Annotated in this window: 110 protein-coding genes, 3 tRNA genes and 2 pseudogenes (1 of these 115 only partly in view); 69 read left to right on the forward strand and 46 right to left on the reverse strand. The window is 64.1% G+C overall.

The window, feature by feature from the left end:
* Positions 1-299 carry the 5' portion of an SDR family NAD(P)-dependent oxidoreductase gene (locus PSET11_RS01720; protein ID WP_160118948.1) on the reverse strand. Its footprint begins 457 nt before the window's first position, so the window shows 299 of its 756 coding nt (coding positions 1-299); its start codon is at positions 297-299; its stop codon lies beyond the left edge, outside the window.
* Between the two features lie 180 nt (positions 300-479).
* On the opposite strand from PSET11_RS01720, the gene PSET11_RS01725 reads away from it, so the two are divergent.
* Positions 480-1,664, forward strand: coding sequence for a cytochrome P450 (locus PSET11_RS01725; protein ID WP_160118949.1), 1,185 nt, complete (start codon positions 480-482; stop codon positions 1,662-1,664).
* Positions 1,665-2,240: 576 nt separating this feature from the next.
* Here the strand turns inward: PSET11_RS01725 and PSET11_RS01730 are convergent.
* The 5 genes from PSET11_RS01730 to PSET11_RS01750 are packed head-to-tail and all read right to left on the reverse strand — an operon-like array spanning position 2,241 to position 7,115.
* Positions 2,241-2,957, reverse strand: coding sequence for an ABC transporter ATP-binding protein (locus PSET11_RS01730; RefSeq protein ID WP_124090129.1), 717 nt, complete (start codon positions 2,955-2,957; stop codon positions 2,241-2,243).
* Between the two features lie 2 nt (positions 2,958-2,959).
* Positions 2,960-3,724, reverse strand: coding sequence for an ABC transporter ATP-binding protein (locus PSET11_RS01735; protein WP_124090131.1), 765 nt, complete (start codon positions 3,722-3,724; stop codon positions 2,960-2,962).
* Positions 3,721-4,788, reverse strand: a complete 1,068-nt coding sequence (locus PSET11_RS01740) for a branched-chain amino acid ABC transporter permease (RefSeq protein ID WP_124090133.1) — start codon at positions 4,786-4,788, stop codon at positions 3,721-3,723. The genes PSET11_RS01735 and PSET11_RS01740 overlap by 4 nt, the downstream gene beginning before the upstream one ends.
* Positions 4,785-5,669, reverse strand: coding sequence for a branched-chain amino acid ABC transporter permease (locus PSET11_RS01745; RefSeq protein WP_124090136.1), 885 nt, complete (start codon positions 5,667-5,669; stop codon positions 4,785-4,787). The genes PSET11_RS01740 and PSET11_RS01745 overlap by 4 nt, the downstream gene beginning before the upstream one ends.
* Before the next feature lie 60 nt (positions 5,670-5,729).
* Positions 5,730-7,115, reverse strand: coding sequence for an ABC transporter substrate-binding protein (locus tag PSET11_RS01750; protein WP_124090138.1), 1,386 nt, complete (start codon positions 7,113-7,115; stop codon positions 5,730-5,732).
* Between the two features lie 106 nt (positions 7,116-7,221).
* On the opposite strand from PSET11_RS01750, the gene PSET11_RS01755 reads away from it, so the two are divergent.
* The 7 genes from PSET11_RS01755 (at position 7,222) to PSET11_RS01785 (ending at position 15,044) form a co-directional block, all read left to right on the forward strand.
* On the forward strand, positions 7,222-7,881 hold the full coding sequence (locus tag PSET11_RS01755) for a pentapeptide repeat-containing protein (protein ID WP_124090140.1): 660 nt from the start codon (positions 7,222-7,224) through the stop codon (positions 7,879-7,881).
* A 336-nt stretch (positions 7,882-8,217) separates the two neighbouring features.
* Entirely contained in the window at positions 8,218-9,813 is a 1,596-nt protein-coding gene (locus PSET11_RS01760; protein WP_124090142.1) for an FAD-binding oxidoreductase, read from the forward strand.
* 162 nt (positions 9,814-9,975) lie between these two features.
* Positions 9,976-10,752 (forward strand): SDR family NAD(P)-dependent oxidoreductase, encoded by a 777-nt coding sequence (locus PSET11_RS01765; RefSeq protein ID WP_124090144.1) that lies wholly within the window; start codon positions 9,976-9,978, stop codon positions 10,750-10,752.
* Positions 10,753-11,132: 380 nt separating this feature from the next.
* On the forward strand, positions 11,133-12,002 hold the full coding sequence (locus PSET11_RS01770; protein WP_124090146.1) for a dioxygenase family protein: 870 nt from the start codon (positions 11,133-11,135) through the stop codon (positions 12,000-12,002).
* 94 nt (positions 12,003-12,096) lie between these two features.
* Positions 12,097-13,311 (forward strand): CaiB/BaiF CoA transferase family protein, encoded by a 1,215-nt coding sequence (locus PSET11_RS01775; RefSeq protein WP_203415869.1) that lies wholly within the window; start codon positions 12,097-12,099, stop codon positions 13,309-13,311.
* Positions 13,308-14,138 carry a citryl-CoA lyase gene (locus PSET11_RS01780; RefSeq protein WP_124090148.1) on the forward strand — a complete coding sequence of 277 codons (831 nt, stop codon included), beginning with the start codon at positions 13,308-13,310 and terminating at the stop codon, positions 14,136-14,138. The genes PSET11_RS01775 and PSET11_RS01780 overlap by 4 nt, the downstream gene beginning before the upstream one ends.
* A 534-nt stretch (positions 14,139-14,672) precedes the next feature.
* On the forward strand, positions 14,673-15,044 hold the full coding sequence (locus PSET11_RS01785; protein WP_124090150.1) for a hypothetical protein: 372 nt from the start codon (positions 14,673-14,675) through the stop codon (positions 15,042-15,044).
* On the opposite strand, the gene PSET11_RS01790 is transcribed toward PSET11_RS01785, so the two are convergent.
* The gene (locus PSET11_RS01790) at positions 14,994-15,299 is read right to left on the reverse strand and encodes a hypothetical protein (protein WP_203415870.1); all 306 of its coding nucleotides are present in this window, start codon (positions 15,297-15,299) and stop codon (positions 14,994-14,996) included. The two genes, PSET11_RS01785 and PSET11_RS01790, sit on opposite strands and share 51 nt — an antisense overlap.
* A 772-nt stretch (positions 15,300-16,071) precedes the next feature.
* On the opposite strand from PSET11_RS01790, the gene PSET11_RS01795 reads away from it, so the two are divergent.
* From PSET11_RS01795 to PSET11_RS01815, 5 genes are read left to right on the forward strand one after another with little or no spacing between them, the layout of a single operon-like run.
* Positions 16,072-17,739: a pyridoxal phosphate-dependent decarboxylase family protein gene (locus PSET11_RS01795; protein ID WP_124090152.1), complete on the forward strand. Its 1,668-nt coding sequence runs from the start codon at positions 16,072-16,074 to the stop codon at positions 17,737-17,739.
* The gene (locus tag PSET11_RS01800; RefSeq protein ID WP_124090154.1) at positions 17,736-19,061 is read left to right on the forward strand and encodes a lysine N(6)-hydroxylase/L-ornithine N(5)-oxygenase family protein; all 1,326 of its coding nucleotides are present in this window, start codon (positions 17,736-17,738) and stop codon (positions 19,059-19,061) included. Before PSET11_RS01795 ends, PSET11_RS01800 begins: the two co-directional genes overlap by 4 nt.
* Positions 19,058-19,624 carry a GNAT family N-acetyltransferase gene (locus PSET11_RS01805; RefSeq protein WP_124090156.1) on the forward strand — a complete coding sequence of 189 codons (567 nt, stop codon included), beginning with the start codon at positions 19,058-19,060 and terminating at the stop codon, positions 19,622-19,624. Before PSET11_RS01800 ends, PSET11_RS01805 begins: the two co-directional genes overlap by 4 nt.
* The gene (locus PSET11_RS01810; RefSeq protein WP_124090158.1) at positions 19,621-21,492 is read left to right on the forward strand and encodes an IucA/IucC family protein; all 1,872 of its coding nucleotides are present in this window, start codon (positions 19,621-19,623) and stop codon (positions 21,490-21,492) included. The genes PSET11_RS01805 and PSET11_RS01810 overlap by 4 nt, the downstream gene beginning before the upstream one ends.
* A gap of 56 nt (positions 21,493-21,548) precedes the next feature.
* Entirely contained in the window at positions 21,549-22,328 is a 780-nt protein-coding gene (locus PSET11_RS01815; protein ID WP_124090159.1) for an SDR family NAD(P)-dependent oxidoreductase, read from the forward strand.
* Between the two features lie 116 nt (positions 22,329-22,444).
* Here the strand turns inward: PSET11_RS01815 and PSET11_RS01820 are convergent, their stop codons facing one another.
* Positions 22,445-24,040: an MFS transporter gene (locus tag PSET11_RS01820; RefSeq protein ID WP_124090161.1), complete on the reverse strand. Its 1,596-nt coding sequence runs from the start codon at positions 24,038-24,040 to the stop codon at positions 22,445-22,447.
* 599 nt (positions 24,041-24,639) lie between these two features.
* Between PSET11_RS01820 and PSET11_RS01825 the strand changes: the two genes are divergently transcribed.
* Positions 24,640-24,897 (forward strand): hypothetical protein, encoded by a 258-nt coding sequence (locus PSET11_RS01825; protein ID WP_124090163.1) that lies wholly within the window; start codon positions 24,640-24,642, stop codon positions 24,895-24,897.
* Positions 24,898-24,990: 93 nt separating this feature from the next.
* On the opposite strand, the gene PSET11_RS01830 is transcribed toward PSET11_RS01825, so the two are convergent.
* A complete protein-coding gene (locus tag PSET11_RS01830) occupies positions 24,991-27,507 on the reverse strand; it encodes an ATP-dependent DNA ligase (RefSeq protein WP_124090165.1) in 2,517 nt (838 codons plus the stop codon).
* A gap of 41 nt (positions 27,508-27,548) precedes the next feature.
* Here PSET11_RS01830 and ku point away from each other — a divergent pair, with 41 nt between their 5' ends.
* Together ku and PSET11_RS01840 are read left to right on the forward strand one after the other, a co-directional pair.
* Positions 27,549-28,601, forward strand: a complete 1,053-nt coding sequence (gene ku, locus PSET11_RS01835) for a non-homologous end joining protein Ku (protein ID WP_124090167.1) — start codon at positions 27,549-27,551, stop codon at positions 28,599-28,601.
* Between the two features lie 57 nt (positions 28,602-28,658).
* Positions 28,659-29,090: an SRPBCC domain-containing protein gene (locus PSET11_RS01840; protein WP_124090169.1), complete on the forward strand. Its 432-nt coding sequence runs from the start codon at positions 28,659-28,661 to the stop codon at positions 29,088-29,090.
* 19 nt (positions 29,091-29,109) lie between these two features.
* Here the strand turns inward: PSET11_RS01840 and PSET11_RS01845 are convergent, their stop codons facing one another.
* From PSET11_RS01845 to PSET11_RS01865, 5 genes are all read right to left on the reverse strand, one after another.
* The gene (locus tag PSET11_RS01845) at positions 29,110-30,537 is read right to left on the reverse strand and encodes an AAA family ATPase (RefSeq protein ID WP_124090171.1); all 1,428 of its coding nucleotides are present in this window, start codon (positions 30,535-30,537) and stop codon (positions 29,110-29,112) included.
* A 168-nt stretch (positions 30,538-30,705) separates the two neighbouring features.
* Entirely contained in the window at positions 30,706-30,984 is a 279-nt protein-coding gene (locus PSET11_RS01850; protein ID WP_124090173.1) for an HPr family phosphocarrier protein, read from the reverse strand.
* Between the two features lie 68 nt (positions 30,985-31,052).
* Positions 31,053-33,071 (reverse strand): PTS fructose transporter subunit IIABC, encoded by a 2,019-nt coding sequence (locus PSET11_RS01855; protein WP_124090175.1) that lies wholly within the window; start codon positions 33,069-33,071, stop codon positions 31,053-31,055.
* Positions 33,072-33,073: 2 nt separating this feature from the next.
* The gene (locus PSET11_RS01860) at positions 33,074-34,072 is read right to left on the reverse strand and encodes a 1-phosphofructokinase family hexose kinase (protein WP_124090177.1); all 999 of its coding nucleotides are present in this window, start codon (positions 34,070-34,072) and stop codon (positions 33,074-33,076) included.
* Positions 34,069-34,944: a DeoR/GlpR family DNA-binding transcription regulator gene (locus tag PSET11_RS01865; RefSeq protein ID WP_124090179.1), complete on the reverse strand. Its 876-nt coding sequence runs from the start codon at positions 34,942-34,944 to the stop codon at positions 34,069-34,071. Before PSET11_RS01865 ends, PSET11_RS01860 begins: the two co-directional genes overlap by 4 nt.
* Before the next feature lie 169 nt (positions 34,945-35,113).
* On the opposite strand from PSET11_RS01865, the gene PSET11_RS01870 reads away from it, so the two are divergent.
* The 3 genes from PSET11_RS01870 to PSET11_RS01880 all read left to right on the forward strand — a co-directional run bounded on the left by PSET11_RS01870 (position 35,114) and on the right by PSET11_RS01880 (position 39,141).
* Positions 35,114-35,731 (forward strand): alpha/beta hydrolase, encoded by a 618-nt coding sequence (locus tag PSET11_RS01870; RefSeq protein ID WP_124090181.1) that lies wholly within the window; start codon positions 35,114-35,116, stop codon positions 35,729-35,731.
* Between the two features lie 145 nt (positions 35,732-35,876).
* Positions 35,877-36,650, forward strand: a complete 774-nt coding sequence (locus PSET11_RS01875; protein ID WP_124090183.1) for an HAD family hydrolase — start codon at positions 35,877-35,879, stop codon at positions 36,648-36,650.
* Between the two features lie 151 nt (positions 36,651-36,801).
* Positions 36,802-39,141: a glycoside hydrolase family 65 protein gene (locus tag PSET11_RS01880; RefSeq protein WP_124090186.1), complete on the forward strand. Its 2,340-nt coding sequence runs from the start codon at positions 36,802-36,804 to the stop codon at positions 39,139-39,141.
* Here PSET11_RS01880 and PSET11_RS17110 read toward each other — a convergent pair.
* Positions 39,131-40,454 (reverse strand): annotated as a pseudogene (locus PSET11_RS17110) (MFS transporter). The gene PSET11_RS01880 and the pseudogene PSET11_RS17110 sit on opposite strands and share 11 nt — an antisense overlap.
* A 120-nt stretch (positions 40,455-40,574) precedes the next feature.
* On the opposite strand from PSET11_RS17110, the gene PSET11_RS01890 reads away from it, so the two are divergent.
* A complete protein-coding gene (locus PSET11_RS01890) occupies positions 40,575-41,384 on the forward strand; it encodes a hypothetical protein (protein ID WP_124090188.1) in 810 nt (269 codons plus the stop codon).
* Positions 41,374-42,123: a LamB/YcsF family protein gene (locus PSET11_RS01895; RefSeq protein WP_124090190.1), complete on the forward strand. Its 750-nt coding sequence runs from the start codon at positions 41,374-41,376 to the stop codon at positions 42,121-42,123. The genes PSET11_RS01890 and PSET11_RS01895 overlap by 11 nt, the downstream gene beginning before the upstream one ends.
* Before the next feature lie 36 nt (positions 42,124-42,159).
* On the opposite strand, the gene PSET11_RS01900 is transcribed toward PSET11_RS01895, so the two are convergent.
* Complete coding sequence (locus PSET11_RS01900) at positions 42,160-43,500, reverse strand: DUF445 domain-containing protein (RefSeq protein ID WP_124090192.1); 1,341 nt, start codon at positions 43,498-43,500, stop codon at positions 42,160-42,162.
* A gap of 49 nt (positions 43,501-43,549) precedes the next feature.
* Between PSET11_RS01900 and PSET11_RS01905 the strand changes: the two genes are divergently transcribed.
* The 6 genes from PSET11_RS01905 (at position 43,550) to PSET11_RS01930 (ending at position 47,973) form a co-directional block, all read left to right on the forward strand.
* Complete coding sequence (locus PSET11_RS01905; protein WP_124090194.1) at positions 43,550-44,458, forward strand: glycerophosphodiester phosphodiesterase; 909 nt, start codon at positions 43,550-43,552, stop codon at positions 44,456-44,458.
* A gap of 4 nt (positions 44,459-44,462) precedes the next feature.
* Positions 44,463-45,884, forward strand: a complete 1,422-nt coding sequence (locus PSET11_RS01910) for a CoA transferase (protein WP_124090196.1) — start codon at positions 44,463-44,465, stop codon at positions 45,882-45,884.
* A gap of 35 nt (positions 45,885-45,919) precedes the next feature.
* A complete protein-coding gene (locus PSET11_RS01915; protein ID WP_124090198.1) occupies positions 45,920-46,366 on the forward strand; it encodes a DoxX family protein in 447 nt (148 codons plus the stop codon).
* Complete coding sequence (locus PSET11_RS01920; protein WP_124090200.1) at positions 46,363-47,118, forward strand: AzlC family ABC transporter permease; 756 nt, start codon at positions 46,363-46,365, stop codon at positions 47,116-47,118. Before PSET11_RS01915 ends, PSET11_RS01920 begins: the two co-directional genes overlap by 4 nt.
* Positions 47,115-47,426 carry an AzlD domain-containing protein gene (locus tag PSET11_RS01925; RefSeq protein WP_124090203.1) on the forward strand — a complete coding sequence of 104 codons (312 nt, stop codon included), beginning with the start codon at positions 47,115-47,117 and terminating at the stop codon, positions 47,424-47,426. Before PSET11_RS01920 ends, PSET11_RS01925 begins: the two co-directional genes overlap by 4 nt.
* A gap of 259 nt (positions 47,427-47,685) precedes the next feature.
* Positions 47,686-47,973 (forward strand): hypothetical protein, encoded by a 288-nt coding sequence (locus PSET11_RS01930; protein ID WP_124090204.1) that lies wholly within the window; start codon positions 47,686-47,688, stop codon positions 47,971-47,973.
* A gap of 6 nt (positions 47,974-47,979) precedes the next feature.
* Here the strand turns inward: PSET11_RS01930 and PSET11_RS01935 are convergent, their stop codons facing one another.
* The gene (locus PSET11_RS01935; protein WP_124090206.1) at positions 47,980-48,942 is read right to left on the reverse strand and encodes an IS481 family transposase; all 963 of its coding nucleotides are present in this window, start codon (positions 48,940-48,942) and stop codon (positions 47,980-47,982) included.
* Positions 48,943-49,035: 93 nt separating this feature from the next.
* Positions 49,036-49,647, reverse strand: coding sequence for a TetR/AcrR family transcriptional regulator (locus PSET11_RS01940; protein ID WP_124090208.1), 612 nt, complete (start codon positions 49,645-49,647; stop codon positions 49,036-49,038).
* A gap of 121 nt (positions 49,648-49,768) precedes the next feature.
* Between PSET11_RS01940 and PSET11_RS01945 the strand changes: the two genes are divergently transcribed.
* Together PSET11_RS01945 and PSET11_RS01950 are read left to right on the forward strand one after the other, a co-directional pair.
* Positions 49,769-50,092 carry a thiamine-binding protein gene (locus PSET11_RS01945; RefSeq protein ID WP_124090210.1) on the forward strand — a complete coding sequence of 108 codons (324 nt, stop codon included), beginning with the start codon at positions 49,769-49,771 and terminating at the stop codon, positions 50,090-50,092.
* 59 nt (positions 50,093-50,151) lie between these two features.
* Complete coding sequence (locus PSET11_RS01950; protein ID WP_124090212.1) at positions 50,152-51,114, forward strand: spermidine synthase; 963 nt, start codon at positions 50,152-50,154, stop codon at positions 51,112-51,114.
* A 9-nt stretch (positions 51,115-51,123) separates the two neighbouring features.
* On the opposite strand, the gene PSET11_RS01955 is transcribed toward PSET11_RS01950, so the two are convergent.
* A complete protein-coding gene (locus PSET11_RS01955; protein ID WP_124090214.1) occupies positions 51,124-52,017 on the reverse strand; it encodes a LysR family transcriptional regulator in 894 nt (297 codons plus the stop codon).
* 129 nt (positions 52,018-52,146) lie between these two features.
* On the opposite strand from PSET11_RS01955, the gene PSET11_RS01960 reads away from it, so the two are divergent.
* Both PSET11_RS01960 and PSET11_RS01965 read left to right on the forward strand, forming a co-directional pair.
* Positions 52,147-53,529, forward strand: coding sequence for an MFS transporter (locus tag PSET11_RS01960; RefSeq protein WP_124090216.1), 1,383 nt, complete (start codon positions 52,147-52,149; stop codon positions 53,527-53,529).
* 52 nt (positions 53,530-53,581) lie between these two features.
* A complete protein-coding gene (locus tag PSET11_RS01965; RefSeq protein ID WP_124090218.1) occupies positions 53,582-54,331 on the forward strand; it encodes a 3-hydroxybutyrate dehydrogenase in 750 nt (249 codons plus the stop codon).
* On the opposite strand, the gene PSET11_RS01970 is transcribed toward PSET11_RS01965, so the two are convergent.
* Positions 54,298-54,732 carry a winged helix-turn-helix transcriptional regulator gene (locus tag PSET11_RS01970; protein WP_124090221.1) on the reverse strand — a complete coding sequence of 145 codons (435 nt, stop codon included), beginning with the start codon at positions 54,730-54,732 and terminating at the stop codon, positions 54,298-54,300. The genes PSET11_RS01965 and PSET11_RS01970 overlap by 34 nt on opposite strands.
* 121 nt (positions 54,733-54,853) lie before the next feature.
* Here PSET11_RS01970 and PSET11_RS01975 point away from each other — a divergent pair, with 121 nt between their 5' ends.
* The 5 genes from PSET11_RS01975 to PSET11_RS01995 all read left to right on the forward strand — a co-directional run bounded on the left by PSET11_RS01975 (position 54,854) and on the right by PSET11_RS01995 (position 60,641).
* Positions 54,854-55,714, forward strand: coding sequence for an SDR family oxidoreductase (locus PSET11_RS01975; RefSeq protein WP_124090224.1), 861 nt, complete (start codon positions 54,854-54,856; stop codon positions 55,712-55,714).
* Positions 55,715-55,930: 216 nt separating this feature from the next.
* The gene (locus PSET11_RS01980; RefSeq protein WP_124090226.1) at positions 55,931-56,728 is read left to right on the forward strand and encodes an IclR family transcriptional regulator; all 798 of its coding nucleotides are present in this window, start codon (positions 55,931-55,933) and stop codon (positions 56,726-56,728) included.
* Positions 56,729-56,914: 186 nt separating this feature from the next.
* The gene (gene hutU, locus PSET11_RS01985) at positions 56,915-58,612 is read left to right on the forward strand and encodes a urocanate hydratase (RefSeq protein WP_124090228.1); all 1,698 of its coding nucleotides are present in this window, start codon (positions 56,915-56,917) and stop codon (positions 58,610-58,612) included.
* Positions 58,613-58,649: 37 nt separating this feature from the next.
* Positions 58,650-60,242 carry a histidine ammonia-lyase gene (hutH, locus tag PSET11_RS01990; protein WP_124090230.1) on the forward strand — a complete coding sequence of 531 codons (1,593 nt, stop codon included), beginning with the start codon at positions 58,650-58,652 and terminating at the stop codon, positions 60,240-60,242.
* A 162-nt stretch (positions 60,243-60,404) separates the two neighbouring features.
* The gene (locus PSET11_RS01995) at positions 60,405-60,641 is read left to right on the forward strand and encodes a hypothetical protein (protein ID WP_124090232.1); all 237 of its coding nucleotides are present in this window, start codon (positions 60,405-60,407) and stop codon (positions 60,639-60,641) included.
* 100 nt (positions 60,642-60,741) lie between these two features.
* On the opposite strand, the gene PSET11_RS02000 is transcribed toward PSET11_RS01995, so the two are convergent.
* The gene (locus PSET11_RS02000; protein ID WP_377947676.1) at positions 60,742-61,002 is read right to left on the reverse strand and encodes a hypothetical protein; all 261 of its coding nucleotides are present in this window, start codon (positions 61,000-61,002) and stop codon (positions 60,742-60,744) included.
* Positions 61,003-61,227: 225 nt separating this feature from the next.
* Between PSET11_RS02000 and PSET11_RS02005 the strand changes: the two genes are divergently transcribed.
* The gene (locus tag PSET11_RS02005; protein WP_124090234.1) at positions 61,228-62,100 is read left to right on the forward strand and encodes a fumarylacetoacetate hydrolase family protein; all 873 of its coding nucleotides are present in this window, start codon (positions 61,228-61,230) and stop codon (positions 62,098-62,100) included.
* Positions 62,101-62,152: 52 nt separating this feature from the next.
* Here the strand turns inward: PSET11_RS02005 and PSET11_RS02010 are convergent, their stop codons facing one another.
* From PSET11_RS02010 to PSET11_RS02030, 5 genes are all read right to left on the reverse strand, one after another.
* A complete protein-coding gene (locus PSET11_RS02010; protein ID WP_124090237.1) occupies positions 62,153-62,533 on the reverse strand; it encodes a hypothetical protein in 381 nt (126 codons plus the stop codon).
* A gap of 204 nt (positions 62,534-62,737) precedes the next feature.
* On the reverse strand, positions 62,738-63,130 hold the full coding sequence (locus PSET11_RS02015) for a universal stress protein (protein WP_124090239.1): 393 nt from the start codon (positions 63,128-63,130) through the stop codon (positions 62,738-62,740).
* 32 nt (positions 63,131-63,162) lie between these two features.
* Positions 63,163-64,695: a tripartite tricarboxylate transporter permease gene (locus tag PSET11_RS02020; RefSeq protein WP_124090240.1), complete on the reverse strand. Its 1,533-nt coding sequence runs from the start codon at positions 64,693-64,695 to the stop codon at positions 63,163-63,165.
* On the reverse strand, positions 64,695-65,198 hold the full coding sequence (locus tag PSET11_RS02025) for a tripartite tricarboxylate transporter TctB family protein (RefSeq protein ID WP_124090242.1): 504 nt from the start codon (positions 65,196-65,198) through the stop codon (positions 64,695-64,697). Before PSET11_RS02025 ends, PSET11_RS02020 begins: the two co-directional genes overlap by 1 nt.
* Positions 65,195-66,205, reverse strand: coding sequence for a Bug family tripartite tricarboxylate transporter substrate binding protein (locus PSET11_RS02030; protein ID WP_124090244.1), 1,011 nt, complete (start codon positions 66,203-66,205; stop codon positions 65,195-65,197). The genes PSET11_RS02025 and PSET11_RS02030 overlap by 4 nt, the downstream gene beginning before the upstream one ends.
* A gap of 234 nt (positions 66,206-66,439) precedes the next feature.
* On the opposite strand from PSET11_RS02030, the gene PSET11_RS02035 reads away from it, so the two are divergent.
* Positions 66,440-68,014, forward strand: a complete 1,575-nt coding sequence (locus tag PSET11_RS02035) for a sensor histidine kinase (RefSeq protein ID WP_124090425.1) — start codon at positions 66,440-66,442, stop codon at positions 68,012-68,014.
* On the forward strand, positions 68,011-68,679 hold the full coding sequence (locus tag PSET11_RS02040) for a response regulator (RefSeq protein ID WP_124090246.1): 669 nt from the start codon (positions 68,011-68,013) through the stop codon (positions 68,677-68,679). Before PSET11_RS02035 ends, PSET11_RS02040 begins: the two co-directional genes overlap by 4 nt.
* A gap of 10 nt (positions 68,680-68,689) precedes the next feature.
* Here the strand turns inward: PSET11_RS02040 and PSET11_RS02045 are convergent, their stop codons facing one another.
* Entirely contained in the window at positions 68,690-70,129 is a 1,440-nt protein-coding gene (locus tag PSET11_RS02045) for an NCS2 family permease (RefSeq protein ID WP_124090249.1), read from the reverse strand.
* 112 nt (positions 70,130-70,241) lie between these two features.
* On the opposite strand from PSET11_RS02045, the gene PSET11_RS02050 reads away from it, so the two are divergent.
* Positions 70,242-70,883, forward strand: a complete 642-nt coding sequence (locus PSET11_RS02050; RefSeq protein ID WP_124090251.1) for a copper resistance CopC family protein — start codon at positions 70,242-70,244, stop codon at positions 70,881-70,883.
* A 23-nt stretch (positions 70,884-70,906) separates the two neighbouring features.
* Here PSET11_RS02050 and PSET11_RS02055 read toward each other — a convergent pair whose 3' ends face one another.
* Positions 70,907-71,560 carry an NAD(P)-binding protein gene (locus PSET11_RS02055; RefSeq protein WP_124090427.1) on the reverse strand — a complete coding sequence of 218 codons (654 nt, stop codon included), beginning with the start codon at positions 71,558-71,560 and terminating at the stop codon, positions 70,907-70,909.
* A gap of 469 nt (positions 71,561-72,029) precedes the next feature.
* Here PSET11_RS02055 and PSET11_RS02060 point away from each other — a divergent pair, with 469 nt between their 5' ends.
* Complete coding sequence (locus PSET11_RS02060; protein ID WP_124090253.1) at positions 72,030-73,067, forward strand: universal stress protein; 1,038 nt, start codon at positions 72,030-72,032, stop codon at positions 73,065-73,067.
* A 10-nt stretch (positions 73,068-73,077) separates the two neighbouring features.
* On the opposite strand, the gene PSET11_RS02065 is transcribed toward PSET11_RS02060, so the two are convergent.
* The 4 genes from PSET11_RS02065 to PSET11_RS02080 form a co-directional block, all read right to left on the reverse strand.
* Positions 73,078-73,998, reverse strand: a complete 921-nt coding sequence (locus PSET11_RS02065) for a cation diffusion facilitator family transporter (RefSeq protein ID WP_124090255.1) — start codon at positions 73,996-73,998, stop codon at positions 73,078-73,080.
* A 10-nt stretch (positions 73,999-74,008) separates the two neighbouring features.
* Entirely contained in the window at positions 74,009-74,434 is a 426-nt protein-coding gene (locus tag PSET11_RS02070; RefSeq protein ID WP_124090257.1) for a metallopeptidase family protein, read from the reverse strand.
* A 9-nt stretch (positions 74,435-74,443) separates the two neighbouring features.
* Positions 74,444-75,454, reverse strand: a complete 1,011-nt coding sequence (locus PSET11_RS02075; RefSeq protein WP_124090259.1) for a DMT family transporter — start codon at positions 75,452-75,454, stop codon at positions 74,444-74,446.
* A 112-nt stretch (positions 75,455-75,566) separates the two neighbouring features.
* Entirely contained in the window at positions 75,567-76,625 is a 1,059-nt protein-coding gene (locus PSET11_RS02080) for a PHP domain-containing protein (protein ID WP_124090261.1), read from the reverse strand.
* Between the two features lie 170 nt (positions 76,626-76,795).
* On the opposite strand from PSET11_RS02080, the gene PSET11_RS02085 reads away from it, so the two are divergent.
* The 14 genes from PSET11_RS02085 to PSET11_RS02150 all read left to right on the forward strand — a co-directional run bounded on the left by PSET11_RS02085 (position 76,796) and on the right by PSET11_RS02150 (position 86,573).
* Positions 76,796-76,868, forward strand: a tRNA-Glu gene (locus tag PSET11_RS02085).
* Between the two features lie 90 nt (positions 76,869-76,958).
* Positions 76,959-77,032: transfer RNA gene (locus PSET11_RS02090), tRNA-Asp, on the forward strand.
* A 48-nt stretch (positions 77,033-77,080) separates the two neighbouring features.
* A tRNA-Phe gene (locus tag PSET11_RS02095) sits at positions 77,081-77,156 on the forward strand.
* A gap of 196 nt (positions 77,157-77,352) precedes the next feature.
* The gene (locus PSET11_RS02100) at positions 77,353-79,218 is read left to right on the forward strand and encodes a BCCT family transporter (RefSeq protein ID WP_124090263.1); all 1,866 of its coding nucleotides are present in this window, start codon (positions 77,353-77,355) and stop codon (positions 79,216-79,218) included.
* Between the two features lie 150 nt (positions 79,219-79,368).
* Positions 79,369-79,848, forward strand: coding sequence for an Asp23/Gls24 family envelope stress response protein (locus PSET11_RS02105; RefSeq protein ID WP_124090265.1), 480 nt, complete (start codon positions 79,369-79,371; stop codon positions 79,846-79,848).
* Positions 79,845-80,036, forward strand: coding sequence for a hypothetical protein (locus PSET11_RS02110; protein WP_124090267.1), 192 nt, complete (start codon positions 79,845-79,847; stop codon positions 80,034-80,036). Before PSET11_RS02105 ends, PSET11_RS02110 begins: the two co-directional genes overlap by 4 nt.
* Positions 80,033-80,404, forward strand: coding sequence for a hypothetical protein (locus PSET11_RS02115; RefSeq protein WP_124090269.1), 372 nt, complete (start codon positions 80,033-80,035; stop codon positions 80,402-80,404). The genes PSET11_RS02110 and PSET11_RS02115 overlap by 4 nt, the downstream gene beginning before the upstream one ends.
* Positions 80,401-81,057, forward strand: coding sequence for a DUF6286 domain-containing protein (locus tag PSET11_RS02120; RefSeq protein ID WP_203415871.1), 657 nt, complete (start codon positions 80,401-80,403; stop codon positions 81,055-81,057). Before PSET11_RS02115 ends, PSET11_RS02120 begins: the two co-directional genes overlap by 4 nt.
* A complete protein-coding gene (locus tag PSET11_RS02125) occupies positions 81,054-81,665 on the forward strand; it encodes a hypothetical protein (protein ID WP_124090271.1) in 612 nt (203 codons plus the stop codon). Before PSET11_RS02120 ends, PSET11_RS02125 begins: the two co-directional genes overlap by 4 nt.
* Positions 81,666-81,911: 246 nt before the next feature.
* A complete protein-coding gene (locus PSET11_RS02130) occupies positions 81,912-83,195 on the forward strand; it encodes an ABC transporter substrate-binding protein (RefSeq protein ID WP_124090272.1) in 1,284 nt (427 codons plus the stop codon).
* 7 nt (positions 83,196-83,202) lie between these two features.
* Complete coding sequence (locus tag PSET11_RS02135) at positions 83,203-84,243, forward strand: carbohydrate ABC transporter permease (protein ID WP_124090274.1); 1,041 nt, start codon at positions 83,203-83,205, stop codon at positions 84,241-84,243.
* A complete protein-coding gene (locus PSET11_RS02140) occupies positions 84,240-85,136 on the forward strand; it encodes a carbohydrate ABC transporter permease (RefSeq protein WP_124090276.1) in 897 nt (298 codons plus the stop codon). Before PSET11_RS02135 ends, PSET11_RS02140 begins: the two co-directional genes overlap by 4 nt.
* The gene (locus PSET11_RS02145; protein ID WP_124090278.1) at positions 85,133-85,384 is read left to right on the forward strand and encodes a hypothetical protein; all 252 of its coding nucleotides are present in this window, start codon (positions 85,133-85,135) and stop codon (positions 85,382-85,384) included. The genes PSET11_RS02140 and PSET11_RS02145 overlap by 4 nt, the downstream gene beginning before the upstream one ends.
* Before the next feature lie 121 nt (positions 85,385-85,505).
* Positions 85,506-86,573, forward strand: a complete 1,068-nt coding sequence (locus PSET11_RS02150; RefSeq protein ID WP_124090280.1) for a LacI family DNA-binding transcriptional regulator — start codon at positions 85,506-85,508, stop codon at positions 86,571-86,573.
* Positions 86,574-86,593: 20 nt separating this feature from the next.
* On the opposite strand, the gene PSET11_RS02155 is transcribed toward PSET11_RS02150, so the two are convergent.
* Both PSET11_RS02155 and PSET11_RS02160 read right to left on the reverse strand, forming a co-directional pair.
* Positions 86,594-87,454: a DUF8083 family protein gene (locus PSET11_RS02155; protein ID WP_124090282.1), complete on the reverse strand. Its 861-nt coding sequence runs from the start codon at positions 87,452-87,454 to the stop codon at positions 86,594-86,596.
* A gap of 34 nt (positions 87,455-87,488) precedes the next feature.
* Positions 87,489-88,295: an exodeoxyribonuclease III gene (locus PSET11_RS02160; protein ID WP_124090284.1), complete on the reverse strand. Its 807-nt coding sequence runs from the start codon at positions 88,293-88,295 to the stop codon at positions 87,489-87,491.
* 112 nt (positions 88,296-88,407) lie between these two features.
* Between PSET11_RS02160 and PSET11_RS02165 the strand changes: the two genes are divergently transcribed.
* Both PSET11_RS02165 and PSET11_RS02170 read left to right on the forward strand, forming a co-directional pair.
* Positions 88,408-89,526: an enoyl-CoA hydratase/isomerase family protein gene (locus PSET11_RS02165; RefSeq protein ID WP_124090286.1), complete on the forward strand. Its 1,119-nt coding sequence runs from the start codon at positions 88,408-88,410 to the stop codon at positions 89,524-89,526.
* Positions 89,527-89,548: 22 nt separating this feature from the next.
* Entirely contained in the window at positions 89,549-90,325 is a 777-nt protein-coding gene (locus tag PSET11_RS02170; RefSeq protein WP_124090288.1) for an enoyl-CoA hydratase, read from the forward strand.
* Here the strand turns inward: PSET11_RS02170 and PSET11_RS02175 are convergent.
* Positions 90,312-91,355: an NAD(P)/FAD-dependent oxidoreductase gene (locus tag PSET11_RS02175; RefSeq protein WP_124090290.1), complete on the reverse strand. Its 1,044-nt coding sequence runs from the start codon at positions 91,353-91,355 to the stop codon at positions 90,312-90,314. The two genes, PSET11_RS02170 and PSET11_RS02175, sit on opposite strands and share 14 nt — an antisense overlap.
* Positions 91,356-91,422: 67 nt before the next feature.
* On the opposite strand from PSET11_RS02175, the gene PSET11_RS02180 reads away from it, so the two are divergent.
* Positions 91,423-92,016, forward strand: a complete 594-nt coding sequence (locus PSET11_RS02180; RefSeq protein ID WP_124090292.1) for a helix-turn-helix domain-containing protein — start codon at positions 91,423-91,425, stop codon at positions 92,014-92,016.
* A gap of 80 nt (positions 92,017-92,096) precedes the next feature.
* The gene (locus PSET11_RS02185; RefSeq protein WP_203415883.1) at positions 92,097-92,759 is read left to right on the forward strand and encodes a DedA family protein; all 663 of its coding nucleotides are present in this window, start codon (positions 92,097-92,099) and stop codon (positions 92,757-92,759) included.
* Between the two features lie 74 nt (positions 92,760-92,833).
* Here PSET11_RS02185 and PSET11_RS02190 read toward each other — a convergent pair whose 3' ends face one another.
* The 5 genes and pseudogenes from PSET11_RS02190 to PSET11_RS02210 form a co-directional block, all read right to left on the reverse strand.
* Entirely contained in the window at positions 92,834-93,613 is a 780-nt protein-coding gene (locus tag PSET11_RS02190; RefSeq protein WP_124090296.1) for a MerR family transcriptional regulator, read from the reverse strand.
* A gap of 33 nt (positions 93,614-93,646) precedes the next feature.
* A complete protein-coding gene (locus tag PSET11_RS02195) occupies positions 93,647-93,985 on the reverse strand; it encodes a hypothetical protein (protein ID WP_124090298.1) in 339 nt (112 codons plus the stop codon).
* A 145-nt stretch (positions 93,986-94,130) separates the two neighbouring features.
* The gene (locus PSET11_RS02200) at positions 94,131-94,334 is read right to left on the reverse strand and encodes a cold-shock protein (protein WP_013599688.1); all 204 of its coding nucleotides are present in this window, start codon (positions 94,332-94,334) and stop codon (positions 94,131-94,133) included.
* Positions 94,335-94,464: 130 nt separating this feature from the next.
* Complete coding sequence (locus tag PSET11_RS02205; RefSeq protein ID WP_124090300.1) at positions 94,465-95,088, reverse strand: response regulator; 624 nt, start codon at positions 95,086-95,088, stop codon at positions 94,465-94,467.
* A pseudogene (locus PSET11_RS02210) lies at positions 95,085-96,308 on the reverse strand (sensor histidine kinase). Before PSET11_RS02210 ends, PSET11_RS02205 begins: the two are co-directional and overlap by 4 nt.
* Before the next feature lie 252 nt (positions 96,309-96,560).
* On the opposite strand from PSET11_RS02210, the gene PSET11_RS02215 reads away from it, so the two are divergent.
* Positions 96,561-97,238 (forward strand): GlcG/HbpS family heme-binding protein, encoded by a 678-nt coding sequence (locus PSET11_RS02215; RefSeq protein WP_238988983.1) that lies wholly within the window; start codon positions 96,561-96,563, stop codon positions 97,236-97,238.
* A 177-nt stretch (positions 97,239-97,415) separates the two neighbouring features.
* A complete protein-coding gene (locus PSET11_RS02220) occupies positions 97,416-98,087 on the forward strand; it encodes an ankyrin repeat domain-containing protein (RefSeq protein WP_124090302.1) in 672 nt (223 codons plus the stop codon).
* A 152-nt stretch (positions 98,088-98,239) separates the two neighbouring features.
* Here the strand turns inward: PSET11_RS02220 and PSET11_RS02225 are convergent, their stop codons facing one another.
* The 3 genes from PSET11_RS02225 to PSET11_RS02235 are packed head-to-tail and all read right to left on the reverse strand — an operon-like array spanning position 98,240 to position 100,861.
* Entirely contained in the window at positions 98,240-99,433 is a 1,194-nt protein-coding gene (locus tag PSET11_RS02225; RefSeq protein WP_124090304.1) for an acetyl-CoA acetyltransferase, read from the reverse strand.
* Entirely contained in the window at positions 99,430-100,110 is a 681-nt protein-coding gene (locus tag PSET11_RS02230) for a 3-oxoacid CoA-transferase subunit B (RefSeq protein ID WP_124090306.1), read from the reverse strand. Before PSET11_RS02230 ends, PSET11_RS02225 begins: the two co-directional genes overlap by 4 nt.
* A gap of 31 nt (positions 100,111-100,141) precedes the next feature.
* The gene (locus PSET11_RS02235) at positions 100,142-100,861 is read right to left on the reverse strand and encodes a CoA transferase subunit A (RefSeq protein WP_124090308.1); all 720 of its coding nucleotides are present in this window, start codon (positions 100,859-100,861) and stop codon (positions 100,142-100,144) included.
* 162 nt (positions 100,862-101,023) lie between these two features.
* Between PSET11_RS02235 and PSET11_RS02240 the strand changes: the two genes are divergently transcribed.
* Positions 101,024-101,803 (forward strand): IclR family transcriptional regulator, encoded by a 780-nt coding sequence (locus PSET11_RS02240; protein ID WP_124090310.1) that lies wholly within the window; start codon positions 101,024-101,026, stop codon positions 101,801-101,803.
* A gap of 114 nt (positions 101,804-101,917) precedes the next feature.
* On the opposite strand, the gene nadE is transcribed toward PSET11_RS02240, so the two are convergent.
* Positions 101,918-102,739, reverse strand: coding sequence for an ammonia-dependent NAD(+) synthetase (gene nadE, locus PSET11_RS02245; RefSeq protein ID WP_124090312.1), 822 nt, complete (start codon positions 102,737-102,739; stop codon positions 101,918-101,920).
* A gap of 87 nt (positions 102,740-102,826) precedes the next feature.
* Between nadE and pyrE the strand changes: the two genes are divergently transcribed.
* From pyrE to PSET11_RS02260, 3 genes are all read left to right on the forward strand, one after another.
* Positions 102,827-103,396, forward strand: coding sequence for an orotate phosphoribosyltransferase (gene pyrE / locus PSET11_RS02250; RefSeq protein ID WP_124090313.1), 570 nt, complete (start codon positions 102,827-102,829; stop codon positions 103,394-103,396).
* 128 nt (positions 103,397-103,524) lie between these two features.
* A complete protein-coding gene (locus tag PSET11_RS02255; RefSeq protein WP_124090315.1) occupies positions 103,525-104,289 on the forward strand; it encodes a GAF and ANTAR domain-containing protein in 765 nt (254 codons plus the stop codon).
* An 80-nt stretch (positions 104,290-104,369) separates the two neighbouring features.
* Positions 104,370-105,410: an alpha/beta fold hydrolase gene (locus PSET11_RS02260; RefSeq protein ID WP_124090317.1), complete on the forward strand. Its 1,041-nt coding sequence runs from the start codon at positions 104,370-104,372 to the stop codon at positions 105,408-105,410.
* Here the strand turns inward: PSET11_RS02260 and PSET11_RS02265 are convergent, their stop codons facing one another.
* Positions 105,411-106,241 carry an HAD-IIA family hydrolase gene (locus PSET11_RS02265; protein ID WP_124090319.1) on the reverse strand — a complete coding sequence of 277 codons (831 nt, stop codon included), beginning with the start codon at positions 106,239-106,241 and terminating at the stop codon, positions 105,411-105,413. It abuts the gene before it with no gap.
* A gap of 51 nt (positions 106,242-106,292) precedes the next feature.
* Between PSET11_RS02265 and PSET11_RS02270 the strand changes: the two genes are divergently transcribed.
* The 3 genes from PSET11_RS02270 (at position 106,293) to PSET11_RS02280 (ending at position 108,574) form a co-directional block, all read left to right on the forward strand.
* The gene (locus PSET11_RS02270) at positions 106,293-106,991 is read left to right on the forward strand and encodes a TrmH family RNA methyltransferase (protein WP_124090322.1); all 699 of its coding nucleotides are present in this window, start codon (positions 106,293-106,295) and stop codon (positions 106,989-106,991) included.
* A 140-nt stretch (positions 106,992-107,131) separates the two neighbouring features.
* On the forward strand, positions 107,132-108,151 hold the full coding sequence (fbaA, locus tag PSET11_RS02275; protein WP_124090324.1) for a class II fructose-bisphosphate aldolase: 1,020 nt from the start codon (positions 107,132-107,134) through the stop codon (positions 108,149-108,151).
* On the forward strand, positions 108,152-108,574 hold the full coding sequence (locus PSET11_RS02280) for a DUF3151 domain-containing protein (protein ID WP_124090326.1): 423 nt from the start codon (positions 108,152-108,154) through the stop codon (positions 108,572-108,574).
* 136 nt (positions 108,575-108,710) lie between these two features.
* On the opposite strand, the gene PSET11_RS02285 is transcribed toward PSET11_RS02280, so the two are convergent.
* On the reverse strand, positions 108,711-109,340 hold the full coding sequence (locus PSET11_RS02285; RefSeq protein ID WP_124090328.1) for a uracil-DNA glycosylase family protein: 630 nt from the start codon (positions 109,338-109,340) through the stop codon (positions 108,711-108,713).
* A 383-nt stretch (positions 109,341-109,723) separates the two neighbouring features.
* Here PSET11_RS02285 and PSET11_RS02290 point away from each other — a divergent pair, with 383 nt between their 5' ends.
* The gene (locus PSET11_RS02290) at positions 109,724-111,013 is read left to right on the forward strand and encodes an adenylosuccinate synthase (RefSeq protein WP_124090330.1); all 1,290 of its coding nucleotides are present in this window, start codon (positions 109,724-109,726) and stop codon (positions 111,011-111,013) included.
* Positions 111,014-111,265: the final 252 nt, after the last annotated feature.

The raw sequence follows: 111,265 nt of genomic DNA on the forward strand, positions 1-111,265 counted from the left end.
GGGTCATAACGGATCCACATGGCGTTGTTGACCAACACATCGATCCGGCCCAGTCCGTCAGCGATCTCATTAAATATTCCGCGGACAGCATCCCGGTCGGTAACGTCCAATGCGACAGCCGCTGCGCTGCCCCCGCTCGCCACGATCGCCTCAGCGACGCTCTGGGCGTTGGCATGGTCAAGGTCGGCGACGATAACATACAGGCCGTCCTGCGCCAGCCTGGCGCAGATTGCCGCGCCGATCCCGCGCCCGCCGCCCGTAACGACTGCGACCCTCTTCTGTGTCTTCTGTTCCTGCACAGCGTCTCCTTTGACGATCGATAAGTTGAGAACAGCATACTGCTTATAGCTATCCGACAGCTACAGAGGAACTATAGACATAGCAAAAATTCGTTATGTAAGCTGTCTGAAAGCACAACTCAAGGGCCGACGCTGCCATGTCCTCTTGGGATGCCCACAACAAGAGAGCAGGGAAGCCAGATGACACAGAGCCTTTCGGAACTGCCGTGGATCGCCGCGGACACCACCGATCTCGATGAGCTACAGCAGGCACGCGAGCAGAATTGGGTGGCCCAGAGCAGCCGCGGCCTTGAGGTCCTGACCTACGAACAGGGCTTCGAGGTACTGGAACACCCCGAGCTCGAGAAGGGTCCTTCCTTTCGCCGGCGACTGGACGACGTGGGCATAGTGGATGGTGAGATCCGCGATCTGTGGAACCTGATGCTCGTTAACAACGAAGGCGAATACCGCAAAAAGCTCCGGGTACCCCTCGCGAGCCTTTTCCGGCCCGCCCAAGTTGCGAAGCTCCGGGTGCACGTGCGGACGGTAGTTAATGAAATCCTCGACGAGATTGGCGACACTGGATCGGTCGATCTCATGCAAGAACTGTGCTGGCGGGTTCCACCGATGATGTACTGCCACCTGGTGTCGGCGCCCGTTGAGCTGGCACCGACCGTCGCGAGGCTCTCGGACAGCATTCTTGCTCCGATCCTGACAGCCGACCCAACCCGCCGCCAGGAGTCGGTGGACGCGTTCCTGGAGGGGTGGGAGTTCGTCCGTGACCACATCGAGGCGCGCCGGCAGAATATCGGCGATGACTTTACTTCCGTAATGATCAAACAACAGATTGAGGGTTTGCTGACGGAGGATCAGCTCATGGCAGAAGGCATGAGTATCCTTCAGGCCAGCGTGGACAACACCGTCCATCAGATGGGGAACACCTTCGGGACGCTTCTGCAGGAGCCCTCGCGATGGCAGCAGCTGCTGGACAACCCGGACGCCTCCACACCCATCATCGAAGAAGTGATCAGGTTGCGTCCTCGCTTTGGCACGATCTTTAGGTACGCGCCTCATGAGATCACCGTGGATGATCAGGTCATCCCAGCCGACTCCTTTGTGTATGTCTCCGTGCGTTCGGCCCAACGCGATGCCCGGGTGTTCAGCGATCCCAACACATACAACATCGACCGGCCGGCCAAACGCCCGCTCATGTTCGGCGCTGGCCCGTACAACTGTTTAGGACAGAATCTGGCCCGGATGGAAATTGAGGAAGCGCTGAAGGCCGTCGCCGAGCGCTTCCCCAAGATTCGCCTCACTGAAGAGTGGACGTGCCACGACACCAATGCCGTTACCGAGACGGCGAATCTGAAGGTCAGCCTGGTCTGACTCTGAAACCCCTAGCCCGGCTCCCGGGAGCAGAACTGTGAACCTCCCGGAGGCCGGGCACGCCAACTTGCCTGGCCGAGAAGAAAGACCTTGGCGCTGTACTGAAGTCTTCCTTCTAGGCCAGCGGCATTTTCTTGTTCCTTCCGGTCCCGTCTCTGTTCGTGCAGGCCGGAGGAAAACACTCGGCCAGGATTTCCTCGGGCGGCCCTTTTAGCGGCTGGCCCAACTTTGAGTCAGCTGAGTGACCTTCGAGTGGCTTTATCCGTGATGGTCAGGAACAGTCAGCTGTTTGGAGGCCAAGTATGACCACCTAAAGGCGGCTTTTCTTTTTAGCCTGGAGAGACGGTTTGGACCATCATTGACATCTGTTCCGAATGCGCTATTGCTCAGCCGAAAGAACCCGGCCAAGGTGTGCGGCCCACAAGGGCAGAAACCTTTTGCAGGGGACTGAGAGTTCCTAGGTGCACGGGTGAGGGTCGTGGACAGCGCCCGCCACAGTTCACCCTGCAGCTGTTACCCCATCCCAAGCCTTCCCCCTCAGGGGTGGGTTCTGGCAGTAAAGCGCCGGCATGGACGTTACAAATCGTTGGTTCCGAAGTATGCGTCCTTGACCACCGTTGAGGATTCCAACTCGCCTTTGGTCCCTACGAATGCGACCCGCCCGCGTTCAATGACGCACCCTCGAGTAAGGAGGGGGAACGCCTCGATAGCGTTCTGCTCCACCAGGATCATGGTCAGGTTCCCCTGCTGGTGGAGTTCAGCCAGCAAGTCGAAGATGCGCTGGACTACGACAGGGGCGAGCCCGAGTGAGGGTTCGTCAAGAAGCAACAGGCGCGGTTCGGACATGAGGGCCCGGCCGAAAGCCACCATCTGTTGCTGTCCGCCGCTCATACTGCCGGTGGGCTGGTTCAGGCGGGTTGCCAGTTCGGGGAACGTCTCCAATATCCGTGCAAGGTTACGTTGCTGCCAGGAATCGCCGCGTTTGTAGGCCCCCATTAGCAGGCTGTCCAGCACCGTGAGGCTCGAGAACATACGCCGGCCCTCCGGAACGACCGCAATTCCCAGACCCGTACGCGCGTGAGCGGGTTCGGTAAGCAGGTCCTTGCCCAGATAGGTGATCCGTCCGGTCACCGTCGGCGGATGTAAGCCGGCTATTGCCCGGATGATGGTGGATTTTCCGGCGCCGTTGGCCCCGAGAATCCCGAAGAAGTCACCCTCTTCAATGTTGAACGTGACCTCATCGAGAACGGAGCTGTCTCCGTATGAGGCGGAAAGATTTTCAATTTTGAGCATTTTCAGTTCCGATCTGTATTCGCGCGCCCCAGCCAGGCAGCGGCCACGTCGTCCCGGCTCAGGACATCTGAGGGCTGGCCCTCGGCGATGAGCTGTCCGTGGTGAAGAACGACCAGCCGGTCGCACAGGCTGCGTACGACGTGGAGTACATGTTCCACGAGCATTACAGACACGCCTTGGCCCGGAAGATCCCTAATGGACTCAATCAGGGCATTTGTCTCATCGATTGTGAGCCCGTTCATCATCTCATCAAGCAGGAGCAGCTTGGGCTGGGAGGCCAGTGCGCGGGCTATTTCGACGCGTTTGCGTCCCGCCAAGGCCAGAGTTGATACCGAAGCGTTGCGCTCGTCCGAGAAGCCGCTGAGATCCAGCGCGTCCTTCGCTATCCGGCGGGCCTGCGCAGGAGATCTCTCATGGGCGCTGGCTGCGACCATGACATTCTCTTCGGCCGTCATCGAACTGAACAACCGTACTTTCTGAAAGGTCCGGGCGACGCCCAGGCGGGACATCTCATGAGCCCGCCGGCCGCCGACTGGATGCCCGTTGAGCCGGATCGTTCCTTGCTTTAACGGAACGGCTCCGGCGATCGCGCCGAACATTGTGCTTTTGCCCGCACCGTTAGGTCCGACCAGGCCGACGATGTCCCCTTCGTCTACAGAAAAGGACACATCATTGACGGCAAGAACGCCGCCGAACGCCACCGTGGCGCCCTGTACATCAAGAAGCCTCTTTGAGGGCATTTGCCCGCGGACCCGAGATTCGTTCACGACCGGCTCCCTACAGGATCATCATTTTTGTTAGCTGTGATTTCTTCAGGTGAAGTTGGGGGTCGGTTACCCCGGGGCGGACGAATCAGCTGCCAGATCCAAAAGCCCAGACGTTTGAACAGGTGGATGAGCCCTCGCGGTTCAATCAGCATTACAGCCACGACGATGGCCGCGTAGACCATCCCCGAAAGGCCGGCAGGACCGGATGCAAAAGTGGAGGATAAGATCTGCTGCACCGGAATCAGCACTGCTGCGCCGATCACGGGCCCAAGAACAGTACCTCGGCCGCCTGTCAGCGCGACCAGTCCTATCATGAAGGCGGTACCCGCCCCGAACGCTGTCAAAGGGTCGATGAAACGAAGGTACTGGAGCATCAGGCTCCCGGCGACGCTCGTGATCGCGGCGCTGATCATCAGACCGAAGAGCCTCGTCCGGGTCACGTTGACCCCGGCAGCCCGAGCGGCGTCAGGATCGTCTCGGGAAGCCCGCAGAAACAGTCCCAGCCGGCTCCGGGCGACCAAGCTGACCACCAGGGTTGCCGCCGCCAGAAAAACGACCAAAACAAAAAACAGGGTTAGCCGGGAATCAAACTGGAACATACCAGGGGAATTCCTCAGGAACGGTATCGAAATGCCCTGGTCTCCTCCGGTGAACTCACGGTTGTGTGTGGTCAGATCGGCGAACAGTAACGCCAACACAAAGGTGGCGAGGGTGAAATAGACACCTTTGAGACGCAGGGCGGGAAAGGTCAGAATTGCGCCGGCAGCTGCGGCCACGGCCGCCCCGACAATCATGCCCACCCACGGGCTGATGCCGAAGTGAACGTTCAGCATCGCGGTGCTGTATGCCCCGATTCCGAAGAAAACGGAATGGCCGAAGGAGAGGAGACCACCATAGCCGCCGATGACATTCCACCCCTGACCGGCGACCGCCCAAATTATCGCAGCGATCGCCACTACCAGAACGTACTCCTGTTGTATCAGCCAGTACGGAAGGGAGATACCAACCACAAGTACGCCCAGTGAGGGAAGTGCGGTCTTCCCTGCAGTTTGAAGAAAACTCATACCACCACACGCTTTCCGAAGAGCCCATTGGGCCGCAGTAGCAGCACAACAAGGAAGAGGATCCAGATTGCCTGGTTCTGGACGTCCAACGCGATGTACGTGCCGGTAGCCTGTTGAACAATGCCAACGCCGATACCGGCAATGAAGGCACCCTTGATGCTTCCAAGACCGCCCAACACGATGACGACAAAGGCCAGGGCTAGATAGTTGAACCCGCTGGTGGGGTTTATGGTCTGATAGGTGGCCAGAAGCCCGCCGGCCAGCCCCGCCAGGCCAATACCAATTCCCATGCTGACGGACAAGGATCGCGCTCGATTCACTCCCACCATCACGGCAGCCTCGCCGTCGTCCACGATTGCCCGAAGTCCTCGCCCGAATTCAGTCTTATTCACGACAAAAGAAAGTATGCCGAAGGACGCAAGCGCCACCAGAAACGCTACGGACTGCGCTTTGGACACAGAGACGTTGAAAACGGACCACGTCCCGTCCAGCAGCGTGGATATGCTCCGGTCCGTTGACGTGAAGAGGGCCAGCAGGACGGACTGGATGAAGATACCGACAGCGGCTGTGATGACGATCTGCGGTAGGTGGGCCTCATCCTCGGTCGCCGCATTGGTATGTGAGCGACGCAGCAGCAGGGTATAGACGAGAACCCCTAGCAGGCCCACGACAAGAGAGACTACGGGTATCAACAAGAGCCCCCACGACCCGAGCGCGGTAATGGAAACCAACGACAGGAACATTCCTATAGTGATGAAGTCGGCGTGCGCGAAGTTGGCGATCTTCGAGATTCCGAAACTCAGCGACAGGCCGCTGCTGATCACGCCGTAAAGCCCGCCGACGAGTATTCCCGACACCAGAACCTGGATAAGGGTTTGCATAGATTATCTTCTTCCTTCAATGCAAGAACAGCTGCGACGGGCAGCTGTTCCCGGGACGTCCTAACCGAGCGAGAGCTTCGAGGAAGCGTACTTTTCAGGCCATACCGTCTTCGGAAGCCTGTCCTGCCATTGAGTCAGAAGCGGCACAGCGTGAGGATTCGTCCCATCCTTGCTGAAGGAAACCTGGCCGCCGGGCATCGCTGCAGCGGGTCCTTTGGCGACATTCAAAGAGCGAAGTGCTTCGGTGATCTTCTCTGGATCACACGACTTTGATGTCTCCAGCGCCTCGGCGACGAGGTGAACGTTGACCCACGACTCGCCTGCCTCCATGGGCATGAACGCTTCCGAGTAGGTTTCCCGATACGACTTCGTCGCCGCCTCAACCCCGTCAAGAGGCAGGTCGTCGTTCCAGGCTGTCACCGCGATGAGACCGTTGACAGTATCACCGAGGTTTTTCGCGAAACTCGGAGCGACGAAGGCCCCGCCGAAGCCCATGATGGGGGCTGTGACGCCTCTTTCGCGGAGGCCCTTCACGATCAGTACGGCATCCGCCGGGCTGCCACTGGTCAAAATCAGGTCAGGGTTCTGTGCCGCGACCCGATTCACGATCGGGGAGGCGTCGGAAAGGCCGGCCTGATAGAAGTCAGGCTCCCCAGCCGCTGCTCCTGCGTCGGCGAAAGCCTTGACGGCAGCCGTAATCTGTCCGACGTTGGCTGTGTCATTTGGCCCCACGCCGACAACCTTTGTGAATTTAACGCCGATGGAGTTTGCGGCTGCGGTAAGGTAGGCGCTGCTGGCACCGCCCATCTGCGATGACTTGGGCGGCGGTTGGAAGTAGTACTGGTAGTCCCTCGCTGAAAGCTGATCGGACCACGACTGGGTGACCAGCGGGACACGGGCTCCTTCTGCCACCGTTGAAGCGGAATTCGTTTGTGGGCTGCCCCACGAGCCCACCAGCGCGATCGCGCCCCCATCGATGAGCTTGGTCGCAGCGCTGCTGGCTTGGGCAGGGTCAGCGCTGCCGGTGTCGCCCTTCGCCAGCTTGATCTTGGTCCCTCCCAAAGCCTTGATGCCGCCGGCATCGTTGATTTCCTTTGCTGCGATGTCCATGCCTTGGTAGGCGTTGTTTCCGAACTCAGTGAATGGACCTGAGAAAGGATAAGGCGCTCCGATGGTTACGCTGTCCCCACACGACGCAGCGGCGTCTGCGGAGGTAGTTCCACTTTGTGAGGCAAGACCTCCGCAGCCGCTCAAAACTAAGGCGCTCGCGCCGGCCACCGCAGCGGTCCGGGTTGCGCGTGACAGCCTGGAAGGCATCGACGTCATTGGGATTCCTCTCGAAGGTAAGGGCGTTAACTGAATTGTGACCTCGGGCCATCCCGCGTCCGTCAATGCTTGCGCCCTCGCAAGTTTGTTTTCGAAGCGTAAGCCAAGACCGGCTGTCATACAATAGCCTTGCTTACAACAGACAAAATAATTCCTTGTGGACCTCCGGAACCCGGCGACGTCTCATAGGCCAGCAACCAGACGAAGAGTAGGAAATTTGGCAACCATGGCTAAAGCGAAGACTCTCCCGCCCCGGCTAGACGCCATTCATCTGAACGGGCTAGAGGATGGTGATCCGGGGTCCCTCGGAGCCCATGAGCGCAGCGACGGCGAACGGTTCATCGACGCCGATCTCACCGCTCTCGACTTGACCGGCAGCCTCTTCAGTGGATGCGAATTCCTCAGTTGCACAGCGCACGCGACGGATTTCCGGACCGCCTCGTTCATCGAGACACGGTTCCATCGACTCAACGCTCCCGTCCTGCAGGCCCCACGGGCCCGCTTCCGGGACGTCATCGTGGAGAACTCAAGAATCGGTTCCGGCGAGCTTTACGAAGCCCGGCTCGAATCGGTCCACTTCATCAACTGCAAAATCGGATACGTCAACCTCCGAGCAGCGAAACTTACCGATGTCCTCTTTACCAACTGCGATATCGATGAGCTCGACCTGGCAGCGGCCGAAGCCAGTCGTGTCGCCTTCTCCCATTCCAAAACCCGATCCCTGACGCTCGGCCGAGCCTCCCTGACTCACGTTGACCTGAGGGATCTGGAAATCGGCGAACTCGCCGGCCTGGACGGACTCCGAGGCGCGACGCTCAGCCCCCTCCAGTCCATCGAACTGGCCCCCGCCATGGCTGCGGAGCTGGGGCTGAAGATCGAGCCGTGACCCGGTTTACCTTCCCTCTATAGTTTCCGGTGGCTTCGACGACAGCCCGGGTGTCGCCAGCCAGTTGCCGCAGACGGTACTCAAGAGGCCCTTGGGGCCTCCTCTCGTGCGCCTCGGATGTCGCTGCACTGGCTGCTTTAACACCCTTGACGGCGTAGCTGCCTGACAATATGCTGGCTAGCTAGTTGCCGCTTTATCGAAGATGGTTATGAATCAGTTACCGCGAGTGGCTGTCTGGAGAAGCCGGCATTTCAGCATTTTCAACCGCCCGTGGCACGGGCCGCCATTCCGGTCTGAGCCGGGGCACACAGACGTTGATTGACAAAGGAGTCACCCATGAATAACGCAATGACAATCCGCCCCACTCTCACCGAGGAGGTACTCGGAGAATTCGTCGCTCTTCTCGGACCGGACGGAGTGATCACCGAACCTTCAGCCGTTGACGAATACAAAGACCCCTACTACATTCCTGACGATGACACATTTACGGCGTCCGCTGTTGTAGTACCGGACAATACCGAACAAGTCCAAGGCATCCTGCGGATTGCCACCCAGTACGGCATCCCCGTATGGCCACATTCCCAAGGCCGTAACTATGGTTATGGCGGTCCGTCACCGCGCGTCAGAGGATCGATCCAGATCAGCTTCCGAAAGATGAACCGAGTCCTTGAAATCAACGAGGAACTTGCCTACGCAGTGGTAGAGCCGGGCGTCCGCTGGTTTGATCTATATGACGCCATCGAGGCCGGGGGATACGCTCTCCAGGTTTCAGTACCCGACTTAGGATGGGGGAGCGTTATTGGAAACTCCCTCGACAATGGCATGACCTACATGCCATACGGTGCAGACTTCCAGATACTCAATGGGTTGGAGGTCGTCCTTGCCGACGGGACACTGCTCCGCACCGGGATGGGAGCCATTCCGGAGAACAAAGCATGGCACCTTTACAAGCGGGGATTGGGACCAGCCCTTGACCCCTTGTTTACCCAGTCCAACCTCGGGATCGTAGTGCGAGCCGGTGTCTGGCTAAAGCGCAAGCCCGAAGGCTACAGTTCGCTGTTCCTGACACTTAAGACTGACAAGGATTTGGAAGCCGGGATCGACGCGATTCGTGAATTGCGCTTGGAAGGCATCCTTGAGGGTGTTCCAAGTATGTATACGACCCTGAGTGCCGCGCCGCAGTTGATGGACACCGACATTCAAGGTCCTGCACTTCTGAGCGAGGAGCAAATACAGGCAATTGCCGACGAAACCGGAGTCGGCCGGTGGGGTACACGTGCAGCGTTGTGGGGACCGCGGAAGATTGTTGAATACAAACTCGAGCGGATCAAAGAGGTCTGGGGGGCCATCCCGAGGGCGAAAGTCAATCATTCTCCGATTTACAGCCCGGAACAGTACAAGGATTTTACCAATTCAGCCGAGCAGATCCAGGCCGGCATTCCCACACTTCAGCTGATCGAAGCTACCCCGCCGAACATGGGACACATCGGTTTCTCTCCTATCGTCCCTATGGTCGGCACGGAAGTCCGGTACGTCGTCGACCAGATGCGTAAGCGTATCGAAGAGGCCGGACTGAATTTCCTCGGCGGAGTGATGTCGTTCAATGAACGATCCTGCTGCATCGTAGGAGGAATCCCCTTCGATGTGACAAACAAGGAGGAAGCCGAGCGCGCGTTCGGCGCCGTTCGCCGTCTGGTCAAGGAAATCGGTGAGTTGGGTTACGGGGAATACAGGGCCCACATCGACTACATGGACGAAGCCCAGGCAATCTACTCCTTCAACGACAACGCCTACCGACGGTTCGTGGAAAAGATCAAGAATGCCGTCGACCCCAATGGCATCATCATGCCAGGACGCCACGGGATCTGGCCGAGCAGCCACTACGCACAACCCGAGGACCAAGGTGGAGCGCGCACACCCTCGCCCAACTGACCTCGCGCATGACCGCAGAGTTACTGCGGCGCGGACTCCTCAAATGCCTTACCGCATTTGAGGGGCCAAGAGCCCGCTGTGGCGACGGAAAATCCGATACATCTATGGCCGCTCACCGACGCTATCGGGTCGGCACCTCTCCACCACACTCGAAGGAGCATAATGCGTGAACTTGCCAACCAATGCGCGCTAATTACAGGAGCCGGATCGGGAATGGGCCGGGTGGCCGCGCAGGCACTGGCCGCGGAAGGAGCCACCGTGGCGGTGCTCGACATTTCCGATGTCGGCGGCCGTGAGACGGTACAACTGATCGAATCAGCAGGAGGATCGGCCACGTTCTACCGCTTGGACGTGGCCGATCCTGACGCCGTCGCTGAGGTCATCCCTCGGGTTGCCCGGGACCTTGGCGGCCTGCACGTCGTTGTCAATAACGCAGGCGTCGAGGGAGCGCACGTCAAGCTTGCAGATATCCCGGTGGATGACTACCAACGCGTCATGAACATCGACCTTGCTGGCGTCTTCTACTGTTTGAAAGCCGAAATTCCGCTGATGCTTGAACATGGTGGCAGCATCATCAACACGGCTTCTGCATCAGGACTCATCGGCGGCTACAACCTCGCAGCTTACACAGCGGCCAAGCACGGCGTCATAGGTCTGACCAAGGCGGCCGCCATGGACTATGGCACCACCGATCTTCGGATCAATGCGCTCTGCCCGGGTCTGATTGACACGCCTTTCCTAGCTGAGCTCTCAGAGAACCAGTTGGCACACCTACTATCGGGCACGCCAATGGGCCGCGTGGGCGAACCCTCCGAGATAGCCGATGCAATCGTGTGGCTGGCCTCGAAGCGCTCTTCATTCGTCCTCGGACATGCCCTATGCGTAGACGGTGGAGCCACACTGGGGGGTAACACCACAAACCTGGCAAACATGGATTGAAGGACACTTAAACTTTCGGTGTTCCTCGTCGCTGAGTCTCGGAGTTCTAACTGCAACTCCGCGCCTTGAACGCGCGAAGCGACCCCGGTCGCGTGCCGCGAAAAACCCCGTTCGGGCGTTATCCAGCAGCATGAGATAGCAGTCTGGTTTCCTTGGTCAATGTCGGGAAACGCTTTCGACTCTCTTCAGTGGCGGCCTAAACAAGACCGCAACCAACTTGCTGCAACTGGATGACACCTCAGGCCGGGCAACTTGAGGACCTCTGCTCCGGCCACGAAGGGCCCTTTCCATCCTCACAGGTTGACGTCGGCAACCCAATGCATGCATGCGAAGGACCCGACGCCACTTCATTACCGACCCAAATCAGGGAAGAACACATCATGGCAACGAATGTCGATATCGAAACCCTCACGGCCGAAGTGCTGCAAAGCTTCTCGAAGACGACGGATCAGCGACTAAAGCAGATCCTCGAAAGCCTGGTGACGCACCTTCATGACTTCGTGCAGGACATCGCTCCCTCCATCGAAGAGTGGGAGCAAGCAATCGACTTCCTGACCAGGACCGGTATGGCATGCACCGACGTAAGACAAGAATTCATCCTCCTCTCAGATGTCCTTGGAGTGTCCATGTTCGTCGAGACGATCAACGGCCATGACACTCCCGAAGCCACCGACTCAACGGTTCTGGGGCCTTTCCACATGGTCGAATCGCCCGTCCGGGCACTCGGCGACGATGTCTCGCCCGAAAGCGAAGGGCCCCGGTGCGTTGTCAGCGGGCGTATCGTCTCGGTTGACGGAACCCCTATCGGGAATGCAGTAATCGACATCTGGCAGGCCAACGCGAACGGCTTCTACGACGTTCAACAGCCTGGAGTCCAGAGCGTCGGAAACGGCCGCGCTCTGCTCCGACCTGAACCGGATGGTCACTTCAACTTTCGCACCGTAATCCCCACCTACTACCCCATCCCTACCGACGGTCCGGTCGGGGAACTGCTCCACGCGACCCACAGGCACCCATACCGTCCCGCCCACATCCATTTCCTTGTCACCGCGCCGGGATACAAGGAGCTGACCACCCACATCTTCGTAGGCGGCAGCGAATACCTCGAATCCGATGCGGTCTTCGCGGTCAAAGACTCCTTAATTAAGGACTTCGCAGATAACTCGAACCTGGAAGACGCCGTACGGTTCGAGGTTCAAAGCCCGTTCCGGCACGGGCGTTTCGATATCGTCCTGCACCCAGAGTCCTAGGGGAATCTCGGTGCCCGCTTCCATTCTTTTTCGAGGCACCGCCGATGCGGGTTCGTCTCGGGTTCCGGAGCCCTTGAAGCCGAAAGGAACCATCGTGATTAGCAACCCCAAGCCGGAGGCCGCCCGGGCCCCCGGCGCCCGCCCCCTGGACGGGATCGTCATCGCCGACTTTTCCCGTGTCCTGGCCGGCCCCTACGCCACCATGCTGCTGGCCGATATGGGTGCCGAAGTCATCAAAGTCGAAAGCCCGGGTGGGGATGACACGCGCTCGTGGTTGCCCCCGGTGCGCCCTGACGGTGTCTCGACGTACTACTCGGCCATCAACCGCAACAAAAAGTCCGTCGTACTGAACCTGAAGGACGAGGACGACCTCGCTGCCGCCAAAGAGCTCGCCGCCCGCGCCGATGTCATGATCGAAAACTTCAAGCCCGGGGGACTGAAACGGTTCGGGCTGGACTACAGCTCGGTGCGAGAACGCAACAAGGCGGTCATCTACTGCTCCATCAGCGGATTCGGCACCGCCGAAGGCGCCGCGCTGCCCGGGTATGATCTCATCGTTCAGGCCATGTCCGGGCTGATGAGCCTCACCGGAGACCCCAATGGTGAACCCTACCGAGCCGGCATCAGCGTCTTCGACGTCATGGCCGGGCTGCACTCGACCATCGGCATCCTCGCCGCCCTGCACCACCGCGACCGCACCGGCGAAGGGCAGAACATTGAAACGAGCCTCATGGCATCGGCCATGAGCGGGCTCGTCAACCAGACCTCCGCCTATGTCGCCGGAAATGTCACACCCTTCAGGATGGGCAACGCCCACCCGAGCCTGTTCCCCTATGAAGCCTTGCCGACCAAGGACGATGACCTGATCATCACCGCCGGCAACAACGCCCAGTTCCGTAAACTCTGCGCCGTACTGGACGTTCCCGAACTCGCTGACGATAAACGGTTCGCCGACAACGCCGACCGGACCAGGCATCGCGAAAAACTCCGCCCCCTGCTGGTGGAACGCCTGAAGACCCGGACCGCCGAAGAATGGTTCGAAAAGCTGAACGAAGCCGGCGTACCCACCGGGCCCATCAACACCATCAAACAGGGTGTCGAGTACGCCCAGAAACTTGGCCTGCAGCCCGTCGTTCAGGTTGGCGCCGGGGCCAAAACCGTCCCGGGCGTGCGCAACCCGATCACGTTCTCCGCCACCCCGGCACGATACGAACTGGCACCGCCGGAGCTGGGCGAACACACCGACGAAATCCGCGCCTGGCTTGCCTCCGCCGCCGTCCCGACCGCCTCAACCCCTGGAGCATCATGAACCCCACCCTCGAGCAGGAAAAGCTGCAGTTCCCAACCTCACTGGGAACATCCACCGCCACCGAAATCCGCCTCCTGGGCCAGGACCTCGCCGCAGACCTGATGGGCAAAGTCAGCTTCGGCGAACTCGCCTTCTGGCTCGTCGCCATGCGGCGCCCCACAGCCGGCGAACTGCGCGTCTTCGAATCGGTGCTGGTGGCCCTTGCCGATCACGGCTTCACCCCCACGGCCATCGCCGCCCGGCTCACCTACCTCAGCGCCCCGGACTCCCTGCAGGGAGCCATGGCCGCCGGCCTGCTCGGCGGAGGCTCCCGCTTCCTCGGTGTCACCGAAGACTGCGGCCAATTCCTCGCCGCCACCCTCAAAGCCCATAAAGGGGGCCTCCCGGACACCGACGCCGAATGGGACGACCTGGCCCTGAACGCCATCACCACCCAACGCGCAGCCGGCAAATTCGTCCCCGGACTGGGCCACCCCAACCACAAGGACGGCGACCCGCGCACCCCGGTGCTGATCGGCATCGCCGAGGAAGAAGGCCTCCACGGACCGCACCTGCGGCTATTCGAAGCCATCGGCCGGATGAGCGAAAAGGCCCTCGGCCGCAAACTCCCGCTCAACGGCGCCGGTGTCTGCGGCGCCGCACTGGCCGACCTCGGACTGCCACCCGAGCTGCTCCGCGGATTCGCCCTCCTCGCCCGCGCCGCCGGGTTGCTCGGGCAGATCGCCGAGGAACGCCGCAGCCCCATCGCCAACGAGATCTACATGGCAGTGGACCGGAACGCCATCTACGTCGACCCAAAGTCACCCACAGCGCCGGACGAAAACTAAAACCAGCAGGACCTGTGCGGGCCGCCACCACCCCCGGACGCTCCCGGAGCAGGCCGGCCGATTGAAGCCGGAAGCTGGGAGCGCGGAACGCCCCCACCCTGCCGCTGTGTGTCACAAGCGGCATCCTGTTCGCTGGGTGGCTTCAGAATTTTGAGAAGTCTGATCACGCATCGCCGGTACCGTGCTCGTCGTCTGTATCGGGCTCATATTAAGGGGAGGCCGAGATTGAACACCGCACGGGCTGATGATGAGTCATTTTCCGCTTCTGGCTGGACTCGTGCGGGGTTTAACTGGCATTCACGGTTATTCGTGAGACGGGAGTTCCCTCCTCCATCCGCGGGATCCGTTCTCCTGGTGGAATCGTCAGAAGACGGCGGGTCGTGCCGGCGTCATTGTTTCTTCCGCATGCCGTAGGCGGGCTGGCAGTGGGCGCCAAGAGGGCCGCTCCAGCGAAGGCTTTCGGCTGTACGTGTGACCGCTTCCAGGCCAGTGATACGCTCGCCGGAGAGTATTCCATGCATCGGATTGAGCTTGATGGACGCGAACGATATGAACGACCCGGCACCCGACATAACGATGTCGAGCACGGAAGCCGCAGCTTACCTGAGCGGTTTAGTCGGTTACGGTGTCAGCGCTGAGGTGCTGGAGAGCCTGAACGCCTTTGGCCGTGGCCCTGTCACTGAGGAACAGGGCCAGAGTTTGGTATATCGCCGGTCAGCGCTCGATGCGTTTCTCCGAGAAAACGGCGCGGATCCGATGGTTTGGATGGCTGGCGCGTGGCGGACCATCGCGGACCAAGTCGAAGCCGTGACCGCAGACCATCCTGAGCTGCAGTCCGAGACATTCGTAGAAAAATTAAGAAATCAGGAAAGCGACGACGGATGGGATGCCGACAAAGCCAGATAAGCGGCACAATCGCGTGGCCAGGAAGTCATCAATTTCGGCTGGCCGCCATTGCCACGGAAATTCACCCGTGACGCGCTGAAAGCGTTCTAGCAGCTGGCAGCGCTGCTTGATCGTCTGTATCGTGAGGCCGCGTGCCAGCATCTGTGCCCGCCAGCCATCCAACATGGCAGTGAAGACCCGTTCATCAGCCCTGAACAGCCCAAGGTCCGGATCCACCAGCATCCGCGGGAGGAAACCCGGAACGGCGCTACTCATAACGACCCCTAAGCCATGGAAACATGCATTAGATGCATGAAACCTACAGCCATAAGCGATCCGGGGGCAAAGTCAGCCATTGGCGTGAGGAATGCGCGCCACCGCAAAGCCCGGTTGACCTCTGGAAACGCCTGATTCGTCATGAAACGGGAGTTCTCGCAGCTACTTCTACTCCCGTGCTTTTTACGCCGATAATGGACCTTACGTCGCGTTGCCGCGCGGTGTACCAAGAAGGCCCTTTCGGCAGTCATGACGGCATCTTAGAGCTGGCTTCGAATTCCCTGAAGCAAATCTCATCAGTTTTAACCCAGCAGGGTTCAGGCGCCGCATCTGCCGCACTTTTGCGACAACCGATTCAGGGTTGGCCGCGAAATACGCCTCATCCGGGCTGCCGAGGCCGACTCCGAAGTCGATATTCATCACGCCTTCCGTCGCTCCCAATGGCTGGATGCGGCAGTAGTTCTCCGTTGCCCGGCAGGGGATATCTCGAAGTCACGTTTGGCTAGCCGGGGCGATTATCGTGGCGCGGAACCAGCAAGAGCGGACTGACGGGAGCAGGCCAAGCTCCGTCGCCCGAGCAAACGTGCCCGGAACTATGGCAGATTCCAAGCCGCTGCGCGAGTCACATGGAACCAGGCGCGGCCTGAATCGCTGATAACGCGTCATCAACGTCAAATACATCACAGAAGTTTGATTAATAGGTCATCCTAAGTAAGGCTTGCCTGTGTTGTTCGTCGAACAGCTCTGACCGAAAGGATGACCAGTGCCGCTGATGCCCCCCCTTGACGCGATCCACCTGGACGACCCGCGCGCCACCGGCGCCCAGCCCAACGCAACCCAGCCCAACGACGAGCGGCCCAACAGCGCCCAGTCTGGGCAGGACTTTGGATCCAGCGTGGAACTGGCGCTGGGCGCCACCAACCACCTCTTCAACAAACGCAACGCACCCCGCTACGTTGCCCAGGTGCTGCAGGGTGTCACCGTCGTGGCCACCAAGATTGAGCGCACCACCCAACCGTTCACCGGCGTGGGTCCTGCCGAGATGAAGGCTCGCGTTGACGCCGTTGACCTGGCAAGCCCCCTCGCGGACACGGCCGCAGCGCTTGAGGAACTCGAATCCGTCTACCTCCGCGATGCTGTCTATTTCCACGACAGCAAGTACGCGGCACACCTCAATTGCCCCGTGGTGATCCCCGCCCTCGTGGGTGAGGCAATCCTGTCTGCAGTGAACTCATCCCTCGACACCTGGGACCAGAGCGCCGGTGCCACCATGATCGAGCGCCGCCTCATCGACTGGGCTGCTGACCGGCTGCACCTCGGCGCCGACGCCGACGGCATCTTCACGTCCGGCGGAAGCCAATCCAACCTTCAGGCCCTCCTGATCGCCCGCAACCACGCGGTGGCCGGGCTCCGGCAGGAACCGTCCCGCGCCAACCTCCGCCTCCCGGCGCTGCTGGATTCGCTCCGGATCTTCACCTCGGAGGACAGCCACTTCAGCATCCAGAAGTCCGCCTCCATGCTGGGCCTGGGGTTCGACGCCGTCATCACCGTCCCGTGCACCCCTGACCACCGGATGGACCCGACCGCGCTGGCCACCGCCATGGCCGATGCGCATGAAGCAGGCCACACCGCCATGGCGGTCGTGGCCACCGGCGGCACCACAGATTTCGGCGCCGTGGATCCACTCACCGACCTGGCCGCATTGGCGCGCGCCTACGGCGCCTGGTTCCACGTTGACGCCGCATACGGCGGCGGTTTGATGGTGTCCGGCCGCTACCGGCACCTCCTGGACGGCACACGCCTGGCCGACTCCGTCACCGTCGACTTCCACAAGACCTTCTTCCAGCCGGTGAGCTCGAGCGCCCTGCTGGTCCGCGAGAGCACCATGCTCCGCCACATCACCTACTACGCCGATTACTTGAACCCGGAAAGCGCCGCACTGGCAGAGATCCCCAACCAGGTGGACAAGAGTATCCAGACCACCCGCCGGTTCGACGCGCTGAAGCTGTGGCTGACGCTGCGGATCATGGGCGCCGACGCCATCGGTGCGCTGTTTGACGAGGCCATCGACCTTGCCGCCCAGGTTGGTTCGCTCTTGGCATCGGATGACGACTTCGAACTGGTGGCAGCGCCCCAGCTGAGCACCCTGGTGTTCCGCTACCGGCCCGTCGACGCGGACGGCACCCGCCTGAGCGAGGATGCCGCGGACACCCTCAACCCGGCGATCCGCGCCGCCGTCTTCGCCTCGGGCCAGGCCGTTGTGGCTGGGACCAAGGTGGCTGGCCGGCACTACCTCAAGTTCACCCTCCTCAATGCCGAGGCCACGTTGGAGGACATCAGCGAAATCGTTGAGCTCCTGCGCCGCACCGGCGCGAGCCTCCTGCCGGCCCAGAATCAGGCCCAGAACCAGGACCACAACCGGAGCGGGGCGGCAGCATGAGCCACGTCCACGACTTCGCGGCGATCGGCGTCGGGCCCTTCAACCTGGGCCTGGCCGCCCTCGCCGAGCCCATCGACGGCCTGGACGGCGTGTTTCTCGAGCAGCGCGATTCGTTCGACTGGCACCCGGGCATGATGCTGGAGCCCGCCCACCTCCAGGTCCCCTTCATGGCGGACCTGGTCACGCTCGCGGACCCCACCTCGCCCTACTCCTTCCTGAACTTCCTCAAGCAGACCGGCAGGCTCTATCGCTTCTACATCCGCGAGAATTTCTACCCCCTGCGTGCCGAGTTCAACCAGTACTGCCAATGGGTGGCCGGCCAGTTGCCGTCGGTCCGGTTTGGCACATCGGTGACGGACATTGCGTACGACGACGGCGTGTACCGGCTCACCGTCAACGGTCCAGATGGGCAGGAGGTACTGCTGGCGCGGCGGCTGGTGCTGGGCACCGGCACCTCGCCGTACGTCCCCGAATCCGGTCGGGGCATCATGGCCCAGTCGGCAGCGGGCACGGGCGGACTGGTGTTCCACAACGCCGAGTACCTGGCCCGGAAGGCGGAGCTGCAGAAGAAGCGCAGCATCACCATCCTGGGCAGTGGCCAGAGTGCAGCGGAGATCTACTACGAGCTGCTCCAGGAAGCCGATGCCCACGGGTACCAGCTCAACTGGGTCACCCGCTCCGGCAGGTTCTTCCCGTTGGAGTACACCAAGCTGACCCTGGAAATGACCTCGCCGGAGTATGTGGACTACTTCCACGAACTGCCGGAGTCCCAGCGCGATCACTTGATCAAGACGCAGAAGAACCTGTACAAGGGCATCAACTCCGAGCTGATCGACGCCATCTATGATCTGCTCTACACACGCAGCATCGCGGGCCTGGTGGACACCCAATTGCTCACGCACTCGACCCTTACCGCGGCGCACTGGGATGCGGCAGTCGGCACGCACACGTTGCACCTGGCGCACGGGGAACAGGGCAGCAGCTACACCCTGGACACCGAGGCAGTGGTCCTGGCCACCGGGTACGGCTACCGCGAGCCGGCGTTCCTGGCCGGCATCAGGGACCGGATCGTCCGGGACGGTGCCGGCAGGTTCGCCGTGAACCGGAACTACAGCACCGGCGTCGATGCCGGCGAAATCTTCGTCCAGAACGCCGAACTGCACACGCACGGCTTCGTCACCCCTGACCTGGGCATGGCCGCCTACCGCAACTCCTGCATCCTGCGCGAAATCACCGGCCGCGAGGTGTACCCCGTGGAACGCAGCATCGCCTTCCAACACTTCGGTGCGCCAACCGGCATTCCCGCGGAGGTGCCGGCATGAGGTTCACCTTCCGCTGCCTGGACGCCGTGGCAGACGCCGAACTCCTGCACGGCTGGGTCAGCCAGCCCTACGCCTCCTTCTGGGGGATGCTCAACGCCAGCGTCGCCGACGTGGCCAAGGAATACGGCGGCATCCAGTCCAGCGGCCATCACCACGCCGAATTGGGGCTCGACGACGGCGTCCCCGCCTTCCTGATGGAGGAATACGTTCCCGATGCCTCACCACTGGCCGCGGTCTACGCAGTGGAACCCGGCGACGTGGGGATGCACCTGCTGGTGGCGCCGCCGTCGTCCGGGTACGAACCCGGCTACACCACCACGGTGATGGACGCCGTCCTGTCCAGGCTCTTCTCCCGCCCCGAGGTGGAACGAGTGGTGGTGGAACCCGACGCGCGCAACACCAAGATCCACGCCCTCAACGCCCGGTTGGGCTTCCAACCCGTTGGCGTGGTGACCCTGCCAGACAAGGAAGCGCTGCTCAGCTTCTGCACCCGCGCGGACTACCACGCCGCCCGCGCCACGATCACCCACCTGCAAAACCTCCACCCCCAGGGAGCGCTATGACCATCCACCTCGAGAACGCCGTGCAACAGCACCGCTCAACCCTCGACGCCGAACAGCTGGCCAGCGCGCCGCACCTGAACGCCGAGCGCTGGGACGCCGCCAACCGGCACCTGCTGCGCAAGTCGCTCGCCGAGTTCTCGCACGAACGGATCCTGACGCCGGAGCCACTGGGTGCGGGGCTGTTCCGCGTCACCAGCACCGACGGCAGGCATGAGTACCGCTTTGCGGCGCGGGTGCTGGAACTTGAGCATTGGTCCATCGACGCCGAGTCCATCCAAGGCTTCCAGGACGGCACCGAAGCGCCGCTGGATGTCCTGGACTTCATCACCGTCTTCCACGAGACCCTGGGCATCACCATTGCCATGCTGCCGGTATACCTGGAAGAGGTCAGCAGCACGTTGGCCAGCCGCGCCTACAAGGAGTGGGCCAGCCAGCCGTCGTCGGCCGAACTGGTAGCCGGCGTGACCGGCGGGCTGGACCGGGCGGCCGATTTCCAGGCGATCGAACGCAGCATGACGGAGGGTCACCCGTGCTTCGTTGCGAACAATGGCCGGCTGGGGTTTGGCGTCAGCGACTTCCACGCGTACGCCCCCGAAACTGGCGCGCCGCTGCAGCTGGTCTGGATCGCTGCGCAGCGCAGCCATGCCGTGTTCACGGCCAGCGAAGGCTTGGACTACCGCGCCCACCTGGACGCCGAGCTGGGTCCACTGGCGGGGGATTTCGACGCCGAACTGCAGCTGCAGGGGTTGGACCCGGAGCAGTACTTCTTCCTGCCCGTGCATCCGTGGCAGTGGGAAAACAAACTCACGGTCACCTTTGCCGCGGAGATTGCCCGGCAGCGGATTGTGTACTTGGGCACGGGGACAGAGCGTTACCAGGCCCAGCAGTCCATCCGCACGTTCTTCAACACCACGGATCCCGCCAAGCACTACGTGAAGACGGCAATGTCGGTCTTGAACATGGGCTTCATGCGCGGGCTGTCGCCGCAGTACATGAAGGCCACCCCGGCCATCAACGATTGGCTGCGCGGACTAATTGAGGCGGATCCGGCGCTGCAGGACCGCGGCTTCACCATGATCGGCGAAATTGCCGCGATCGGCTACCACAACGCCAATTATGAGGCTGGCTCGGCGCCGGGTTCGCCCTACCGCAAGATGCTGTCCGCCCTGTGGCGGGAAAGCCCGCTGCCACTCCTGGCTGAAGGCCAGCAGTTGGCCACCATGGCGTCCCTGCTGCACGTTGATGCATCGGGCCAACCCCTGGTGTCCGCCCTGATCCAGCGGTCCGGGTTGAGCGCAGCCGAGTGGCTTCGCCGCTACTTTGAGGCGTACCTGGTGCCGCTGGTGCACTGCCTGTACAAGTACGAGCTGGCGTTCATGCCCCACGGTGAGAACGTCATCCTCATCCTCGACGACGGGGTGCCGGTACGCGCCATCATGAAGGACATCGCCGAGGAAATCGTGGTGATGGGGGAGCGGCTTGAGCTTCCGGCCGAGGTGTCCCGCATCCAGGTGGCCATCCCGGACACGGAGAAGGTGCTGGCGATCTTCACCGACATCTTCGACTGCATTTTCCGCTTCCTGGCCGCGCTCCTGGACGACGACGGCACTTTGGCCCAGGAGGATTTCTGGCGTATCGCTGCAGAAGCCGTTGCCGACTATCAGGAGCAGCACCCCGAGTTGGCTGACCAGTTTGCCCGCCACGATCTCTTCGCCGCGGACTTTGAACTGTCCTGCCTCAATCGGCTGCAGCTGCGCAACAACCAGCAGATGCTGGACCTGACGGATCCGTCCGGTGGGCTGCAGATGGCCGGCCGGTTGGCTAACCCCCTGGCGCGCTATGCACCGGGAGTGGCGGCAGCAGGGTAGGTCACGGCTGACCAGGGTCACGGGGCTTACTGGGAACCGGACGCTAGGCTTGCCGCATGAGCCACGCATTGTCTGGAACCACTGCCCTTGTCACCGGCGCCAGCGCAGGACTGGGCGGCGAGTTTGCACGCCAACTCGCCGCCCAGGGCTGCAACGTCGTGCTGGTGGCGCGCCGTGAGGAGCGGTTGACTGCCTTGGCTGCCGACCTTGAACAGCGGTACGGGGTCACGGCTGAGGTGCTGGTCGCGGACCTGACAGAGGACCGCGACCTGGCCGCCGTCGTCGTCCGCCTGTCCGATCCAGAACGCCCGGTGGGGATCCTGGTCAACAACGCCGGGATCGGCATGCTGCGGGACTTCGCCGAGAACGGCCTCGAGGAGGAGCGGCGGCACCTGAAGCTGCACGCCGAAGCGGCGCTGACCCTGACGCACGCTGCGCTGCAAGGGATGTTGGCGCGCGGGACCGGCAGGGTGATCAACGTGTCCAGCATCGCCGCGTTCCTGCCCCGCGGCACCTATTCGGCGGCCAAGGCGTGGCTGCTGAGTTTCAGCCGGTGGGCCAATCTGGCCTATGGGCCGCGCGGCGTCAAAGTCACGGCGGTGTGCCCAGGGTTCACCAGGACCGAATTCCACGAGCAGATGGGCATGGACACCGGCGTTGCGCCGTCGTGGACCTGGCTGTCTGCGTCGCGGGTGGTGCTGGAAGCGCTGGCGGCAAACGAACGCGGCCGGGCCGTGTGCATCCCGTCCAAGCGCTACAAAACCGTGGCACTCCTGGCCAAGGTGGCTCCTGCCCGGCTGATGGCGGGGCCGGCGCGCAAGCCCAGGGCAGAGTAGGACGCCCGGGTTTTTCACTGCGGACCAGCACGGCAAAGGCCCGCCCCGCACGGCTTCCGAAGAAGCGATACGGGGCGGGCCTTGGAGCGTGGGCTACTGCAAGTGCCCTCCTGAAGCTACGCCGGAGCGGCCGTCTTACCGTCAGCGGTGGCTGTGCCCTCGGACGGTGGGATGACGTCGTCGAACGGCAGGTCCGCCACGACGAAGTTCGGGTTCTCATCCTGCGTGGCCACGAGTTCGCGGGCCTCCTCCTGCGTGTCCACGCTGGGCATGGACCCGGGAAGGGGCTTGTTGGCCGATTCCTTGAGGAAGTAGATGCCCACCGCGCCTGCAGCGGAGGTCACCATCAGGTAGTAGGCAGGCATCATGTCGTTGTCGGTCGCCTGGATGAGCGCGGCCACAATGAATGGCGTGGTGCCACCAAAAATGGCTACCGCAAAGTTGTAGGCGATGCCCATCGAGCTGTACCGGCTCGAGGTGGGGAACTGGGCCGGCAGCGATGACGCCAGGTTGGCAACGTAGAAGGTGACCGGGAAGGCGATGAGCGCCAGGCCCACCAGGGTTGACCACACTTCGCCGATCCCAATCATCATGAACGCTGGAACGGCCAGCACGATGGTGCTCACTGCGCCCACCCAGAGGATGGGGCGGCGGCCCACCTTGTCCGACAGCTTGCCGGTCAGGGGGATGCAGAGGGCCATGATCACCAGGACGGGAATGGTCAACGCGGTACCGTGCATCTCGTCGTAGCCCTTTTCGGACGTGAGATACGTGGGCATGTACGAGGTCAGCGCGTACCCGGCGGTGTTGGCCGCAGCCACCACCACCATGGCAACCAGGATGGGGCGCCAGTTGGCCTTGACGGTGGCAATCGGTCCGCTGGCGGTGACAGGATCGGACGCGGTGGCGTTCTTGGACGCCTCTTCGCGGGCATCCAGGGTTGCCTGGAATTGAGGGGATTCCTCAATCTTGCTCCGGAAGTAGATGGCGATCAGTCCCAGCGGACCGGCCACCAGGAACGGAATCCGCCAGCCCCATTCCTCCATGGCAGCTTGGCCGAGCGTCAGCTGCAGCACCGATACCAGTGCGGCACCGATGGCGAAGCCAAGGTAACTGCCCAGGTCCAGGAAACTGGCGAAGAAACCGCGACGGCGGTCCGCCGCGTATTCGCTCACAAAGGTGGTGGCGCCGGCGTACTCGCCGCCGGTGGAGAAGCCCTGGATGACCTTCAAGATCACCAGCAGGGCGGGCGACCAGAGGCCAACCTGGGCATAGCCGGGCAGCAGGCCTACGGCGAAGGTGCTCGCAGCCATGATCATCAAGGTGGTGGCCAGCGTCTTCTGCCGGCCCACCTTGTCGCCCAGCCAGCCAAAGATGATGCCGCCGAGGGGGCGGGCAATGAAGGTTGCGGCGAAGGTTCCCAGCAGGAACAGGGTGGCCGTGGCCGGATCGGCTTCGGGCAGGAAGGTGACGCCCATGGTGGTGATCAGGTAGCCAAAAACACCAACGTCGTACCATTCCATGGTGTTGCCCACGATGGTTCCGCCCATTGCTTTCCTGAGCATGGGCTGGTTAACCACGTTGACGTCGGATTCTTTCAGCCGGCGTCGGGGCAGTCTTGGTTTCTTGAGTATTTTGGGGGCACTCGGGTTTGTTCTGCGGGCGTTATTCTCGCCTGCTGAAGAGTCGGTCATGCTTCGGTCTTCGGGCATTTGGAAGGCTCCTGTGGAGGTCATTTGCTTGCGACTTGTAGCTGCCCCGCTCCGGGCAGACCTTCAATTTTACGCTCAATCTCTGGCGTTCGCTCGTTGAATGCCGTACGATCCCCCCTTTTGTGCCGCTCTGCGGCAGTTGTTTATCGTTTTATTTTGCCGCGCTTTCCCAGTGATGACGCGGAATTCTCGCCGTGGCCGCCACCGTTACCAAATATTTTTCTTCGAGGGCGCATTTTGTGCCGTTTCAGGGGCGGAATTGGCGAGAAGCCGCGGGATGTTCCACTGCCTGAGCGGGAGTCGCGGAGCACTGTTCTACCGTCGTCGTCCGAGGTTCTGGAGACGGCATCGGAACTGCGGCGCGCAGGGGTTCACAGGACGGCAGCGGATGCCTAAAGTGGGGCCATGGAAATTCTCTGAAAATGGGTCAGCGGACGCGCGCACTGCCGTCGCTGATGGCTGCCCACCGCCGTACAGGCCGCCACGGGCAGACCAGGACCCGCCGCCACCGAGCGTTGCCGCCCCATCGGCACCATCCTTGGCCCCTGGACCTGGAGCATCAATCACCAGACTTCATTCATCGCAGAAGGAAGAGAACAATGGCTGACGAAAACCGCACCCAAGACATTGCACCCGAGATGGCTGACCAGTTGGCTGCCGCCATGGGCGCTCCTGCAGCGCCCGGCCCGGCGGTTGCCGGCACGGCCAACCAGGCCCCCCAGAACGAGTGGCCGGATGGCAACGGCAAGCACCGACACCCCAAGGACCGTGGCGCGGGCCATGGCCGGATGGGACACGAAGCGGCAGTGACCGCCGTGCACCGCACCAGCCGGCCGCAGATGCCGCACTCCTCATAGGCTCCGGCAAGGACCGTTCCGGCGGTCCAGTCACTTCAACTCTGCCCCGCGTTGCGGGCGGCTTTCGCCGCTGACGACGTGGGGCAGAGCTGCTTAATCTTCCAGGACCACGTCTGCTGGGTCCTTGTCCGGCCGCCAGCCCCGCCACACCGGATGCCGTAGCCTGCCCGGACCCGTCCAGGCACTGAAGGTCACCTCGCCCACGAGCATGGGTTCCATCCAGGTCGCATCGGCGGCGTCTATCCTAGGGACGTCGTGGAACGGCGAGGGCGCCGGTCCCATCGACTCGACGGTGCGGCGCAACTCGGCCAGTTCCCGATCACTGAAACCGCCGCCCACCCTGCCCACGTAACGGAGCCTGTCGCCATCCGGGATGCCCACCAGCAACGAGCCCACCGTCTGTTTGCGTGCACCGTTTCCGGGCCGCCAGCCGCCCACCACCACTTCCTGGGTCTGCTCCAGTTTGAGCTTGATCCAGGTCTTGGTCCGCTGCCCGCTGACGTACCTGCTGTCGATTCGCTTGGCCAAGACGCCCTCAAGTCCCAGTTCCTGGGCGCTGGCCAGAATCTGCGCCACCGGATCTGTCAGGACTGCCGAAAGCTCGATCGGGGCGCCGTTGGATAGTGGGCTGCCGGTGGAGGAGAAGAACTGTTCCAACCGGTGGCGCCGCTTGGTCAGGGGGAGCCGGCGCAGATCCGTGGCGTCATCAGAGAGCAGATCAAATAGCAGCAGCCGGACCGGAATGGATGTGCGGGCCTGGGTTACCTCAGCAGCGCGGGTCAGCTTCATCCGGCCCTGCAACACACCGAAGTCGGGGCGTCCCGATGCCGAGAAGGCCACGATCTCGCCGTCGGCCACAAAGGGCTGCGGCGGCCAGCTGCTCCGATCCGTGAGCTCCGGGTAGGTGCGGCTGACATCGTTGCCGTTGCGGCTGAAGATCCGCACCGAGCTGGCGTCAGCCACGATGATGGCGCGGACGCCGTCCCACTTGAGCTCCAGTTGCCAGTCGCTGCCGTGCAGATCGGACGGCTTGCCGGCAGAGGCCAGCATGGGGGCGAAGGCCAGCGGACCGGGCGCGCCTGGAGCGCCTGCGTGGTCGGCATCCTGATGGCCCGAAACAGCTCCAGCACCCGCATTGTCCTCGCTGCCCGCGTCCGCCACCTCCCGCCGTCGTCCGCCGTGGTGTTCCGCGTCCATCAGGTGGATCAGCCACTGACCTGCGGCGCCGCTGCCGTGCCCGCGGCCCGTGTGGATGAGCGCGAACTTGCGGGTGCCGCCGAGTCCGCCGCCGGGTGCCCCGGTGAGCGTGGCGATGACCTCCCTGCCGTTGATCCATTTGTGCAGCTCGTACGTGCCGTGGTCCCAGATGCTCACCTCGCCCGCGCCGTACTGACCTTTGGGGATGGTCCCCTCGAAGCTGCCGTAGTCGAGCGGGTGGTCCTCGGTCTGCACCGCCAGGTTGTTCCGGCCGCCGGTCTCAGGGACGCCCTTGGGCAGTGCCCAGGAAACCAGGACGCCCTCGTGCTCGAGCCGAAAATCGAAATGCAGCCGGCTGGCGTGGTGCTCCTGGATGACAAAGCTGTTCCCGTTGCCGGGGGCGCCGCTGAAGGGCTCTGGCGTGGCTTGGGGGTTGCGCATGGCACGGTAGGGCGCCAAGCGTGGATCCGACGTGGCCGGATCCGGACTGGCCGCAGCAGGCTCCCCGCCGGGCAGGCCGGCTGTGGCCCGGACGACGGCGGCAAACGGGTCGAGCCCGTCGCGTACCCGTTGCAGGACGGCTTCGTAGTCGAGCTGGGCTAGGTCCGGAGCCTCAAGTTCGTCCCAGGTCCGGGGCGCAGCCACCGTCGGGGTGGTCCGGCCGCGCAGGGAGTAGGGCACGATGGTGGTTTTTGCGGCGCTGTTCTGGCTCCAATCGACCAGCACCTTGCCCCGGCGCAGGGTTTTCTTCATGTCGCTGACGGCGAGTTTCGGGTGGTCCGCTTCGAGCGCCCGGGCCAGTTCGTGGGCGAACGAAGAAATCTGGTCGGAGGACTGTCTGCCGTCCAACGCTGCGTAGAGGTGGATGCCCTTGCTGCCGCTGGTCACCGGGACCGGGTCCAGGCCAACATCCTGCAGGATGGTGCGTGCCAGCAAGGCGATTTCCTGGCACTCGGGGAGGCCTGCGCCGTCGCCAGGGTCCAGGTCCAGCACCAGCCTGTCTGGGGGAAGCTGGTGGCCCTGGCCGTCCACCCGCCACTGCGGTACATGGATTTCCAGCGAGTTGATCTGGCCAAACCAGGTGAGCGTGGCTGGATCATTGACCAAGGGGTAATAGATGGTGCCGTCTTTATGGGCGATGGCCGCGCGGGGCAGCCACCCCGGTGCCGAGTGGTCAAGATTCTTCTGGAAGAACAGTTCACCCGGGCGTTCGGCGGTGCCAACACCATGCACCCAGCGCTTCTGGGTGGCCGGTCGGTTCGAGGCCGCCGGGATGAGGACGTGCGCCACTGCAGCGTAGTAGGCCAGCACATCTGCCTTGGTGGTGCCGGTCTCCGGATAGATGACTTTGTCCAGATTGGTCAGCGTCAGCTCGCGGCCAGCAACCCGAACCCGGTCCCGCGTACCTGCCATAGGGGCTTCACCTCCGGCCCAGTCTGTTGTTCACTTGAGGGATGAGAGCCATCTGGAAAGGTGCCATCGCGTTTGGCCTGGTCAACGTGCCCGTCAAGGTCTACAGCGCTACTGAAGATCATGACATCAGTCTGCACCAGGTACACAACGCCGACGGCGGCAGGATCCGCTACCAGCGCCGGTGCGAGGTCTGCAGCCAGGTTATCGACTATTCGGACATCGACAAGGCCTACGAGGACGACGGCAGGACGGTCATTCTGTCCAAGGAGGAACTCAAGTCCATTCCGGCCGAGAACAGCCACGAGATCGAGGTGGTGCAGTTCGTCCCGTCGGAGCAGCTTGAACCCATGATGTTCGAGAAGAGCTACTACCTGGAGCCCGATTCGACCTCCCCCAAGGCCTACGTGCTCCTGCGGCGTGCCCTGGAAGACACTGACCGGGTGGCCATTGTGCAGTTCGCGCTCCGCGAGAAGACCAGGTTGGGGGCGCTCCGGATCAAGGACGATGTGCTGGTGCTGCAGTCGCTGCTTTGGCCAGATGAGGTCCGCGAAGCTAATTTCCCGGCACTTGAAGCGAGCATCAGGATTTCGGCGCAGGAGCGGGATATGTCTGCCGCGCTGGTGGAGTCCATGGCCGCCGACTTTGATCCGACCCACTTCACCGACGACTACCAGACCCAGCTGCGGCAGCTCATTGACGCCAAGCTCGAAAAGGGCGATTCGCTGGACACCGAGGAGACCTTCGGCGCCGAGCAGGGCGGCAGTGGCAGCGGCGAGGTCATCGACCTGATGGAAGCGCTGAAGCGCAGCCTCGAACGCAAGCGCGGCACTGCGGCGTCGGGGGACGAGCCCGCATCGGGGACGGCAGAAGGGGCGGACGACGCCGACACCGGGAAGAAGGCGAGCGGCACCCGACGCGCTGCGGCCAAGAAGCCCGCTGCCGCGGCCTCGGGCGGCACGTCCAGCCGGGCCAGGGCCTCAACCAAGGCCAGCAGCACCGGGGCGGACAAGGAATCAACCGAGGCCGGCGCCAAGACGCCAGCCAAGCGAACAGCTGCGAAGGCGGCACCGAGCCGGGCCCGCAAACCGGCCTGATCCAGATGGCTAGTTTTCCGGCGGCTATGCCGGGGTCAACGAAAAGGCGGTCAGAGAATGAGCGAAGAATTCGTGTCCAGGTCCACCATCTCCATCGATGCTTCGCCGCAACAGGTCTGGGATGTGGTGACTGATCCGGCGGCGGTGAAGGAGTTCATGTTCGGCGCGGATCTTGAAACCGACTGGACTGTGGGCGGCCCGATTTTCTGGCGAGGCGAGTATGAGGGCAAGCCATACCAGGACAAGGGCGAAATCCTCGACGTCGAGCCGGCAGCGCGGCTCGTCCACACCCACTTCAGTCCCCTCGGCGGCGAGGCGGACGAGCCACAGAATTATCACACCCTCACCTGGATGTTGCATGCCCAGGACGGTGCCACGCAGCTCACGTTGACGCAGGAAAATAATCCCTCGGCCGACGCAGCGCAGCATTCGCAGGGTATGTGGGACATGCTGCTGGCGGACGTCAAACGGATCACCGAAAGCCGCTAGCGGGAGCTGGGCTGCCTGTTCAGGGGAACCGGGTACCGGCAGCGCTCGGACCGTGGTTCTCGACGTCCGCATCGGCGTCACTGCCAAGAAGGCTTCGTGTGAGGGCCTCCCCATCGGCCATCAGGCCGTCCACAGCAGCTCCGAGGTGCCTGTCCTCAACGGGCCCGCCTTCCATCACGGCAGCAACCACGGCCCGTCGCACCAGTTCTCGGGCGAATGAGGCGGTGGTCCCCGCTGTTCGTGCCGCCGCGTCCTGAAGGGCGCCGGCGCTGAAGGGAATCCCGCGCGCGTAAAGGTCGAGGAGGCTTGTCCGCTCTCCGAGAGCCGGCAGCGGGATCTCCACGGCAAGATCCACGCGCCCTGGGCGCTGGGCCAAAGCACGTTCCAGCATGTCCACGCGATTGGTGGTTAGGACAAAGGCGACGTCAGCATCCCGGTCCAGGCCGTCCATAGCGTCCAGCACCTCAAACAGTAACGGCTGCGGTCCATGCCCGAAACTCCGGTCCTCGGCGATCAGGTCGCAGTCTTCAAGGACAACAATTGACGGTTGCAACGCTCGGGCCATGGCAGCGGCTTCCGAGACTCTCGCCAATGATCCGCCCGACAAGAGGATGGCAGTTGTTCCCTCACTCTGACTGAGCAGATAGCGCACCGTGTGGGTTTTACCCGTTCCCGGGCTGCCATAAAGAAGAACGCCCCGCTTCAGGTGCTGGCCGTAGTCGCTGAGGGACGCCCGATGTTCGGCAATGCCAAGCACGTGACCCGACACTTTCTGCAGTATCCCGTCGGGCAGGATGACATCGGACGCCTCCAGGACAGGCCTGGCATGGAACGTGACGCCCGAAGCGCTGGGGCCGTACTCGCCCATGACCAAGGAAATGATCTGGCCTTTCAGGACGCTCTGGTGCTGCATCCGCAAGCGGAGCTCAGCAAGGAATTTCGCGGCAGTGGCGGTGTCCGCTGCGAGGACTTCGAGGGAAGCTGACGCTCGGCCAAAACGCGGGTTCGCGTCCCGCTGCCACACGGACAGTGGGCTGCCCCCATAGGTGAACAACCACAGCCCCATCGCGACCGCCTGACGCTGATCGTCGGGCCCGGTGGCGAGGTTCCTGTAGTCGGGCTGAGTCAGGGGAAAATGCGAGAAGACTTCCGACACCTGCAACATGTCGCTGAGCGATTGATGGTGCCGCTGGTCCCCGCCGCCGATGCCGACCAGCCGGAAATCGGCACTCTCGGCTGCGAGTTCGGCCATGACAATGTCAGCGTCAACGAATCGGTGCGGGGAGATCTCCTCCACCACGACGGACAGTGTCTCTGCCGGCAGACCGAGATGCGCAGTGAGCGTGGTCAACAGCTGCGGTCCCGTTGGCGGCCGGTGCCTGCCGGACTGTGCCAATTGCATGAGGTCCGCAAAATCGTCGATGAACTTCTCCAATTTTTCATCCATGCGCAGACCCTACCAGCACCAAGGGAAGAGCCCAGGGCGGTCTGTTCCCTGCCGGTCAGAGTCTGCTCCGGGCGAGCAAGCGCCCAAAGGCCCCGCAGGCGCACACGACGGCGGCCGGCCACCCCGAGGAAGTCTCGGGAGGGACCGGCCGCGCGTACTGCGTTGCTGCTATTCGGCGTCGTGATCCGTTTCCAGGATCTCCACCAGGCGGGCCAGGGCCTCTTCTGCGCCGTCGCCTTCGGCGCGGAGCACCACAACGTCGCCGTGTGAGGCGCCCAGGCTCATCAGGGACAGGATGCTGGCGGCATCCATGGCCTCGTCAACCGGCTCACCCTCACGGGCGATGGTGATTTCGAGGTCGTACTCGCCTGCAGCCTCGGCGAAGATGGCGGCGGGGCGGGCGTGCAGGCCAACGCGGCTTGCAATGGTGGCGTTACGTTCGGACATTTCTGCTCCTTGTGAATCAAACGACGACGTCGGAGGTGGGCTTTTCGGAAGGGATTTCCGGGGCCAGCCTAGACAGTTACGGGAACCTGTTCCACCGTATCAACGCGGGACTTCACAGCCCAGCGTTTGAGGGCCAACACGGAGAGCGCCGTAACAACGGTGCCGATTGCGATAGCCACCGCAAACATCAGGAAGTTGTCGATGGCGAAGAAGACGAAGATGCCACCGTGGGGCGCCTTGGAACCTACGCCGGCCGCCATGGTGATGGCGCCGGTGATGGCACCGCCCAGCATGCTGGCGGGGATGACACGGAGCGGATCGGCGGCGGCGAACGGGATGGCGCCTTCGGAGATGAAGGATGCGCCCAGCAGCCAGGCTGCCTTGCCGTTTTCCTGTTCAGTGACGCTGAAGCGCTTCTTGTCGAGGGTGGTGGCAAGGGCCATGGCCAGCGGCGGAACCATGCCGGCGGCCATGACAGCTGCCATGATCTGCCACGGCGCCTGGTTGGTCAAGGTAGCGGTACCCAGGCCTGCAACGGCGAAGGAGTAGGCCACCTTGTTGACGGGACCACCCAGGTCGAAGCACATCATGAGGCCCAGGATGATTCCGAGGACCACTGCGGAGGCGCCGGTCATGCCGGAGAGCCAGCTGTTCAGGCCGGTGGTGATCGCAGCGATCGGACCGCCGAGGACCAGGAACATCAGGCCGGAAGCCACAATGGAGGCCAGCAGCGGAATGATGACCACGGGCATCAGGCCGCGGAGCCAACGGGGAACTTCCCACTGGCCGATGACGTAGGCAACGTAGCCGGCCAGGAGGCCGCCCACAATGCCGCCCAGGAAGCCTGCGCCCGTGAATCCTGCTACTGCACCAGCGACGAAGCCGGGCGCGATGCCTGGCCGGTCAGCGATGCCATACGCGATGTAACCTGCCAACGCTGGGACCAGGAAGCCCATGGACAGGGCGCCGATCTTGAACAGCACAGCGCCCAGGTAGGCACCCAGCGGGCCAACGGCGTTGTCCGGGTACTCGGTGGGAAGGTTGAAGAGGTTGTTCGTGGTCACGATCGTGTCCGCGAAGTCGGTGATGAGGTAACCGCCCAGGAGGAAGCCCAAGGCGATCAGCAGACCGCCACCTGCCACGAACGGGATCATGTAGCTGACGCCGGTGAGGAGGGCCTTCTTCAGTTTCTGGCCGATGTGCTCGCCGCCAGCCGAGGACGCTGACTCGTCGCCTGCGCCGGAGCCGGAAGCCACCACGCGGCGGGCATTCGGGTTGGCCGCAGCGGCAAGTGCCTCTTCGACCATCTTGGTGGGTTCGTCAATGCCACGCTTGACCGGGGCCGAAATAAGCGGCTTGCCGGCAAAGCGTTCTTTGCCGCGGACGTCCACATCAACGGCGAAGATCACGGCGTCAGCGGCGGCAATGACGGCGGGATCCAGCGGCTTGGCACCTGAGGAACCCTGGGTTTCCACCTGGAGATCAACGCCCATTTCCTTGGCGGCAGCGACGAGCGAATCGGCGGCCATGTAGGTGTGCGCAATGCCGGTGGGGCATGCCGTCACAGCGACGATCCGCTTGGTGGCGGCTGTGCCGGAAGTCGCGGCTGCGGGAGCGGCGGCGGAGGCTGCAGGCTTGTCGGCCAGTGCACCGTCCACCAGCTCGACGATTTCCTCACGGGACCCTGCAGCACGCAGGGCCGCAGTGAAATCCTTTTTGATGAGTGAGCGGGCCAGCTTGGAGAGGAGCTTCAGGTGGGCCTGGTCTGCGCCCTCCGGTGCTGCGATGAAGAAGATCAGGTCCGCGGGGCCGTCTTTGGCGCCGAAGTCCACTTTGGTGGACAGTCGGGCCATGGCGAGCGTGGGCTCGTTGACAGCTGCCGAGCGGCAGTGCGGAATGGCGATGCCGCCGGGGATTCCGGTGGCGGTCTTCTGTTCGCGGGCGAAGGCGTCATTGAAGAGGCCTTCAACCTCGGCAGCGCGGCCAGTAGCGGCAACTTTGCCGGCCAGGTGGCGGATCACTTCCTCGGGCGAATGGCCCAGGTTCTGGTCGAGCTCGACCAGGTCCGTGGTGATGAGCTGAGTCACTGTCAATCCTTTCGAAGGGCCGTGATGGTTACGGCATCCGGGGTTGTTTGGGAAACTGCCGGGACGGTAGATCCCGGCAGCGTAGCGGCGGCGGCCCCGTGGGCAACGGCCTGTCGGAGGCAATCGGCGGGAGCGGCGCCCCTGCCGTGGGCAAGCAGGTAGCCGGCCAGGGCGGAATCGCCTGCGCCTACCGTGCTGACTGCGGTGACCGGTGGATGCGTGGCCAGCCACGCGCCGTCGGCCGTTACCAGGACAGCTCCCTTGGATCCGAGAGTTGCCAGTACAGCTCCCACGCCAGTTCGGACGACGGCGGCGGCAGCTGCTGCGGCAGCCTCCGGGTCCGCTTCCAGTTCGTTGGCGGTGGCCGAGGCGAAGCCGGCAATGGCTGCCAGTTCCGCGAGTTCCTCGGCGTTGGGTTTGAGGAGGTCCGGTTTACCGGAGCCTGGGGTGGTGCCGTCGCCGTTGTCCGTGAGGGCGGCAGCGAGCGGGTCGCCGGAGGAGTCGACGGCGATCAAAGGGGCCGTGCCGTGGGCATCGGCGCGGAGGCGCCGGGCCACGGTGGCGTAGAAGTTTGCCGGGAATCCGGGTGGCAACGAGCCAGCCAAGACCACCCAGTTGGCGTGCTGGGCGCTCTCGAGCAGCAGCTTGATGAGGGCTTCTTGCTGATCTGCTGCCAGCAACGGCCCGGGTTCGTTGATTTTGGTGGTGGTACCGTCCGGTTCGGTGAGCGCCACATTGGTCCGCAACGGCTCGTCAATGGGCAGGGCGGCGAAGGGGACGCCACTATCGCGCAGGCCGGTGAGGACCGGATCCGCGTCGGCGCCCGGGAGCACTGCCAGGGACTCGAGCCCGGAGGCCACCAGGGCGCGGGACACGTTGACGCCCTTGCCGCCGGATTCCTGGCTGACGGAAACCGCCCGCTGGACCTCGCCGCGTTCCAGCGGGCTGGGAAGGGCCACGGTGCGGTCCAGGCTGGGGTTGGCAGTGAAGGTGATGATCATGCGATCACCACGTCTACGCCGGCTTCTTCCAATGCGGCCGCGAGTTCCGGGCCGGGTTCGCTGTCTGTAATCAAGGTGTCCAGATCTTTCAGGGAGGCGAACTGGACCAGGGTTTCCGTGTCCAGCTTGGAGGAGTCGGCCAACACCACAATGCGGCGGGCCGAACGGACGAAAGCTGCCTTCACGGCGGCTTCTTCGGGATCGGGAGTGCTCAGCCCGAAGCTTGCGGAGATTCCGTTGGTGCCTAGGAACGCGATGTCGGGGCGAAGCCGGACGGCGGCGTCTGCAGTTGCGTGGCCCACGGCCACCTGGGTGAGGCCGCGGACGCGGCCGCCCAGGACCTGCAAAGCGATGCCCGGGACGGTGGAGAGTTTTCCGGCGATGGGAACGGCGTGCGTGATGACCACCAGTTCGCGGGGTGCCTGGGCGGCGGAGGTATCTGCGGTCTCCGCCTGCGCGGCGGCTTCAGTCCCTTGGCGTTCGACGGCGGCGTGCGCGGCGGTGGCGTTGGTCACCGCGGCGCGGTGGGCGAGCAGGTCAGCCAGGACTTCGGTGGTGGTTCCGCCGTCGATCAGGACGCTGCCGTCCCAGTGGGTCGGGACCATCGCCAGCGCTGCCTCGGCGATGCGGATTTTCTGGTCGGGGTGCTGGATGGCTCGTTCGGTGACGCTGGCCTCGGTGGTGCTGGCGCGATCGGCGGGGACGGCACCGCCGTGGACCCGGCGCAGTGTGCCGGCAGATTCCAGGGCGGCGAGGTCGCGGCGAACAGTTTCGGTGGTGATGCTGAAGCGTTCGGCCAACAGGGTCACACTGACCCGGCCGTTGCCGACGACAAGTTCGGCGATTTGCTGCTGGCGCTCTTCGGCGAACACGTACCCTCCGTTGCGTAAGTTCACTGCTGGCCCCGCCCCGCGGCGTGACTCTCATCACATGATGTTGAGATAGTTGACTTTATCTTTGTTTTCTTTGGTTTGTCAACAGAAACCAACATGAAACAATATTTGCGCGTGGCGCCCCCGTCTGCCTCGCTAGGCTGATGCCATGGAAACTGTGGTGTGGTCAAAGCCGGAGGACCAGCGCGCGGGGACGCCGCTGTTGGTGATGATGCACGGTTACGGCACCGACGAATCCCGGATGGTGCGCCTTTTTGACCACCTGCCCGCGGAATTCACCTGTGCTGCGCTGCGGGCACCCATGGACATCGGCGATGCCTATGGCTGGTTCCTGCTGGACTACTTCCTTGCCAACGACTTCGCGGACGTCGTCAAGGTCACAGGATCAGTGCACCAATGGATCACCTCACTGCGCGGCGGCCATAGCAGCGTGACCTTGCTGGGCTACTCCCAGGGCATGGCCATGGCCAGCACCCTCCTGCGGCTGCACCCCAAGGACTATTCAACGGTGGTAGGCCTGTCAGGCTTCGTCCTCGACAATGACCTCTTGGCCCTCACCGACTCTTTCGATGAGAAACCTGCCTTTTTCTGGGGGCGGGACAAAGCTGACCTGGTCATCAACGAGGACGCTACCGCGCACACGGCGGAGTGGCTGGAACACCATGTTCGTCTCACGGCCAGGACCTACCCGGGCATGGGGCATGCAATGTCCAAACCCGAAATGGCAGATGTGAGCGCCTTCCTGCGCCACTACGTCCTGGGCTGAGCGTCGCGGCAAGGGTTGCCGCGGGGCGCGGGTTTGTCGCAGGGCACCGTCGCGCCGCATGATTAATGTAGAACATCGGTTCAGCCCCACCCCCGTCCCCACCTCTCGTAGGGGCTGCCTGCCGTCTGGAAGGACACGCACACTGATGACCAAATCCACTTCGCCTGCCGATGCACCCGCTTCCCCGCAGGCACCGGGAACAGGATCCGCCGACTGGACCAGCGCCCGCGCGGTGCTGTTCGACCTGGATGGTGTCCTGACCCCCACGGCCGTGGTGCACGAACAGGCCTGGCAGGAACTCTTTGACGGCTTCCTCCCCACGCGTCCCGGCGCAGCCGCCTACAGCGAAGCCGACTACTTCGACCATATCGACGGCAAACCACGGTTCGACGGCGTCCGGGACTTCCTGGCCTCCCGCGGCATCGTGCTGGCCGAGGGGCCGCTCGACGACGACGCAGCCAACGAGACCGTCCAGGGCCTGGGCAACCGCAAGAACCGGATCTTCAACGACATTGTGAGCGCCGGCGTCGAACCGTTTGCCGGCTCCGTCCGCTACCTCGAAGCCGTGCTGGCCCGCGGACTGCAGGTCGCCGTCGTCTCCTCCTCGCGGAACGCCCCAGCAGTCCTGGCGGCCGCAGGACTTGCCCACCATTTCACCGTCGTGGTGGACGGCGTGGTGGCCGCAGATGCTGGCCTGCCTGGCAAACCCAGCCCCGCCACCTACGAATACGCTGCTCAACTGCTCGAGTTGCCCAGCGAGGACTGCGTGGTGGTGGAGGACGCCGTCTCCGGTGTCCAGGCCGGCAGCGCCGGGTCTTTCCACTCCGTGATCGGCGTGGACCGGGGCGCAGGCCGCCAGACGCTCCTCGACGCCGGCGCCACCCTGGTGGTCAACGGCCTCGAAGAGCTCCTGCCCTGACCCAGCCGCCGCGGGCAGCTGCCCGCTGAGCCGCCCTGGCTGGCGCCCCCCCGCCGGCCAACTCCAGCATTACCCTGCCCTTGAATTCATCAGCATGCCCAGCCGGCCTTGCGCCCGCTGCCCAGCAAAACCCCCGAAGGATCCACACATCATGGCCCTGATCTCCGCGGACCGCGACAGGTTCCCCAATACTCCCTGGCAGCTTGTCGAAACCCGGCACGAGGCAGGCCAGGCCGGCACGCTGGAAACCCTCTTCGCGCTCGGCAACGGCCACCTCGGCATCCGCGGTGCGCACTGGGCCATGAACGACGCCGACCTGCCCGGCAGCTTCATCAACGGCCTGCACGAAATTTGGGACATCAAGCACGCAGAGAACGCGTTCGGTTTTGCCCGGACGGGTCAGCGGATCATCTACATCCCCGATGCCAACAACTTCACCGTGATGATCGACGGCGAAGCGTTGAGCCTGGCCGAGTCTGAGGTCATCGACTACCACCGGTCGGTGGACTTCAGCACCGGCATTTACGAATGCCGGATCAGCTGGCAGTGCCGTTCCGGCGCCGTGGTCAGCACCACCGAGCGCCGGGCGGTGGGGTTCGCGTCCCGGGGCAGCCTGGGTATCTCCCTTGAGGTGGCCGCCGACCGCGAGGTCTCCCTGGACGTGACCTCCACCATGAGCAACCGCCAAGACGCGCCCGTTGAAGACCACTCCGAGCACGATCCCCGCCGGGCCGGACGTCACGCCGGACGTGTCCTGCTCCCACTGCGGCTCGACGGCGGCGACGGATCCCTGCGGCTGTCCTGGGAAGCCGCAGAATCAAAGCAGCGCGTTGGCGTTGCCGTGGACCACTGGACCTCCCCATGCCACCAGCCTTTCGACACCCAGGTGGACCAAGACGAAAGCAGCGTCCGCTATGTCTTGGCGGCAAACCCGGACGAGCCGTTCCGGCTCGAAAAGAGCGTCAGCTACGCCGCCGGGCCAGCGGTGCAGGACGACGACATCGACGCCGCAGAAGTTGCCGAAACGGGCTTGCGGGCAGTCCAGGACATCTTCGATGAGAGCGTCGCGCATTACCGGGACTACTGGGCTACCTCGGACATTGTGGTGGACGGCCCGGCCGAATTGCAGCAGGCCATCCGCTGGAACCTCTTCCAGTTGGCGCAGGCAACAGCGCGCGCGGACGTGGCTGGCATCCCGGCCAAGGGTGTCACCGGCTCCGGCTATGAAGGGCACTACTTCTGGGACCAGGAGGTCTACATCCTGCCCTACCTGACGTACACCAATCCGGTGGCAGCCCGCCAGGTGCTGGAGTACCGGCACGGCATCCTGCCCGACGCGCAGATCCGCGCCAAGGAGCTCAGCGTGGACGGTGCACTTTTCCCGTGGCGGACCATCAACGGCCTGGAGGCCAGCGCCTACTACGCTGCCGGCACCGCGCAGTTCCACATCGCGGCAGCCATTGCGTTTGCCACCAACCGCTACCTTTGGGCTACCGGCGACGATTCCTTCCGTGAGGGACTCGGTGCCGACCTGCTGATCGAGACGGCCCGGATGTGGATTTCATTGGGCTTCTTCGGTAAGGACGGCCTCTTCCATATCCACGGGGTGACCGGCCCGGATGAGTACACCGCCGTGGTCAACGACAACCTGTACACAAACGTCATGGCGCGGTTCAACCTGCGGACGGCCGTGGCCCTGGAACACGCCAACATCACCCAGGAGGAACGGCAGTTGTGGGCGGCCGCGGCCAACCTGATGCACCTGCCTTTCGACGACCGGATGCAAGTCCACTCGCAGGACAACGACTTCATGACCCTGGAGCCGTGGGATTGGACCACACCCCGTTCCAAGTACCCGCTGCTGCTGCACTTCCACCCGCTGGTGATCTACCGCCACCAGGTCCTCAAGCAGGCAGACACCGTGCTGGCCATGTTCCTGCAGTGGCAGGATTTCTCCGCTGAAGAGAAGCAGCGTGCCTTCGATTTCTATGACCCCATCACCACCGGAGACTCCACCCTCTCCGCCTGCGTGCAGGGCATCATGGCCGCCGAGGTGGGCTACGGGGACGAGGCCCTGAAGCACTTCACCAACGCTGCCTTCATCGACCTGGACGACACCCATGGCAACACCATTGATGGTGTCCACATCGCGTCCACCGGCGGCGTGTGGAGCTCGCTGGTCTGCGGGTTCGCAGGCCTGCGGGACCAGGGTCCCCTGCCGCTTTTCGACCCGCGCCTGCCGGCCGACTGGAAGGGGCTCGACTTCCACTTTCGGATCAGGGGCCGCCTCCTGCACGTTCAGCTCGCTCCCGGGGCCATCACCCTGGCGGTCCAGGACGGTGCAGCCCTGGACATCGACGTACGCGGCGAGACGTACACGGTGGGCAACGATCGCGTCACCGTGGAGTTGGCACCTATTGCCGAGCCCGAGCCCACCCTTTTCCCCTCCGGACCGCCGACGGCGTCCATCCCCATGGTGCTCAGCCGGTAGTTACCCGGGGTGGCGTGTCCAGGGGATGCGCAAGTTCGTCTGCTGGCATTTTGGCGATCACCAGGGCAATGACCGCCACGATGGGGCAGACGCACCCTGCCACCAGGAAGATCAGCCAGATGGGTAGAACTTCCGCGACTGGCCCCGCCAAGGCCATGGACACCGGCATCAGTGCCAGCGAGACGAAGAAATCCAGGCTGGAGATACGGCCCAGCAGGTGCGGCGGGACGCGGCGCTGCAGCAGCGTGCCCCAGATGACCATGCCCACGCTGCCGGTGGCGCCGAAGATGAACAACGCCGCGGCGATCGCCCAGAAATTGGTGAAGACGCCCACGGCGGCCAGTGGCAGGCTGCCAGCGCCCCAGGCCACCATCATTACCGTGAGGTAGCGTCGGGGAAGCCTGAAGGAGGCCGTCAGCAACGAACCCAAGGCCGCGCCGACGCCCATGACGGCGAGCAGGAAACCGAACGTGCTCGAATCCCTGCCCATCTGATCGCGGACCACGAAGGGCAGCAGCACCTCGATGGGGCCGATCAGGAACAATACCGAGATGCAAGCCCAGAGCAGGGTCCAGAGCAGCCACGGTGTACGGACGGTGTAGCTGACGCCTTCTCGGAGGTCCTGGAAAAAGGGTGGACTGTTGGTGTTGCCCGCCGGCTTCGTTGGAGCTGCTGTCCTCGGTGCCGTTGGTACCAGCCCCGCCAGTGCTGATGCCGGACAGCGGCGCGCGGCTGAGGAAATTAAGGACCACGAATGCCACCAGATGGCAGGCAGCCACGGCCGTGACGGCATGCGAGGGCGAGAGGGCTGCCACCACCAGCCCCGCGACGGCTGGACCGGCGGCCTGCTGTAGCACTGGCCGCATGGACCCTTCCATGCCGTTGGCGGCGAGGAGGTCCTCGGGAGGCAGGATCCGCGGCAGGATGGCCGAATACGCAGGGAAGAAGAACGCTGCGCCCACGCCAAGCACGAACGCGCCAAGCGCAACATGCCAGAGTTGCAGCAGCCCGGTCATGGCAAGGCCGCTGATCGCCGCGATGACGGCAAGGTTGGCGCCTTCCACCGCGATGATGAGGGTGCGTTGCGGGAAGCGGTCCGCGGCAATGCCGCCGGCCAGGACGAACGCCACCAGCCCGACGCTGCCTGCCGCCGCTACCAGGGACAGCTCCAGCGGACCGCCGCCCAGATGAATCACCTGGTAGACCATGCCCACAGCCCACATGCCGGAGCCAAAGATGGAAATCGCCAAGGCAGCGATCAACACCCGATACTCCCGATAGGCAAAGGGACGCAGGGCATAAAGAGCGGGCATGCCCCAATTCTAGGCGCGCTCCTTATGCGGGTCCGAGGGGCCCACGGGGGAGGCCTGACGTGAAGCAGCCTTAGTATTGAAGGAGGCCGCAACCGGCGCGCCAGACCAACAGAGGTGACAATGGCCAAGCGCAGCAACCCCGCAGTACGAATCGCCCAGGAGACGGCGCACAGCGCAGTTTTTGATGCTGAGGGCAAGCCGAAACCTGGGGTGCACAATGTCCTCCTCAAAGCCGTTGAGGTTCAGCGTCCGCTGGTTCTGGCGTACCTCCGGCGGCTGCGGAAGCGGCACCCCGAGGCCACGGCAGCCCAGCTGGCCACGTTCCTGGAGCGGGACTACATCCGCGCCGTGACGGGCGGCGGAGCGCTGGTAGGAGCCACCGCCGTCGTCCCCGGGATCGGGACTATCGCCTCGCTGGGGCTTTCCGCCGCCGCCACCGTGGGCTTTCTAGAGACGACCGCGCTTTACGCAACTTCCCTCGCGGAGCTGCACGGGATTCGGATGACCAATCCAGACAAGGCGAGCACCATGGTCATGGCCATCATGCTGGGCGAGGAGGGGACCTCGCTGCTCAGTGGCCTCAGCAGCCAAGCGGCCGGTGGTGCGGGCATCAGCTCGTCGAAGTCGTTGGGAAGCATCCTGACCAAGGCAATGCCCGGATCAGGGTTCGGCGCGGTCCGGAACAAGATCCAGAAGGCCTTCCTCAAGAACCTCCTCCGGCGCCAGGGAACGGCCTTCTTTGGCAGGGCGCTCCCGTTCGGGATCGGCGCCGTGGTGGGTGGAGCCGGTAACCTCATGATGGGACGCGCAGTGGTGTCCAACGCCAAGGAAGCGTTTGGGCCACTGCCGGACACCATCCCTGGGGAACTGACGGCTACCGCTGCAGGCTCCGATCAACAGCCGCTGGAAGGCAAAACTCTTGGATCTTAACGCTGACCTCGGCGAATCATTCGGTTCATGGACCATGGGCGATGATGCGCGCATGTTCCAACTGGTCACCAGCGCCAACGTGGCGTGCGGCTTCCACGCCGGCGACCCCATCACCATGCTGGACAGCTGCCGCGCCGCGTACGAACTGGACGTCACCGTGGGCGCGCACGTGGGCTACCGGGACCTCGCCGGGTTTGGCCGCCGCGCCCTTGACCTGAGCTTTGACGAGCTGTTCGGTGACGTCCTCTATCAGCTCGGAGCGCTCGACGGCGTGGCCCACGCTGTCGGCGCATCCGTGGACTACGTGAAACCGCACGGTGCCCTGTACAACCGGCTGGTCCACGACGCCGAGCAGGCATCTGCCGTGGTGGCGGCCGTGAACGCCTACGATCCCGGCCTTCCCATCCTGGGCCTCCCGGGTTCGGAACTGTTGGAGCAAGCCAAAGCCGCCGGCCACCCGGTGTTCGTTGAGGCCTTCGTGGATCGTGCCTACCTGCCTGATGGGACGCTCGTGCCGCGCTCGCAGGATGGCGCCGTGCTGCACGACGTTGATTCGATCGTTGAGCGCGCTGTCCGGCTGGCCACCAAGGGCGAGGTCGTTGCCGTTGATGGCACGGTTGTCCAGGTCCGCCCGGACTCCCTCTGCATCCATGGCGACACCCCCGGCGCTGTGGAGATGGCTGCCGGAGTCCGTGCCGGTCTCGAAGCCGCGGGGCTCGAAATGGCTCCGTTCGCCTAAAGGTCTCTCAAAACTGGGCCATTTTGTGCTCGGAACTCAGCCGAAGATGAAGTGCGCCACCGTGAAGATCACCAGTCCGGCGAGCGAGCCCACCACTGTGCCGTTGATCCGGATGTACTGCAGGTCCTTGCCTACCTGCAGCTCGATCTTCTGCGAGGTCTCCTCGGCGTCCCACCGGGCCACCGTGTCTGTGATGACGCCGGCAATGTCTGAGCGGTAGGTCCGCACCAGGTAACCTGCGGCGTCCCCGATCCAGGTGTTGACCTTGCCTGCCAGCTCCGGGTCCTCCACCAGGCGCGACCCGAAGTCGCGGACGGCGGTCTTGAACCTGACGGACAGCTCACTGTCGGGATCTTCCACGGCAGCCAGCAGCGCGTTCTTGACGGTGCCCCAGGTCTTCGAAGCCAGTTCGCGGACCTCGGGGTCGCCCAGCACTTGGGCCTTCACGTCCTCGGCGCGGGCAATCATGGTCGGATCGTGTTGGAGGTCCTGGGCGAGGTCCCTGAGGTATTTGTCAATCGCCTGCCGCACCTGGTGGTTCTGGTCGGACTGCACCGCACGGGCAAACTTCAGCATCTCCACGTAAACCTTGTCACCCACGATGCCGTCGACAAACTGCGGTACCCAAGTGGGCGAGCGCCCCGAGACGATCCGGGAGACCACCTCATGGTTCTCATCGACCCAATCGGCGGCGCGGTCCACCAACAGGTCCACGAGCTGGTGATGGTGTCCGTCGGCGAAAACGCGTTCGGCAATCTTTCCTATCGGGGGTCCCCACGGCGGGGCCAACAGATGCTGGCGTACCAGGCCCTCGATGACGGCCTGGACGTCGTCGTCGTTCAACACAGTGAACGCGCCCCGGATGACGGCCGCGCCTTCCTTGGCCACCCGGTCGCCGCCCTTCTCGGAGGCCAGCCATTCACCGGCCCGGCGCGCCACATTGACGCTGAGTAGTTTGTCCTGGACCACCTGTTCGGACAGGAAATTTGTTTCCACGAATTCGCCCAGTGAAGCGCCAATCTGGTCCTTGCGCCGCGGAATGATGGCAGTATGCGGAATCTTCAGGCCCATGGGGTACTTGAACAAAGCCGTCACGGCGAACCAGTCCGCCAGCGCACCCACCATGCCGCCCTCCGCTGCCGCCCGCACATACTGCAGCCACGGGTACTCCTTCTGCAGGGCGAACGCGACAACGAAAATCACCGCCATCACCAGCAGGAGCGCCAACGCCAGCCCCTTCATCCGGCGCAGGGCAGCGGCTTTCTCGGCGTCACCGTTGTAAGGTCCGACGCCGGCACTCGGCACCGCGCCGGGCCGCGCCTCCGGCTCGTCGGACGCAGCGGATTCCTGGGTAATTGGCTCAGAGTTCACCTGCATGTGCCAAGCCTAGCCCCGCGGAACAGGGCCCCTCGGCTACCGTGTGAGCATGACACCCATCGAGTCAGCTCCCCAGCGGCCCTTGGTCTTCGCCCACCGAGGCGCCAGCGGAGCCTTCGCAGAACATACCCGCGCCGCCTATTTGCAGGCTTTGGCTGACGGGGCGGACGGGGTGGAATGCGACCTCCACCTCACCAGGGACCAGCACCTGGTGCTGCTGCATGATGCCACCCTGGACCGCACCTCGGATGGCACAGGCCCCGTGGCGGACAGGACGTTGAGCGAGCTGCAGGACCTGGACTTTTCCTCCTGGAAGGGCGCCCGGATCCCTGACGATTTCGGCGCCAAGTCCGAGCAGTTGCTGACCCTGCCGGACCTGTTGGATCTGCTGCGCGGTGCTGGCCGGCCCGTCGCGCTGGCCATTGAACTGAAGCACCCCAGCCCTTACCAGCTCAAGCTTGAGGACACCGTGCTTGAGGTGCTCCGCAGCGAAGGCTGGGACGCGGCCACTTCCACGGTGGACAACATTGCGGTCACTTTCATGAGCTTCGATCCGGATTCGGTTCGCTACCTCCTGCAGAGCGTCCCCGCCCAGTTCATCTGCCAGCTGGTTGATGACCTGAGCGTGCACGAGATCCGCGGTGGACTGGGCCTGGGCCCGATCGCTGGCGGGGCCGTGGCCAACGTGATGAAGGCTGCCCAGACAGAGGCCGAAGACATCCTGGACAACGGCGATGTTGGCCTGGCCGGCCCGGGGATGGACTACGTCAAGGAGTACCAGAGCACCATCCGGCACTGGGTTGAGGCAGGCAGGCGGCTCAGGGTCTGGACCGTGGACGCTGCTGAAGACGTAGTATTGTGCCAGCAACTGGGGGTCCACGAGATCACCACCAACGTCCCGGCGCAGGTCCTGGCGCAGCTGAACGAGCCGTCGGTGGAGCTGTCCCACAGAAAGTAGCGGCATGGACGGACAGGCAGAAGCTCGCAGGTGGTGGGGTGGCGCCTTGGACGTGGAAGGGTTGGCGCTGGGATCCGTCGCCGCCGTTGCCACGGCCCTCAACGACTTCACCGAGTCGCCTGGCCGTTTCGGGACTGCGCCTGCACTGACCGCGGCCGCGTTCGATTCGTTCGGTCACCTGCGGATCGATGGCCGAAAACTGCAGGGCTTCGCGCCGCTGTCCGGATTCAAGCAGACCGCTGACGGCTGGATCCGGATCCACGCCAACTATCCGCACCACGAGCGGCGGCTGCTGCAGGCCCTCAACGCCCAATCCGCTGCCGACGTGGATGCCGCGCTCCGCTCGCTGCCCGCCCTGGTTGCCGAAGAGCTGATCCAGTCCCACGGGGGAGTGGCGGCCGCGGTTCGCACCCGCGCTGCGTGGTTGGGCTCTGCCCTGGGCCAAGCTGCCGCGCGTGGTCCTTGGGTGGAATTGACGACGGCGGCGGGGGACCCGTTGCGGAACCTCGCCTCGGTGCCGCGCTGGCTGAACGATGGTGCTGTGGGCGGCGCGGCGGATGGCGGTCTAGCGGGAGGTGGCAGTCTTCTCGGGGCAGGTGCGCCTGCTTCGAACACGGTTCGTGCCCGCGAACTTCCCCTGGCTGGCATCCGAGTGCTGGACCTGACCCGGGTCATTGCCGGGCCGGTGGCCACGAGAGTGCTTGCCGCCCTGGGCGCCGATGTCCTCCGGCTGGACCCGCCGGCGCTGCCCGAGATGGTGGAGGCGTTCGCGGACACGGGCTTCGATAAGCGCAGTGCCGAGGCCGATCTGGCGGACGCAACCACCAGCGCCCGGGTTCGTGAGCTCCTAGCGAGTGCCGACGTCGTGGTGGCCGGGTACCGGGGCGGCGCGCTGGAACGGTTTGGCCTTTCGCCTGAGACACTGTTGGCGGACCGGCCCGGGCTCGCCGTGGTGACGCTCAACGGTTGGGGGCACACGGGACCCTGGCGAGAAGTGCGGGGGTTCGACAGCATCGTGCAGGCCGCGGCAGGCATCGCGGACGTGTACGGCACGGACCCAGAGTCTGACCAGGCTGGCCCGAATCCAGGGTCCACTTGGCGGCCGGGAGCGCTGCCCGTCCAGGCGCTCGACCACGCCACCGGCTATGGCTGCGCAGCCGCTGCCGTGACCTTGCTCGGGAACCGGCGGAGCACGGGTGCGGGAGGTGTTGCCCGGCTGTCGTTGGCCCGGACGGCGGAGGAATTGTGGTCCCTGCCCTCGATCGATGACGAGGTTCTCGAGGTGGCGTCGCCCCTGCGTTCGAGGTTGGACAGCAGTTTTGGTGCCCTCGAATTCGTCGAGCCGCCGCTCGTGGACTCCGGCGCCCAGGTCCGGCATCGGCACGCACCGCCACCGTACGGCAGTTCAGCTCTGGCCTGGGCGTGACACCGCCTGCTGCGTGCTTGTGATTGAGTGGACCCATGCCTTCTCTTCCAGCGGTTGTCACCGTCCAGAATGTCTCGGCTGCGGCCATGGGCGCGCTGCTGCTGACCAGCGCCGTCAACCACTTCCGCAACCCCGGGTTCTACCGCCAGGTGGTGCCCAGCTACCTCTGCCGCGAGGACACCGCCGCCCAGCGTCCCCTGGCTGTCCTCTCGCGCGAGGAGTGGATTGCGGCGAGCGGCCTGCTGGAACTGGGTGCCGCCGCGGGAATTCTGGTGCCTGCCACCCGGAAGTTCACCGCCACCGGGCTCGCCGCAATGTACACCGCATTCCTGGCGGGGCACGTTGACGCCCTGCAGCGCGCCTACGGGCCCAAAGGTACGCCTGAGCAGCGGAAGGTTCACACCATCCGGCTGCCGTTCCAATTGCCGCTCATTGCCTGGGCCTGGAGCCTGCGTAAACCGGGACGATCAGCAGCGGCATGACCCTGCTGCAGTCACCTGCGGTGCGGGTGGGCCTGTCCATCAGCATCGCAACTGGACTTTACGGTGTCTCGTTTGGCGCGTTGGCTGTGACGTCGGGACTGGATTTCTGGCAGACCATGGTGCTCAGCCTGTTGCTGTTCAGCGGCGGTTCGCAGTTTGCGTTCATCGGCGTGGTGGCAGGTGGCGGCTCGGGCCTGGCCGCCATGAGCGCCGCGACTTTGCTGGGCATGCGCAACGGAATTTACGGAATGCAGTTGAACGCCCTGCTGCGGCCCAGAGGGTGGCGGAAGTTCGTCAGCGCCCATCTGACCATCGACGAATCAACGGCCACCAGCACCGGCCAGACCGACCCCGTAGAGCAGCGCCGCGGGTTTTGGGCGGCCGGAATTGGGATCTACGTCTTGTGGAACCTGTTCACAGCTGTTGGTGCGCTGGCCGGCAGCGGCCTGGGCGATCCGAAGCAGTGGGGCCTGGATGGTGCTGCCGTGGCAGCGTTTCTCGCCCTGTTGTGGCCTCGCCTTAAGGGCCGCGAACCTGTCGCCATCGCCGCTGTCTGCGCCGTGGCCACCGTCATTGCCGTCCCGTTTGTTCCCGCGGGGGTGCCGATCCTGGTCGCGGCCGTGGTGGCCGCGGTGATCGGCTGGTTCAGCCACGGCCGCCAGGACGAGGGCCTCGAGCCAGACGTGGAACCCTACGCCGAGCACAAGCGCCATCATGGTCCCGCCGCAACTGAAGGGCCGGTGGAACCATGAACCTCTGGATCTGGCTGCTGATCGCCTGCGCGCTGTCCTACGCCTGGAAAATTTCTGGCTACCTGGTGCCCGCGAAACTCCTGGAAAACCCCAAAATGTCCAGGGTGGCCGGAACCATGACCATCGGGCTGCTGGCGTCGCTGACCATGGTGAACGCCGTGGCAACGGGGCAGTCCCTGGCCGCCGACGCCCGGCTTGGTGCGCTTGCTGCGGCGGCCATTGCCCTCGCCCTGCGCGCACCGTTCCTGGTGGTGGTCCTGGTAGGTGCCGGGGCTGCCGCCGCGCTGCGGTTCATCGGCTGGAACTAGGCGGGTTCACCCCCTCAATGCGGGCCGGGAAGAGCGGGAGTAGCATGAAAATGGTTAAGCAGATGGCCATGGGCCCATCGGACGATGGGCGTCACGCGAGCCTTGCCGGCCTTGCCGACGAGGAACTCCGCTTGTGCGCACCTGCTCATGGGTGGCAGCGGGGGAGGCCCCGCCGTCGTCGGTCGGGTTGCGTTGCAGGCCGTGGTGAACCGAAAAATCCGGCGCCGAACATGAAGAACCACCACTTTGGAGGGAACGCATGAATTCCGAGACCGAACCCCTTGAACCGACCGAACCGAGCCACCCTGGCGAGAACACGCCTGGCGACAGCACGCCCGACGGCGGTACGCACCACGCCGAGGCGGGCACCGGCGGCCACGGGAAGGCGCGGCCGGCCTACTTCGACGCCAGCGGCTCGGAGGCGAGCAGGGAATTGCGCGACACAGCCCGCCGTCGTCGGGATTCCGAGGAGAAACTTCAGCAGCACCTGATGGCGGCCCGGGACCACGTACCCAACGAGGAGCCGGAGGAGATGCTGGGTAGCTAGCTGTACTCAGCCAGCAGGTTGGTTACATCTGCTGATGGGTGGTCGTCCTCCGAGGGCTGCGTGGTTTCGGCGGTGGTTGTAGAAGTCTAGCCAGCCGGTCAGTGCCTGTGTTCGGTGGTTGCTGGAGTCGTAGGCGTTCTTGTAGGCCCAGCCTTCTTGCAAGGTGCGGTTGAATCGTTCGGCTTTGCCGTTTTGCCACGGGCTGCGGGGCTTTGTGCGCCGATGTTTGGCGCCGAGGTCCTTCATGACGGTCGCGAAGGCTGTAGACCGGATGTAGGCCAGGGCGTTATCGGTCATGACTTCTTGAACGGGTGCCCCGTTCGCGGCCATGAACGCTGCGGCGTTGGCCAGAAACGCTGCGCAGGTCGGGCCCTTTTCGTCCGGGAGGACCTCGACATAGGCCAGGCGTGAGTGGTCATCGACGGCCACGTGGACAAAGTCGTAGCCGAGTCCGCGGCCTTTGACGGCTTCGGACCGGCCATGAACACGCCAGCCGCCGCCGGCTGGGATTCTCCCGAGTTTCTTCACGTCAATGTGGAGCAGTTCACCGGCGGTGTCGCGTTCGTAGCGGTGGTCGGTAGCCCGGCCTGCCCTGATGCGTTCGCCGCTGATCGGGTCCAGCTCCCACAACCGGGCCATCCCGGCCCGGGCGATGATCCGGGAGACCGTCCGGGGCCGGACGTGGCACCGTTCGGCGAGTTGGACCGGGCCCTCGCGGTGCTCGGCACGAGCGGCGAGGACCTCATCGATCTTCCTCGCGGGGGTGGCGTGCGGGCAGGAACGCGGACGTGAAGACCTGTCCTCCATCCCGTCCCAGCCGTACTCCAGATAACGTCGGAACCACCGGTGGGCGCAGGTCCGGGAGACACCCATTTCCTTCGCCACGTGGGCCACGGGGCGGCCCTCCAGAACACGCTGGACAAGGATGCCTCTACCGGCAGGAGTCAGACGGGCATTACGGTGGACCATGAAGACCTCTTAGTCGTTCGGTGTGTGTGGTAACCACCAACCTAAGAGGTCTTCACCCTTTTACGATGTAACCAACGTCCTGGCCGAGTACAGCTAGCCGCTGGGCACCGGCATGCTGGGCGGCAGTGGCCGGGCCGGGCGCGTGGTGCGGATGGCGTCCTCCATCAGCGCCAGTGGCCGGCGCCAGGCGTCCGAACCGGGTTCCATGGTGTCCACCACGCCGATCAGCATGGCGAGCAACCGGAACATGTCGGTCATGGAGATGTCTGGGCGCAGGTTGCCTTGGCCCTGACCACGCATCAGCAGGATTCCCAGCGAGTCCATCAGGGAACCGGTGATCCCGGGCAGTAGTTCGCGGCGGCCGGCGACGGCGCCCAGCAGGTTGGCGTCGGCGCTGGCTGCAGCCATCAGCGCTTCAAGGACCCGCAGCAGACCAGCCGTGGCGTCGATGTCCGCCAAGGCTTCGGAAAGGACGGGATCAACGCTGACCCGGAGCTGCCGGTTGAGGGCGGCGAGGACCAGTTCCTCTTTGTCGGCGAAGTTCCTGAACAGGGTGGCGGGCCCTACCCCTGCCGTGGCGGCGATGGTCTGCAGCGGTACATCGGGGCCAAAGTCACGAAAACACTGGCGCGCCGCGGTGATGATTTTGTCCACATTTCGCGCGGCGTCAGCGCGGAGTGGTTTGCGGGCAACAGCGAGATTCATGCAGAAAGATTAGCAATCGAGCGCTCTCACATCATGGTTACCGAAGGGTAGCGGCTTATGTGACGGCCGCCGATTCCGGCCACAGCATGCGGGGAGCTTGGCCCCGTGGCACACTGGCTGCATGTTGCTAGCGTTCTCCGTTGCCCCTTCGGGCGCACCCCGCGAAGGTTCCCCGTCCACTGACGCCTCGGTGCATGATGCCGTGGCTGCCGCCGTGAAAATTGTCAGGGAGTCAGGCCTGCCCAACCACACCGACTCCATGTTCACCACCATTGAGGGTGAATGGGACGAGGTGTTCGACGTGGTCAAGCGGGCCACCGACGCCGTGGGTCAGTTCGGGAGCCGCGTCTCCCTGGTGATCAAGGCAGATATCCGCCCCGGCTATGCGGGCGAACTGACCGCCAAGGTTGACCGGCTGGAAAGCGCCATCAGCGAATCCTCCTGAAGAACTCCGGCTCAGCCAGTGAACTAGGCTTGATTCATGACTGAAGCGCGGCGCGGCTAGTGGCCAAAAAGGGACGAGCCGCAGGCCGAAGCAACCGTGCGGCCGCTGGTGTGGTGGAGATCCCCAAGGGGACCCGGCCGGACGGCCCCGTGGAGGGCGTGTATTACGTCGCCACCGGTGACTGTGAATTGATCGCGGACCAGGACAACTCCACCGGCTGGCTGCTGAAGATCAACGGCGTGATGAGCTCGCACATCGACCTGGCCGATCCGTTGTTCCTCGACTTCGAGTACATGCGGTGGATGGCCGCGTTGATCGAGTCGCGGTGGCCGCCGTCGAGCTCTGCTGCCAGCGAGCCGGCGGGACGGCTGCGCGGCCTGCACCTTGGCGGTGGGGCGTGCTCCATGGCCCGCTACTTCGCCGCCGCCTACCCGGACGCCCGCCAGGTGGTGGTGGAACTGGACGGAAAGCTGGCCGAGTACGTCCGCGGCTGGTTCGACCTGCCCAAAGCGCCGCTGCTTCGGCTGCGGGTGGGTGAGGCCCGCTCGGTCACCGAGACGCTCACGGACCACACCCGCGATTTCATCATCAGGGATGTCTTTGCCGGCGCCTTGACTCCACGGCCGCTGACCACCATTGAATTCAACGCCCACGCATCCCGGGTGTTGGCGCCAGGTGGCATGTACGTGGTGAACTCCGGTGACGCGCCGGACCTCAAGAACGCTCGCGAGGACGCGGCCGCGATCGCCGCCACGTTTGCGCACACCGTCATCATCGCCGATCCGGCCATGCTGAAGGGACGGCGCTACGGCAACATGGTGATGGCCGGCAGCGATGTCCCCTTTGACGACGACCCGCAGCTTGTCCGCAGACTCCTGGGTGGCGGGGTTCCCGCCCACCTCTGGGACGATGCCAAGGTCCGCGCCTTCGCCGCCGGTGCCCCGCTACGCCACGATCCTCCCCACCCGCACCCTCACCTCGCAAGCTCGGTCAGGGAACCCGGCGGGCGTGGGCCCACGTAGTTACCGTTTTCAGCGACCCAGCAGCTTCTCGCGGTGTTGGGACATCTGTTCCCGCAGTGCATGGACCACCGCCGCAACGGCCGGTTGGCGCATCGAATCCGGGCGCAGCACCATCCAGTAGGGGAGCAGTTCGCCAATCTCGCGGGGGAGAAGCCGGACCAGGTCATCGTGCAGGTCCGCCATGAAGCAGGGCAGGAAGCCAATGCCCGCGCCCGCGCGGGTGGCCTCGACATGGACAAACACGTTGGTGGACGTCAGCCCGTCGCGCATGGTGGGCACCAGGCGGCGGGGTGCGTCCAGGCTGTCCACCTGCAGCATCGAATCCACGAAGTACACCAGCGGATGCCCGCTCAGCCCCGCCACGCTCTCCGGCGTCCCCTGCTCCGCCAGGTAACTGCGGGACGCATACATGCCCAGCCGGTAGTCGCCCAGCCGCACGGCTTCGGCCCGGTGCACCTGCGGCTCACCCACCACCACCTCGATGTCCAGCCCCGAGCGCTGCTGCAGGGCCCGCCGGGTCATGGTCACCACCTCAACGCTCAGCCCAGGGTGCTCGCGCCGCAGCCGCGCCACCGCCGGGGCCACGATGTAGGCACTGAAGCCATCCGTTGCGGTCATGCGGACGACGCCGGCAATCGGGTCGGGTGCCGCGCCCGTGGGTCCCAGCGTGGCAAGGACAGTCTCGACCTCCTCGGCGGCTCGGACCGCCCTTGCTCCCAGCTCCGTTACCTCCCAACCGCCAGCTGCCCGGGCCAGGACCCGCCCGCCGAGCGACTTCTCCAGGGCGGCAATCCGCCGCGAGACCGTGGTGTGGTTGAGTCCCAAAGCCTGTGCCGCCGTCGTAAATTTAGCCGAACGGGAGACGGCGAGAAGGACCAGCAGATCATCTGGGTTGGCTTTCATATCTGCAATTGTGCACATATGTGGTGCTGGATTGGGCATTGATGGTGCATGTTTGTGCAGCAATACTCGAGGGAGCCATTTGTGCTGGACATCACAGCACGTGTCGACGTGGACACTAAGGAGAAACCAATGAGCGTAGGACAACGCTCGGCAGACAATGCCGCCGGACCCGCAGCCAAGGGATCAGGACTGAAAAAGATCGTCGCCGCCTCGATGGTGGGGACGGTGGTGGAGTGGTACGAATTCTTCCTCTATGCCACCGCAGCAACCCTGGTGTTTGGGAAGTACTTCTTCCCCTCCACAGGTAACGAGCTGGACGGCATCATCCAGGCGTTCATCACTTACGCAGTGGGCTTCATCGCCCGCCCACTCGGTGGCATCGTGTTTGGCCAGATCGGCGACAAGCTGGGCCGGAAACCCACTCTGCAGCTGACCATCGTGATTGTCGGTGTGGCCACGTTCCTGATGGGCTGCCTGCCCGGCTTCGCGGAAATCGGATACCTGGCGCCTGCCCTGCTGGTGACGCTGCGGTTCATCCAGGGCTTCGCGTTGGGCGGGGAATGGGGCGGCGCCGTGCTGCTGGTCGCCGAACACAGCCCCAATAATTCGCGTGGCTTCTGGTCCAGCTGGCCGCAAGCCGCCGTGCCGGTGGGCAACCTGCTGGCCACCCTGGTCTTGTTCGTCATGTCCACCACCCTCAGCCCGGAAGCTTTCCTGGGGTGGGGCTGGCGCGTAGCGTTCTGGCTCTCCGCGGTGATCGTGTTTGTTGGCTACTACATCCGCACCCACGTCACCGAAGCACCCATCTTCCTCGAAGCCAAAGCGCTGCTGGAGAAGGAGCAGGCCGTCAGCTATGGCGTGTTCGAGGTGGTGCGCAAGTACCCCAAGGGCATCCTGCAGGCCATGGGACTCCGGTTTGCCGAAAATATCATGTACTACCTGGTGGTCAGCTTCGCGATCGTCTACCTCAAGAGCGTGCACAAATACGACACGTCGTCGCTCCTGCTGGCGCTGCTCATTGCCCACGTCATCCACTTCCTGGTGATCCCGCAGGTGGGGCGCCTGGTGGACACCGTCGGCCGGAAGCCGGTGTACCTCTTCGGCGCCATTACCGGGGCAACGTGGCCGTTCTTCGCCTTCCCCATGTTCGATACCCGCAACGCCGTGGTGATCGTCGCCGCAGTAACCATAGGCCTGGTCCTGCACGCCTTGATGTACGCTGGCCAGCCGGCCATCATGGCCGAACTCTTCCCCACCCGGATGCGGTACTCAGGCGTCTCACTGGGCTCGCAGGTGACCTCCATCTTCGCCGGCTCCCTCGCTCCGCTGCTGGCAACCCAGTGGCTCAAGGACACCGGGTCCTGGCTGCCCACGGCCATCTATCTGGTGGTGGCCTGCGCCATCACCACGGTGGCGGTGCTCAGCCTCAAGGAAACCAAGGGCATCGCACTGGAAGACGTGGACAAGGCCGACGCCGTCCGCGAAGGCCTGCTGCCGGCCCGGTCCCACTGACCGGCCGCAGCCGTATCAGCTGGCGAAATACGCGATAGGAAGCGGAACTGCAATGGAAAACACTCTAAATGGACGCAAAGCCCTGGTCACCGGCGGTGCCAGTGGGATTGGCGCGGCCTGCGTGCGCGAATTCGCGGCCAGGGGCGCGAAAGTGGTGGTGGCCGACGTCGACGCCGCCGGAGCTGCGGCGCTCGCCGATGAGGTGGGCGGCACTGCCTGGGCCGTGGATCTGCTCGACGTCGACGCTCTGGCCACCACCAGCCTGGACTGCGACATCCTGGTGAACAACGCCGGGATCCAGCGCATCAGCCCCATCGAGGAGTTCGATCCACTGGAGTTCCGGCGCATCCTGGCGCTCATGCTGGAGGCGCCGTTCCTGTTGATCCGGGCAGCGTTGCCGCACATGTACGCCAACGGATTTGGCCGGATCATCAACCTCTCCTCCGTTCACGGGCTGCGCGCCTCTCCCTTCAAGAGCGCCTATGTTTCGGCCAAGCACGGGCTGGAGGGCCTGAGCAAGGTCACGGCCCTCGAGGGTGGCGAGCACGGCGTCACGTCCAACTGCATCAATCCCGGGTACGTGCGGACCGCCCTGGTGGAAAAGCAATTGGCGGACCAGGCGCTCCGGCATGGCATCCCCGAGTCCGAGGTGCTGGCCAAGGTGCTGCTGACCGAGTCTGCCGTGAAGCGACTCGTGGAGCCGGCCGAAGTCGCCTCGCTGGCCGCCTGGCTAGCCTCCGAGAACGCCGGCATGGTGACCGGGGCCAGCTACACCATGGACGGCGGCTGGTCCGCCCGCTGACTTCCAGCACTGGGCTCTGCGCCGTTGATGATTTCCTCGGCGTGGACGAAGGACCAGTTGACCAGCGGCAGCAACAGCGCGCTGAGTTCTTCACCCCGCTCGGTGAGGCGGTAGTCAACGCGGGGCGGGATGACGGCGTGGGCTTTTCGACACACCAGGCCATCCCGTTCGAGTGTCTTGAGGGTCTGGGCGAGCATCTTTTCGCTGATGCCTTCGGCCCGTCGCCGCAGCTCACTCCACCGCATTTCGCCCTGCGAGAGCGATGCCAGGATGAGCACACCCCATTTGCTGGTCACGTGGTCCAGCAGTGTGCGGCTGGGGCAACCTGCCTCGAAGACGCCGTTGGCCAGCTGCGCAGGCAAACTGTTCTGGGCGGTGAGTGATTGCAGAATCGTCTCCATCTCCATATCTTACTTTTCGGTCAGTACCTTACTTCAAAGTGCGTACTCTCTTTGCGGAAGTAAAGCAGAAGGCACCGGGTTATACCTTTCGACAGAGCAGGAAATTCTCGAAAGGACCATCGTGAGCATCGTCGTAACTGGAGCAACCGGACAACTCGGCCGTCATGTCATCACAGCGTTGTTGGCAGGTGGCGTCCCCGCAGCAGAGATCGTGGCTACCGGTCGTGCCGTTGAGAAGCTGGCGGAGTTCGCCAGCCAAGGCGTGCAGGTCAAGGCCGTTGACTATTCCGACGCCGACTCCGTGGTGGCTGCAGTAGAGGGCGCCACCCGCGTGCTGCTGATTTCTGGCAGCGAGGTGGGCCAACGACTAGCTCAGCATCAGACTGTCATTGACGCGGCGAAGGCCGCCGGCGTGGAACTCCTGGCGTACACAAGCATCGCCAACGCAGACACCACAGGCATGAAGTTGGCCGGCGAGCACCAGGAAACCGAAGCCCTGCTCCGCGAATCAGGCGTGCCGTTCGTTTTGCTGCGCAACGGTTGGTACCTGGAAAATTACACCGAACAGCTCCAGGGCACCCTGGCTCAGGGCGGCCTGGCTGGCAGCGCTGGCGACGGAAAGGTCAGCGCCGCATCACGGGCCGACTACGCCGCAGCCGCCGCCGCAGTCCTTACCGCCGATGATCAGGCAGGCAAAGTCTACGAATTGGGTGGCGACGTTGCGTTCAGCCTGCCCGAGCTGGCGGCAGAGATCTCGGCTGCCACGGGTCAGGACATTGCCTACAACGACCTGCCGGCCGCTGACTATGCCGGCCTGCTCGTCAGCGTCGGCGTTCCCGAAGGGTTTGCTGCCATCCTTGCAGACTCGGATCTGGGAATTGCCCGCGGTGACCTCTTGGTCAGCAGCGGCGACCTGGCTCGCCTGATTGGCCGCCCCACCACCTCGCTGGCCGAATCGGTGCGCGCGGCAACAGCTGGCTAATACCCCGTTGGCCTTGGGCTGACTGTTGTTTGAGGGTTGGTATCCGGTCTCTTGAGGAGCCGGGTGCCAACCCTCTTTTCGTGACACCGGTCGCCGCAAACTGGGCTGAATCTGATATCCCAGACAAGATTGCCGCGCGTCCGACTGGCGCGCGCCGCACGCTGTGGCCATCCTTGAGTACGGGATACCGGACACGTGTGACGAACAGGCGGGGAAATGACCACCACAGCTACCAAGGCGCCATCGAAGGTTCCGGCGGCAGAGAATACGCTGCGAATCCTCAAACTCTTGGCTTCCCGGAGAGGTCCCATGGCGGCTTCGCAAATTGCCACGTCCTTGGGCCTGCCGCGGTCCAGCGTGTATCACCTGTTGGGGGTGATGGAAGCAAACGGGTTCGTCCTGCACCTGCACGAGGAGCAGAGATATGGCCTGGGCATCAGCGCCTTTGAACTCAGCTCGGCCTATTCCCGGCAGGAGCCACTGTCCAGACTGGGGCGGCCGCTGCTGGCTGCACTGGTGGACGTGCTCGGCGAAAGCGCCCACTTGGCCGTCCTCCACGGCCGGGACGTGCTCTACATTGTGGAGGAGCGGGCCAAGAATCGGCCGTCGCTGGTGACCGACGTCGGCGTCCGGCTTCCCAGCCACCTCACGGCCAGCGGGCGGGCCATTCTGGCGGCGCTGCCCAAATCCCAGGTCCGGGCGCTGTATCCCAACGCCGCGGCGTTCACTGCCCGGCACGAGGTGGAGTCGCCGATCATGAAGTACTCAGCGCTGTCATCCCACTTGGACCAGGTCCGCCAGCGCGGCTACGCCACCGAACATGGCGAGGTGACCCCTGGGTTCGGATCCATCGCTGCCGCCGTCACGGATCATCTGGGCTGGCCCACGGCCGCCGTCGCCGTGACGTTCCTGGAGGAGAAGGTGCCGGCAGGTGACTGGGCAAACCTGGCCGCCCGGGTGCAGAAGGCAGCGGACGATCTCTCCCTCCGCATCCACGGCCGCCCCGCCACCTGACCTGCCCGCCGGGGAGAAGCTGGCTATGTCTGGCATTCCAGACAAGACCCAGCTTGCAGGCCTGTCGAACTGGGTCCGGAGGGGCTTTAGTAGAGGGAGAACCTCTTCCGCACCTGAGCCGCTGAACAGCAGAGCCGCTGAGCCGTTGCAGGAGCGGAAGCCGCACTGAAGCACAAAGGAGTCATCATGGCACCCGCCGATTTCACCACCGGAGCCCGCCCGGTCAAAGCAGCCCGTGGCACGCAGCTCACCGCGAAGTCATGGCAGACCGAGGCGCCGCTGCGGATGTTGATGAACAACCTTGACCCCGAGGTAGCCGAGCGCCCAGACGATCTGGTGGTGTACGGCGGCACCGGCCGGGCGGTCCGGTCTTGGGCGGCCTTCGACGCGATCACCCGCACCCTTGAAGCTATGGAGGCGGACGAGACCCTCCTGGTCCAGTCCGGCAAGCCCGTCGGTGTGTTCCGCACCAACGAATGGGCGCCGCGGGTGTTGCTGGCCAACTCCAACCTGGTGGGCGACTGGGCCAACTGGCCCGAGTTCCGCCGGCTCGAAGCCGAAGGCCTGATGATGTACGGCCAGATGACCGCCGGCTCGTGGATCTATATCGGCACCCAGGGCATCCTGCAGGGCACCTTTGAAACCTTCGCCGCGATTGCCCGCAAGCTCACTGGCAACGAAGAGGGCACCCTCGCCGGCACCCTGACCCTGACCGGCGGCTGTGGCGGCATGGGTGGCGCGCAGCCCCTCGCCGTCACCCTGAATGAGGGCGCCTGCCTGATTGTCGACGTCGACGAATCCCGCCTGCGGCGCCGCGTCGGCAAGCGCTACCTCGACGAGGTGGAAACCGATCTCGACGCCGCGATCGCCAAGGTGCAGCAGGCCAAGCAAGAGCGCCGCGGCTGGTCAGTGGGTTACGTGGGCAATGCCGCTGAGGTTTTCCCGGAGCTGCTGCGCCGCCACAAGGCAGGCGAGCTCACCGTCGACATCGTCACCGACCAGACGTCAGCCCACGATCCGTTGAGCTATCTCCCCGAGGGCATCGCCGTCGATGAATGGCAACGTGACGCTGCAGCAGACCCAGACGGCTTCACCAAAAAGTCGCAGGCCTCCATGGCCCGGCATGTTGAGGCCATGGTGGAATTCCAGGACGCTGGTGCCGAGGTCTTTGACTACGGCAACTCCATCCGCGACGAGGCCCGGAAGGGTGGCTACACCCGAGCGTTCGAGTTCCCCGGCTTTGTACCCGCCTACATCAGGCCGCTGTTCTGTGAAGGACTGGGCCCCTTCCGCTGGGTGGCCTTGTCCGGCGACCCGGAAGACATCGCCGTCACCGATCAGGCCATCAAGGAGCTTTTCCCCGAGAACAAGCACCTGCACCGGTGGATTGATGCGGCACAGGAGCGCGTCGAGTTCGAAGGCCTGCCAGCGCGCATCTGCTGGTTGGGCTACGGCGAGAGGGCCAAGGCCGGGTTGCTTTTCAACCAGTTGGTCAAGGAGGGCAAGGTCAAGGCGCCCATCGTGATTGGCCGCGACCACTTGGACTCCGGTTCGGTGGCCTCCCCGTACCGTGAAACGGAGTCCATGGCCGATGGTTCGGACGCGATCGCTGACTGGCCCATGCTGAATGCCCTGTTGAACACCGCCTCCGGCGCGACCTGGGTGTCGCTGCATCACGGTGGCGGTGTGGGAATCGGCCGGTCCATCCACGCCGGGCAGGTCTCGGTTGCTGACGGCACGGATCTGGCCGCCCAGAAACTCGAACGGCTCCTCACCAACGATCCCGGCATGGGTGTCATCCGTCATGCCGACGCTGGCTACGAGCGCGCCCTCGACGTCGCCAACGAGCGCGGCGTCCGCATCCCAATGAACGAAAACCGCTGACCACAGCCCGCCCCGCGGAATCACCGAAGTAGGAATCATGACCGTCACCACCCCCGCATCCCGCACCGTAGCTCTTGGATCCCAGGGCGTCACGCCCCAGGATGTCATCGCCGTGGCCCGCCACAACGCCACGGTGATCATCGCCGAGGAGGCGCTGGCCGCCGTCGCGAGCGTCCGGGCGCACATCGATGGGCTGGCTGCCAGCGACACCCCTGCCTACGGGATTTCCACCGGGTTCGGGGCGTTGGCCAACCGCCACATCCCCAACGACATGCGCACGCAACTGCAGAAATCGCTGATCCGAAGCCACGCGGCCGGGATGGGGCCGGCCGTGGAGCGCGAGGTGGTCCGCGGCATCATGTTCCTGCGCGCCAAGACCCTGGCATCGGGCCGCACGGGTGTCCGCCCGGTGGTCCTGCAGACCATGGTTGACGTCTTGAACGCAGGCATCACCCCGGTGGTCCGCGAATTTGGCTCGCTGGGCTGCTCGGGCGACCTCGCGCCGCTCTCCCACTGCGCGCTGGTCCTGATGGGGGAAGGCGAGGCGGAGGGGCCCGACGGTGTCCGTTACGGCGGGCGCGGACAGGAACCGGTCGCCGCGCTGCTGGCAGCCCACGGCATCACCCCGGTGGTCCTCGCCGAAAAGGAAGGCTTGGCCTTGGTCAACGGCACCGAGGGGATGCTGGGGATGCTCCTGATGGCCATCGCCGACATCAGTAAATTGCTGACGACGGCGGACATCACCGCGGCGCTCAGTGTCGAGGCGCTTCTGGGTACCGACCAGGTGTTCCGGCCGGAGTTGCACGGCGCTCTCCGGCCGCACCCGGGCCAGGCGGCTAGCGCGGACAACATTTTCAGGGTGCTGGCTAATTCGCCCATTGTGGCCTCGCATCGGGTGGGGGACTCCAGAGTCCAGGATGCCTACTCGTTGCGCTGCGCCCCACAGGTGGCCGGCGCGGTGCGGGACACCGTCACGCATGCTGAACTGGTGGCCTCGCGTGAACTTGCTGCCGCCATCGACAATCCCGTGGTGCTCCCGGATGGCCAAGTGAGCTCCAACGGCAACTTCCACGGTGCGCCGGTGGCGTACGTGCTGGACTACCTGGCAATCGCGGTGGCCGATCTGGGTTCCATGGCCGAACGCCGCACGGACCGCATGCTCGACCCCGCCCGGTCCCACGGCCTGCCCGCCTTCTTGGCAGCCGATCCCGGTGTGGACTCCGGCCTGATGATCGCCCAGTACACGCAAGCTGGCCTGGTGTCCGACTCGAAGCGGCTGGCCGTACCTGCCTCGGTGGATTCGATTCCCAGCTCGGCCATGCAGGAGGATCACGTGTCCATGGGCTGGCATGCTGCCCGGAAACTCCGCAAGGCGGTAGAAAATCTGCGCCGGATCCTTGCGATCGAGCTGGTGACAGCCGCACGTGCCTTGGATATTCGGACGCAGCTTTCCGGCGGTGAGCTGACGCCGGGTCCTGCTGGGGTCGCCGTCGTGGACGTCCTGCGGGCCGTGGTAGACGGGCCGGGCGCGGACCGTTTCCTTGCCCCGGAGCTGGAAGCGGCGGACGCCCTGGTGGGTTCCGGGGACGTGGTTTTGGCGGCCGAATCCGCCGTTGGTCCACTGGCCTGATCGCGAAGAAAGTTCAGCACGGGTCGACTGTGGGGTCATAGGGCGGAATATCCGGCGGTCCGGCGCCAGCTGATTCGCGAAGTGTAGTACAACTGAAGGTGTTGTCGATGTCACATCAAGGATGCTGTGGCGCAGAACGTATACAAAGGGGTAGTAGTTCGTATGAAAGCACGCGGGGCCGTACTGTCGAGGCGCACGGCGCAATCAACTGCGGTAGCCAACTGGAAGACGCTTCACGTGGGGGACAGCGTGGAAATCGTCAAGCACGCGCATGTGGTGGCTTCGGGGGAGGTGGCGGAAGTGTCGCAGAGCGGCAACGTTCTGTGGCTCGTTCCCTCAGGTCCGGCGGAGGAACTGCTTTTCCTGAAGTCCGACGGCGTGCAGGTTCGTCGCGGCTGAAGGCCACCTAAGCGCTGAGGTGCTCCGGCGCCGAAACACCGAAATCCCCGTTCTGCCGTTGGCAGGGCGGGGATTTTCTTTGGTGGGGGTGCCAGTGAGGCTACGCGGCGAAGGCTTCGAAGGTCTGGCCGAATGGGACGGACTCGTCCAAGGCGACGGTGTAGCGGCCGGGGTGCAGCCGGGTGACAAGAATGCCACAGCCAGCGTCCAGGGCGGGACCTTCGATCAGTTCGGCGACTGCTTCTTCCAGACCAGCGTGGACGTCCAGTGCGCTGGAGAATTCCAGGTCAATCGACAGGGCTGGAGCGGTTGCGGTGGGGGCGGCAACGACGTGCAGTCGGTCCATGGTGGCGGTAGTCATAGTGATGATCTTTCTGGGTTTTCTGCCGAGGGGCAACGTTGATTCTACCTTCTAGTAGGTACATATGTCAGATGAATGCCACTCAAGGGGGTGTCACGGGCGCAACTTTCCTCGCTTTGGGGGCAACGAAACGGGAGCCGTTGGTCACAATCGGCTGCGTTGGAAACGGCTCGTAGGTCTGGGTCACCATGGAAGCAGAACCACTGGACCGAAGGAGATCCCTCGATGAAAATCATGCGTTTGGGCGCAATCGGCAGTGAACAGCCTGCCGTCATGGTGCCCGCCGAAGATGGCTCTGAGCAGTACTTCAGCCTGTTGGCACTCACGGCAGATATCGACGGCGCCTTCCTGGCCTCCAGTGGGGTGGCGGCGGTGCGGGATGCTTTGGCCGCTGGCACGCTGCCCCTGATTGCCGACGCCGGATCGCTTCGCGTGGGATCCCCCGTGGCCCGCCCCGGGTCGGTGGTGGGAATCGGCTTGAACTACGCCGCGCACGCCGCTGAATCGGGGGCCACGCCGCCGGAGTCTCCCGTGGTGTTCCTCAAGCCCAGCAACACCGTGGTGGGTCCGTATGATTCCACTCCCATGCCGCCGCACTCCGAAAAGTTTGACTGGGAAGTGGAGCTGGGGATCGTCATCGGCAAGGAAGCGAGCTACTTGGCTTCCCGTGACGAGGCGCACCAATGCATTGCCGGTTATGTCACGGCCAACGATTTTTCTGAGCGTGAATACCAGTTGTCGGGCGCGGGTGGGCAGTGGACCAAGGGCAAATCCCAGCCAGGTTCCACTCCGCTGGGGCCCTGGTTGGTCCCGGCGGAGGACGTGGAGGCCGGTTCGCTCCCGCTGCGGACCTGGGTCAACGGCGAAGTGCGCCAGGACTCGGCCACGTCGGATCTGATCTTCGACGTGGCCACCCTGGTGCACCACCTCAGCCAGTACATGCGGCTCGAACCCGGTGACGTCATCATTTCCGGCACCCCTGCGGGCGTGGCCGCCAGCGGCCGGTTCCGGTTCCTTCAGCCCGGCGATGTGGTGGAGGCGGAGGTAGAGGGATTGGGGCGCCAACGCGCAGAGCTGTTCCGCACCGCACCTTCGTGAAACGGGCCGGGGCGGCACCGTGGTGGTGCGCCCCAGCCCGTTAGTTGAACTTCTAGGCGGCGAGGGCCACCCAGCCTGAACAGCCGTAAATTCCGGTGTTTGCGCTGCGGTTGTTCAGGCATGCGCGAAGGTAGACAGTTCCCCGGATGCCGCTGTTCTGGACGGCGGATGTGGTGCCAGTTCCGTTGCTGTTGGTCAGCGTTGCGGTGTAGGTCCCGCCGTTGAGGGTGTAGCGGAGCTGCGCCACGGACGAGACGCCGTCCTTGCGCGTATCTGTGCTTGAGAGGGTATTCGAGGCTGAGTTCCAGTACGCGGAAGAGCCTCCCACCGATGCTCCCCCACTTGCGAAAGCCATTGACGGTGTTGCAAACAACGTAATTCCCACAGCCCCTGCCACTGTGGCTGAGGCAATTCCCCATTTGGATTTGCGCATTTCGTTGATCCTTCCCATGATCGATTTCCGATGAGAACGGCTCACGAAATGACAAATATGTCAGCCGCTCTGTCACATAGTGACAGCCCCTTCTAGGTTAATCAAGACTTTTGATAAAACCTCACGGGGAAATGCTCCGCCATGCACACACCCCGGCTTCCACGGCTGTAATGGCCTGGAAGCCGGGGCGGAGGAAGTGCAGGACTAGCTTGCTTTGACGGCCAGCACCGGGCAGTCGGCCTCGAGCAGGATCCGCTGCGAAACGCTGCCCATGATGAGTTTGCCCACCGGACTCCGGCGGCGGAGCCCAATGACGATCAACTCGGCGTTGTGCTCCTCGGCGGCGTCGAGGACTTCCGCCGCAGCATCATGGCCGCGGACCGGCTGCTTGATGACGTGCTTGATGCCCTGCGTGGCCAGTCGATCCTCAATGGTTTGGATTTCGGCGTCCTGGGCGTACCGGTTATCCACCAGCGCATCACCCTTGGATGAGTTGATGACCAGCATGGTGGTGTCGGTCTTGCGGGCTTCGGCGATGGCCTGGGTCAGGGCCGCCTCGCCCTCGGGGGTGGGGACGTATCCCACAACGATCGTCATGCTTACTCCTTGGGGTTGCTCACAGTAAAGGGTCAGTCGCTGTAGTCGGCCGCGCCGGAATTGGCGGGAAGCAGTGGCTTTTTGGCGGGTCGGTTGCCCCGGATCAGCTTGAACAGCAGGGGCCAGAGCAGGACGATCGCCACGATGATGTAGACGACGACGGCGATCGGCTCACTGAACAGGCCGGCCGGATCGCCGCTGGAGAGTTGGAGCGACTTGCGGAGCTGGTCCTCGAGCCGTGGGCCCAGGATCACGCCGAGGATCAACGGCAGGACGGGGAGGCCAAACCTGCGCATCATGAACCCGAGGGCGCCAAACACCAGCAGCAGCACCAGGTCGAACGCCTGCAGGTTCACCGAGTAGGCGCCCAGGGTGGCGAAGAACAGGATGCCGGCGTAGAGGTACGGGCGGGGAATCTGCAGCAGCTTGGCCCACAGCGGAGCCAGCGGCAGGTTGATGACCAACAGCAGCAGGTTGCCGATGAAGAGGCTGGCAATCAAGGCCCATACCAGGGGGCCTTGGGTGGCGAACAGCTGCGGGCCCGGCTGGATGCCGTAGCCGGTGAAGGCCGCCAGCATCACCGCTGCGGTGGCGTTGGTGGGCAGGCCCAGGGCCAGCATGGGGGTCAAGGTGCCGGCAGCAGCAGCGTTGTTTGCAGCTTCCGGTCCGGCGACGCCCTCGATGGCACCCTTGCCAAACTCTTCGGGGTACTTGGTGAGCCGCTTCTCCGTGACGTAGGAGAGGAAGGTAGGAATTTCAGCGCCACCGGCAGGGAGTGCGCCGAAGGGAAAGCCGAACGCCGTGCCACGGAGCCAGGGCTTCCATGACCGTTGCCAGTCCTTCTTGCCCATCCAGGGCGCGCCGACAGGGATGGCCTGGGCAGGGGTGCGGCGCAGATGGGCTGCCACCCAGAGAGCCTCGCCAACGGCGAAGATGGCTACAGCAACCACCACGATGTCCAGGCCGTCGGCCAGCAGGGGAATCCCGAAGGTGAGCCGGGCCTGGCCGGAACTCATGCCCACCAGGCCGATGGCCAAGCCAAGGCCAAGGGCGGAGAAGCCACGCAGCCTGGAGGAACCCAAGACGGCAGTAACGGCCAGCAGGGCCAGGACCATGATGGCGAAGTAGCTGGGTGCGCCGAGGCTGACGGCGAACTTGACCACCACCGGTGCGCAGACTGCGAGGAGGGCGGTGCCGATGGTGCCGGCGACGAACGAGCCGATGGCCGCCGTCGCGAGTGCTTGGGCTGCCCTGCCCGCCTTGGCCATTTTGTTGCCTTCAATGGCTGTCACCACGGACGAGGATTCCCCGGGGGTGTTGAGGAGGATCGAGGTGGTGGAGCCGCCGTACATGCCGCCGTAGTAGATGCCCGCGAACATGATGAACGCACTGGTGGGTTCGAGGACCTGGGTTACGGGAAGCAGCAGGGCAACGGTCATGGCCGGTCCCAGTCCAGGCAGGACGCCGACGGCCGTGCCCAGGATGACGCCGATCACGGCATAGAGAAAATTCATGGGGGTCAGGGCGGTGGCGAAACCGTCCATGAGTGAGGACCAGACGTCCATTACAGGACCCCTTCCAGAAGGCCCGCGGGCAGTAATATGCCGAGGCCAAGGTAGAAGCCGTAGAAAGTCAGCACCGACAGTGCAAGGGCGATGAGGCCATCACGGAGGTAATGCCTGCTGCCCAAGGCCCAGGCGCTGCCCCAGAAAAGGATGGTTCCGGAAATGACCCAGCCAGCCCAATCGATAAGCAGGATATTAAGGATGAAAGCACCCGCCAGGGGGATGACTGTTTTCCAGTCGGCGGGGTGCTCCAGGTCGACGTCCTCGCCGCCTTCGGCCTCTCCCTTGCCACCGCGCAGCACGTCGATGGCCAGGAATACGGCGCAGACCACCAGGAGGCCGGCCACAAGGTAAGGAAGTGTTTTCGGCCCTACCGGATCGGTGCGGGAGTACGTGATGGCCAGGCGACTGGCGTCGAGGAAGACGATCACCCCAGCCGCTCCGAGCAGGAGTGCAACCCCCAGCTCGGAGCGGCCTTTGAGGCGGGTGGCCAGTGAACTCACGTCAAGCCAAGCTTGGTCAGGACATCAGCCACCCGCTTGTCCTGCTCGGTGAGGAAGGTCGTGAATTCGTCTCCGGTGATGAAGGCGTCAGACCAGCTGTGCGTCTTGAGTGCCTGCTTCCAGGCGTCGGTGCCGTGCATCTTCTCCAGGGCCGCGATAAGGGAAGCCTTCTGTGCGTCCGTGATTCCGGGAGGAGCCACCACGCCGCGCCAGTTGGTGAAGACTAGGTCGATGTTGGATTCCTTCAGGGTGGGGGCGTCGACGCCGTCGAGCCGCTCGGCGCCACTGGTGGCAAGGACGCGTACTTCGCCGGATTCGATCTGCTGCAGATATTCGCCTGCACCTGAGGCTGCGAAGCCCAGCTTGTTGCCGAGGATTGCGGGGAGCAGGTCGCCGCCGCCGTCGTAGGAGACGAAGTTGACCTTGGTGGCGTCAATTCCCACAGCGCCGGCCAGTTGCATCGGCAGCAGGTGGTCCGGTCCGCCCGGTGAGGAGCCGCCGCCTACGGAGATGGAACCCGGGTTCGCCTTCCAGGCGGTGACCAGGTCGTCAATGGTCTTGTAGGGGGAGTCCTTGCTGACCATGATGGCGCCGGGCTCTTCGATCAGCCGGGCCAGCGGGGTGGTGGCGGTCAACTTGGACTCGGACTTGTTGGTGTAGCTTGCGCCCACCACGCCCAGGCCCATCAGCATGGCGAGGTCACCGTTGCCCTTTTCGTTGACGACGCGGGCAAGGCCCACCGTGCCGCCGGCACCGGCAAGGTTGAAGACTTCGGTGTTGGTGGTGATTTTCTCGTCGTCCAGCACCTTCGCAGCGGCGCGGGCGGTTGTGTCGTACCCGCCACCGGGGGTGTTGGGGACCAAGATTTGGAGGCCGGTGATGGGGCCGGCGGCGGCGCCGGTGCCGTCTGTTCCGGTGGAGCTCTTGCCGGTGGCACCGCAGCCGGTGGCCATCAGGGCGATGCCGGCGGCGACGGCGGCAATTCGCAATGCGCGGATCTGGCGCATGGTGTTCCTCTCATGAAAACTTTTCAGCGTTACTGACTGGTGCTCCGATGCTAGGACCGGCCGTGACCCGGGTCACTCTTATGTACGCAGAGAAAGTTAAGTACATTGTGGTCACGGTTCCGGGGTTCAACCGGCGGCCCAGGGGGTTCCGGCCTGCGATATAGTTCCGGTACCCCGGCGGTGTCTGGGGCCACCCCCACTGAAGGATCCATCAGCGTGACTCGACGAAGAGGAATGTCCCTTGCTGGACAGTACCTGCTGTTGCAGCTGCTCATTGTGCTGGCGGTATTGGTGGGCGTGGTGGCCATTTCGCTGGCGCAGTCCGCCGCTACCTTTGAACGGACCGAAGGTCGGCGGGCACTTTCAGCCGCTGAGGCTTTGGGTAACAACCCCGCGGTGCGGGAGCTCCTCCCGGACGCGGAACCGCGGGCGGGCGCAGCCCTGACGGCTGTTGCCGAATCGGTGCGGACCGTTTCCGGGTCTGCCCAGGTGGCGCTGGCCAAGCTGGACCTGACAGTGGTGGCGACCTCCGATCCCGGACTGCTGGCACGGAAACTTGATCTGGGCCAGAGCCGTGTCCTGGAGGGCAGGGCGTGGACCGGGGTGGTTGCCGGGGACGGGCCTGATGTTCTCTCCGCCCACGTTCCGGTCCTCAGCGAAGAGGGCACCCTGATCGGCGTCGCGTCGATCAGCAGGAATTACCCCACGGTCCTGGAACGGCTGGGTGACGCTGTGCCCAACCTGTTGACCTACCTGGGAGTGGCCAGTGTCTTGGGTGTGGCCGGCTCCCTGCTGCTGTCGCGCCGGGTCAAGCGGCAAACTCTGGGGATGGAGCCCAGCGAAATCACCGGACTCGTTGAGAACCGTGAGGCCATGCTGCATGGGCTCAAGGAAGGCGTAGTGGCGCTGGATCCCAATGAGCGGGTGACGGTGGCCAACGACAGCGCACGGGAATTGCTGGGACTACCGGAAGACTGCGTGGGCCGGCGGCTTGCTTCTCTTTCTGTTGATCCTGCCCTGAAGGTGGTCCTGACCAGGGAGCAGGCTGAGGCTGACCAGCTGGTGCTGGTGGGGGAGCGGCTGGTGGTCTTGAACCGGGTGCCCATCCGCGCCCGCGGGAAAGAGATCGGTTCCGTGACCACGTTGCGTGACCGGACCGAGCTGTCCTCACTGGAGCGCGAACTTGGCACCACGCGCACCGCTACGGACACGCTGCGGGCGCAGGCCCACGAGTTCGCCAACCAGCTGCACGTCATTTCGGGCCTCATCCAGATCGGCGAGTACGATTCCGTGGTGCAGTTCGTCAATGGGGCCACGGTGGACCGGACCAGGCTCACCGACGAGGTGACCGACCGCATCCATGATCCCGCTCTTGCAGCGCTGCTGATCGCCAAGTCCAGCCTGGCTGCGGAACGGGGGGTCGCTCTGCAGCTCGACGCCGAATCGTCGCTGGGCACGGTGGATGAGGAGCTGTCCCGGGACCTGGCCACGGTGGCCGGAAACCTGGTGGACAACGCCCTGGATGCGCTCGCCGGGATCGCGGAGGCAGAGGTTCGGGTCCTGGTGGCGGAGGACGCCGCAGCGGTCACCGTGACTGTCAGCGACAACGGGCCGGGCGTTCCGGCGGAGGGCCGGGAAGAGATTTTTCGGCAGGGGTTCAGCACTAAAGACCACCGCCAGGACGGCGGCCGTGGCTTCGGCCTTGCCCTGTCTCGGGTGCTTTGCCGCAGGTCAGGTGGCGATCTGACGGTGTCCAATCATGACGGCGCAGTGTTTACTGCGCGCTTCCAGAGAGGTGCAGGGGAATGATCAAGGTCCTGATTGTCGACGACGACTTCATGGTGGCCAAGGTCCATGCTGGTTTCATCCAACGGACGGCTGGATTTGCCGTGGTGGGAGCGGCCCATACCGGGGCGCAGGCGGTGCTCGAGACGCAGCGGCTGCAACCCGATCTGGTCCTCCTGGACATCCACCTCCCGGACATCAACGGCCTGGACCTCATGCAGCGGCTGCGGGATGTGGCACCGGAGCTCGACGTGCTGGTCATCAGCGCGGCCCGGGAAGTGGAGACCGTTCGCAGGGCACTCCGCGGCGGCATTGTGCACTACCTGATCAAGCCGTTTTCGCAGGCGGATCTGCAGGAACGGCTGGAGCACTACCGGAACGCGTATCACGGGCTTGATTCGGCAAAGGATGTGGCGGAGCAGGCGGACGTGAACAGGGTTTTCGGCCTGGATCACAGTGAGCGGCCGCTTCCCAAAGGCTGCAGTGTGGAGACGCTGAAACTCGTGGAAGCGGCGCTCCATGCGGCGGCCGGCGACTTTTCTGCCGGTGAACTGGCAGAGCAGTTGGGGACATCACGGGTCAGTGCCAGGCGCTACCTGGAGTACCTGCATGACGTAGGTACCCTGGATGTCCGGCTCAAGTACGGCGTTGGCCGGCCGGAGCGACGCTACGTCCTAGCCGGGCACTGACCACCTGCCACTACATTCCGAGTGCGGCCTCGATGGGTCCCACGGCGAAGAACAGCAGGAAGGCTGCTGCCACGGCCCACATCAGCGGGTGGATTTCCTTGATCCTGCCCTGGAACGTCCGGATCAGGACAAAGGCGATGAAGCCGGCGCCAAGGCCGTTGGCGATCGAGTAGGTGAACGGCATCAGCGTGAAGGTCAGGAACGCGGGGATGGCAATGCCCCAGTCCTGCCAGTCGATCTTGCCAACCTGCGAGACCATCATGAAGCCCACCACCACCAGGGCGGGCGCCACGGCCTCGAACGGGACCAGGTTGATCAGCGGCGTGAAGAACATGGCCACCAAGAACAGCAATCCGGTGATGATTGACGCGAACCCAGTGCGGGCGCCTTCGCCAATTCCGGCACCCGCCTCGACGAAGATCTGGTTGGAGGAGACGGACGCGCCGCCGCCCACAATGGCACCGAGGGCATCCACCTGGAGGACGCGGTCGACGTCGGGAATGTTGCCGTTCTCATCCACCGTGCCGGCCTCGTTGGCTAGGCCCACCATGGTGCCCATGGCGTCGAAGAAGATGCTCAGCAGGATCACAAAGGCCAGGAGCGTGGCGGCGACGAAGCCCAGGTGTTCAAAGGCGCCGAACGGGTTGGCCTTGCCGATCAGGGACAGGTCCGGGGCCGCCCAGCCGCTGAAGGTCGGAGCCACCAGGGACCAGCCTTGCGGGTTGGCCGTCTTGCCGTCGAAGCTGGGACCGATGTGCAGTGTCATTTCCAGGATCACTGAGATCACCGTGGAGGTGATGATGCCGATCAGGATGGCGCCCTTGACCTTGCGCACCACCAGGCCGATGGTCAGGATCAGCCCAAAGACGAACACCGCAGTGGGCCACCCCAGGAGCTTGCCGTCAAAGCCCAGTCCCACCGGGACCGTGGTGCCGGCAACGTCCGGAATCCGCCGGACGAAGCCGGCGTTGACCAAGCCGATGAGGGCGATGAAGAGCCCGATGCCCACCACGATCGCAGTTTTGAGTCCGTCCGGAACGGCCTTGAAAACAGCGGTCCGGAAGCCGGTGAGGACCAGGATCAGCATGGTGACGCCGGAGAGCACCACGAGGCCCATCATGTCGGGCCAAGTCAGGCCCGGGTTGGTGGACACCGTGACGGCCACGAACGCGTTGACGCCCAGACCCGTGGCGAGTGCGAAGGGGTGCTTGGCCCAGGCGCCCATCAGGATGGTCAGGATGCCAGCCACGAACGCGGTGACGGCGGCGACGGCAGTGAAGCCCAGCGTGGTGCCGTTGGAGTCGGCGCCGGACAGGATAAGTGGGTTCAAGACCACGATGTAGCTCATCGCGAAGAAGGTGGCGAAGCCGCCCCGGATTTCGCGTGAGAGATTGGAGCCGCGTTCGGTGATCTTGAAATACCGGTCCAGGGCAGAGCCTTGCTTGAGCATTGGTCCTCCGGGGGAAGTCTGTGGGGATACCTGCATCTTATGGCCGCGGCGCCCGGCCCAGCCCTCCTTTCACCTAGTCTGTAAGGAAGCCAACACAAGGAGCAGTGCCCGCATGCGATCCATCCGTCACCTGATGCTGAGCGTTCTCCTCGGCGTCGTCGTCTCCACTGCCGCGGTTTTGGGCGTTGCCGGTCCGGCCGCAGCGCACGATGCTGCCGAGTCCAGCACTCCCGCCCAGGGGACAGTGGTTGCCTCGGTTCCGGACATGGTGTCCGTGACGTTCAACAACAAGCCGCTGGGCGTTGGGCCGGCATTTTCGGTCAAGGACGCGAGCGGCACTGAATGGGCAGAGGGCCCTGTGGAGATCGTCGACAATGTGGCGTCGCAGCGGGTCAGGGCGGGTGGTCCGGCCGGGGAGTACGTGGTGTCATGGCGCGTGGTCAGCTCCGATTCACACCCCATCGAGGGAACGTTCAGTTTCACCGCCACCGCGGGTTCTGCCCCTTCGGCAGGTTCCGGAACTGAGGGTACGACGACGGCGCCCGCCGCGCCCGGGATGGGCACCGCCCAGCCCGGAACCACAGCCGCTCCGGACAACGCGGTCAGCGCTGCCCCGCCATTCCAGTGGAGCCTGGTGATTTTTGCGGTGGTGGCAGTGGGCCTGCTCATCGCGCTGGGCGTCTTGGCCCGGCGTCGGCTCTCAGCTGGCGACCGTGATGCCGACGATACGGGCAGCAACGACACCGGGAAGTAGCGCTAACCCACAGAGTCCCGCGTTCAGGCGGGCAGGATGGCCAGCCCGCCTGTTGTGGGGAAGGTGGTGCCGAGGGGGTTGACCTTCCCGGCAATGGCCTGGCCGACTGTCTTGGCCTGGCGAAGGACGTCCCGGGGAGTTGGTGTGATGAGTTCGCCCACGCCCACCAGGTACATGCCGATGGCCTGCATGGCGGCGGCGAGGTTGCGGCCCATGGCGATGCCGAATTCGGTGAGCATGCTCCGGAGCTGACCTTGGGCGCAGCGGGTCAAAACCAGGTGGTCTGCGACCAAGATGCCGGTGGGGGTCTGGACTTCCCAGTGCGCCGTTCCTGGGAGAGCCGGCGTCTGGTCCACCTTGGTGACCTGGGTGGCACGGGTGCTATTGCGCACGTCTACGTGGCGGCTGGCCGTGTAGTGGCGGAGGTGCCTGATGATCTCGTTACGTTCCTGCATGACGGCAGAATCGGCGGCTTCGCAGCGCTGCAGGGCCGCTGTGACCACAGGCAGGGCGGCGCCCAGCACATCGAGGCTGTCCACCACGATCGACTCAACCCCGCGGCGTCGCAGTTCGGCGGCTACTGCCAGGCCGGACAGGCCGGTGCCGATGATGACTGCCGTTGTCTGTTCAGTCAGAGGGCCAACTGCGGCCGGCGCGGAAGGCTGGGGCTTTTCCATCTCTGCTCCGGGAGCAATGGTCCCGGCAGCCAGGGGCAGGCTTGTCACAACGGATTTCCTTCCTCAGGATCTTGATGTCGGTGCCGACAACCTTGCCGACGTGCGCCACGCCTTCCCCGAAGTTTTGGCCGCAGTATTAGTCCGGCTGCCTCACCAGTGGTTCACGGCAGATTCTCCGGACTAACAATGTGCTGAAGACTACCGAACAAATGGGGTGCTGGATACCCCGTCGCAGATACATTCTGCCCGCAGCGTAGGACGGGGCGCCAGGGCAGGCTTCTGGGCTGTGGATAACGTCTCCATTACGGTCCTGAACAGGCTTGCCATGCCCGCGGCGACAGAGAATAGTGGACAGTGCGGGCAGGTTGGCGCTGGGATACCCGGTGACTTATCAGGGTGTTCTCAGGAACGGTCCGCACTCTGGCAGAATAGCCGGAACATCAGGCAGTATTGCGAGGAGGCGGGCCCCATGGGAGCACACGAGTTGCAGCCGGAACCGGTTGGTGCGGACGGCTTTGCTCCGGCCAGTCCACAAGGAATTGTTGTGGGGGTGGACGGTTCCGAGCACGGCCACTGTGCCCTGGTTTGGGCGGCGAGGGAGGCTAAGCGCCGCAACCGGCCGCTGCACATCGTCTCGGCATACTCGGTGCCGATTTTTGCGGCCTCAGGGCTCGACGGCGGGTATGCCACCATTGACGATTCGGTGGTCCGCGAGGGCGCCGAGACCATCCTGCAGCAGGCCAGGGACAAGATTTCCGGCTATGACATTGAGTTCACCGCCACCGTGGAAAACGGCGATGCATCGGGCGTGCTCCTAGAACTTTCCGAATCGGCAGAGCTGTTGGTGTTTGGCACCCGGGGCCGCGGCGGCTTCGTGGGCCGGTTGTTGGGCTCGGTCAGCAGTGCGCTTCCCGCCCACGCCAAGTGCCCAACAGTGACTGTGCCGCTGGTGTGTTCCGACCGGTTGGGGGAGCCCACGGAGGACCGCAGGATCAAGGCCGAACAGGCAAAGTCCGCCCATCAGGCAGTGGAAAACGTCGTGGTGGTGGGTGTTGACGGCTCAGAGCAGGCGCGCGTCGCCGTCCTGGAAGCTGCAGACCAGGCCACCCGGCTTGGCGCAACCCTGCGGATCGTGTGCGCCATTCCCCAGTTCAGCGGATCGTTGGCGTGGGTACCCGCACCGCTGGACCGGAAGGCCCTCGCCGCGGACATCCAGGTGACGCTCGACGCCGGGATGGACTGGCTGCGCAGCCACTACCCCAACCTGCCTGCCGAATCGAAGCTTGTGGACGGGTCCGCCGTGGAAGTCCTGGTCGCTGAAAGCCGGCACGTGGAGTTGGTGGTGGTGGGCACCCGGGGCCGGGGCGGTTTTGCCGGAATGTTGTTGGGCTCAACCTCTGACGGCGTGCTGCACCACTCGAAGGGGCCCGTCATGGTGGTGCCCGATCGTGACGATGCGCGCCTGGCAGATCGGGACAAGTTCGGTCCCATCCTTGGCGCCGCCTGACCTGGCTGGACTACGCGTGCTGGTGTGACTCGTGCTCTGAGTGGCTGGCCGGTTCCAACTGGAACGTGCAGTGCTCGGTGTCGAAATGTGAGCCGAGGCAGGTCACCAGTTTGTCCAAGATCTGGTCTGCGCCGCGCGCGTTCAAAACACCATCCTCCACCACCACGTGGGCAGAAAACACGGGCACGCCGGAGGTGATGGTCCAGATGTGGATGTCGTGGACATCGCTCACGCCCTCCACGGACAGGATGTGCTCGCGGATCATCTGCACATTGACGCCCTTGGGGGTAGCCTCCAGCAACACGTCCACCACATCCCGCAGGAGGCTCCAGGCCCGGGGCAGGATCATCAGTGCGATCAGAACCGAGGCGATGGTGTCGGCGGCGGCGAAGCCGGTCAGCATGATCACGACGGCGGCCACAATCACCGCGATCGAGCCCAGCAGGTCGCCCAGGACTTCCAGGTAGGCGCCGCGCACGTTCAGGCTCTCTTCCTGGGCGCCGCGCAGGATCATCAGGGAGACCAGGTTGGCGACGGCGCCGATGATGGCGGCGAAGAGCATGATGTCCGTCTGGACCTCTGGGGTGGACCCGATGCGACGGATGGCCTCGGTGAAGATGATCACGGAGATGACGATCAGGATCAGCGCGTTGGCCAGGGCTGCCAGCACTTCGGCGCGTTGGTAGCCGTAGGTTCGTTGATCGTTGGCGGGCCGGTTGGCGATCCAGGCCGCCAGCAGCGCGATGGTGACGCCGGCAGCGTCCGAGAGCATGTGTCCGGCGTCGGCGAGCAGGGCGAGTGAGCCCGAAAGGAGCGCGCCCACCATCTGGATGACCACCACCGAGAGGGTGATCGCCAGAACGATGACCAGCCGTTTGCGGTGCCGTCCGGTGGCTGTGATGCCGTGTGAGTGGTCGTGATCGTGTCCCATGCCCAAGTTCCTATCCCCAGCCCAGTTCATGCAGCCGGTCATCAGAGATCCCAAAGTGGTGTGCCACTTCATGGACCACGGTGACGGCCACTTCGTAGATGACGTCCTCGCGGGATGCGCAAATCTCCAGGATGGACTCGCGGTAGATGGTGATCCGGTCTGGCAGCGAGCCGGCGTCCCACCAGGAATCCCGTTCCGTCAGGGGCACGCCTTCGTAGAGGCCAAGGAGGACCGTGTCTGGATCCTCACCCGGAGTAGGAACGTACTTGTCCTCGATGAAGATCGCCACGTTATCCATGGCGCGGGCCAGCTTCGGCGGGATGCTGCCCAATGCTTCCTGGACGGCCGCTTCAAACTGGTCTGCAGGCATGGCGAAGCCAGAAGGGTGGGTACCGTCGGGAATGATCGGAAGGCCAGGCGGCAGGGCGGCATGCATACCAAGACTTTAGCGCCCGGAGGCCTCCGCTGGCTGTGTCCTGCGCCTCACCTTGCGCCTGGTCAGTCCCACGCCGACCAGGCAGATCACGCCGCCCACCAGACCCCAAAGGGTGGGAATTTCGCCGAGCAGGACCCAGGAGATCAGCACGGTGGTTCCGGGCACCAGGTACGTTGTGGCGGCGAGCTTGCCGGCATCAATGAGGGAGAGCGCATACGCCCAGGTGGTGAAGGCGATCGCCGTGGGAAAGACGCCCAGGTACACCAGCCCCCAGGTAGCTTCCGGTGGCGCAGCGGCCACTTCGGCGCCCAATTGGCCGGCGAAGGGAAGGCAGCACACCGCGCCCACCAGGATGCCAAACCACGTCGCTTCCGCTGCCGGAATCTTTCGCAGGACCGGCTTCTGGATGATGACGCTGACGGCGGCGAGGACTGCGGCGAGGAGGCAGAGCAACACTCCTACCGCGTCCGGCGTCGTACCATCCCCTGATTGCGCCGGCTGGGCTGATCCGAAGGCGATCACTGCCACCCCGGCGAAGGCGATGGTGCTGCCGATCAGGAGCCACCGTGGGAAGCCTTCCTTGAGGATGACGCCTGCCATGATGGCGATCAGGATCGGGTTGACGTTGATCAGGAGAGCGCTGGTGCCGGCATCCAGGATGTGTTCCGCGGCGTTGAGGGCGATGTTGTAGCCGCCAAACCACATGATCCCGTAGGCCAGGATGGGCAGCCATTCCCGGCCGCGAGGGAGCGATCGGCTCCGGAGCAAGTGCGGGATCACCACGACTCCCAGAACGACGGCGGCCACGGACAGCCTGCCCAACGTCAGTGATCCGGGGGAAAAGTGCGGCCCAATCGCGCGGATTCCCACGAAGGCGGAGGCCCAAAGCACCACGGTGATGACCATCGCTGCGATGCCCAGGGCTGGTACGCGCTGCGTGTTGGCGTCGCCCGCCGGGGTTATGGACAGGGCGCGGTGGGCGCGTGGTGAGGTGCTGGAGTGGGGACCGGTTCGGGGCATGAGGTAAATCTAGCGGTGCCGGCCGCTTGGAGGCTGGCGGAAATCGGTCGGCTTAGGAGGTGGCTGGGATTCCGCAGGGCCACTGTCCTGCGCGGTCAGGCCGTGGCAGTCCTCACCCTTGGCTTTTCGAGCTCGCTGCCCAGTCCAGAAGCTGGTCCAGTGGCCAAGTGGTGATGATGCGTTCCGCCGGGACCCCATTTTTCGTCGCGCGCTCCGCACCGTACTGGAGGAAGTCCAACTGGCCGGGTGCGTGGGCGTCGCTGTCGATCGAAAACAGGCAGCCGGCGTCCAGGGCGAGCTGGATCAGCGCATCCGGCGGGTCTTGCCGTTCGGGCCGCGAGTTGATCTCCACAGCGACGTTGCTTTCGGCGCAGGCACCAAATACCGCCTTGGCGTCGAAATCCGACGGCGGTCGGGTGCCACGGGACCCCTCCACCAGGCGCCCGGTGCAGTGGCCCAGGATATTCGTGTGCGGATTGCGGATACCGCCCAGCATCCGCTTCGTCATGGTGACTGAATCTGCCCGGAGCTTTGAATGCACGCTCGCCACCACAATATCGAGCCGGTCCAGGAGCTCCGGCGACTGGTCCAGCTCGCCGGTTTCGAGGATGTCCACCTCGATTCCAGAAAGCAGCCTCGTGACGGTCGGGCCGCCGTCGTGCGTCCCGTCCTTGCCCGCGGGCGCGTTCAAGGCTGCCACGATGTCCAGCTGCTCGGTCAGGCGTTCTGCGGTAAGGCCGTTGGCAATGGTGAGGTTGGGGGAGTGGTCGGTGAGCGCCTGGTACTCCCGGCCCAAGATGGTGGCGGCCCCCAGCATGAGATCGATGGGGGAGCCGCCGTCAGACCAATCGCTGTGGCTGTGCAGGTCGCCGCGGAGCTTGGCTGCCAATTCGTGTCCGCCGGTGGTCAGCGGGGCTGCACCTTTGTCGCGGAGGTCCGCCAGGTAGTCGGGGACCTGCCCGGCCAGCGCTTCCTGGATCACTTGGTGGGTTCGGTCGCCGATGCCCTTCATCGACTTGAGTCGTCCCGTCCGGGCCCGGGCAGCGAGCTCGTCCGGCGCCAGCACCCTGATGACGCCGGCCGCTTTCCGGAAGGCCTGAACCTTGAAGGTGGCGGCGCGGCTGCGCTCCAACCAGAAGGCGATTTCGTCGAGGGCTGCAACGGCGTCCATACTCACCATCTTGGTCCGCCCGGAAGCTTTCTGGGGCAGGATGTGCTCGATTTTGGTTTATTCCCAGGTAGGCCCTATAGTTTTAGAGTCCAGTTCGGAGCTAATGCAGACGGGAAAGATGGAGAGCCTGACGGCTTGAAGCCTTTTTTATTTGTGCCGAACGGGTTCTGGCCCCCATCGTCTAGCGGCCTAGGACACCGCCCTTTCACGGCGGCGGCACGGGTTCGAATCCCGTTGGGGGTACGCAAGGAACTGGTCTGGCAGGCAGAAATTGTCTGGTAAGCTAGAAGCCTTGAAAAAAGCAGTAGCGATACTGCTGAAGCAAGAAATCAAGGCCCTGTAGCGCAGTTGGTTAGCGCGCCGCCCTGTCACGGCGGAGGTCGCGGGTTCAAGTCCCGTCAGGGTCGCTCTGATAGTTGAAAGCAGTTTCAGCTGTCATGGTGACTAGTCACCAAGGCTCTGTAGCTCAGTTGGTAGAGCGTTCGACTGAAAATCGAAAGGTCACCGGATCGACGCCGGTCGGAGCCACCACTGGGAAGCATCAGTTCACACGAACTGGTGCTTTTCTGCTTAACACACCCCTTCTGAACGTTGCGATCCGGCATCGTTGTCAGCTTTGCGCCGCTTGGGCACGACAATGCCCTTGCCGTTTCCGTAGACTCCAAGGCTGCACCTTGACCATAGAAAGCAGACTGAGCGTTGCATAGCGCCTAAGGAGAAACTGGGAATGTCCGCCACACCAGGCACACGGACCATCAGCCAACCGAACGAGGACCAACCCCCGAAAGCGGGAGAACCGGGGCATGCGCCGCCGGGGAACGGCGGCTCAAAACTTGCCCCCTGGGTTTTTTGGCCCGCCGCGGCCGTCATCCTGATTTTTGTCCTGTTCGCCACGATTTTCCCGAGCACGGCCACCGATGCCTTTGGGGCCATTCAGACCAACGTCATTAAATGGTTCGGCTGGTATTACGTTGCTGCCATTGCCCTGTTCGTCGCGTTCGCACTCTGGATTGGGCTGAGCCGCTACGGCGACATCAAACTGGGTAAAGACGAGGACGAACCTGAGTTCTCCGTCATGTCGTGGTTCGCTCTGCTGTTCGCTGCCGGAATGGGCATTGGCCTGGTCTTCTTCGGCGTCGCAGAGCCACTGAACCACTTCGCCTCGCCTCGACCCGGCGTCGAGGGTTCCCCCTTCGCCTTGGCACAGCAGGCACTGACGCAGACGTACCTCCACTGGGGCCTGCACGCCTGGGCCATCTACGTGGTGGTGGGCGTGTCCATTGCTTATGCCGTGCATCGGAAGGGCCGCCCAATTTCCATCCGCTGGACGCTGGAGCCGCTGCTTGGCAAGAAGCGGGTCACGGGCGGTTGGGGCAACCTGATCGATGTGGTCGCGCTGGTGGGCACGCTGTTCGGTGTCGCCACGTCGCTGGGCTTAGGTGTCTTGCAGATCTCGGCTGGCCTGGACCACGCAAACATTGTCCAGGCCACCACCATGACGCAGATCGGACTCATTCTCTGCATCATCACCCTGACCATCGTCTCCGTGGTCTCCGGCGTGGGAAAGGGAATGAAATGGTTGTCCAACATCAACTTGATGCTGGCCGCCGGACTGCTTCTGGTGGTCCTCTTTACCGGACCCACGTTGTTCCTGCTTCGCGAGTTCGTGCAATCGATCGGTAACTACCTGCAGAACGTTGTGGGCTTGACCTTTAATACTCTGGCATTCTCCGGGGCCGAAGGCGAGGCCTGGCAGGCGGCCTGGACCACGTTCTACTGGGGCTGGTGGATCTCCTGGGCGCCGTTCGTGGGGATTTTCATCGCCCGCATCTCGAAGGGACGCACGGTTCGGCAGTTCGTGGCCGGCGTTCTGCTGGTTCCCACCATGGTGGGTTTCCTGTGGTTCGCAGTTTTGGGCGGCGCAGCCATTCACCGGGAACTCTTTGGCTCGGGCGGGCTGGTGGTCGACGGCGCAGTGGACACGGAAGGTGCGCTTTTCTCGCTCCTCGGTGACCTGCCCGGCGGTGCTGTCCTCACCATCGGGGCCATCATCCTGATTGCCATCTTCTTCATCACCTCCGCCGACTCCGGGGCGCTGGTGATGGGCATGATTTCCACGGGCGGAGATGTGGAGCCGAAGAACTGGCTCCGAATTTTCTGGGCCCTCGCAGCAGCAGCTGCCGCAATCGCGTTGCTGCTCGCCGACGGATTGCAGGCGATTCAAACGGCAGCCATCCTCACTGCGGTGCCCTTCAGCGTGGTCATCATCCTGATGTGTGTCGCCACGGCCAAAGCATTCCACCTTGAACACGCCGCGCTGCTTCGCGGGCAGCGGAAGGTCGCCCGTGATCAATTGACGGCACACGTCACCGAACATGTGCAGGACTCTGTTCACGATTCGGTGCAGGAACACTACGAGGAGCATCTCGCTGATCGGGTCCAGGACCAGATCGCGGAGGCTGTCCACGCTCAGCTCAGTGACGCATCGGAGCCGCAGGGCGGGCCGGGGTCTACAGGTGAAACCCGACCGGACCCTCGACCGGAAGCTGCCCCCGGTTCTTCAACGGGTTCGGACACGGGCCGGCGCCGCTGACCCTCGACGGTTGGCATAGCCGCCCGCCGCCGTCGAACGTTCCCAAGGACTCAGGAGCGGAAGGGTTCCAACAAACCTGGCCCCCAGCTCATCCGACACATCATCGCAGGCTAGCGATAGGGTAAAGAGCAACAGAAGGGGGAGTTCCTGATGGAGTACCCGAACGCGCGGCCAGGTCAGAGCCCAGCGGCCGCCACCACCGATATTGCTGCCCTCCCCGACCCTGCCCTGGCACCTGAGCTGGGGCAGGCCGTGGGCAGGACGGTTATCGCCGAAACGGCCGTGGCGAAGGTCGCGGGCATTGCCGCACGGTCCGTCGCAGGAGTCCATTCCCTGGGGTCCGCCCCGTCGCGAGCGCTGGGCGCCATCCGCGACGCCGTCGGCAGCACCGACCATGCCTCCGGGGTCCGCGCGGAGGTCGGCGAGACCCAGGTGGCCGTGGATATCAATCTGGTGGCATCCTACGGTTCGCCGTTGCACTCCTTGGCGAATCAGGTGCGTGCAGCCGTGTACGGAGCCATCACCGACCTGGTGGGGTTGCAGGTCATCGAGGTCAACATCGAAGTCACGGACGTCTACGTTCCGCCGCCCGCCAAGACCACTACCCCTGATCGGGAGGCCCTGCAATGAATTTCACCTTGGCTGGCATCGCAGTCGGCGCTTTCGTAGCGTTCATGTCTCTTCAATTCGGCCTGTGGGGCTTCCTCATCTCGCTGATCTTCATGGCAATTGGCGCTGTTCTGGGCCGCGCCGCCGAGGGCAAACTTGACCTTCGCGGCGTCCTCGACGCCCTCACCGGCAGGCGCTCGTCCTCATGAGCGTCTCCGTGTCGCCCGATCAGGCCTTCAACGGCCACAACCGCATCAGTACGCAGGCGTTGACCAGCCTCGCCAAAGTAGCTGCGGCCCAAGCCCTGGGCGTTGATGCCCAAGAGGTGCGGGCAGATTGGACGGACGACGACGGCCTCCTGGCTCTCTCGATCCTGGCACCCATCAGCGTCCCGCCGTTGCGCGCTGCCTCGGCTGCGCGCGCCAGTGAACTCAGCAGCGGCTCCATCTGGGACCGCACCGTGCAGGCCAAGGCGCTCATCCTGGAATCAGTCAGCGAACTCAGCGGCGCGAGCTTGAGCAGGGTGGACATCCGGATCAGTGGCGCCAAGATCAGCGAAGGGGAACGCGTTCGATGACCAGCACGATGGACAGCGGGACCGCACGGGACGAACAGCAGGCCCCGCGAGCCGCGGCATCAGCAGGGCCGCTGCTGCGCAGGGTGGTGCGCCGCGAAACGCACTCAAACCGTGCCACGATCGCCATTATGGCGGCAGTCCTTGTCATTTGCCTGGCCGCGTACGGGCTCCTTGAATCGGCAGTACACGCCATCGGCCAACCTCCGTGGTTGATTGATCCGCAGGAAGCGATGGAACGCATCGTTGCGTTGCCCGCAGGTATCTCGCCAGTGCTTCTTGGCGCTATCGGTGCTGTTGTGGCCATGCTTGGCTTGGTCTTTTTCTTCAATGGCGTCCTTCCCGGAAGACGCGCCCGGCATTCCCTGACGTTGGCCAGCAACGCCGCTCCACATCACGCAGTGGTGGTGGATGACGAGGTCATCGCCTCCTCCCTGGCCCGCCGCGCCCGCTTGGCCGCGAACGTTACGCCAGCGCAGGTGATGGTAGTGGTGTCGCAGCGTCACGTCCAGGTGAATCTACGCCCCACCTCCGGCGTTCCGGTGTCGCACGATGCCGTCCAATCTGCAGTCCAGGACGAGCTGAACCAGATGGCGTTGGTACCCAGCCCAGAAGTCCGTATCCACATCACACCGGCGGGAGTGATCGGCGCGTGAACAGTACACCCAGTGCCCTCAATCGGATCCTGATCATTCTCCTGGGTCTGGTGCTTCTGGCCCTCGGCCTGTCGCTCGTCGCCTTGGCTGCAGTTCCCGCGGCCGCAGCCTGGTGGCAGGCCAATACCCCCGGCGTCTGGCAGGGCCTCAACAACGCTTTCAATCAGACCCGTTTCCCGGGCCGCACCGAAAGTTGGCTCTGGATTGTGGCCGCGGTGGTCCTCCTGATCCTGATCGGGCTCATGGTGGCGTGGGTTGCGCAGCAAGGTAAGGGCAGGTCCAGCCTGCTCGCCTCGGCCTACGATCCGGGCGACGTCCCAGGGGATGTGCGCATCGGCGCGGGCGTCGCCGAACAGGCCTTGAAGCACGCACTAGCTGGCCGCCCCGACCTCGCCGGGGCCACCATTTCCACGTACAGCATCAAGGGCACGCCGGCCCTGAAGGTCAAGCTCCTGCCGCGCCAGGGCGTCGCGCCGCATCTACTCGCCGCGGAGGTATCTTCACTCCTTGAAGCGTTGGACTCGGTGGTGGGCAAGGAAACGCCAGTCCTGATCCACATCGGTGCTGGGGCCAGGGCCCGCTTTGCCCGCGCCGAAAGGGTCCGCTGACGCCATACGGGTGGACCCCAGCGTCACCTGCACGCTTCATCCGGTAATTTACCCCGTTGAGGGAGGCAGCTCGGCTGCGCGTTCGGCTTTCAACGCGCAGCCGGCCAGGTCCGTTCCCGCATCGTTACATTTTCTAAATGTAAACGCTTGCATTTTCGTGTGACACTTGGCTACTGTGATGGTTACCACAAGAACTCACCTTAGTAACCGCACATTTCTTGTCACTCAGCGAGGAGCCTCAAGCAGATGAAAACTCCGAAATTCCTACTTCCCGTAGCCACGGTCGGCGTCTTGGCCCTGACCCTTTCCGCATGTGCGGGCGGCGGCGGAACCACTGACAGTGGCGGCGGCGACGCCGCAGCAAACCTCGAGGGCCGCGGGCCCATTACCTACGTCCAGGGTAAGGACAACAGCAACGTTGTCCGCCCCTTGGTGGATAAGTGGAATGCCGCCCACCCGAACGAGAAAGTCACGTTCAAGGAACAGACCGATTCGGCTGACCAGCAGCACGATGACCTGGTGCAGAACTATCAATCAAAGAACGCCAACTATGACGTTGCCAGCGTGGACGTCGTGTGGACGGCCGAGTTCGCGGCCAAGGGTTGGTTGCAGCCGCTCAAGGACACCATGGCAGTTGACACCTCAGCCATGCTCAAGCCCACGGTCGAGGCGGGTTCGTACAAGGGCACCCTCTACGCGGCCCCGGTGTCCTCTGACGGTGGCATCCTCTACTACCGCAAGGACCTGGTTCCCACCCCGCCCAAGACGTGGGACGAAATGATGGGCATGTGTTCCATCGCCAAGACCAACAACATTGACTGCTACTCCGGCCAGTTCAAGCAGTACGAAGGCCTCACGGTCAACGCCTCCGAGGCTATCAACTCCGCTGGTGGGTCAGTGCTGAACTCGGACGGCAAACCCAACCTGAACACGCCAGAGGCTAAGGCTGGCTTGGAGAACCTGGTTGCCGCTTTCAAGGATGGCAACATCCCGGAACAGGCTATTACGTACCAGGAAGAGGAAAGCCGCCGGGCGTTCCAGGACGGCAACCTGCTGTTCCTGCGCAACTGGCCTTACGTGTACAACCTCGCCAGCACTGAAGGATCGTCCAAGGTCAAGGACGTTCTGGGCATGACTGCGCTCCCCGGCAAGGACGGCCCCGGCGCCTCCTCACTGGGCGGCCACAGTGCAGCCATCAGCGTCTACTCCAAAAACAAGGCCACCGCGCTGGATTTTGTGAAGTTCCTGACGGCCGAAGAGCAGCAGAAGTTCTTCGCCACCCAGGGTTCGCTGGCTCCGGTGCTGGGTGCCCTGTATGAGGATCAGGCACTGGTCTCCAAGCTGCCGTACCTGCCGGTCCTGAAGACCTCGATCGAGAACGCTGTCCCACGCCCGGTCACGCCGTTCTACCCGGCCGTCACCAAGGCCATCCAGGAGAATGCCTACGCAGCGCTGAAGGGCGACAAGACCGCCGAGAAGGCGCTGGCTGACATGCAGGCCTCCATCGAATCCGCTGGCGCGGGATCGTAGCCTAACCATGGCAACCGAAGCAGGCCCGGCGTCAGCAACAAAGCTGGCGCCGGGCGGGACCCCTGGCAAGCAGGGCCCCAAAGGCGTGGGGGAAGACAAGAAGAACGCCAGCCAAGGCAGGTGGGCTGCCTGGCTTCTGGCTCCCACCGTGGTGGCACTGGGTATTGTTATCGTCTACCCGATCATCAGTGCCATCGTCATGTCGTTCCAGAAGGACGCAGGGCTGGACCCTGTAACGGGGCTCTTCGCCCCCGGCGGCCCAGCTGGTCTCCAGAACTACGTGAACTGGGTATTGCAGCAGTGTGCCTCGCCGAATGGCGGATCCGTTGCCTGTCCTCCCGGCACCCTGGGTGGCCAGTTCTGGACAGCCACTGGCACCACCTTCTTCTTCACCGTGGTTACAGTGGCACTAGAAACGGTGCTCGGTTTCTGGATGGCCATCATCATGGCCCGTACCTTCAAGGGCCGCAGCCTGATCCGTGCAGCTGTCCTGGTTCCGTGGGCCATCCCCACGGCTGTGACCGCCAAGCTCTGGCTCTTCATCTTCGACTATGAAGGCATCGCCAACAACCTGTTCAATGTCTCCATCCTCTGGACAGGCAGCGAGTGGCCAGCGAAGTGGGCGGTGATTATTGCTGATACGTGGAAGACCACGCCGTTCATGGCGTTGCTCATCCTGGCCGGCCTGCAGATGATCCCGGCGGATGTGTACGAAGCGGCAAAGGTTGACGGCACCACCACCTGGCAGCGTTTCCGGCTGATCACGCTCCCGCTGGTCAAGCCGGCGCTCATGGTTGCTATCCTCTTCCGCACCCTGGACGCCTTGCGCATGTTCGACCTGCCGTACATCCTGACCCAGGGCGCCAACAACACCACAACGTTGTCCATCCTGGTGATCAACCAAATCAGACAAGGGTTCAACGCGGCGGCGGCGCTCTCGACAATTACCTTTGTGATCATCTTCCTGGTGGCGTTCATCTTCGTCAGATTCCTGGGAGCTAACGTGGTGGAGCAAAGCGGCGCTCCCAGTAAGGGGAAGAAGAAATGAGCGCAACCACAGCCACTAGTGCTCTGCGGGCACGCCAAGACGCAGGCCGCAAGGTGGCGCAGAACAGGGAAAAGTGGGCGCAATTCAGGACCTACGTCAGCGCCGCCGTCATCCTGATCTGGTGTCTGGCACCGGCGTACTGGATGGTGGTGACCGCGTTCCGCGACGTGGGCTTCACCTACGACACCACGCCGTGGCCAACGCACGTGACGCTGGACAACTTTGCTACCGCCTTCGATACTTCGTTCGGCAACAGGTTCGGCCAGGCACTGCTGAACAGTATTTTCATCGGTGTGGTGGTTACGGCCGTTTCGCTGCTGATTGGTGTCTTTGCCGCTTACGCACTGGCTCGGCTGAACTTCCGCTTCAAGTTCCTGGTTCTGGGTTTCATCCTGGGCGCTTCGATGTTCCCGGGCGTAGCCCTCATCACCCCGCTGTTCCAGCTGTTCACCAACATCGGCTGGATGGGCACGTACCAAGCGCTGATCATCCCGAGCATCTCGTTCGTGCTGCCCCTGACGGTCTACACGCTGACTTCATTCTTCCGCGAAATGCCGTGGGAGCTTGAAGAAGCTGCCCGCGTGGATGGCTGCACGCAAGGCCAGGCGTTCCGGAAGGTCATTATGCCGTTGGCCACGCCGGCCATCTTCACCACGGCAATCCTGGCCTTCATCTCCTCCTGGAATGAATTCCTGATTGCCAGTCAGCTCTCCAGCGATGCGACGCAGCCGGTCACGGTGGCAATCGCCAGCTTCGCAGGAGCGCAGCCCAACCAGATCCCCTACACGGCCATCATGGCGGCAGGCACCATCGTCACCATTCCGCTGGTGATCCTGGTCTTGGTGTTCCAGCGCAAGATTGTGGCTGGCCTGACGGCAGGCGCCGTGAAGTGACGGAGAACGTCCACCCATCGCGGAAGTCGAGGCCAGCCGGAAACGGCCGTCGGCTGGCTCGCTCCGGCGAGGACTTCGACATCCTCATTGGCATCCTTGGCTTTTGGGCCCTGGTGCTGGTGGTCGTCACCATCTGGGCCGAAGTCACGGACCAGTCGGGGCTCTGGTGGGCCCTTGGCCTGCTGGCAACCGTCCTGGCCCTCGCTGGCTTGGTGCGGATCCGGAAGAAGCTCCCGGAACGCAGATGACGTGGTGGTCCTCGCCGCGGGTTCGTCATGAACCTGCGGCGAGGCTGGCGGTTCAACGCCGTCGTGAAAATATGGGGGCTGGCGCGGGATTTTCGCGCTCAAGGAGGCGGCGAGGTAGACCATGGGACGCGGTACAGAGAGATCCCTCCGCGGTGGCCACAGCGGCATCAGTATTGAAGATGTTGCTGCTGCCGCCGGGGTGTCGACCGCAACCGTCTCCCGCGCAGTGCGGGGGCTGCCGAAAGTTTCCCCGGCTACCAGGGAAAAAATTCTTGGAGTGGCGGCCGATCTCGGCTATGTAGCCTCCTCTTCGGCGTCCGGGCTGGCCACCGGACGGACCAAAACCATTGGCGTGCTTGCACCGTTCGTGAGCCGATGGTTCTTCTCCAAGGCCATTGAGGGGGCCGACCGGGAGTTGCACGCCCGGCAGTACAACCTCTCCCTGTTCAACCTGGGCGGGCACGGTAGCAACCGGGAACGCCTGTTCAGCAAAACCATGGTCTACAAGCAGATCGACGCCCTGCTGGTTCTCTGTATGGCGCTCACGCCGGAGGAACTCGACCATCTGCAGAAGATCGACATTCCGCTGATGGTGGTGGGCGGCCACGTGGAGGAGTGCGCGTATATCGGCATCGATGACTACGCGGCGGCCTCGACGGCGGTCCAGCACCTCATCGACCTGGGGCACCGAGACATCGCTCTGCTCCATGGCGACGACGAAACGGACCTGAACTTCGATGTTCCCCGCGTCCGGATCCTTGCTTTCAAGGACGTGATGGCCGCAGCCCAGTTGGCCGTGCAGGATGAATGGGACGAATGGGGAGACTTCACGCTCCACAGCGGTCAGGCCGCATTCAGACGGCTGTGGAGCCAGCCCGGCCCCAAACCAACGGCCATTTTCTGTGCGTCAGACGAGATGGCCATGGGCGTGGTGTTCGAGGCGCCGTTGCACGGCGTCCGGATTCCAGAGGACCTCTCCGTGGTGGGCATCGACAACCACGAGTTCGCCGCAGCCCTTGGACTCACCACCGTGGGCCAACGCCCGGACGAGCAGGCCGAGCTTGCCACGAAGATGCTGCTCGACGAATTGGATGGCCATCTCGGATCGGTGAAATCCGCCGTCGCCCCGCACGAGCTGATTATCCGCCGCACCACGGCAGCACCACCGGGCCGCCAGCGGCTGAACTAGCGGCTGACTAGCCGGGAACGCTAGGACGCGCGCGCCAACTGCCGGATGGGGACCCACCGCGAGGCGAGCCGCCGATAGGCCGCCGCTGCGCCGGTCATGTCACCTTCGGCAAGGCACTCGATGCCTAACCGGATGTCCAGGGGGGAGTCGTCCGGGTAGACCTTGTCCGCCACGGCGCCGTAGTCCAATTCCACCATCGACTCCGCGTGGAACGTTTCGAGCCACGTCGTGAGCTGGGCCAGGTCGTCCAGCATGTCGAGGTCGGGGGCGGCAAGCGCCAGGTTGGCCACGGCGTATCGCGCCCGGTCCAAGGCGTCGGTGATGGACGCCCACACCCGCACAGTAACAATCCGCCCGTCGGCCTCCACCACGTCCTTGTGGTCAGATTCCATGAACAGCGAGAACCAGCTGAAAGGGATGCCCCAGGTCGCTGCGCGGGTGTGGACCCGCACCGTGCCGTTCTGGGCTTTCGCCCTGTCGATCCGGCCTTGGTGCACATCGCGTTGCGGCTCCGGGATGAGCAGCTGGGCCAGTTGGCCATGCACGCCTTCCATCAACGCATTCGCGGCGAGGCCGGCGCGCAGGACCAGCTGGCTGGGGCAATACAGCAGCGTGGTTGACTCGGGGACCTCTGGCGTCGTGCTGGTGACGCGCACGGTGTCCGTGGCTCCGGTGGGGAAGGGGTCGCCGCCAGGGCGGGTGATCCGTCCCAGCGATGCCATCAGTTCGGCATTTTCGACGGCGGCGCGCGAGGCTACCCGGGCCCCGGCGGCTTTGATGCTGTCCTGCTGGTCCTCGGGGAACGCGCTCAACGGTTCATAGATGCGCAGGGTCGATGAAAACGGCAGCCCGGACTGCCCGCGGTAGAGGTTTCCCGTCATTGTGGCCTGCCTGCGAAGTTCCGGGGTGGTTGCATTAGTCCGCCAGGTCCACCAGGACGGGTGCGTGGTCCGACGCGCCCTTGCCCTTGCGTTCTTCACGGTCGATCGAGGCACCCGTGACGCGTGCTGCCAGGGCCGGGGAGGCCAGCGCAAAGTCGATCCGCATGCCTTCCTTTTTGGGGAAACGCAGCTGGGTGTAGTCCCAGTAGGTGTAGACGCCAGGGCCGGGAGTGTAGGGCCGGACCACGTCGGTGTAGCCGGCGGATTCAAAGGCGTGGAAGGCTTCTCGCTCTGGTGGGCTCACGTGGGTGTAGCCGCCGTTGACGAACAGGTCGATGTCCCAGACGTCCTCGTCCAACGGCGCAATGTTCCAGTCGCCCATCAACGCCACCTGGGCGGCGGGATCGACGGCCACCAGCTCCTGGGCGTGGGTTTTGAGGTTTTCCAGCCACTTGATCTTGTACGGCATGTGCTCGTCGTCGAGGGAGCGCCCGTTGGGAACGTACAGGCTCCAGATCCGGACGCCCCCGCAGGTGGCGGCAATGGCCCGCGCTTCCTGCACAGGGTCCTTGCCTGCTTTTCCAAACGTGGGCTGGTCAGGGAAGGTACGCTCCACATCCGTGAGGCCCACGCGGGAGGCGATCGCCACACCGTTCCATTGGCTCAGGCCGAAATGCGCCACCTCGTAGCCCATCCGCTCGAAAAGCTCCCACGGGAAGTTTTCGTCCTTGCATTTGGTCTCCTGAATGGCCAGGACATCGCAATCGCTGCGCTGCAGCCACGCCTCCACACGGTCGGCGCGGGCACGGAGCGAATTCACATTCCAGGTAGCAATCTTCACACTCCCTAACTTACCGTGGCGATGCGGCGCCGGGTAAAGCGGGGTCCGGCAGGTATATTCGCAACCAAGCCCACCCCGCAAAGCATGACAGCCTGCCGGAAGGATCCCCGTGATGCCCGCACCGATTGATCGCCACGCGCCTGAGCAGGGCGAGTACGACGCCGACTCCGAGGTCGTGGTGGAACGTCGCGGCCAGCTGGGGGTACTGACGCTCAACAGGCCGCGCGCCGTCAACGCACTGAACGCCGGCATGGTGGAGACGCTCCTGGCCACGCTCACCGAGTGGGCCACGGATGACGGCGTGGCAACAGTCCTCATACAAGGCGCCGGTGGGCGCGGGTTATGCGCCGGCGGTGACATCGTGGCGATCTACCGCGACATGCTCGCCGAGGGTGGCCGCACGGAGCAGTTCTGGCGGACGGAGTACCAGCTCAACGCCGTGATCGCCGCCTACCCCAAGCCCTACGTTGCCCTCATGGACGGGTTGGTGCTGGGCGGCGGCGTTGGCGTTTCGGCGCACGGCTCGGTCCGGGTGGTCACCGAGCGGACCAAGCTGGGCATGCCGGAGACCACCATCGGGTTCGTCCCTGACGTAGGTGGCACCCACCTGCTCTCACGTGCTCCCGGAGAGGCGGGCACACACGCTGCACTGACGGCGGCACACGTCGACGCTGGCGACGCCTTGTTCCTTGGCCTGGCCGACCATTTTGTCCCCTCGGCCACACTGCCCGAGCTGGTGGGTGCCTTGGAAACCGAAGCCGCGGCGTCCGCCGTCGCGCGTTTATGTGAACATGCGCCGGATTCGGTTCTTGCCCGTTCCCGGACATGGATCGATTCCTGCTATGCCAGCGACGAGGCAGCAGAAATCGTGCGGAACCTGCGCAGTTATCAGGGTGACCACCAGGAAGCCGCCCACGCCGCAGCCGATTCCATCGAGCAAAAATCGCCCACGGCCGTGAAAGTGACGCTCGCATCGCTCCGAAAAGCCCGGCACCTGCAGCTCGAGGAGGCGCTGGCGCAGGAGTATCGGGTGGGGTTGCGGTGCCTGGCCGCCCCCGATTTTCGTGAGGGCATCAGGGCCCAGGTCATCGACAAGGACCGCTCGCCCCGGTGGACACCAGGTGATCTGGACCTCGTGAGCGCACAACAGGTGACGGACTTTTTTGCCCCCCTTGGCGACCGCGAACTTCAGCTGACGCCGCCAGCAACCAGCCGTTCGACGAACAGCTGACCCGACCATCACAGGAGCCACCATGACGGATTACCAGAACATCCTGTTTGAAGAGCGCGGCCGAGTCGGCTTGGTCACGCTCAACCGACCGACTGCCCTGAATGCCCTCAATAAAGCCACCATGACCGAACTCGTGACTGCGGTGACGGCACTCGATGCTGATCCCGGCATCGGCGCCGTGGTGATCACCGGGTCCGGGAAGGCCTTCGCAGCCGGCGCGGACATCAAGGAAATGGCTGGCCAGAGCTACATGGACATGTACCTGGCCGACTGGTTCCGCGGCTGGGAAGACTTCACCCGGCTGCGGATCCCCACCATCGCCGCCGTGTCAGGCTTCGCCCTGGGCGGCGGCTGCGAGCTGGCCATGATGTGCGATCTGATCATCGCCGGCGACAACGCCAAGTTTGGCCAACCCGAAATTAACCTCGGCGTGATCCCCGGCATGGGCGGCTCGCAGCGCCTCACCCGGGCTGTGGGCAAGGCCAAGGCCATGGACATGATCCTCACCGGGAGGTTCATTGGCGCCGAGGAAGCTGACCGGCTGGGACTGGTGTCCCGGGTAGTGCCAGCCGACGACGTGGTGGCCGAAGCCCTCAAAGCCGCCGACGTCATCGCCGCGAAGTCGCTGCCCGTCGCCATGGCCGCCAAGGAAGCGGTGAACGCCGCCTTCGAGTCTGGCTTGGCACAAGGAGTGGTGTTTGAGCGCAGGCTCTTCCACTCCCTATTCGCCACCGAAGACCAGAAAGAAGGAATGGTGGCGTTCACCGAAAAACGCCACCCCGACTTCAAACACCGGTAAGCGCTGCGCTGCTCCGTTCCCGGTAGTCGCGGAGGTCAGCTTCCATCTCGTCGGCCATCAGCGAATTGTTGATCACGACGGCGGTCCAGGCCGCCGCCGCCGCGGACGCCATCACCTGGGCGGAGAGATTGGTGACGTTTCCCGCTGCCCAGATGCCGGGCACGTCCGTGGCCCCGTCAGCATCGGTGGCCAGGTAGTCGCCCATGCCCATGGGATGCTCAACGGCCGTGAGGCCGAGATCCTCGAAGGCTGCCAGCCGGGCATGGACGCGGGCTCCCACCACCACTGCCTGCACCGGCACGGCGGACTCGGGGCCCAGATCGCTGGCTGCAGACTCCTGCTCACCTTGATGTTGGGAGCGTCCTTCGGCCACCCCACCGACCAGAACTCCCGTCACTGCATCGCGGTCAACGGTAATGCCGGTGACAGGTCCAGCGATCACCCGGACGCCACGGGCCGCAAGCTGCTCCAGTTCCGTCTCTGTAGGCGTCACCCGATCGTTCAGGAACAAGGTGATCTTGCTGCTCCACTGCCGGAACAACAAGCTTTGATGGATGGACCAGGGGCCATTTCCCAGCACGCCGATGGCCTGGTCCTGGACCTCCCAGCCATGGCAGAACGGGCAGTGCAGCACGTCCTTGCCCCAGCGGTCCCGCAGCCCGGGAATCTCCGGCAGTTCGTCCACCAGCCCCGTCGCGATGAGGAGCCGGCGGCCCCTGAGCTGCCGGCCGTCGTCGAGCGTTACCGAAAAGCCTGCCGCCAGGGAACCGGTAGCGCTGACCACCTGGCCCGGGACGATCGCGCCGCCGTAGCGTTCGGCCTCCTCCCGGCCTACCCGCAAGAGTTCGGCCGGGCTGGCACCATCGCGAGACAGGAAGCCGTGGACAGCGTGCGCCGGAGCGTTGCGGGGCTGGCCGCCATCGATCACTGCCACTGAGCGGCGGGTGCGGCCTAGCATCTGCGCGGCGCTGAGGCCAGCCGCTCCGCCGCCCACAATCAGGACATCGTACAAAGGAGAGTTATTTGTCATCTCGTCAGGATCTCTTGAGTCATGTCTTTTTGGCAATCTAATTTGCTGTTATGGCAAACTAGGGGACATGGCAGAAGAACTCGATGACGTCCTGGCAGCAGTAGGCCCACGACTGAAGGCGCTGCGGCTGAGCCGCAACACCACCCTGTCGGCGCTCGCGGACACCACCGGGATTTCGGTGAGTACCCTGTCGCGGCTCGAATCCGGGCAGCGCCGCCCCAACCTGGAGTTGTTACTGCCCTTGGCGAAAGCCCATCAGGTGCCTCTGGATGAGCTGGTGGGTGCGCCGGAAACTGGCGACCCACGCGTTCATCTCCGACCCCTCCACGCCTACGGCATGACCATCATTCCGTTAACCAGGAAACCCGGCGGGATCCAGGCCTACAAGCACATCCTGCCAGCCGGACCGATGACGGCGCCCACCCCGCAAGTCCACGAAGGCTACGAATGGCTGTACGTCCTCAACGGCAAGCTCCGCATGGTCCTGGGTGCCCAGGACCATGTCCTTGACGCCGGCGAGGCGGTGGAATTCGATACCCGGGTGCCGCACTGGTTTGGCCGGGCCAACGGGAAGGCCGTGGAGTTCCTCAGTCTCTTCGGAACTCAAGGCGAGCGGATGCACGTGCGCACCAAGCCTGCCAGCGTTCATTCAGGCGAATGAGATAAAAAAGTACGGAAGGAGTTTCGGCTCGGGACAGCAAACCATGGGGAGCACGGAACATGATGGCACTAGCGGCGGCGATGGGACCAGGGGCAGCCAGCCAGACAGATTCTGGCAGTGCCACGGAGGGCCTGGGTGGGATCGTAGGATTCGCGGCCGGCGCCATTGAAAACCTGGGTGCCTGGGGAGTAGGCGCTTTCACGCTTGCTGAAACCGTCATCCCACCCATCCCCAGCGAAGTCATCCTGCCGCTGGCGGGCTACCTGTCCCGGCAAGGGTCCCTCAACTTTGGCCTGGTCTTCCTGGCGAGCACCCTGGGCGCCTACCTGGGTGCGCTCCTCCTCTACTGGCTCGGTGCCAAGTTGGGCTTGGAGCGGGCCATCCGCTGGTTGTCCAAACTGCCACTGGTGGACGGCGAGGACTTTGAGAAGGCTGCCGGCTGGTTCAACCGACACGGCAAGGCCTCTATTTTCTTTGGCCGCTTGATCCCTGGCGTCCGCAGCCTCATCTCCCTCCCGGCCGGAGCGGCCGCCATGCCGCTGGCCACCTTCAGCCTCTTCACACTGGCCGGGACTGCGTTGTGGAACGGCGCACTGATCGGCCTGGGTTACCTGCTGGGAACCCAGTACGAGCTCATTGAGCAGTACTCCAAATTCCTGAACTATGCCGTTTACGCTGCCATCGCCGTGACCATCGCGTTGCTCATTGTGCGACGGCTCCGGCGCGCCCCAGCCCGCGTGTAGAACTCCGGAGTGGGCCCCACCCGCGGCACGTGCGAGCCCACCGCGGCGGCCGTCCCCGGAGAGCCCACCGTTTCCTACGCGTCCCCGGGGTCCGCTAGGTAATTGACCAGCGCGGCCCTGACAAAAGCCGCACCATTCCCACCGCCATAGTTGGCGGCAAAACGGGGATCTGCCACATACATATCCGCCAGGCCCAGGACGTAGCCCTTGAGGTCGCCGCCGGAGTCTGAGGCAGGTGTGCCGGGAATGGATTCCAGCCATTCAACGTGTTGCCGGGCCAAGGACTGCGCTTCCGGACTGGTGGGATCCACGCCCTCAGCTGCAGCGTGGGCCCAGCCGTCGGTCAAGGCCTGGGACTTCGCCTTCCATTGCTCCCGCTCGCCTGCTCCCATGCCCCGCCACCATGCATCGCTGGTGGCATACGCCTCTTTACCCCAGCGCTCCTGGACCTCCGCCTTGTACTGCGTGTGGTCGAAGCCATCAAACATTTTTTCAGCCATGGGGTTGCCTCCTGATTTCACTGTCTCGATTGTTTCCCGGACGGACGTTACTTGCCGGGCTAGCCGGTCCTGTTCCTGGCCTAGCCATTCCAGGTGCCGGCCCAGCGCGGTGACGGTGTCGGTCTGGTTGCGAAAGACCTCCGCAATGGCCGGCAACCCCAACCCCAGTTCGCGCAGCAAGAGTATCCGCTGCAACTGAAGGAGGGCGCCGCCGTCGTAATAGCGGTAGCCGTTGCTTCCAATCCGACTGGGCTTGAGCAGATCGAGATCGTCGTAGTGGCGAAGGGTCCGGCTGGTAGTGCCGGCCAATCGGGCGATCTCCTGGATGGGCCAGTCGCGGCTCTGTGCGTCCATGATTCGAGCCTACAAGTTGACGTTACGTCAAGGTCAAGAGCGTCTGCGCCGCCGGGCCTGCCGGGCCAAACGGGTGAAGAAGAATACGAAAGTTGCCTCGATCAGGACCATCAGCCCAGCCAGCCACCACTGTCCCATGGCGGCGAAAAAGATGAAGCCAGTCAACACCAGTGCGGTGCCCAAAGCCAAGGTGTAGATGGCGAATCCCAAAGCTACCGATCTGCTGCGGACGCCGGTGCGGAAGCCAAACCCGTGCGGTTCGCCGCCGGGTTGACCCGGGACGCGGTCGGGCGCGGCGGGACCCAACCCATCAAATTCCTCCCACGGGTCCGGGCCGGGATCAGGCTCGGACTCCTGGTGCTGGCCAGTCATCCTCTGATTATGGCAAACGCGTGAGCCCGCATCGCCGTGGAATCGAAGCGAGCGGCGCCGGACAACAAAGAAGCGGCCCCTCCAACCTGAGTTGGAGAAGCCGCCTGACGGGTTGTCCTGGCTAAAGCCAGGGCGAACCTAAGTCTTAGAGCGGGCGGATATTCTCTGCCTGCGGGCCCTTGGGGCCCTGGGTTACGTCGAATTCGACCTTCTGGTTCTCGTCCAGTGAGCGGTAGCCGCTGCTGGCGATTGCCGAGTAGTGTGCGAAAACGTCAGCGGACCCGTCATCGGGGGCAATGAAGCCAAAACCCTTTTCGGCGTTGAACCATTTAACTGTGCCTGTTGCCATGGCTGCATTCCTTCATGTGACTCTGATTATCTCCCCGGATTTCAGCCCGGAGCGTGCGGAGAACGTCCCCCGCCATTCCAACGTACGGGGCAAATGGCCTGCTTGCAAGGGTTTACTTCGCCCGGTGTCGTCAACGCATGCCTTCCCGGCGGATTGCGGTGGCGATTGCGGCGGCCCTGGTGTCCACTCCGAGCTTTGCGTAAATGTGGGCCAGGTGAGTTTTGACGGTGGCTTCGGAGATGAAAAGGCGTTTGCCCAGCTCACGGTTGCTCAGCCCCTCCGTGAGCAGGCTGAGCAGCTCGGCTTCCCGCGGTGTAAGGATCTCTTCCGGGTTGCGCAGTTGCTGGAAAAGCCGCGAGGCGACGGGTGGACTCATCACGCTCCTGCCCTGTACCGCCCCACGAATCGCAGCGAAAATCTCCTCCGGTACCGCGTCCTTGAGCAGGTAGCCCATGGCGCCGGCGTCCACTGCCCTGACAATGTCCGCGTCCGAATCGTAGGTGGTGAAAACCAGGATCGCCTGGTTCGGGGTCCCAGCCCTTAGTTGGCGGATCGCTTCGATACCGTCCATCCCGGCGCCCATCGCCAGATCCATGACGACGACGTCGGGCCGGCAGTCTGCCACCAGCTGGAGGGCCTCCTCGCCGGAGGCAGCCTCGGCCACCACCTCGATGTCCGGTTGGGTTCCCAGTAAAGCCCGCAGGCCACTGCGGACCACCAGGTGGTCATCGACCAACAGCACCCCGATCTTCATTCGGGGTTTCCCGAGGTGGGGATCTGCGCGGCAACGATGGTGCCCTCGCCAGGGCTGCTCTCCACCGAAAAGTCGCCGCCGAGCTGTTCCACGCGTTGGCGCATGGCCCGCAGTCCGTAACCGCCTGCCCTTGACGGCAGGCGGGCCGCGGTGGGGTCGAAGCCCGTGCCGTCGTCGTAAATATCCAAGGTGACCCGATCTGGCAGGTAACCCAGCGTCACAGTGGCCACTGTTGCTGCGGCGTGCAAGGCGGTGTTGGCGGTGGCGCTCTGCACCACCCGGAGCAGGGTGTGGCGGATGTCGGTGGGGACGGCTCGAGGCGAACCGGTGACGAGCAACTCGGCGCCGGGAAGATACTTCCTGGCCGCCATCAGCAGCACGGTTTGCAGCGGTGCAGCGTCCAGAGCCGGTGAAGCAAGTTCGTGGACCAGGCTGCGCGTCTCGGCGAGGTTGATCCGGAGCAAGGTGCTTGCCGTCTGCAAACCATCCTTCGCGGCGGGGGCAGGCCATTCCCGGTCTGCGGCTTCCAACAGGAGGATGCTGCTGGCGAGTCCCTGCGTGATGGTGTCGTGAATTTCCCGGGCCACCCGTTCCCGTTCGGCAGTGGTCCCCGCCCTGCGCTCACTCGCTGCCAACTCGGCCTGGGCCGCTGCAACCTCAGCGTGCAGGCGTACCTGCTCGTCGGCGTCGTGCTGGATGCGGCGATGGATCAGCGTCAGCATCAGGCCGACCGCCAGCGGCCCCAACACCATGGCGATGTCCGTTCCGCCGCTAAGCCGGAAGAGGCCGACGGCGGTGGCGCCCGCCGTCGCGCCGGCAGCAGCGAGGGCGGTGGCTCCCGTCAGTGCCTGCTGGCAGAGGAAGAACAGCGCAAACGAGCACTAGGCGAAGCTGGGCGCCACAATGACCAGGACCGCCCACACGCCCACCAAGGCGAAGAGCCACACCTTGCTGGCGCCGCCACCTGCGGTCAGGAAGGCCACGACGGCGTAGAGCAGGCTGGCAGCAATGGCCAGTCCCAGCACCAGCAGGTTGTCCGCTGGACTATGGCGCATGAGGTATCGCACCGCGGACGTCACCAGGAGTACGCCGAAGCCAAGGTGCACGGCGGCATCCAGGCCCATGACGAGCAAGTGCCGGGGCGTGCTTCGCTGCCTGGCCGGGCGCGCGCTATGCGTCGTATCCGGCGCCGCTGCGCTGATGGTTCTTCGGGGGTGCATGGGGTTCCGGCCTCCTGGACGTCATCCCATGGTAGGTCCGCGAGGCCGGCGGGTCTCTCCACCTTTTGGCTGATTCGGCTGGCCCTTGGTGGGAGCCGAATGCAGCCGAAGGCCCGATGGCAGGCCGCGCGGGGATCGGAAGGATGGAATCCAGCACGATGCAGGACCGCCCTAGGGCACCTGGAGACGCTGGCAGGATTTCTAGCCAGTCCAGCACTTTTCACTTCCGCAGACCCGATCAAAGGACCACCCATGAACAAGAGAACGATGATGGCCGCCGCCAGCACTGCGGCACTGCTGCTTGCCACGGCCGGAGCCACGGTGGCAGCGAACGCCGGTCAAGGCAGTCAGCTCGATGCTGCGGACGCGGCAGTCAGCCTTTCCCGAACGAATAACGCTGGCTCCGACTCCCGCCCCACCAGGCCGACGCCGACCGGCCCTGCACCAACCAGCTCGGCACCTGTCACCCCTGCACCGACCAGCCCTGTTCCTGCCAACTCGGGCCCCGTCTCTGTTCAGCAGGACCGCATCTCGGTGGCTGCCTCGGCGGCAGCAGTAGGTGCGGCGCTCGCAAAATGCCAGGCGGACAAGCTGCCGTTCGTGACGGTAGCGCTGGTGGACAGGTTTGGCACCGTGCAGGCGATTCTGCGCGGTGACAACGCCGCCGCCCACACCATTGAGGCAGCCAAACAGAAGGCCTACACCGCCGCCGCCTTCGGAGCTCCCACCAGCGAGTTGGCAGGTCGCATTACGGGCTCCGGGCCGTCCATCGCCGATCTGCCCGGCACCCTTTTCCTTGCCGGCGGTGTGCCCCTGAAAGTCAACGGCGTGTCCGTGGCGGGCATCGGTGTGGGCGGAGCCCCCGACGGGGCCCTCGACGAGGCCTGCGCCGCAGCTGGCGCGGCAATCCTCGCCCAGGCCACCAAGTAGGCTGGGCGAATGAGCAGGATTCGGCTCCGGACGCGGCGGAATTCGAGGCAACCGCCAGAACAGCGTCCAGGACTGCGGCCAGTGCGGCGTCCAGGCCGGCGCTACAGGGCACACATGGTGGTAGCAGTCCTCGTTATGGGGGTCCTACTGACGGGCTGCCAGGGAGGGACGGTGGACATGGCGGCAACTGAATCGGCATCGTCAGCTGAATCGACGCCGGCATCAAGTCCTGGGGCAGATCCGTCCGCGATAGCCGGGACGTCCCTATCGCCCCAGCCCGCACCGACGCCACCAGAGCAAGCCTCCCAGCCCGCGTCAACTCCACCAGCACCTGTTCCTACGCCGTTGTCCGCCGACGCCCAGGCCCGACTCGACGCTGAGCTGATCGCAGCCGCAAAGGCCAACAACGTTGAGCTGGTGCGGGACCTGATTGGCCGCGGCGGCAATGTCAACGCCAAAGACTCCATCCAAGACTCGGCCTTTCTCTACGCCGGAGCAGAGGGATTCAACGAGGTCCTGAAGCTGACCCTGGCTGCGGGCGCCGACGTGGCAAGTATCAACAGATACGGCGGCACGGCACTGATCCCTGCCAGCGAGCACGGGCATGTGGAGACGGTGCAGATCCTGCTGGCCGCGGGCGTTCCCGTCAACCACGTGAACAATCTCGGCTGGACCGCCATACAGGAGGCGATCCTCCTCAACTCAGGCGGTCCGCGGCAGCAGGAAGTGGTGAGGCTACTCCTGGCGGCAGGAGCAGACTCCGCCATCCGTGATCCCGAGGGCCGGACGGCGCTCCAGAACGCCGAACGGCTGGGGTTCGCTGAGATCGCGGCGACGCTCAGGGGCTGACCCAACCATCCCACTCGCTGAAACTTCCCACCATCCCGCCCGCTGAAACTCCCCACCTTTGCCGACCAGTGACCGCGGCGCGCTGCACATTTGTGGCGACCCGCCGCCGTCGTGCTTCAAAGCTGGGGAATTTCAGCGGCACGGTGACGACGTCAGATGGCTTCGAGGACGCTGACGTAGTTGGCGATCCCCACGCCGCCCATGTTCTGGACTGCCGCCCGGCGTGGGTTGCTGAGTTGCATGTCGCCGGCAGTGCCGGTGAGCTGCATGGCGGCGATGACGTGCTGTGACACGCCGGTGGCGCCCACAGGGTGGCCTTTGGCTTTCAGGCCGCCGGAGACGTTGACGGGGAGCTTGCCGTCCTTGAAGACCCACCCTTTCTCGATGGCGCGCGCACCCTGGCCTGGTTCGGTCAGACCCATGGCCTCGTACATGATCAGCTCGGCGATGGTGAAGCAGTCATGGACTTCCGCGAAATCCAGGTCTGCCAGCCCCACGCCAGCCATCCCCATCGCGCGCTGCCAGGACGCCCGGGTGGCCTCGAAAGCCGTGGGGTCTCGGCGATTTGTGGGGAAGAAGTCGTTAGCCTGGCCGAATCCTGCCAACCGGACGGGGGCCGTGGCGCCGTGAGTGGGGGCGACGGACAGCACTACTGCTGCAGCGCCATCGGAAACGGGGGAGCAGTCGGTGCGGCGCAGGGGATCCGCCACCATGGGGTTCTTGTCCGAGACGGTCCGGCAAAACTCGACGCCGAGGTCCTTGCGAAGCTGCGCGTAGGGGTTGTCGACGCCGTTGCGGTGGTTCTTCGCCGCGATGGAACCCAGGACGTCGCCTAAGGCTCCCGCTGCGTCGTAGCGCTTGCCGTAGTTCTTCGCTACCTCGGCGAAGAGGCCCGTGAAACCGGTGCTGGACGGCTTCCCGGCCATGTCGTAGTCGGCGCCCAGGAGTGCCGCGCCCACCACGTCGGCCCCGGCGTGGGTCATCTTTTCGGCGCCGATCACCAAGACCGTCTTTGCCGTCCCAGCCAACAGCGACTTGGTGCCCTGCTGGAACGCGGCCGATCCCGAGGCGCAGGCATTTTCCACTCGTGTTGCCGCCACATTGGCCAACTGATCCGAAACTTGCAGGGCCAAAGAAGAGGGAAACGCCAGTGGCATCATGCCGGAGTTGAACTGCCCCAGGTAGATCTCATCGATCTGGCCTGGCTCGATGCCCGCGTTGTCAATCGCCTCGGTGGCGACCTGGACAATCAGAGACTCCAGCGTCTCCTCCGTCAACTTACCGAATTTGCTGTGACCCCAGCCCGTCAGCAGGACGTCCTTGCCGAACTGTTCCCGCAGGCTCATGCCGCTGCTCCTTCGGCCGCCAGGGCAACGGTGAACGGTGCGCCCGTCTTGGCTTCGATCTCCGCCACCGTGACGCCCGGGGCGAGCCGGGTCAGCGTGAGCTGCCGCCCGGCGTCGTGCGTTCCGTCGGTCTTGACCAGATCAAAAACGGCGAGGTCGCTGATAATCCGATCCACACACGCCAGTCCGGTGAGTGGGAGGGAACATTCCGGCACGATCTTGGCCGTTCCGTCCTTGGCGTTGTGCTCGGTGAGGACCACCACCCGCGGGGTGCCAGCCACCAAGTCCATGGCGCCGCCCATGCCCTTGACCATCTTCCCGGGGATGGTCCAATTGGCCAGGTCGCCGTTGCCGGAGACCTGCATGGCCCCCAGGATGGCGACCTTGACATGACCGCCACGGATCATGCCGAAGGACGTGGCCGAGTCGAAGATGCTCCCGCCGGGAAGGACGGTCACCGTCTGCTTGCCGGCGTTGATCAGGTCGGCGTCCTCCTCGCCTTCGAAGGGGAACGGGCCCATGCCCAGAAGCCCATTTTCACTCTGCAGGACCACCCGCACGCCCTCAGGCAGGTTGTTGGCTACGAGCGTGGGAATGCCGATGCCGAGGTTGACGTAGTCGCCGTCGATCAATTCTTCGGCCGCAATGGCAGCCATTTCATCCCTGGTCCAGGCCATGGGGATCTCCTTCTGGGTCGAAAAGTGGGGGTTAGGCCGAAACCGGCGCCGCGGTGCGCGGCCGAACAGTGCGCTGTTCAATGTCCTTCGTCCGGTTGCTCGCCTGCACGAGCCGCTGGATGAAGACGCCAGGAGTCACAATGTGGTTGGGGTCGAGGTCCCCGGGAGCCACGATCACCTCCGCTTCGGCAATCGTGAGGCGGCCAGCCGTGGCCACCACCGGGTTGAAGTTCCGTGCCGTGTAGCGGTACACCAGGTTGCCGTCGGTGTCGGCCGTATGGGCGTGGACCAGTGCGACGTCGGCCGTGATGGCGCGCTCGCGGACGTAGGTTTCGCCGTCGAAGACTTCCAGGGGCTTGCCTTCCGCGACCAGGGTACCTACGCCGGTTTTCGTGTAGAACGCGGGGATCCCGGCGCCGCCAGCGCGGAGTCGTTCGGCCAGGGTGCCTTGCGGGGTGAACTCCACCTCGAGCTTGCCGGCCAGGTATTGCTCGGCGAACAGCTTGTTTTCGCCCACGTAGGAGGCGATGACCTTGCGGACCTGGCCGGCTTCGATCAGGATGCCCAAGCCCTTGCCGTCGACGCCCATATTGTTGGACACCACCGTGAGTTCGCGGATACCCGAATCGCGTACTGCGTCGATCAGGTCAGCTGGAATACCGCTCAGGCCGAAACCACCAACGGCCAGTGTCATTCCGTCTTTCAGTGTTCCGGCCAGGGCCTCGGCGGCGGAATTCTCGAGCTTGGTCACGGCATCTCCTCATTGAGCGGTATCCATTTTATGGACGACTGGTGTTCCCTGAACGACGCTACGGATTGTCTTCAATCACTGTCAACGGCTGGCTGCTGCTTCTTCTATACTGTGGACTTTGGCAGTTGAGGTATCCATATTGTGGACAGAAAGTTGGATGCAGTGAGCAAGACACCCGTGCAGGGCGCGCAGGTGGTCAGCCGAGTGGCGCACCTCCTGCGCCTGGTGGGCCGCAACGCCAAGGGGATGTCCCTGGCTGGCCTGGTCCGCGAGTCCGGGCTGACCCGGCCCACCGTCCACCGACTGCTGTCCTCGATGGGGTCCGAGGGGTTGCTGGATCACGATGCCGCTACCGGGAGCTGGGTGCTCGGCCCCGAAATCCTGCTGCTGGGTTCGGTTGCTGCCACCCGGTTCCCCCTGGAGGATCTGGCCCGGCCCGGCCTCCGCAGGCTTGCAGAAGCAACCGGCGAGAGTGCCTTCTTTTCCATCCGTCGCGGCAACGAGACGGTCTGCCTCCTGCGCGAGGAAGGCAGCTTCCCTGTCCGGTCATTCGTCCTGCACGAAGGCGTCCGCTTTCCTCTGGGCGTGGCCTCGGCCGGAACGGCAATCCTCGCGTTCCTGCCAGCCGCTGAACAAGAGGAAGTCCTGGCGGACTGGCCTTCCCACGCAGGGGCCTTTGCCAGCCAGCACACACCCGCGGTGGTCCGGCGGAACCTGGCAGCCACCTTGGCGGCTGGCTACACGGTGAACCCCGGCCTGGTCCTGGAAGGAAGCTGGGGAATGGGCGCCGCCGTCTTTGACCGGTCAGGCAAACCCGCGTGGGCGCTCTCGCTGACGGGCATTGAACAGCGTTTCCGGCCGGAACGTCAGGCTGAACTGGGTGGGCTGCTGATGGCCGAAGCGCACCGGCTCAGCCAACTTCTCGGCGGGCCGGCGACCTAGCCCGCTGAGTCTCCCCACCTTTGGTGGGGCCCGACGGCGGCGCGCCGGGTTTTCTGCCGCGACCCGCCGTCGGGCGCTGCAAAAGTGAGGAATTTCAGCGGCGAGCGGTGCCTGCTACTTCCACCACGTATCGAAAATGGTCACCGGGACGGTCCGCTTGTGCCGGGTGCGCAGGTACTTTTGCTCGATCGACTCTGCAGCGGCCGCCGGGATCTCGCGGCCTTCCAGGTAGTCGTCGATCTGGTCGTAGCTGATGCCCAGCTCGTCCTCATCGGTCCGGCCGGGGGTGCCGTCCAGGAGATCGGCGGTGGGAACCTTGTCCCACACCCGGGCAGGTGCGCCGAGCTCGGCCAGCAGCTCCCGGTTCTGCCGCTTGTTCAAGCCGAAGAGCGGCAGGATGTCAGCGCCGCCGTCGCCATATTTGGTGAAGAAGCCCGTGACGGACTCGGCGCCGTGATCCGTGCCGACCACCAGGTAATTGTGCTCGCCAGCCAGGGCGTATTGGGCGATCATCCGGGCCCGGGCCTTGGTGTTGCCCTTGTGGAAGTCCGAGATCTCAGCCCCCACCGTCCTGGTGAACTCTGATTCAAACCCATCCACAGCCGCTTGGATATTGAAGGTCCACTCGGTTTTGGCCTTGATGAAATCCAAAGCAGCCTGAGCGTCAGCTTCGTCGTGCTGGACGCCGTAGGGCAGGCGCACGGCCACAAAATTGGCGTCCACGCCTTCCGCTTCAAGTTCCTGGACCGCCAGCTGGGCCAATCGGCCGGCCAGGGATGAGTCCAAGCCGCCCGAGATGCCCAGGACAAAACCCTTGGTGTGGGTGGCGCGCAGGTAGTCCTTCAGGAACGTGACCCGGCGGCGAACTTCGCCCGCCGGATCGATCCGGGGCTGCACGCCCATTTCCGCAATGATGGTGGCTTGAAGTTCGCGCATGCCCCCAGCCTAGTCAGCGAAGTCACACGCACTCAAGCGCCGTCTCGGCGTCGCCCCGTCCGCCCAGTCCCCAGTAAACTGGAACCCATGACTTCCCCCAGCGATACCGCCGCCCGCGCCCGACTTCTCGAACTCATCAAGGAGCTCGCGGTGGTCCGCGGCAAGGTGATCCTGTCCAGCGGCGCCGAAGCTGACTACTACATCGACCTGCGCCGCATCACCTTGCACCACGAGGCATCCAAACTAGTAGGCCAGGTCATGTTGTCCCTGGTGGACGACGCCGGCATTGACTTCGCCTGCGCCGGCGGACTGACCATGGGTGCTGATCCCGTGGGTACCGCTGTGATGCATGCAGCGGTCGACGGCGGCCGGACCATTGATGCGTTCGTCGTCCGGAAGGCGCAGAAATCCTACGGCATGGGTCGCCAGGTGGAGGGCCCCTCCGTTGAGGGCCGCAACGTGCTGGTCCTGGAAGACACGTCCACTACCGGTGGCTCAGCGCTGACCGCCGTCGAGGGTGTCCGGAAAGCGGGCGGCAACGTGGTGGCCGTGGCCGTAATCGTGGACCGGGACACCGGCGCCAAGGAAAAGATTGAGGCCGAAACAGGCGTTCCGTACCTCTTCGCGTTCGGCAAGGATGAGCTGGGACTTTCCTGAGTCTCCGCCGCTGCTGGCCGTACTGCGGCTGAGCTGTGTGGGCGGCAACCGGAGCCGGGGGTTTGCTCCGATTCCGTCGTCGTCCTATTATTCGGGTATCCCTGCGAACCACCCTGGAGCACCTGCCCATGCCAACCACCGAAAAGCCCCTGAGTGCCACGGACCAAGTCCAGAACCTCATCCTCGACAGTGCCGACTTTGAGGACTTCCTCAACGAGTTGGCCCGTTTCTCGGCGCATCAGGTAGCCGGTGCTGGTGACGATGCGCTCTGTGGGATCACGCTGCTTCGGGACAGGAAGGCCGCGACCATTGGCTGGAGCAGCGATTCAGCGCGGGAAGTCGATGAAATCCAGTACTCCCTGCTGCAGGGCCCGTGCCTGACTGCCGCCAAGGAAGAGCGCCTGGTCTACGTCCCGGACCTCCATGACGAGGATCGTTGGGGCCCCGACTACGCCAAAGCAGTGGCCTCGCATGGGCTGCGCTCGGTGCTCTCCGTGCCGTTCAACCTTCAGGGCGAAGCCAAAGCTGCCCTCAATTTGTACTCCGATGTGCCGCAGAAGTTCGATGAGTCGGCAGTAGCCAAGGCGCAGGGCTATACCCGGGAAATTTCGCAGGCCCTGCGCTTGGCGGTGCGTTTCTCCCTGCAGCGGGACAACGCAACCAACCTCCGCGCCACCCTGGAATCACGAACCATCATCGACATCGCCATCGGCATTGTCATGGCGCAGAACCGCTGCACCCAGGAGTCGGCCGTGCAGATCCTCACCGACGCCGCAAGCAACGGCAATACCAAGCTCAGGAACATCGCCAAATCCCTGGTGGACTCGGTGGGCGGCACTGGCACGCGTACGCATTACCAGGAACCCGGCATGCAGTCCGACCAGACCGCCTAACCTAACCGGGCTGCCTTCTTCCGGCAGCCCGGTTGGCGGTATGTTGCGGGGGCATGACGATGAGTGGCTACGGTAGAGGCGTGCCATCTTCGGGGGAGTCCAGTCCGCAGGGGCAGCCCGGGGAAACTGCGGGCCGCCTCCTACAGCAAGCGCACGCCCTCAAGCGCTTCTCACGGCGCGGGTTCCTCACGGGGGCAGGTGCATCGGGCCTACTGGCAGCAGACATGTTTTTCACCCGCCAGGTGCAGTGGGGACGGCGGGTCAACAGGATCCTGCCCGTTCCCGACGACTTTGCCGAGGTGTATTACCCCAACGCCAGCTGGTTCCTGTTCCCGGGCTATAAGACGAGCTGGGAAGAAGCGCAATGGATCCTGACCGCGCTCCGAGGTTCGCTGAACCGGCGGGCCCGGCTGGCCGCCGTCGGGTATTCCAATGTGGGCCTGGACATCGACCAGATCGTCATCGCCGTCATTGAGTACGTGCGGGCGCAGAACCTCACCAAGCTCTACTTCTACGGGCACAGTTTCGGTGGCATGGTGGCCACCCAGGTGGCTGCGCGGCTGCTGGAAATCCATGGCGTCCAGGTGGAGTTCATCGTCCTGGACTCCACCCCTTACAGTCGCACCGATGTGCTGGACCAGAGCTGGTTCGACGGCGTGGTGTACCTGTACGAACACGGGTTCCGGTTCCCGTCGGCGCTCCGTGGTGGCTACGGACTGGGGGAACGGGTCATCCATAAGGACGAACGAAGCTGGCGGCAGATCCTCGACCAGACGCTGGAGCAACTTTCGCCCATTGCCCCGTCCAGTGTCCTGGTGCAGTCCGAATCCGCGTACATCTACCATTTCGATGGCACCCGCTTTGCCGGGAAACTGGGTACCGCGAAGATGGCCTACATCGGCGGGCCCAACGACAAGACCGTGCGCTACCAGACTGCCGTGGCAGGCTGGGCATCCGGGTTCGTGGACAACATGGTCTCGTCAGAACTGCAGACCACCGGCGCTGCTCCGGCCCACGCCAGCCCCGGCTGGAACCCGAACATCTACCGGCCCATCCTCACCGAACTCCTGGACACGTTCTTCCCGCTGCCGCGCGGCGGCTCGCGCGTCTCGGTTTTCTAGCTAGATCTGGTTCTTGAGGTCGGCCACCGAGTTCAAGACCTGGTTGGGCCGGAACGGGTAGGAGTCGATTTCGTCGCGCTGGGTGATGCCGCTGAGGACCAGGACGGTATGCAGGCCGGCTTCCATGCCGGCAATGATGTCCGTGTCCATCCGGTCCCCGATCATGGCGGTGGTCTCGGAGTGCGCATCGATCTGGTTCATGGCCGAGCGGAACATCATGGGATTCGGCTTGCCCACCACGTAGGGTTCCCGGCCGGTGGCCTTGGTGATGAGGGCAGCGATGGCGCCGGTGGCCGGCATGGGGCCGTCCTTGGAGGGACCGGTGGCATCAGGGTTGGTGGCGATGAACCGGGCCCCGGCCAGAATGAGCCGGATGGCCATGGTGATGGCCTCAAACGAATACGTCCGCGTCTCGCCGAGCACCACGAAGTCCGGGTCCTGGTCGGTGAGGATGAAACCTGCCTCATGCAACGCCGTCGTCAATCCCGCCTCGCCGATAGTGTAGGCGCGGTTGCCCGAGCCGGAACCGCGCACCTGGTCCTTGAGGAACTGGGCCGTGGCCAGCGCGGATGTCCAGATGTTCTCTTCCGGCACTTCCAGGCCGGACACGCGAAGGCGTGCCGAGAGGTCGCGCGGGGTGAAGATTGAGTTGTTGGTCAAGACCAGGAACCGCTTGGAGGTGTCCACCCACCGCTGGATCAATTCGGCGGCGCCGGGCACGGCTTGATTCTCGTGGACCAGGACCCCATCCATGTCCGTAAGCCAGCATTCGATTTCCTGGCCGTTGCGGTAAACCGCTGCTGAATCCCTGACGTCGTCCGACTCTGCCATGCTGACCTCCGAATGTGATGAACCCCGAAAGGTCCAGTCTAGTGTTGAGGGGTGAACCAGACGCCCGGTCAGCCCGAAGAACCCCAGCACACCACGCCACCCGAGGCTGCTATTGATCCGGCAGGGGAGCAGGAACCGAAGCCCGAGGTCGGCGTCGGGCCCTGGGAAGGCGACCTGCCCTCCGGCGATCATTGGGACCCTGACCTGCTCGCCGACGGCGACCGGCGCAACGTCCTGGACAAGTACCGGTACTGGAAACACGAGGCGATCGTGGCCGAGTTGGATTCCCGTAGGCACCCGTTCCACGTGGCGATCGAAAACTGGCAGCACGACATGAATATCGGCACCGTGGTCCGCACGGCCAACGCCTTCCTGGCCAAAGAGGTGCACATCATCGGCCGACGGCGGTGGAACAGGCGCGGTGCCATGGTCACCGACCGCTACCAGCACGTCCGCCATCACCCCACTGTCGAGGATTTCGTGGCGTGGGCGCAAGGCGAGGGGCTGGCCATCATCGGTGTGGACATTTTTCCCGACTCCGTCCCCCTGGAGACATATGAACTGCCCCGTGACTGCGTACTGGTGTTTGGCCAGGAAGGCCCGGGGTTGACCCCCGAAGTGCACCAGGCCGCCGTCGCCACGCTCTCGATCGAACAGTTTGGTTCCACCCGGTCTATCAACGCGGCCTCGGCGGCAGCCATCGCCATGCACGCCTGGATTCGCCAGCACGTGTTCGCGCAAGGAACCTAGCCCCAGGTAACGGCAATCCCGGCCACTCGGATTACCGTTAAATACCGTCTCGGCGGGAGTGTTGGGGCGGATATCGCTAGGATGGTGGCTAGCCGCAAACGGTCTCGTCACTATCGAGCGAACACACCACAGGAGTCAGCATGCCCATTGCAACCCCAGAGATCTATGCCGAGATGATTGATCGTGCGAAGGCTGGTGGTTTCGCGTTTCCTGCCGTGAATGTGACGTCGTCGCAGACCCTGAACGCCGCCCTGCGTGGCTTCGCCGACGCGGAGTCTGATGGCATCATCCAGGTCTCCACCGGTGGTGCCGCGTACTGGTCCGGCGCAGCCACGAAGGACATGGTGGCCGGGTCCCTGGGTTTCGCGGCGTTTGCCCGCGAGGTCGCCAAGAATTACGGCGTGAACGTTGCCCTACACACGGACCACTGCCCCAAGGACAAGCTGGACGGCTTCGTGTTGCCGTTGCTCGCCGCGTCTGAGGCTGAGGTCAAGGCCGGCCGCAACCCGCTGTTCAACTCGCACATGTGGGACGGTTCGGCCGAAACCCTCGAGGACAACCTGCAGATCGCCCGCGAACTGCTGGCCCGCACCGCTGCCGCGAAGATGATCCTCGAAGTTGAAATCGGCACCGTGGGTGGCGAGGAAGACGGCGTGGAGAACGAGATCAACGAAAAGCTCTACACCACCGTTGAAGACGCGCTGGCCACCATTGAAGCGTTGGGTGCCGGCGAGAACGGCCGCTACATCACCGCGCTGACCTTCGGTAACGTGCACGGCGTGTACAAGCCCGGTGGCGTGAAGCTCCGCCCGGAGATCCTCAAGGACATCCAGGAGCAGGTGGGTGCGAAGATCGGCAAGGCAAACCCGTTCGACCTGGTCTTCCACGGCGGTTCGGGCTCTTCCGACCAGGAAATCGCCGACGCTGTTTCCTACGGCACCATCAAGATGAACATCGATACCGACACCCAGTACGCGTTCACCCGCCCCGTGGCCGGGCACATGCTCGCGAACTACGACGGCGTCCTCAAGATCGACGGCGAAGTGGGCAACAAGAAAACCTACGACCCCCGCGTCTGGGGCGCCGCCGCCGAAGCTGGCCTCGCGGCCCGCGTCGTCGAAGCCACCAAGCAGCTCGGCTCCGCCGGAAAGACCTTCTAGATGTCGGATGAGTTCCGCAGGAACCTGATGGGCCCCGAGCCCACCTTGCTGCCGGTGGACACGGAGGTCAACGACCAATTGGCCGCCGGTCACGAAGCGCTGGACCTGGTGGCCAAGCACCCCACGTCCTCGCTGCTGTGGGCCGTCCTGGCCGAAGAAGCGTGGACCGAAGGCCGCACCATCGATTCGTACGCCTACTCCCGGGTGGGCTACCACCGCGGGCTGGACACGTTGCGCCGCAACGGCTGGCGTGGAGTTGGCCCCATCCCTTGGGAGCACGAGCCCAACCAGGGCTTCCTGCGCGCTCTCTATTCGCTGGGCCGGGCCTCGGCAGCGATTGGTGAGCCGGAGGAGCCGGAGCGGATCGAGAAGTTCCTCAAGGATTCCGATCCCACCGCCAAGGCCGCCATCGAAGGCAACTAGGCATTACCAGGCGCGGGGCGTTCCATCGCCCCGCGTCTGGGTTTTAAGCGAACGACGGCGGGTGGTGACCTTTGAAAATCAAGGTCACCACCCGCCGTCGTCCTTTTCACAGGTGCCGGCAGCGCCGGTGGGTGGACTACGCCTTGGCGAGACCGGTCCGGGCCATGGCGTCGGTGTAGGCAACGTGCATGTCCTCGAGGAATTCTTCCTGCCGGGCAGGAGAGCCGGCGAAGGCGCGGCCGCTCAGGGACCGGACCTTGTAAGTTTTCAGGCCGCGGCGCCAGATCATGGGCACCTCGGTCTTGAGGAGCAGGTTGGCCAGCCGGTTGGCTTCGGTGCCATGGGCCACGATCACCGAGGCGCGGGGGACCAGGGCCAGGAACTTCAACAGCGGCTTCAGGCCGGCAGAGATCTGGTCTGGAGTGAACTTGCCGTTGGCTTCGCCCTCAACGTGCCACGGGTGCACGTTCCACGGCATGACGTACTCGGGGCGCAGGCCCAGCTTCCACTGGATCCCCAGCATGCGGGCGGCGGCGTCGGAATCGCCCGGCGTGATGAAGCCCGTTTCGTCAGCTTCGCCGATGTTTGAGTAGAGGCTGATAATCCGGCACTCGTCAACATCGTGGATGGGATCGACATATGGCACTGTGGTGCCAGGCTTGGCCGCCTGCAGCGAGTCGCACAGTTCGTTGACAACGGCTACGTTGGCTTCGTAGCGGCGGCTCAAGAGCTGTTCATGGAAAGATTCGGGGGCCAGGGCTGTCATATGGGGCTGGGTCTCCTGCGGGGCTTGGTGGTGCTCCCGCCAACTGGGTGCGGGCGCGGGGGAGCGCACGCGTCAGTGACGGTTGAAATGGGGTGGACCGGAACTAGGCCGAACCTGTCTAGTTTAGCAAGCTCGCAAGGACGAAACGCCGAGGATTGGAATCCGTTCCGTGAACAGTGCCACAACCCGGCAATCCCCAACGGTTGGACAAACCTGCTGATCGGCTAAACTTGGGTGGTAAGAGCCCCGGAACTCTTGCGTCGCCAGGTTGCACTGATGCCAGGCGGTAGCGGTACCTTCGGGGCATTCTCATGAACGGTGCAGCATCGACCCCGCCACGCATGTGGCGTTCGCGGCTGCCCGAACGAATGGGGGAGGATCCCATGCCAGCAATTGTGATCGTAGGAGCCCAATGGGGCGACGAAGGAAAAGGCAAAGCGACTGACCTTCTGGGCGGCCGCGTTGACTACGTCGTCAAGCCCAACGGCGGCAACAACGCCGGGCACACCGTCGTCGTAGGCGGTGAAAAGTACGAACTCAAGCTGCTGCCTGCAGGCATCCTCAGCCCCAACGCCATCCCGATTATTGGCAACGGTTGCGTGGTCAACCTCGAGGCGCTCTTCCAGGAAATCGAAGGCCTTGAGGCGCGCGGCGCCGACACCTCCAAGCTGCGGGTCTCCGCCAACGCCCACCTGGTGGCGCCGTATCACCAGGTCCTCGACAAGGTGACGGAGCGTTTTCTGGGTAGCCGGGCCATCGGCACCACCGGCCGCGGCATCGGTCCCGCATACATGGACAAGGTTGCCCGGCTGGGTATCCGCGTCCAGGACGTGTTTGACGAGTCCATCCTCCGCCAGAAGGTGGAAGGATCGCTGCGCCAGAAGAACGAACTCCTGGTCAAGATCTACAACCGCCGCAGCGTGGTGGTGGACGAGATCGTGGAGTACTTCCTGTCCTTCGCGGACAGGCTCCGCCCCCTGGTCATCGACAGCACACTGGTCCTCAACAACGCGTTGGACGAGGGCAAAGTGGTGCTCATGGAAGGCGGTCAGGCCACCTTCCTCGACGTTGATCACGGCACCTACCCGTTCGTCACCTCATCGAACCCCACCGCCGGTGGCGCTTCCGTGGGTTCCGGCATCGGCCCCACCCGCATCTCCCGCTCGATCGGCATCATCAAGGCGTACACCACGCGTGTTGGTGCTGGCCCGTTCCCCACGGAACTGTTCGACGAGATGGGTGTCTACCTGCAGAAGACCGGCGGCGAGTTCGGCGTCAACACCGGCCGTCCACGCCGCTGCGGCTGGTACGACGCCGTCCTGGCCCGGCACGCTTCCCGCGTCAACGGCTTCACTGACTACTTCGTCACCAAGCTGGACGTGCTGACCGGAATCGAGCAGATCCCCGTCTGCGTGGCCTACGACGTTGACGGCGTGCGGCACGACGAAATGCCCATGACGCAGACCGAATTCCACCACGCCAAGCCCATCTTCGAGTACTTCGATGGCTGGACCGAGGACATTACCGGCGCGCGCACTCTCGCGGACCTCCCCGAGAACGCCCGCAACTACGTCCTGGCCCTCGAAAAACTCTCCGGCACCCGCTTCTCCGCGATCGGCGTGGGACCGGACCGGGACCAGACCATCGTGGTCAACGACCTCATCACCGGTTAAGTTTTTCCAACGCGCGATGGCGGCGGGTCACCCCAGGTTCCTGACGGAACCTCAGGGGTGGCCCGCCGTTGTTGTGCGCCGGATCACAGGCCAATATTTCCCTGTAGGCAACAACTGCTGAGCGCCAGTCACCGTGGAGTTCGAGTGCACAATTTTGCCACCCCTCGGCTGTTTGGATACCCAACGAATTCCTCACCCCGTGACCCTAAACTGCTATGAGCAGTGTGACGCATTGCATATACCGTGAAAGAT

This window comes from Arthrobacter ulcerisalmonis, from assembly GCF_900609065.1.
In the GTDB taxonomy this organism is placed as follows: domain Bacteria; phylum Actinomycetota; class Actinomycetes; order Actinomycetales; family Micrococcaceae; genus Arthrobacter; species Arthrobacter ulcerisalmonis.

Coding starts and splice junctions, on each gene's coding strand:
- PSET11_RS01725 (WP_160118949.1), top strand. CDS start 480: ATGACACAGAGCCTTTCGGAACTGCCGTGGATCGCCGCGGACACCACC.
- PSET11_RS01730 (WP_124090129.1), bottom strand. CDS start 2,957: ATGCTCAAAATTGAAAATCTTTCCGCCTCATACGGAGACAGCTCCGTT.
- PSET11_RS01740 (WP_124090133.1), bottom strand. CDS start 4,788: ATGAGTTTTCTTCAAACTGCAGGGAAGACCGCACTTCCCTCACTGGGC.
- PSET11_RS01745 (WP_124090136.1), bottom strand. CDS start 5,669: ATGCAAACCCTTATCCAGGTTCTGGTGTCGGGAATACTCGTCGGCGGG.
- PSET11_RS01750 (WP_124090138.1), bottom strand. CDS start 7,115: ATGACAGCCGGTCTTGGCTTACGCTTCGAAAACAAACTTGCGAGGGCG.
- PSET11_RS01755 (WP_124090140.1), top strand. CDS start 7,222: ATGGCTAAAGCGAAGACTCTCCCGCCCCGGCTAGACGCCATTCATCTG.
- PSET11_RS01760 (WP_124090142.1), top strand. CDS start 8,218: ATGAATAACGCAATGACAATCCGCCCCACTCTCACCGAGGAGGTACTC.
- PSET11_RS01765 (WP_124090144.1), top strand. CDS start 9,976: ATGCGTGAACTTGCCAACCAATGCGCGCTAATTACAGGAGCCGGATCG.
- PSET11_RS01770 (WP_124090146.1), top strand. CDS start 11,133: ATGGCAACGAATGTCGATATCGAAACCCTCACGGCCGAAGTGCTGCAA.
- PSET11_RS01780 (WP_124090148.1), top strand. CDS start 13,308: ATGAACCCCACCCTCGAGCAGGAAAAGCTGCAGTTCCCAACCTCACTG.
- PSET11_RS01785 (WP_124090150.1), top strand. CDS start 14,673: ATGGACGCGAACGATATGAACGACCCGGCACCCGACATAACGATGTCG.
- PSET11_RS01790 (WP_203415870.1), bottom strand. CDS start 15,299: ATGAGTAGCGCCGTTCCGGGTTTCCTCCCGCGGATGCTGGTGGATCCG.
- PSET11_RS01795 (WP_124090152.1), top strand. CDS start 16,072: ATGCCCCCCCTTGACGCGATCCACCTGGACGACCCGCGCGCCACCGGC.
- PSET11_RS01800 (WP_124090154.1), top strand. CDS start 17,736: ATGAGCCACGTCCACGACTTCGCGGCGATCGGCGTCGGGCCCTTCAAC.
- PSET11_RS01805 (WP_124090156.1), top strand. CDS start 19,058: ATGAGGTTCACCTTCCGCTGCCTGGACGCCGTGGCAGACGCCGAACTC.
- PSET11_RS01810 (WP_124090158.1), top strand. CDS start 19,621: ATGACCATCCACCTCGAGAACGCCGTGCAACAGCACCGCTCAACCCTC.
- PSET11_RS01815 (WP_124090159.1), top strand. CDS start 21,549: ATGAGCCACGCATTGTCTGGAACCACTGCCCTTGTCACCGGCGCCAGC.
- PSET11_RS01820 (WP_124090161.1), bottom strand. CDS start 24,040: ATGCCCGAAGACCGAAGCATGACCGACTCTTCAGCAGGCGAGAATAAC.
- PSET11_RS01825 (WP_124090163.1), top strand. CDS start 24,640: ATGGCTGACGAAAACCGCACCCAAGACATTGCACCCGAGATGGCTGAC.
- PSET11_RS01830 (WP_124090165.1), bottom strand. CDS start 27,507: ATGGCAGGTACGCGGGACCGGGTTCGGGTTGCTGGCCGCGAGCTGACG.
- ku (WP_124090167.1), top strand. CDS start 27,549: ATGAGAGCCATCTGGAAAGGTGCCATCGCGTTTGGCCTGGTCAACGTG.
- PSET11_RS01840 (WP_124090169.1), top strand. CDS start 28,659: ATGAGCGAAGAATTCGTGTCCAGGTCCACCATCTCCATCGATGCTTCG.
- PSET11_RS01845 (WP_124090171.1), bottom strand. CDS start 30,537: ATGGATGAAAAATTGGAGAAGTTCATCGACGATTTTGCGGACCTCATG.
- PSET11_RS01850 (WP_124090173.1), bottom strand. CDS start 30,984: ATGTCCGAACGTAACGCCACCATTGCAAGCCGCGTTGGCCTGCACGCC.
- PSET11_RS01860 (WP_124090177.1), bottom strand. CDS start 34,072: ATGATCATCACCTTCACTGCCAACCCCAGCCTGGACCGCACCGTGGCC.
- PSET11_RS01870 (WP_124090181.1), top strand. CDS start 35,114: ATGGAAACTGTGGTGTGGTCAAAGCCGGAGGACCAGCGCGCGGGGACG.
- PSET11_RS01875 (WP_124090183.1), top strand. CDS start 35,877: ATGACCAAATCCACTTCGCCTGCCGATGCACCCGCTTCCCCGCAGGCA.
- PSET11_RS01880 (WP_124090186.1), top strand. CDS start 36,802: ATGGCCCTGATCTCCGCGGACCGCGACAGGTTCCCCAATACTCCCTGG.
- PSET11_RS01890 (WP_124090188.1), top strand. CDS start 40,575: ATGGCCAAGCGCAGCAACCCCGCAGTACGAATCGCCCAGGAGACGGCG.
- PSET11_RS01900 (WP_124090192.1), bottom strand. CDS start 43,500: ATGCAGGTGAACTCTGAGCCAATTACCCAGGAATCCGCTGCGTCCGAC.
- PSET11_RS01905 (WP_124090194.1), top strand. CDS start 43,550: ATGACACCCATCGAGTCAGCTCCCCAGCGGCCCTTGGTCTTCGCCCAC.
- PSET11_RS01910 (WP_124090196.1), top strand. CDS start 44,463: ATGGACGGACAGGCAGAAGCTCGCAGGTGGTGGGGTGGCGCCTTGGAC.
- PSET11_RS01915 (WP_124090198.1), top strand. CDS start 45,920: ATGCCTTCTCTTCCAGCGGTTGTCACCGTCCAGAATGTCTCGGCTGCG.
- PSET11_RS01920 (WP_124090200.1), top strand. CDS start 46,363: ATGACCCTGCTGCAGTCACCTGCGGTGCGGGTGGGCCTGTCCATCAGC.
- PSET11_RS01925 (WP_124090203.1), top strand. CDS start 47,115: ATGAACCTCTGGATCTGGCTGCTGATCGCCTGCGCGCTGTCCTACGCC.
- PSET11_RS01930 (WP_124090204.1), top strand. CDS start 47,686: ATGAATTCCGAGACCGAACCCCTTGAACCGACCGAACCGAGCCACCCT.
- PSET11_RS01935 (WP_124090206.1), bottom strand. CDS start 48,942: ATGGTCCACCGTAATGCCCGTCTGACTCCTGCCGGTAGAGGCATCCTT.
- PSET11_RS01940 (WP_124090208.1), bottom strand. CDS start 49,647: ATGAATCTCGCTGTTGCCCGCAAACCACTCCGCGCTGACGCCGCGCGA.
- PSET11_RS01945 (WP_124090210.1), top strand. CDS start 49,769: ATGTTGCTAGCGTTCTCCGTTGCCCCTTCGGGCGCACCCCGCGAAGGT.
- PSET11_RS01955 (WP_124090214.1), bottom strand. CDS start 52,017: ATGAAAGCCAACCCAGATGATCTGCTGGTCCTTCTCGCCGTCTCCCGT.
- PSET11_RS01960 (WP_124090216.1), top strand. CDS start 52,147: ATGAGCGTAGGACAACGCTCGGCAGACAATGCCGCCGGACCCGCAGCC.
- PSET11_RS01965 (WP_124090218.1), top strand. CDS start 53,582: ATGGAAAACACTCTAAATGGACGCAAAGCCCTGGTCACCGGCGGTGCC.
- PSET11_RS01970 (WP_124090221.1), bottom strand. CDS start 54,732: ATGGAGACGATTCTGCAATCACTCACCGCCCAGAACAGTTTGCCTGCG.
- PSET11_RS01980 (WP_124090226.1), top strand. CDS start 55,931: ATGACCACCACAGCTACCAAGGCGCCATCGAAGGTTCCGGCGGCAGAG.
- hutU (WP_124090228.1), top strand. CDS start 56,915: ATGGCACCCGCCGATTTCACCACCGGAGCCCGCCCGGTCAAAGCAGCC.
- hutH (WP_124090230.1), top strand. CDS start 58,650: ATGACCGTCACCACCCCCGCATCCCGCACCGTAGCTCTTGGATCCCAG.
- PSET11_RS01995 (WP_124090232.1), top strand. CDS start 60,405: ATGAAAGCACGCGGGGCCGTACTGTCGAGGCGCACGGCGCAATCAACT.
- PSET11_RS02000 (WP_377947676.1), bottom strand. CDS start 61,002: ATGACTACCGCCACCATGGACCGACTGCACGTCGTTGCCGCCCCCACC.
- PSET11_RS02005 (WP_124090234.1), top strand. CDS start 61,228: ATGAAAATCATGCGTTTGGGCGCAATCGGCAGTGAACAGCCTGCCGTC.
- PSET11_RS02010 (WP_124090237.1), bottom strand. CDS start 62,533: ATGCGCAAATCCAAATGGGGAATTGCCTCAGCCACAGTGGCAGGGGCT.
- PSET11_RS02015 (WP_124090239.1), bottom strand. CDS start 63,130: ATGACGATCGTTGTGGGATACGTCCCCACCCCCGAGGGCGAGGCGGCC.
- PSET11_RS02020 (WP_124090240.1), bottom strand. CDS start 64,695: ATGGACGTCTGGTCCTCACTCATGGACGGTTTCGCCACCGCCCTGACC.
- PSET11_RS02030 (WP_124090244.1), bottom strand. CDS start 66,205: ATGCGCCAGATCCGCGCATTGCGAATTGCCGCCGTCGCCGCCGGCATC.
- PSET11_RS02035 (WP_124090425.1), top strand. CDS start 66,440: ATGTCCCTTGCTGGACAGTACCTGCTGTTGCAGCTGCTCATTGTGCTG.
- PSET11_RS02040 (WP_124090246.1), top strand. CDS start 68,011: ATGATCAAGGTCCTGATTGTCGACGACGACTTCATGGTGGCCAAGGTC.
- PSET11_RS02045 (WP_124090249.1), bottom strand. CDS start 70,129: ATGCTCAAGCAAGGCTCTGCCCTGGACCGGTATTTCAAGATCACCGAA.
- PSET11_RS02050 (WP_124090251.1), top strand. CDS start 70,242: ATGCGATCCATCCGTCACCTGATGCTGAGCGTTCTCCTCGGCGTCGTC.
- PSET11_RS02055 (WP_124090427.1), bottom strand. CDS start 71,560: ATGGAAAAGCCCCAGCCTTCCGCGCCGGCCGCAGTTGGCCCTCTGACT.
- PSET11_RS02060 (WP_124090253.1), top strand. CDS start 72,030: ATGGGAGCACACGAGTTGCAGCCGGAACCGGTTGGTGCGGACGGCTTT.
- PSET11_RS02065 (WP_124090255.1), bottom strand. CDS start 73,998: ATGGGACACGATCACGACCACTCACACGGCATCACAGCCACCGGACGG.
- PSET11_RS02070 (WP_124090257.1), bottom strand. CDS start 74,434: ATGCATGCCGCCCTGCCGCCTGGCCTTCCGATCATTCCCGACGGTACC.
- PSET11_RS02075 (WP_124090259.1), bottom strand. CDS start 75,454: ATGCCCCGAACCGGTCCCCACTCCAGCACCTCACCACGCGCCCACCGC.
- PSET11_RS02080 (WP_124090261.1), bottom strand. CDS start 76,625: ATGGACGCCGTTGCAGCCCTCGACGAAATCGCCTTCTGGTTGGAGCGC.
- PSET11_RS02100 (WP_124090263.1), top strand. CDS start 77,353: ATGTCCGCCACACCAGGCACACGGACCATCAGCCAACCGAACGAGGAC.
- PSET11_RS02105 (WP_124090265.1), top strand. CDS start 79,369: ATGGAGTACCCGAACGCGCGGCCAGGTCAGAGCCCAGCGGCCGCCACC.
- PSET11_RS02110 (WP_124090267.1), top strand. CDS start 79,845: ATGAATTTCACCTTGGCTGGCATCGCAGTCGGCGCTTTCGTAGCGTTC.
- PSET11_RS02115 (WP_124090269.1), top strand. CDS start 80,033: ATGAGCGTCTCCGTGTCGCCCGATCAGGCCTTCAACGGCCACAACCGC.
- PSET11_RS02120 (WP_203415871.1), top strand. CDS start 80,401: ATGACCAGCACGATGGACAGCGGGACCGCACGGGACGAACAGCAGGCC.
- PSET11_RS02130 (WP_124090272.1), top strand. CDS start 81,912: ATGAAAACTCCGAAATTCCTACTTCCCGTAGCCACGGTCGGCGTCTTG.
- PSET11_RS02135 (WP_124090274.1), top strand. CDS start 83,203: ATGGCAACCGAAGCAGGCCCGGCGTCAGCAACAAAGCTGGCGCCGGGC.
- PSET11_RS02140 (WP_124090276.1), top strand. CDS start 84,240: ATGAGCGCAACCACAGCCACTAGTGCTCTGCGGGCACGCCAAGACGCA.
- PSET11_RS02150 (WP_124090280.1), top strand. CDS start 85,506: ATGGGACGCGGTACAGAGAGATCCCTCCGCGGTGGCCACAGCGGCATC.
- PSET11_RS02155 (WP_124090282.1), bottom strand. CDS start 87,454: ATGACGGGAAACCTCTACCGCGGGCAGTCCGGGCTGCCGTTTTCATCG.
- PSET11_RS02165 (WP_124090286.1), top strand. CDS start 88,408: ATGCCCGCACCGATTGATCGCCACGCGCCTGAGCAGGGCGAGTACGAC.
- PSET11_RS02170 (WP_124090288.1), top strand. CDS start 89,549: ATGACGGATTACCAGAACATCCTGTTTGAAGAGCGCGGCCGAGTCGGC.
- PSET11_RS02175 (WP_124090290.1), bottom strand. CDS start 91,355: ATGACAAATAACTCTCCTTTGTACGATGTCCTGATTGTGGGCGGCGGA.
- PSET11_RS02180 (WP_124090292.1), top strand. CDS start 91,423: ATGGCAGAAGAACTCGATGACGTCCTGGCAGCAGTAGGCCCACGACTG.
- PSET11_RS02185 (WP_203415883.1), top strand. CDS start 92,097: ATGGGACCAGGGGCAGCCAGCCAGACAGATTCTGGCAGTGCCACGGAG.
- PSET11_RS02190 (WP_124090296.1), bottom strand. CDS start 93,613: ATGGACGCACAGAGCCGCGACTGGCCCATCCAGGAGATCGCCCGATTG.
- PSET11_RS02195 (WP_124090298.1), bottom strand. CDS start 93,985: ATGACTGGCCAGCACCAGGAGTCCGAGCCTGATCCCGGCCCGGACCCG.
- PSET11_RS02200 (WP_013599688.1), bottom strand. CDS start 94,334: ATGGCAACAGGCACAGTTAAATGGTTCAACGCCGAAAAGGGTTTTGGC.
- PSET11_RS02205 (WP_124090300.1), bottom strand. CDS start 95,088: ATGAAGATCGGGGTGCTGTTGGTCGATGACCACCTGGTGGTCCGCAGT.
- PSET11_RS02215 (WP_238988983.1), top strand. CDS start 96,561: ATGAACAAGAGAACGATGATGGCCGCCGCCAGCACTGCGGCACTGCTG.
- PSET11_RS02220 (WP_124090302.1), top strand. CDS start 97,416: ATGGCGGCAACTGAATCGGCATCGTCAGCTGAATCGACGCCGGCATCA.
- PSET11_RS02225 (WP_124090304.1), bottom strand. CDS start 99,433: ATGAGCCTGCGGGAACAGTTCGGCAAGGACGTCCTGCTGACGGGCTGG.
- PSET11_RS02230 (WP_124090306.1), bottom strand. CDS start 100,110: ATGGCCTGGACCAGGGATGAAATGGCTGCCATTGCGGCCGAAGAATTG.
- nadE (WP_124090312.1), bottom strand. CDS start 102,739: ATGCGCGAACTTCAAGCCACCATCATTGCGGAAATGGGCGTGCAGCCC.
- pyrE (WP_124090313.1), top strand. CDS start 102,827: ATGACTTCCCCCAGCGATACCGCCGCCCGCGCCCGACTTCTCGAACTC.
- PSET11_RS02255 (WP_124090315.1), top strand. CDS start 103,525: ATGCCAACCACCGAAAAGCCCCTGAGTGCCACGGACCAAGTCCAGAAC.
- PSET11_RS02265 (WP_124090319.1), bottom strand. CDS start 106,241: ATGGCAGAGTCGGACGACGTCAGGGATTCAGCAGCGGTTTACCGCAAC.
- fbaA (WP_124090324.1), top strand. CDS start 107,132: ATGCCCATTGCAACCCCAGAGATCTATGCCGAGATGATTGATCGTGCG.
- PSET11_RS02280 (WP_124090326.1), top strand. CDS start 108,152: ATGTCGGATGAGTTCCGCAGGAACCTGATGGGCCCCGAGCCCACCTTG.
- PSET11_RS02285 (WP_124090328.1), bottom strand. CDS start 109,340: ATGACAGCCCTGGCCCCCGAATCTTTCCATGAACAGCTCTTGAGCCGC.
- PSET11_RS02290 (WP_124090330.1), top strand. CDS start 109,724: ATGCCAGCAATTGTGATCGTAGGAGCCCAATGGGGCGACGAAGGAAAA.